This is a genomic window from Methylophilus sp. DW102 (genome assembly GCF_037076555.1).
In the GTDB taxonomy this organism is placed as follows: domain Bacteria; phylum Pseudomonadota; class Gammaproteobacteria; order Burkholderiales; family Methylophilaceae; genus Methylophilus; species Methylophilus glucosoxydans.
Genome location: NZ_AP029023.1, coordinates 806,611 through 919,320, shown reverse-complemented (window position 1 = coordinate 919,320; position 112,710 = coordinate 806,611). Strand labels below are relative to the sequence as shown.

118 protein-coding genes, 1 pseudogene and 1 riboswitch (2 of these 120 cut by a window edge) are annotated in these 112,710 nt (G+C 50.8%); of the genes and pseudogenes, 47 read left to right on the top strand and 72 right to left on the bottom strand.

Annotation, left to right across the window (positions count from 1 at the left end; translation table 11 throughout):
- The 3 genes in view from nirB to AACH41_RS04365 are tightly spaced (at most 34 nt apart) and all read left to right on the top strand, a layout consistent with a single transcriptional unit that may run on beyond the window.
- Positions 1–1,331, top strand: the 3' portion of a protein-coding gene (gene nirB, locus AACH41_RS04375) for a nitrite reductase large subunit NirB (protein WP_338656964.1). It extends 1,246 nt beyond the left edge of the window; the window shows 1,331 of its 2,577 coding nt (coding positions 1,247–2,577); its start codon lies beyond the left edge, outside the window; it ends in the stop codon at positions 1,329–1,331.
- Positions 1,332–1,346: 15 nt separating this feature from the next.
- A complete protein-coding gene (gene nirD / locus AACH41_RS04370; protein WP_338656963.1) occupies positions 1,347–1,709 on the top strand; it encodes a nitrite reductase small subunit NirD in 363 nt (120 codons plus the stop codon).
- Positions 1,710–1,743: 34 nt separating this feature from the next.
- Complete coding sequence (locus AACH41_RS04365) at positions 1,744–2,394, top strand: type IV pili methyl-accepting chemotaxis transducer N-terminal domain-containing protein (RefSeq protein ID WP_338656962.1); 651 nt, start codon at positions 1,744–1,746, stop codon at positions 2,392–2,394.
- A 121-nt stretch (positions 2,395–2,515) separates the two neighbouring features.
- Here the strand turns inward: AACH41_RS04365 and AACH41_RS04360 are convergent, their stop codons facing one another.
- Entirely contained in the window at positions 2,516–2,761 is a 246-nt protein-coding gene (locus AACH41_RS04360) for a hypothetical protein (protein WP_194747237.1), read from the bottom strand.
- Between the two features lie 194 nt (positions 2,762–2,955).
- Positions 2,956–3,040: riboswitch (Fluoride riboswitch) on the top strand.
- Between the two features lie 289 nt (positions 3,041–3,329).
- Between AACH41_RS04360 and AACH41_RS04355 the strand changes: the two genes are divergently transcribed.
- Positions 3,330–4,238: a LysR family transcriptional regulator gene (locus AACH41_RS04355; protein WP_338656959.1), complete on the top strand. Its 909-nt coding sequence runs from the start codon at positions 3,330–3,332 to the stop codon at positions 4,236–4,238.
- A 264-nt stretch (positions 4,239–4,502) separates the two neighbouring features.
- A complete protein-coding gene (locus AACH41_RS04350; RefSeq protein ID WP_338656957.1) occupies positions 4,503–7,100 on the top strand; it encodes a methyl-accepting chemotaxis protein in 2,598 nt (865 codons plus the stop codon).
- 53 nt (positions 7,101–7,153) lie between these two features.
- Here the strand turns inward: AACH41_RS04350 and AACH41_RS04345 are convergent, their stop codons facing one another.
- On the bottom strand, positions 7,154–8,020 hold the full coding sequence (locus AACH41_RS04345; protein ID WP_338656956.1) for a DMT family transporter: 867 nt from the start codon (positions 8,018–8,020) through the stop codon (positions 7,154–7,156).
- 84 nt (positions 8,021–8,104) lie between these two features.
- Positions 8,105–8,434, bottom strand: a complete 330-nt coding sequence (locus AACH41_RS04340) for a helix-turn-helix domain-containing protein (RefSeq protein ID WP_194747244.1) — start codon at positions 8,432–8,434, stop codon at positions 8,105–8,107.
- A gap of 104 nt (positions 8,435–8,538) precedes the next feature.
- Between AACH41_RS04340 and AACH41_RS04335 the strand changes: the two genes are divergently transcribed.
- From AACH41_RS04335 to AACH41_RS04325, 3 genes and pseudogenes are all read left to right on the top strand, one after another.
- The gene (locus AACH41_RS04335) at positions 8,539–9,654 is read left to right on the top strand and encodes an NADH:flavin oxidoreductase/NADH oxidase (RefSeq protein WP_338656954.1); all 1,116 of its coding nucleotides are present in this window, start codon (positions 8,539–8,541) and stop codon (positions 9,652–9,654) included.
- A 268-nt stretch (positions 9,655–9,922) separates the two neighbouring features.
- Positions 9,923–10,198: pseudogene (locus AACH41_RS04330) on the top strand (H-NS histone family protein); the annotation flags it as partial.
- Positions 10,199–10,220: 22 nt separating this feature from the next.
- A complete protein-coding gene (locus tag AACH41_RS04325) occupies positions 10,221–11,603 on the top strand; it encodes a DUF6035 family protein (protein WP_338656952.1) in 1,383 nt (460 codons plus the stop codon).
- Positions 11,604–11,727: 124 nt separating this feature from the next.
- Here the strand turns inward: AACH41_RS04325 and AACH41_RS04320 are convergent, their stop codons facing one another.
- From AACH41_RS04320 to AACH41_RS04250, 15 genes are all read right to left on the bottom strand, one after another.
- On the bottom strand, positions 11,728–12,231 hold the full coding sequence (locus tag AACH41_RS04320; RefSeq protein WP_194747246.1) for a chemotaxis protein CheW: 504 nt from the start codon (positions 12,229–12,231) through the stop codon (positions 11,728–11,730).
- Between the two features lie 111 nt (positions 12,232–12,342).
- On the bottom strand, positions 12,343–13,446 hold the full coding sequence (locus AACH41_RS04315; protein ID WP_338656950.1) for a porin: 1,104 nt from the start codon (positions 13,444–13,446) through the stop codon (positions 12,343–12,345).
- Between the two features lie 22 nt (positions 13,447–13,468).
- Positions 13,469–14,149, bottom strand: a complete 681-nt coding sequence (locus AACH41_RS04310; protein ID WP_338656949.1) for a DUF2490 domain-containing protein — start codon at positions 14,147–14,149, stop codon at positions 13,469–13,471.
- Between the two features lie 51 nt (positions 14,150–14,200).
- On the bottom strand, positions 14,201–15,511 hold the full coding sequence (locus AACH41_RS04305; RefSeq protein WP_338656947.1) for a diguanylate cyclase: 1,311 nt from the start codon (positions 15,509–15,511) through the stop codon (positions 14,201–14,203).
- Positions 15,495–16,568, bottom strand: a complete 1,074-nt coding sequence (locus AACH41_RS04300; protein WP_194747249.1) for a chemotaxis response regulator protein-glutamate methylesterase — start codon at positions 16,566–16,568, stop codon at positions 15,495–15,497. The genes AACH41_RS04305 and AACH41_RS04300 overlap by 17 nt, the downstream gene beginning before the upstream one ends.
- 14 nt (positions 16,569–16,582) lie before the next feature.
- The gene (locus AACH41_RS04295; RefSeq protein ID WP_313983623.1) at positions 16,583–17,122 is read right to left on the bottom strand and encodes a chemotaxis protein CheD; all 540 of its coding nucleotides are present in this window, start codon (positions 17,120–17,122) and stop codon (positions 16,583–16,585) included.
- A gap of 5 nt (positions 17,123–17,127) precedes the next feature.
- A complete protein-coding gene (locus AACH41_RS04290) occupies positions 17,128–17,943 on the bottom strand; it encodes a protein-glutamate O-methyltransferase CheR (protein WP_194747251.1) in 816 nt (271 codons plus the stop codon).
- Between the two features lie 18 nt (positions 17,944–17,961).
- Positions 17,962–18,447: a chemotaxis protein CheW gene (locus AACH41_RS04285; RefSeq protein ID WP_338657574.1), complete on the bottom strand. Its 486-nt coding sequence runs from the start codon at positions 18,445–18,447 to the stop codon at positions 17,962–17,964.
- 362 nt (positions 18,448–18,809) lie between these two features.
- A complete protein-coding gene (locus AACH41_RS04280) occupies positions 18,810–20,591 on the bottom strand; it encodes a methyl-accepting chemotaxis protein (protein ID WP_338656943.1) in 1,782 nt (593 codons plus the stop codon).
- 68 nt (positions 20,592–20,659) lie between these two features.
- The gene (locus AACH41_RS04275; RefSeq protein ID WP_338656941.1) at positions 20,660–21,202 is read right to left on the bottom strand and encodes a chemotaxis protein CheW; all 543 of its coding nucleotides are present in this window, start codon (positions 21,200–21,202) and stop codon (positions 20,660–20,662) included.
- A gap of 72 nt (positions 21,203–21,274) precedes the next feature.
- Complete coding sequence (locus AACH41_RS04270) at positions 21,275–22,915, bottom strand: methyl-accepting chemotaxis protein (protein ID WP_338656940.1); 1,641 nt, start codon at positions 22,913–22,915, stop codon at positions 21,275–21,277.
- Between the two features lie 44 nt (positions 22,916–22,959).
- Positions 22,960–25,149 carry a chemotaxis protein CheA gene (locus AACH41_RS04265; protein WP_338656939.1) on the bottom strand — a complete coding sequence of 730 codons (2,190 nt, stop codon included), beginning with the start codon at positions 25,147–25,149 and terminating at the stop codon, positions 22,960–22,962.
- Between the two features lie 25 nt (positions 25,150–25,174).
- Positions 25,175–25,498 carry an STAS domain-containing protein gene (locus AACH41_RS04260; protein ID WP_194747258.1) on the bottom strand — a complete coding sequence of 108 codons (324 nt, stop codon included), beginning with the start codon at positions 25,496–25,498 and terminating at the stop codon, positions 25,175–25,177.
- 49 nt (positions 25,499–25,547) lie between these two features.
- The gene (locus AACH41_RS04255) at positions 25,548–25,916 is read right to left on the bottom strand and encodes a response regulator (protein WP_194747259.1); all 369 of its coding nucleotides are present in this window, start codon (positions 25,914–25,916) and stop codon (positions 25,548–25,550) included.
- 26 nt (positions 25,917–25,942) lie between these two features.
- Positions 25,943–26,959: a methyl-accepting chemotaxis protein gene (locus AACH41_RS04250; protein WP_275357043.1), complete on the bottom strand. Its 1,017-nt coding sequence runs from the start codon at positions 26,957–26,959 to the stop codon at positions 25,943–25,945.
- Between the two features lie 217 nt (positions 26,960–27,176).
- Between AACH41_RS04250 and AACH41_RS04245 the strand changes: the two genes are divergently transcribed.
- A complete protein-coding gene (locus tag AACH41_RS04245) occupies positions 27,177–29,240 on the top strand; it encodes an EAL domain-containing protein (RefSeq protein WP_338656934.1) in 2,064 nt (687 codons plus the stop codon).
- A gap of 38 nt (positions 29,241–29,278) precedes the next feature.
- On the opposite strand, the gene AACH41_RS04240 is transcribed toward AACH41_RS04245, so the two are convergent.
- From AACH41_RS04240 to AACH41_RS04230, 3 genes are all read right to left on the bottom strand, one after another.
- Entirely contained in the window at positions 29,279–30,562 is a 1,284-nt protein-coding gene (locus tag AACH41_RS04240) for an alginate export family protein (protein WP_338656933.1), read from the bottom strand.
- Between the two features lie 296 nt (positions 30,563–30,858).
- Positions 30,859–31,281, bottom strand: coding sequence for a c-type cytochrome (locus AACH41_RS04235; protein WP_194747262.1), 423 nt, complete (start codon positions 31,279–31,281; stop codon positions 30,859–30,861).
- Between the two features lie 92 nt (positions 31,282–31,373).
- Positions 31,374–32,024 carry a PEP-CTERM sorting domain-containing protein gene (locus AACH41_RS04230; protein WP_338656932.1) on the bottom strand — a complete coding sequence of 217 codons (651 nt, stop codon included), beginning with the start codon at positions 32,022–32,024 and terminating at the stop codon, positions 31,374–31,376.
- A 42-nt stretch (positions 32,025–32,066) separates the two neighbouring features.
- Between AACH41_RS04230 and AACH41_RS04225 the strand changes: the two genes are divergently transcribed.
- Complete coding sequence (locus tag AACH41_RS04225; protein ID WP_338657573.1) at positions 32,067–32,273, top strand: TOBE domain-containing protein; 207 nt, start codon at positions 32,067–32,069, stop codon at positions 32,271–32,273.
- 10 nt (positions 32,274–32,283) lie between these two features.
- Here AACH41_RS04225 and AACH41_RS04220 read toward each other — a convergent pair whose 3' ends face one another.
- The 18 genes from AACH41_RS04220 to nifV form a co-directional block, all read right to left on the bottom strand.
- Complete coding sequence (locus AACH41_RS04220; RefSeq protein WP_275357071.1) at positions 32,284–32,625, bottom strand: hypothetical protein; 342 nt, start codon at positions 32,623–32,625, stop codon at positions 32,284–32,286.
- Positions 32,626–32,686: 61 nt separating this feature from the next.
- Positions 32,687–33,757 carry a molybdenum ABC transporter ATP-binding protein gene (gene modC / locus AACH41_RS04215; protein ID WP_338656930.1) on the bottom strand — a complete coding sequence of 357 codons (1,071 nt, stop codon included), beginning with the start codon at positions 33,755–33,757 and terminating at the stop codon, positions 32,687–32,689.
- A 1-nt stretch (position 33,758) separates the two neighbouring features.
- Positions 33,759–34,436, bottom strand: a complete 678-nt coding sequence (gene modB, locus AACH41_RS04210) for a molybdate ABC transporter permease subunit (protein WP_228518670.1) — start codon at positions 34,434–34,436, stop codon at positions 33,759–33,761.
- Between the two features lie 20 nt (positions 34,437–34,456).
- Positions 34,457–35,215 carry a molybdate ABC transporter substrate-binding protein gene (modA, locus tag AACH41_RS04205; protein WP_275357073.1) on the bottom strand — a complete coding sequence of 253 codons (759 nt, stop codon included), beginning with the start codon at positions 35,213–35,215 and terminating at the stop codon, positions 34,457–34,459.
- 24 nt (positions 35,216–35,239) lie between these two features.
- On the bottom strand, positions 35,240–36,769 hold the full coding sequence (locus tag AACH41_RS04200) for a porin (protein WP_338656927.1): 1,530 nt from the start codon (positions 36,767–36,769) through the stop codon (positions 35,240–35,242).
- A gap of 66 nt (positions 36,770–36,835) precedes the next feature.
- Entirely contained in the window at positions 36,836–37,663 is an 828-nt protein-coding gene (locus tag AACH41_RS04195; protein ID WP_338656925.1) for a TOBE domain-containing protein, read from the bottom strand.
- A 123-nt stretch (positions 37,664–37,786) separates the two neighbouring features.
- On the bottom strand, positions 37,787–37,930 hold the full coding sequence (locus AACH41_RS04190) for a hypothetical protein (protein ID WP_338656924.1): 144 nt from the start codon (positions 37,928–37,930) through the stop codon (positions 37,787–37,789).
- A 69-nt stretch (positions 37,931–37,999) separates the two neighbouring features.
- A complete protein-coding gene (locus AACH41_RS04185; RefSeq protein ID WP_338656923.1) occupies positions 38,000–38,239 on the bottom strand; it encodes a hypothetical protein in 240 nt (79 codons plus the stop codon).
- Positions 38,240–38,243: 4 nt separating this feature from the next.
- The gene (locus tag AACH41_RS04180; protein WP_338656922.1) at positions 38,244–38,603 is read right to left on the bottom strand and encodes a hypothetical protein; all 360 of its coding nucleotides are present in this window, start codon (positions 38,601–38,603) and stop codon (positions 38,244–38,246) included.
- Positions 38,600–39,067, bottom strand: coding sequence for a hypothetical protein (locus tag AACH41_RS04175; protein ID WP_275357078.1), 468 nt, complete (start codon positions 39,065–39,067; stop codon positions 38,600–38,602). The genes AACH41_RS04180 and AACH41_RS04175 overlap by 4 nt, the downstream gene beginning before the upstream one ends.
- A 103-nt stretch (positions 39,068–39,170) precedes the next feature.
- Positions 39,171–39,494, bottom strand: coding sequence for a (2Fe-2S) ferredoxin domain-containing protein (locus AACH41_RS04170; protein WP_194747301.1), 324 nt, complete (start codon positions 39,492–39,494; stop codon positions 39,171–39,173).
- 37 nt (positions 39,495–39,531) lie between these two features.
- Positions 39,532–39,825 carry a ferredoxin family protein gene (locus AACH41_RS04165; RefSeq protein ID WP_194747302.1) on the bottom strand — a complete coding sequence of 98 codons (294 nt, stop codon included), beginning with the start codon at positions 39,823–39,825 and terminating at the stop codon, positions 39,532–39,534.
- Entirely contained in the window at positions 39,822–41,120 is a 1,299-nt protein-coding gene (locus AACH41_RS04160; protein ID WP_338656920.1) for an FAD-dependent oxidoreductase, read from the bottom strand. The genes AACH41_RS04165 and AACH41_RS04160 overlap by 4 nt, the downstream gene beginning before the upstream one ends.
- Positions 41,121–41,122: 2 nt before the next feature.
- Entirely contained in the window at positions 41,123–42,214 is a 1,092-nt protein-coding gene (locus tag AACH41_RS04155; RefSeq protein WP_338656918.1) for an electron transfer flavoprotein subunit alpha/FixB family protein, read from the bottom strand.
- A gap of 34 nt (positions 42,215–42,248) precedes the next feature.
- Positions 42,249–43,094 carry an electron transfer flavoprotein subunit beta/FixA family protein gene (locus tag AACH41_RS04150; protein ID WP_338656917.1) on the bottom strand — a complete coding sequence of 282 codons (846 nt, stop codon included), beginning with the start codon at positions 43,092–43,094 and terminating at the stop codon, positions 42,249–42,251.
- 157 nt (positions 43,095–43,251) lie between these two features.
- Positions 43,252–43,587, bottom strand: coding sequence for a nitrogenase-stabilizing/protective protein NifW (locus AACH41_RS04145; protein ID WP_338656915.1), 336 nt, complete (start codon positions 43,585–43,587; stop codon positions 43,252–43,254).
- Positions 43,588–43,621: 34 nt separating this feature from the next.
- Positions 43,622–44,374, bottom strand: coding sequence for a serine O-acetyltransferase (gene cysE / locus AACH41_RS04140; protein WP_194747307.1), 753 nt, complete (start codon positions 44,372–44,374; stop codon positions 43,622–43,624).
- The gene (gene nifV, locus AACH41_RS04135; RefSeq protein WP_338656913.1) at positions 44,365–45,513 is read right to left on the bottom strand and encodes a homocitrate synthase; all 1,149 of its coding nucleotides are present in this window, start codon (positions 45,511–45,513) and stop codon (positions 44,365–44,367) included. The genes cysE and nifV overlap by 10 nt, the downstream gene beginning before the upstream one ends.
- A gap of 466 nt (positions 45,514–45,979) precedes the next feature.
- Between nifV and AACH41_RS04130 the strand changes: the two genes are divergently transcribed.
- From AACH41_RS04130 to AACH41_RS04120, 3 genes are all read left to right on the top strand, one after another.
- Positions 45,980–46,468, top strand: coding sequence for a helix-turn-helix transcriptional regulator (locus AACH41_RS04130; RefSeq protein WP_338656911.1), 489 nt, complete (start codon positions 45,980–45,982; stop codon positions 46,466–46,468).
- Positions 46,461–47,117, top strand: a complete 657-nt coding sequence (locus tag AACH41_RS04125; RefSeq protein WP_338656909.1) for a nucleotidyl transferase AbiEii/AbiGii toxin family protein — start codon at positions 46,461–46,463, stop codon at positions 47,115–47,117. The genes AACH41_RS04130 and AACH41_RS04125 overlap by 8 nt, the downstream gene beginning before the upstream one ends.
- A 523-nt stretch (positions 47,118–47,640) precedes the next feature.
- A complete protein-coding gene (locus AACH41_RS04120) occupies positions 47,641–48,276 on the top strand; it encodes a hypothetical protein (RefSeq protein WP_338656907.1) in 636 nt (211 codons plus the stop codon).
- 406 nt (positions 48,277–48,682) lie between these two features.
- Here the strand turns inward: AACH41_RS04120 and nifK are convergent, their stop codons facing one another.
- The 3 genes from nifK to nifH form a co-directional block, all read right to left on the bottom strand.
- Entirely contained in the window at positions 48,683–50,242 is a 1,560-nt protein-coding gene (gene nifK / locus AACH41_RS04115; RefSeq protein ID WP_338656905.1) for a nitrogenase molybdenum-iron protein subunit beta, read from the bottom strand.
- Positions 50,243–50,256: 14 nt separating this feature from the next.
- Complete coding sequence (gene nifD / locus AACH41_RS04110; RefSeq protein ID WP_338656904.1) at positions 50,257–51,714, bottom strand: nitrogenase molybdenum-iron protein alpha chain; 1,458 nt, start codon at positions 51,712–51,714, stop codon at positions 50,257–50,259.
- A gap of 144 nt (positions 51,715–51,858) precedes the next feature.
- Positions 51,859–52,734, bottom strand: a complete 876-nt coding sequence (nifH, locus tag AACH41_RS04105; RefSeq protein ID WP_228518672.1) for a nitrogenase iron protein — start codon at positions 52,732–52,734, stop codon at positions 51,859–51,861.
- A 434-nt stretch (positions 52,735–53,168) separates the two neighbouring features.
- Between nifH and AACH41_RS04100 the strand changes: the two genes are divergently transcribed.
- From AACH41_RS04100 to draG, 4 genes are read left to right on the top strand one after another with little or no spacing between them, the layout of a single operon-like run.
- The gene (locus AACH41_RS04100; RefSeq protein WP_194747315.1) at positions 53,169–53,621 is read left to right on the top strand and encodes a group II truncated hemoglobin; all 453 of its coding nucleotides are present in this window, start codon (positions 53,169–53,171) and stop codon (positions 53,619–53,621) included.
- Between the two features lie 33 nt (positions 53,622–53,654).
- Positions 53,655–54,245 (top strand): hypothetical protein, encoded by a 591-nt coding sequence (locus tag AACH41_RS04095; RefSeq protein WP_194747316.1) that lies wholly within the window; start codon positions 53,655–53,657, stop codon positions 54,243–54,245.
- Between the two features lie 17 nt (positions 54,246–54,262).
- On the top strand, positions 54,263–55,075 hold the full coding sequence (locus AACH41_RS04090) for an NAD(+)--dinitrogen-reductase ADP-D-ribosyltransferase (RefSeq protein ID WP_338656900.1): 813 nt from the start codon (positions 54,263–54,265) through the stop codon (positions 55,073–55,075).
- Between the two features lie 4 nt (positions 55,076–55,079).
- A complete protein-coding gene (draG, locus tag AACH41_RS04085) occupies positions 55,080–55,955 on the top strand; it encodes an ADP-ribosyl-[dinitrogen reductase] hydrolase (RefSeq protein ID WP_338656898.1) in 876 nt (291 codons plus the stop codon).
- Between the two features lie 552 nt (positions 55,956–56,507).
- On the opposite strand, the gene AACH41_RS04080 is transcribed toward draG, so the two are convergent.
- Positions 56,508–57,440 carry a LysR family transcriptional regulator gene (locus AACH41_RS04080; RefSeq protein WP_338656897.1) on the bottom strand — a complete coding sequence of 311 codons (933 nt, stop codon included), beginning with the start codon at positions 57,438–57,440 and terminating at the stop codon, positions 56,508–56,510.
- Between the two features lie 106 nt (positions 57,441–57,546).
- Between AACH41_RS04080 and AACH41_RS04075 the strand changes: the two genes are divergently transcribed.
- Both AACH41_RS04075 and AACH41_RS04070 read left to right on the top strand, forming a co-directional pair.
- Positions 57,547–58,056 carry an SRPBCC domain-containing protein gene (locus AACH41_RS04075; protein ID WP_338656896.1) on the top strand — a complete coding sequence of 170 codons (510 nt, stop codon included), beginning with the start codon at positions 57,547–57,549 and terminating at the stop codon, positions 58,054–58,056.
- A gap of 163 nt (positions 58,057–58,219) precedes the next feature.
- A complete protein-coding gene (locus AACH41_RS04070; RefSeq protein ID WP_338656895.1) occupies positions 58,220–59,761 on the top strand; it encodes a subtype B tannase in 1,542 nt (513 codons plus the stop codon).
- A gap of 175 nt (positions 59,762–59,936) precedes the next feature.
- On the opposite strand, the gene AACH41_RS04065 is transcribed toward AACH41_RS04070, so the two are convergent.
- Together AACH41_RS04065 and AACH41_RS04060 are read right to left on the bottom strand one after the other, a co-directional pair.
- A complete protein-coding gene (locus AACH41_RS04065; RefSeq protein WP_338656893.1) occupies positions 59,937–61,127 on the bottom strand; it encodes an ammonium transporter in 1,191 nt (396 codons plus the stop codon).
- 343 nt (positions 61,128–61,470) lie between these two features.
- The gene (locus AACH41_RS04060) at positions 61,471–62,067 is read right to left on the bottom strand and encodes a hypothetical protein (RefSeq protein WP_338656891.1); all 597 of its coding nucleotides are present in this window, start codon (positions 62,065–62,067) and stop codon (positions 61,471–61,473) included.
- A 171-nt stretch (positions 62,068–62,238) separates the two neighbouring features.
- On the opposite strand from AACH41_RS04060, the gene AACH41_RS04055 reads away from it, so the two are divergent.
- From AACH41_RS04055 to hslO, 4 genes are all read left to right on the top strand, one after another.
- Entirely contained in the window at positions 62,239–62,547 is a 309-nt protein-coding gene (locus AACH41_RS04055; RefSeq protein ID WP_194747322.1) for a DUF3301 domain-containing protein, read from the top strand.
- A 6-nt stretch (positions 62,548–62,553) separates the two neighbouring features.
- Positions 62,554–63,426 carry a tRNA glutamyl-Q(34) synthetase GluQRS gene (gene gluQRS, locus AACH41_RS04050; protein ID WP_338656889.1) on the top strand — a complete coding sequence of 291 codons (873 nt, stop codon included), beginning with the start codon at positions 62,554–62,556 and terminating at the stop codon, positions 63,424–63,426.
- 106 nt (positions 63,427–63,532) lie between these two features.
- Positions 63,533–65,722 carry a TonB-dependent siderophore receptor gene (locus AACH41_RS04045; RefSeq protein WP_338656888.1) on the top strand — a complete coding sequence of 730 codons (2,190 nt, stop codon included), beginning with the start codon at positions 63,533–63,535 and terminating at the stop codon, positions 65,720–65,722.
- Positions 65,723–65,813: 91 nt separating this feature from the next.
- On the top strand, positions 65,814–66,686 hold the full coding sequence (hslO, locus tag AACH41_RS04040; RefSeq protein WP_194747325.1) for an Hsp33 family molecular chaperone HslO: 873 nt from the start codon (positions 65,814–65,816) through the stop codon (positions 66,684–66,686).
- A gap of 7 nt (positions 66,687–66,693) precedes the next feature.
- On the opposite strand, the gene AACH41_RS04035 is transcribed toward hslO, so the two are convergent.
- Positions 66,694–67,488, bottom strand: coding sequence for an RNA methyltransferase (locus tag AACH41_RS04035; RefSeq protein WP_338656885.1), 795 nt, complete (start codon positions 67,486–67,488; stop codon positions 66,694–66,696).
- A gap of 105 nt (positions 67,489–67,593) precedes the next feature.
- Between AACH41_RS04035 and AACH41_RS04030 the strand changes: the two genes are divergently transcribed.
- Positions 67,594–68,310 carry a 16S rRNA pseudouridine(516) synthase gene (locus tag AACH41_RS04030; protein WP_338656883.1) on the top strand — a complete coding sequence of 239 codons (717 nt, stop codon included), beginning with the start codon at positions 67,594–67,596 and terminating at the stop codon, positions 68,308–68,310.
- A gap of 20 nt (positions 68,311–68,330) precedes the next feature.
- On the top strand, positions 68,331–68,648 hold the full coding sequence (gene sugE / locus AACH41_RS04025; protein ID WP_194747328.1) for a quaternary ammonium compound efflux SMR transporter SugE: 318 nt from the start codon (positions 68,331–68,333) through the stop codon (positions 68,646–68,648).
- 96 nt (positions 68,649–68,744) lie between these two features.
- Here sugE and AACH41_RS04020 read toward each other — a convergent pair whose 3' ends face one another.
- Both AACH41_RS04020 and AACH41_RS04015 read right to left on the bottom strand, forming a co-directional pair.
- Complete coding sequence (locus AACH41_RS04020; protein ID WP_275357099.1) at positions 68,745–69,185, bottom strand: bacteriocin; 441 nt, start codon at positions 69,183–69,185, stop codon at positions 68,745–68,747.
- Between the two features lie 75 nt (positions 69,186–69,260).
- Entirely contained in the window at positions 69,261–69,695 is a 435-nt protein-coding gene (locus AACH41_RS04015) for a glycine zipper domain-containing protein (protein ID WP_275357100.1), read from the bottom strand.
- Between the two features lie 149 nt (positions 69,696–69,844).
- On the opposite strand from AACH41_RS04015, the gene AACH41_RS04010 reads away from it, so the two are divergent.
- A complete protein-coding gene (locus AACH41_RS04010) occupies positions 69,845–70,372 on the top strand; it encodes a lipocalin family protein (RefSeq protein WP_194747559.1) in 528 nt (175 codons plus the stop codon).
- A gap of 48 nt (positions 70,373–70,420) precedes the next feature.
- Here AACH41_RS04010 and AACH41_RS04005 read toward each other — a convergent pair whose 3' ends face one another.
- The 3 genes from AACH41_RS04005 to AACH41_RS03995 form a co-directional block, all read right to left on the bottom strand.
- Positions 70,421–70,828, bottom strand: a complete 408-nt coding sequence (locus tag AACH41_RS04005) for a BON domain-containing protein (protein WP_313983412.1) — start codon at positions 70,826–70,828, stop codon at positions 70,421–70,423.
- 154 nt (positions 70,829–70,982) lie between these two features.
- Positions 70,983–71,498, bottom strand: a complete 516-nt coding sequence (locus tag AACH41_RS04000; RefSeq protein WP_275357102.1) for a BON domain-containing protein — start codon at positions 71,496–71,498, stop codon at positions 70,983–70,985.
- 146 nt (positions 71,499–71,644) lie between these two features.
- Entirely contained in the window at positions 71,645–73,075 is a 1,431-nt protein-coding gene (locus AACH41_RS03995; RefSeq protein ID WP_338656880.1) for a CHASE3 domain-containing protein, read from the bottom strand.
- 293 nt (positions 73,076–73,368) lie between these two features.
- Here AACH41_RS03995 and AACH41_RS03990 point away from each other — a divergent pair, with 293 nt between their 5' ends.
- The 5 genes from AACH41_RS03990 (at position 73,369) to AACH41_RS03970 (ending at position 75,944) form a co-directional block, all read left to right on the top strand.
- The gene (locus tag AACH41_RS03990; RefSeq protein ID WP_194747333.1) at positions 73,369–73,785 is read left to right on the top strand and encodes a DUF883 family protein; all 417 of its coding nucleotides are present in this window, start codon (positions 73,369–73,371) and stop codon (positions 73,783–73,785) included.
- A 12-nt stretch (positions 73,786–73,797) separates the two neighbouring features.
- Positions 73,798–74,301: a phage holin family protein gene (locus tag AACH41_RS03985; RefSeq protein WP_313983403.1), complete on the top strand. Its 504-nt coding sequence runs from the start codon at positions 73,798–73,800 to the stop codon at positions 74,299–74,301.
- A 9-nt stretch (positions 74,302–74,310) separates the two neighbouring features.
- Complete coding sequence (locus tag AACH41_RS03980; protein WP_194747335.1) at positions 74,311–74,943, top strand: response regulator transcription factor; 633 nt, start codon at positions 74,311–74,313, stop codon at positions 74,941–74,943.
- An 89-nt stretch (positions 74,944–75,032) separates the two neighbouring features.
- Complete coding sequence (locus tag AACH41_RS03975; protein ID WP_194747336.1) at positions 75,033–75,413, top strand: response regulator; 381 nt, start codon at positions 75,033–75,035, stop codon at positions 75,411–75,413.
- Positions 75,414–75,464: 51 nt separating this feature from the next.
- Complete coding sequence (locus AACH41_RS03970) at positions 75,465–75,944, top strand: hypothetical protein (RefSeq protein WP_275357105.1); 480 nt, start codon at positions 75,465–75,467, stop codon at positions 75,942–75,944.
- A gap of 39 nt (positions 75,945–75,983) precedes the next feature.
- Here the strand turns inward: AACH41_RS03970 and AACH41_RS03965 are convergent, their stop codons facing one another.
- On the bottom strand, positions 75,984–76,832 hold the full coding sequence (locus AACH41_RS03965; RefSeq protein ID WP_313983397.1) for a TraB/GumN family protein: 849 nt from the start codon (positions 76,830–76,832) through the stop codon (positions 75,984–75,986).
- Positions 76,833–77,048: 216 nt separating this feature from the next.
- Here AACH41_RS03965 and AACH41_RS03960 point away from each other — a divergent pair, with 216 nt between their 5' ends.
- A complete protein-coding gene (locus AACH41_RS03960) occupies positions 77,049–78,143 on the top strand; it encodes a DUF2235 domain-containing protein (protein WP_338656875.1) in 1,095 nt (364 codons plus the stop codon).
- Positions 78,144–78,147: 4 nt separating this feature from the next.
- Here AACH41_RS03960 and AACH41_RS03955 read toward each other — a convergent pair whose 3' ends face one another.
- Positions 78,148–80,334, bottom strand: a complete 2,187-nt coding sequence (locus AACH41_RS03955; RefSeq protein WP_338656873.1) for a YgiQ family radical SAM protein — start codon at positions 80,332–80,334, stop codon at positions 78,148–78,150.
- Positions 80,335–80,628: 294 nt separating this feature from the next.
- Here AACH41_RS03955 and AACH41_RS03950 point away from each other — a divergent pair, with 294 nt between their 5' ends.
- The 4 genes from AACH41_RS03950 (at position 80,629) to AACH41_RS03935 (ending at position 85,603) form a co-directional block, all read left to right on the top strand.
- Positions 80,629–83,412 carry an EAL domain-containing protein gene (locus AACH41_RS03950; RefSeq protein ID WP_338656871.1) on the top strand — a complete coding sequence of 928 codons (2,784 nt, stop codon included), beginning with the start codon at positions 80,629–80,631 and terminating at the stop codon, positions 83,410–83,412.
- 209 nt (positions 83,413–83,621) lie between these two features.
- A complete protein-coding gene (gene aat, locus AACH41_RS03945) occupies positions 83,622–84,320 on the top strand; it encodes a leucyl/phenylalanyl-tRNA--protein transferase (protein ID WP_338656870.1) in 699 nt (232 codons plus the stop codon).
- Positions 84,307–85,035, top strand: a complete 729-nt coding sequence (locus AACH41_RS03940; RefSeq protein WP_338656869.1) for an arginyltransferase — start codon at positions 84,307–84,309, stop codon at positions 85,033–85,035. The genes aat and AACH41_RS03940 overlap by 14 nt, the downstream gene beginning before the upstream one ends.
- Before the next feature lie 40 nt (positions 85,036–85,075).
- Complete coding sequence (locus tag AACH41_RS03935) at positions 85,076–85,603, top strand: hypothetical protein (RefSeq protein ID WP_338656867.1); 528 nt, start codon at positions 85,076–85,078, stop codon at positions 85,601–85,603.
- A 15-nt stretch (positions 85,604–85,618) separates the two neighbouring features.
- Here the strand turns inward: AACH41_RS03935 and AACH41_RS03930 are convergent, their stop codons facing one another.
- From AACH41_RS03930 to AACH41_RS03895, 8 genes are all read right to left on the bottom strand, one after another.
- The gene (locus AACH41_RS03930; protein WP_338656865.1) at positions 85,619–86,266 is read right to left on the bottom strand and encodes a class II aldolase/adducin family protein; all 648 of its coding nucleotides are present in this window, start codon (positions 86,264–86,266) and stop codon (positions 85,619–85,621) included.
- Position 86,267: 1 nt separating this feature from the next.
- Positions 86,268–87,350: an S-methyl-5-thioribose-1-phosphate isomerase gene (gene mtnA / locus AACH41_RS03925; protein WP_338656864.1), complete on the bottom strand. Its 1,083-nt coding sequence runs from the start codon at positions 87,348–87,350 to the stop codon at positions 86,268–86,270.
- A 271-nt stretch (positions 87,351–87,621) separates the two neighbouring features.
- Positions 87,622–88,422, bottom strand: coding sequence for a TatD family hydrolase (locus AACH41_RS03920; RefSeq protein WP_338656863.1), 801 nt, complete (start codon positions 88,420–88,422; stop codon positions 87,622–87,624).
- A 5-nt stretch (positions 88,423–88,427) separates the two neighbouring features.
- Positions 88,428–89,519, bottom strand: a complete 1,092-nt coding sequence (gene ribD, locus AACH41_RS03915; protein WP_338656861.1) for a bifunctional diaminohydroxyphosphoribosylaminopyrimidine deaminase/5-amino-6-(5-phosphoribosylamino)uracil reductase RibD — start codon at positions 89,517–89,519, stop codon at positions 88,428–88,430.
- 122 nt (positions 89,520–89,641) lie between these two features.
- Positions 89,642–90,019: a hypothetical protein gene (locus AACH41_RS03910; protein WP_338656859.1), complete on the bottom strand. Its 378-nt coding sequence runs from the start codon at positions 90,017–90,019 to the stop codon at positions 89,642–89,644.
- 107 nt (positions 90,020–90,126) lie between these two features.
- Positions 90,127–90,576, bottom strand: coding sequence for a transcriptional regulator NrdR (gene nrdR, locus AACH41_RS03905; RefSeq protein ID WP_194747349.1), 450 nt, complete (start codon positions 90,574–90,576; stop codon positions 90,127–90,129).
- 21 nt (positions 90,577–90,597) lie between these two features.
- Positions 90,598–91,845, bottom strand: a complete 1,248-nt coding sequence (gene glyA / locus AACH41_RS03900; RefSeq protein ID WP_194747350.1) for a serine hydroxymethyltransferase — start codon at positions 91,843–91,845, stop codon at positions 90,598–90,600.
- Positions 91,846–92,185: 340 nt separating this feature from the next.
- Entirely contained in the window at positions 92,186–94,225 is a 2,040-nt protein-coding gene (locus tag AACH41_RS03895; RefSeq protein ID WP_338656857.1) for an AsmA family protein, read from the bottom strand.
- A 140-nt stretch (positions 94,226–94,365) separates the two neighbouring features.
- Here AACH41_RS03895 and iscX point away from each other — a divergent pair, with 140 nt between their 5' ends.
- From iscX to AACH41_RS03880, 3 genes are read left to right on the top strand one after another with little or no spacing between them, the layout of a single operon-like run.
- On the top strand, positions 94,366–94,560 hold the full coding sequence (gene iscX, locus AACH41_RS03890; RefSeq protein ID WP_194747352.1) for a Fe-S cluster assembly protein IscX: 195 nt from the start codon (positions 94,366–94,368) through the stop codon (positions 94,558–94,560).
- Complete coding sequence (locus tag AACH41_RS03885; protein ID WP_338656855.1) at positions 94,561–95,967, top strand: phosphomannomutase/phosphoglucomutase; 1,407 nt, start codon at positions 94,561–94,563, stop codon at positions 95,965–95,967. It begins immediately after the preceding gene.
- An 11-nt stretch (positions 95,968–95,978) separates the two neighbouring features.
- Positions 95,979–96,485, top strand: a complete 507-nt coding sequence (locus tag AACH41_RS03880; protein ID WP_338656854.1) for a retropepsin-like aspartic protease — start codon at positions 95,979–95,981, stop codon at positions 96,483–96,485.
- A 20-nt stretch (positions 96,486–96,505) separates the two neighbouring features.
- Here AACH41_RS03880 and AACH41_RS03875 read toward each other — a convergent pair whose 3' ends face one another.
- From AACH41_RS03875 to AACH41_RS03860, 4 genes are all read right to left on the bottom strand, one after another.
- The gene (locus tag AACH41_RS03875; RefSeq protein WP_338656853.1) at positions 96,506–96,868 is read right to left on the bottom strand and encodes an antibiotic biosynthesis monooxygenase; all 363 of its coding nucleotides are present in this window, start codon (positions 96,866–96,868) and stop codon (positions 96,506–96,508) included.
- Between the two features lie 33 nt (positions 96,869–96,901).
- Positions 96,902–98,455: a M48 family metalloprotease gene (locus tag AACH41_RS03870; protein ID WP_194747562.1), complete on the bottom strand. Its 1,554-nt coding sequence runs from the start codon at positions 98,453–98,455 to the stop codon at positions 96,902–96,904.
- A 33-nt stretch (positions 98,456–98,488) separates the two neighbouring features.
- Positions 98,489–100,120 (bottom strand): alpha-D-glucose phosphate-specific phosphoglucomutase, encoded by a 1,632-nt coding sequence (locus tag AACH41_RS03865; RefSeq protein WP_338656849.1) that lies wholly within the window; start codon positions 100,118–100,120, stop codon positions 98,489–98,491.
- Between the two features lie 98 nt (positions 100,121–100,218).
- Complete coding sequence (locus AACH41_RS03860; protein ID WP_313983349.1) at positions 100,219–100,878, bottom strand: YoaK family protein; 660 nt, start codon at positions 100,876–100,878, stop codon at positions 100,219–100,221.
- Positions 100,879–101,073: 195 nt separating this feature from the next.
- On the opposite strand from AACH41_RS03860, the gene pqqA (AACH41_RS03855) reads away from it, so the two are divergent.
- Positions 101,074–101,145, top strand: coding sequence for a pyrroloquinoline quinone precursor peptide PqqA (gene pqqA, locus AACH41_RS03855; RefSeq protein WP_081624291.1), 72 nt, complete (start codon positions 101,074–101,076; stop codon positions 101,143–101,145).
- 88 nt (positions 101,146–101,233) lie between these two features.
- Here the strand turns inward: pqqA (AACH41_RS03855) and AACH41_RS03850 are convergent, their stop codons facing one another.
- The gene (locus tag AACH41_RS03850) at positions 101,234–102,049 is read right to left on the bottom strand and encodes a sulfite exporter TauE/SafE family protein (RefSeq protein WP_338656847.1); all 816 of its coding nucleotides are present in this window, start codon (positions 102,047–102,049) and stop codon (positions 101,234–101,236) included.
- Between the two features lie 114 nt (positions 102,050–102,163).
- On the opposite strand from AACH41_RS03850, the gene umuD (AACH41_RS03845) reads away from it, so the two are divergent.
- From umuD (AACH41_RS03845) to AACH41_RS03835, 3 genes are all read left to right on the top strand, one after another.
- Positions 102,164–102,787: a translesion error-prone DNA polymerase V autoproteolytic subunit gene (umuD, locus tag AACH41_RS03845; RefSeq protein ID WP_338656845.1), complete on the top strand. Its 624-nt coding sequence runs from the start codon at positions 102,164–102,166 to the stop codon at positions 102,785–102,787.
- A gap of 176 nt (positions 102,788–102,963) precedes the next feature.
- Entirely contained in the window at positions 102,964–103,584 is a 621-nt protein-coding gene (umuD, locus tag AACH41_RS03840; RefSeq protein WP_194747360.1) for a translesion error-prone DNA polymerase V autoproteolytic subunit, read from the top strand.
- Between the two features lie 2 nt (positions 103,585–103,586).
- Positions 103,587–104,465, top strand: coding sequence for an alpha/beta hydrolase (locus AACH41_RS03835; RefSeq protein WP_194747362.1), 879 nt, complete (start codon positions 103,587–103,589; stop codon positions 104,463–104,465).
- A 263-nt stretch (positions 104,466–104,728) separates the two neighbouring features.
- Here AACH41_RS03835 and pqqA (AACH41_RS03830) read toward each other — a convergent pair whose 3' ends face one another.
- On the bottom strand, positions 104,729–104,800 hold the full coding sequence (pqqA, locus tag AACH41_RS03830; RefSeq protein ID WP_081624291.1) for a pyrroloquinoline quinone precursor peptide PqqA: 72 nt from the start codon (positions 104,798–104,800) through the stop codon (positions 104,729–104,731).
- A 133-nt stretch (positions 104,801–104,933) separates the two neighbouring features.
- Here pqqA (AACH41_RS03830) and AACH41_RS03825 point away from each other — a divergent pair, with 133 nt between their 5' ends.
- Entirely contained in the window at positions 104,934–106,250 is a 1,317-nt protein-coding gene (locus AACH41_RS03825) for a Y-family DNA polymerase (RefSeq protein WP_338656844.1), read from the top strand.
- A gap of 41 nt (positions 106,251–106,291) precedes the next feature.
- Here the strand turns inward: AACH41_RS03825 and AACH41_RS03820 are convergent, their stop codons facing one another.
- Together AACH41_RS03820 and AACH41_RS03815 are read right to left on the bottom strand one after the other, a co-directional pair.
- Positions 106,292–106,930 (bottom strand): response regulator transcription factor, encoded by a 639-nt coding sequence (locus AACH41_RS03820; protein ID WP_194747364.1) that lies wholly within the window; start codon positions 106,928–106,930, stop codon positions 106,292–106,294.
- Complete coding sequence (locus AACH41_RS03815; protein ID WP_338656843.1) at positions 106,927–108,306, bottom strand: ATP-binding protein; 1,380 nt, start codon at positions 108,304–108,306, stop codon at positions 106,927–106,929. Before AACH41_RS03815 ends, AACH41_RS03820 begins: the two co-directional genes overlap by 4 nt.
- A gap of 333 nt (positions 108,307–108,639) precedes the next feature.
- Here AACH41_RS03815 and AACH41_RS03810 point away from each other — a divergent pair, with 333 nt between their 5' ends.
- The 3 genes from AACH41_RS03810 to AACH41_RS03800 all read left to right on the top strand — a co-directional run bounded on the left by AACH41_RS03810 (position 108,640) and on the right by AACH41_RS03800 (position 110,362).
- Positions 108,640–109,212: a hypothetical protein gene (locus AACH41_RS03810; protein WP_338656841.1), complete on the top strand. Its 573-nt coding sequence runs from the start codon at positions 108,640–108,642 to the stop codon at positions 109,210–109,212.
- Between the two features lie 20 nt (positions 109,213–109,232).
- On the top strand, positions 109,233–109,781 hold the full coding sequence (locus AACH41_RS03805; RefSeq protein WP_338656840.1) for a transposase: 549 nt from the start codon (positions 109,233–109,235) through the stop codon (positions 109,779–109,781).
- 80 nt (positions 109,782–109,861) lie between these two features.
- The gene (locus AACH41_RS03800; RefSeq protein WP_338656839.1) at positions 109,862–110,362 is read left to right on the top strand and encodes a hypothetical protein; all 501 of its coding nucleotides are present in this window, start codon (positions 109,862–109,864) and stop codon (positions 110,360–110,362) included.
- Positions 110,363–110,444: 82 nt separating this feature from the next.
- Here the strand turns inward: AACH41_RS03800 and AACH41_RS03795 are convergent, their stop codons facing one another.
- From AACH41_RS03795 to AACH41_RS03785, 3 genes are all read right to left on the bottom strand, one after another.
- Positions 110,445–111,401 (bottom strand): beta-propeller fold lactonase family protein, encoded by a 957-nt coding sequence (locus tag AACH41_RS03795; RefSeq protein ID WP_338656837.1) that lies wholly within the window; start codon positions 111,399–111,401, stop codon positions 110,445–110,447.
- A 179-nt stretch (positions 111,402–111,580) separates the two neighbouring features.
- Entirely contained in the window at positions 111,581–112,555 is a 975-nt protein-coding gene (locus AACH41_RS03790) for a YncE family protein (protein ID WP_338656836.1), read from the bottom strand.
- 85 nt (positions 112,556–112,640) lie between these two features.
- On the bottom strand, positions 112,641–112,710 hold the 3' end of the coding sequence (locus tag AACH41_RS03785) for a thioredoxin family protein (protein WP_194747377.1). Its footprint extends 365 nt past the window's final position; only the last 70 of its 435 coding nucleotides appear in the window; its start codon lies off the right edge, out of view — the gene reads right to left on this strand; the stop codon is at positions 112,641–112,643.

The window sequence follows — 112,710 nt, the reverse complement described above, 5'->3', positions numbered from 1 at the left end:
GCCTGGGCGTGGATGCCCTGCCGGATACCGCGGTGCTGTGTTCTTGTAATAACGTCAGTAAGGGCGCGATTGGCGAAGCCGTGGCTGCTGGCAATTGCAGTATAGGCGCCATCAAGTCTTGCACCAAAGCCGGTACCGCCTGTGGTGGCTGCGTGCCGTTGGTGACGCAAGTCATGAAAGCGCAGATGGTGAAGCTGGGCATGACCGTCAACAATCACCTGTGCGAACACTTCCCGTATTCGCGCCAGGAGCTTTACCACCTGGTGCGTGTGGGCCAGATCAAAACCTTTGACGAGTTACTGCATAAACACGGCCAGGGCTTGGGCTGCGATATCTGCAAACCCACCGCCGCCAGCATTCTGGCCTCATGCTGGAACGAATTTATCCTGAAAAAAGACCTGGCGTCCTTGCAGGATTCGAATGACTATTTCTTGGGCAACATTCAGAAAGACGGCAGCTACTCGGTGGTGCCACGCATGCCGGGCGGCGAAGTCACGCCGGATGGCTTGATCGCCATCGGCCAAATTGCAAAAAAATATGGCTTGTACACCAAGGTCACCGGTGGCGCACGCGTAGACATGTTTGGTGCCCGCGTGGAGCAATTGCCCAATATCTGGGAAGAGTTGATCGCGGCCGGCTTTGAATCTGGCCATGCTTACGGCAAATCGTTACGTACGGTCAAAAGCTGCGTCGGCTCCACCTGGTGTCGCTATGGCGTCGATGACAGCGTCGGCCTGGCCGTACAGCTGGAAAACCGTTACAAAGGCCTGCGTGCCCCGCACAAAATCAAGTTTGGCGTCTCAGGGTGTACACGTGAATGTGCAGAAGCCCAAGGCAAAGATGTGGGGTTGATTGCGACTGAAAATGGCTGGAACCTCTATGTGTGCGGCAACGGCGGCATGAAGCCGCGCCATGCCGAGCTGCTTGCAAGCGACCTCAGCAAAGAAGACGCCATCCGCATGATAGACCGCTTCTTGATGTTCTACATCCGCACGGCAGACCGCCTGCAACGCACCAGCACCTGGCGCGACAACCTCGAAGGTGGCCTGGATTATCTCAAACAAGTCGTGATTGAAGATTCATTAGGCCTGGGCGCAGAACTGGAAGCACAGATGCAACACGTGGTGGACAACTACCAAGATGAATGGAAAACCGCAGTCACCGACCCCGAAGTGCGCAAGCGCTTCCGCAGCTTCGTCAACAGTGTGGCGGGTGACGACAATATTGTCTTCGTCAATGAGCGCAACCAGATCCGCCCGGCCACGCCCGCAGAAAAACAACAGACAATACCTGCCGCCAAAGTCATTCCCATCCTGGCGGCAACAGAGTAATCAAGGAAACCGTTTATGAATCAGTTACAAGCAACAACCGCCCAGCCTGCCACGGCAGTGGCATGGCACCCGGTGTGCGCACTAGAGGATATCTGGCCGAATATGGGGGTCTGTGCCCTGATTGAAGGCCAGCAGATCGCCATTTTCAGACTCAAGGACGACCAGCTGTACGCGCTGGATAATCGCGACCCGCACAGTGATGCCAATGTACTGTCACGTGGCCTGGTCGGTGACCTGGGAGGCGAGCTCGTGGTCGCCTCGCCGATTTACAAGCATCACTACCAGCTACGCACTGGCCTCTGTGTTGAGGACGCAACCGTGTGTCTGAATGTTTACCCGGTCGAAGTCAGGGATGGCAGGGTATGGGTGCAACGATAACCAGGGTGACTCAGAGGACAGACCGATGCACGCCATGAAAAAGACCGATAAACCCGGCCAGCACACCATCCTGAATAGTGACCGCATGGTGGCGCTGATCAACCTCTCTGGCCGCCAGCGCATGCTATCGCAACGCATTGCGCTCAATATCCTGTTGAGTGCACACCAGCCTGAAGCACTGGCCCAAGCCAAAGAGGCATTGGCCTTGTTTAGCCAGACGCATACACTTCTGGTCAAAGGCAACCATGAGTATCCCGGTGTTTATTTTGCCGCGCTGGAAAAAGTATTGTTTGGCCCGGAAGATAACGAGGCCAAAATCCGGCAATTTATTCAACATTGCCAACAGGCGATTAGCGCCTGCGAAAGTAATCAGGGTCTGCCTGCAGCCATGATCCCCTTGCTGGGCGAAGAGGCCAGCTTGATCGTGGCCGTCCTCAACCAGATTACGGTCACGTACGAAAATGAATCCAAACACTGCGAACTGCTCAGACGCAAAAAGCAGGAAAACCTGATGAGCAGCATCCAGAAGATCGCCAAAGAAGCCAAGATTGTTTCATTTAACGCGCAGGTCATCGCCGCACGGTCTGGCGACGCCGGCAAGGAGTTTGCCGTGGTCGCCAGCGTCATGACCGACATCACCAATGAAATTGAACAACTGGTGGCTAAAGCGCTGGTGAGTGATTAACACCCTAAAACACCATCACCATCAGCCCGGATGGATGATGGTGATTTGTTTGCGCACGAACGGCAGTGCCAGTCACTGTCGTCGCGCATTATGCGGGGATGACGCAATCATTCCCCATGGGTTAGCCGTGGTGTTCATGGGCAGCAGCCACTTGATGCTGTGACTGCACATTATTTTCCATCACTTGCTCGATAAAGGGATTCTGGCTGAGGCTATCATCAGACGCACTTTGTGCGCTTGCCTGGCTCGATTCAAACTTGGTATGCAGCATCGTTTCAACCGCGTTCAAATCTGTGGCGTTTGAGTTGTCGGCCGCAAAACCAGCGACTGAAAAAGACAACAGAACAAGGGTAGATAACAGTTTCATTTTTGACTCCTAGTGATAAACAACAGTACGTTGTGAGGTGAAATTTACGCGGAGTCTGGGAGGAAATGAAATTGTTTGTTTGAATGGATTTATTCAAACAAACAATGGAACCTTTGGCGTCTTACGGCGAGCTTACAAAGGCTTAAATAGGGAGGAGATTCCCTTGACGATAGATTGATGCCCATCTAATATCAAACCCCATAGGAGATGACATTCCTCCTTGGGAGTCGCGAGTAAATACTTCCTCAACCGCCCAGTGCTGATGATGTCTACACGAACCCGGGACGGGGGGTGTAGACACGACCATACGCCTTGTCCTGATATTGAAACCAAGCTTGGGACAAGTCTCTTGAAATTGACACCAGTTCACACACCACAGACCTTGTTACGTCAACATTCGGTTCGGATTTCCTGTCCGCCGCAGCCCTATCCGCCTGTCTTGCCCAAGCCTGACCCTGCGCCGCCACCGGAATGATGAGATGCATGCCCCACCATTCGTTTTGACCAATGTGGAAAAGATTGCCTGCCAGCGCCTCTGACCCCACACTCAGCCAAGGACCGATAAGCCATGAACTTACGTGATTTGAAGTATTTATTAGCCGTCTCTGAATATAAAAACTTTAGCAAGGCGGCTGAACATTGTGCAACCACGCAGCCCACTTTGAGCAATCAGATCAGAAAGCTGGAAAACTATCTGGAGGTGGAGATCTTTGAAAGAGGCACGCATTTTGTGCGCGTCACGCCTGTAGGAGAAAAGATTATTGAGGCGGCCACGCAGGTGATTGAGCATGCAAACCAGATTGTTCACATTGCTCGTGAAGCCAGGCAGCATGCCTCTGCCAAGCTCACCTTTGGCAGTTTTCCGTCTCTTGGCCATGCCCTGCCACTGCAATACATCTTCCATCTAAAACAGCAGTTCAAGCCATTTAAAGTGCAACATGTGGAAGAAGATGTGGATGTGCTCATCGATTTATTGGTGAATCAGGAAATTGATTTTGCCTTGCTGCCATTGCCGGTCACGCATGCCAGTCTGACGGGCATCAAACTGCTGGATGACCCGTTGTACGTAGTGGTGCCCAGCCATCATGCCTATGCCTCATGCAAAAGCCTGCAACTCAGTGATTTAAACCAGCAACCCCTGCTTTTTCTGGTGGAGGATCAGTCGCATTACCGGCAAATTCTGGAGCATTTTGATGCCAATTTTGCCCGGCAGCATTTGGACAAAGATGATGATTTCAAGGCGGTGAGTTTTGAAGCGCTCAGGATGATGGTCAAACATGGTTTGGGGCTGGCCGTGATTCCTGGCACAGCCATCAACCATGAGGATCAGGATGTGCACTATATCCCCTTTGCCTTACCGGCGATTGGTCGTTCGATTGGCGTTTACTGGCATAAACATCATGCGAATCCGACCCTATTGCAAGCGATCTGTACCTATTTGCAAACCACGATGTCCGCCGAGAACACGCTGTTTTAACCCGTCATCCAGCCATTGCCATTGACGGATATTGGCATGCAGCCGCCTCATCCGGCCTTGAGGCCGCTATCGACATATGCCATCGCATGCAGATGGTCAGCATCCAGAATAAATTAACATAAATAAATATCCTCGATAATTATATTCATAAAAATCAATTATTTAAGGGTATGAATCGGTTTTTATTGGCACATATTCACCAACGATTTAAAGGTTTAATAGCAGACTCATAGCGTGTAAATATTACTAAAGAGGACTTTTTTCATGCAAATTGCACGTCTCAAGCTGTCAACCTTGATAGTCAGCGTTTTGACGACTATCCTGCTGGCTGTTTGCCTGTTCGTGTTTTTGAATATGCAGGCCAATAAAACAGTGGCGATTAATGGGGAGCAATACAGCAAGATCATAGACCAGAAGGATCTGGTCGCTGACGTATTACCCCCACCGGAATACCTGATTGAAACCTGGCAACTGATTCTGCAAAGCGTCGCCATGAATGCATCATCCGCGGGCCCCCTGCAGCAAAAAGTCAGCGTCCTTAGGGCCGAGTTTGAAAAACGCCATGCTTACTGGGAGAAGAAACTTAATAACCCCGAGATCAAGCATTTGATGGCTGAACAGCTGTATGCCTCAGGCCAGGCTTTTTTTGCAATATACGATCACAAATTTATCCCTGCGCTGAATGCGCAGGATAAAAAGCAGATTGAGTCTGCATTGCACGAGTTAAACGCTGCCTACGAGGCCCATCGAACAATTGTTGATCAGGTCGTCATCTACACAAACAAGACAGCGCAAACGCTGGAAGCTGAAACAGCGCAAGTCATTTCCAAGGGTGAGATCGCCAATTATGTGATGGTGTTACTGCTGATCGCGTTTGCCAGCGGCTTAGGCTATTTCATTGTCAGCACGGTTAAAAAACGTTTGGGTATGGATCCTGTTGAGTTGTCAGAGCTGGCTGGCCGTTTTTCTGATGGTGACTTTTCAGCGCACATTGCATTGCCTGTTGGCGATGAAACCAGTGTCGCGCACTCCATGCTGGTACTCCAACGCACGCTGAGCAAACTCTCAACGGAAACCAACCGGCTGGCCAAAGCAGCGATTGAAGGGCAATTGTCTACGCGTGCAGAGACGGCAGCCTTTAATGGCGAGTTCAAGCGCTTGGTCGAGGGCTTTAACCAGACGCTGGATGGTGTGATTGTGCCGTTAAATGTGGCGGCGAGCTATGTGGCAGATATCTCCAAAGGCAATATCCCTGACAAGATTACTGCAACGTATCATGGCGATTTCAATGTCATTAAAGATAATCTTAATCATTGCATTGATGCCGTGAATGCGCTGATTGCGGACGCCAATATGTTGTCAGAGGCGGCGGTTGCCGGACGCTTGTCTACACGTGCAGACGCCAGCAAACATGAAGGCGATTTCCGCAAAATTGTTGAGGGCGTGAACCATACGCTGGATGCGGTCATTTCTCCACTCAATGTCGCTGCAGAATATGTGGATCATATTGCCAAAGGCCACATTCCACCTAAAATCACGGACACTTACCATGGCGATTTCAACACCATTAAAAATAACCTTAACCAGTGCATTGATGCCGTCAATGCGCTGATTATGGATGCCAATCACCTGTCACAGGCCGCCGTCAAAGGCGAGCTGTCTACACGGGCGGATGCGAGTAAACATAATGGCGATTTTAGAAAAATTATTGAGGGCGTGAATCACACGCTGGATGCGGTGATTGTGCCGCTGAATATGGCGGCCAGCTATGTCGCGCGGATCGCGCATGGCGACATTCCTGCCGAGATTACCGCCCCGTATTACGGCGATTTCAACGAAATAAAAAACAACCTGAATACTTGCATCCAGGCGATTAATCAACTGCTCGAGGACTCTGCGCTATTGGCACAAGCGGCCAAGGAAGGACGTATCCAGGTGCGGGCTGACGAAATGAAACATGCTGGTGATTTCCGTAAAGTCATTGCAGGCGTCAACCAGACGCTGGACCTGATTGTTGAACCGATTAAAGCCGTACGACAGGCAGTTGAAGCGATTGATACTGCAGCCAGTGAGATCGCCAGTGGCAATAACCAACTTTCGCGCCGGACGGAAGACCAGGCAGCGAGCCTTGAAGAAACCGCCGCCAGCATGGAGCAATTCGCTTCTATCGTCAAACATAATGCAGAGAATGCTCAAGAAGCCAACCAACTGGCGCTGACAGCATCAAATGTGGCTGAAAACGGCGGCCAGGTTGTACGCGAGGCCATTGCCAGCATGAATGCAATGAATGAAAGTGCACGCCAGATTGAAGACATTATTGCCGTGATTGATGGCATCGCCTTCCAAACAAATATCCTGGCCTTGAACGCAGCCGTAGAAGCGGCGCGCGCCGGCGAACAGGGCCGAGGCTTTGCCGTGGTGGCGAATGAGGTCGGCGCACTGGCACAGCGCTCATCCGTCGCTGCAAAAGAAATCAATGGCTTGATTAGCACCTCGGTCAATAACACCTACGATGCAGTCAAACAGGTAGACCTTGCTGGTAAAACCATGGAAGAGGTGGTCAGTTCAGTGAAAAAAGTCTCTGAAATCATGCGAGACATCAGTGAAGCCTCGTTTGAGCAAAGCAAAGGCATAGAACAAGTGAATCAGGCAATCACCCACATAGACGAAGCCACGCAGCAAAATGCGGCACTGGTCGAAGAAGCCGCCGCGGCAGCAGAATCATTACTGGATCAGGCTAACCAGCTGAGCCAGTCCGTCCAACGCTTCAAACTGGATCAACCCGACCATACACCCCATAGCTGGAAGTCGACCGAGCCTGAAGAAGAGGAAGATACTCTCATGCGCATGACGGGAACATGAGCGGGCTCACATTGGCCGTGGTGACAAGATCAACCTTAAGTTTCCTGTGAATCTTAACGGGCTTTTGCCCCTGAGAGCGCGCTAAAACTGACGGCGCTGATCACCAGCACGGCACCAAACAATTGCCCCTGCGTAGGTGGAACGTGCTCAAAAGCGGCAATCACCATGGTGGTGACTGGAATCAGGTTCATGAAAATCGCTGCTTTGGCAGGGCCTAAATGTTTAATGCTGGCATTCCAGAACAGGTAAGCCAGGACGCCGCCGCCCAGTGCCATAATCAACAAGGCCAACCCGGCATGTGCCGTTGGCATCACCAACGGGCTACCGTTGCATGCCGCAGCCAGGCTCAATGCCAGCGCCCCCACGGTCATGATGCCGGCAGTGCTGGCAATCCCGCTCACCTGCTTAGGCATCATTTTCTTCACCAACACGTTATAAACCGCCCAGTTGAGCGATGCAATCATGATATACAGGTCGCCCGTCGCAATCGTCCACTCCGCCCCTGCCCCCAGCACCACAATGGCGACGCCAGCAATGCCCACCGGGAAAGCCAGCAGCTGCACCAGCTTGGGCCGCTCACCGAGGATGAAATAGCTTAAGATCGCGGTCAAAAGCGGGTTTAAGGCCATGATCAACGCGCCATTAATCGCCGAGGAATGTGCCATGCCCAAAAAGAAAAACAAGTTAAAACCAAAGACACCCACAATCCCCAGCGTCAAGTACGCCTTCCACTCACGTAAGGGAATTACCGCCTGTGAAAACCGGGCAATCAGGATCATGACAATCGCCGCAATCGTATAGCGGCTGGCACCGGCCAGATAAGGGCTCATTTCAGCCAGCACCGGTTTTGCCAGATTGAAATTGGCGCCCCAGAGGATGGCGGCCAGGGTGGCCATCAAATACGTTTTGATCAGGTTCACTTCACGCTTTCAGTTTCAGACTGGAGCAACAACGCTAGGACATCACAAGCGCTTGCGTTAGTGTACCAATTTTCAGGCACATGTTTATTCGGATGACGGCACCCCTGCTAGACGCAAGGATTGCAACACAGACTTAAGGACACCGGGAAACTTCTGCTCAATTTCTTCCAGACGCAACGCATTCATATGCTCTGTCCCCTCAATGAGGGTTTCTACCAGGCCGGCCGCACGCAGAATTTTAAAGTGGTGAGACAGGCTGGATTTAGGCCGATTCAAGTCAAACTCGCCGCAGGTCATCTTTCGGCCAGCCACCGCCAGTCGCCCGACAATTTCAAGCCGTGTCGGGTCAGACAAGGCATACATGAGGTCGGTGAGTTCGACCTGTTCTATGCTGGGATGTTTAATTTGTCGCATGGTCTGAATTTATCATACCTCTTGATATTATTCTATTGTTCGATTATATTCGAACAATAGAATTTAAACCCATTCTGCAACACACATTTATTAAAGGACGTTTTATGGCTGATTTGTTTTCTCGTTTCCAGTTAAAAGCAGTGACCTTAAGAAACCGCATTGCGGTGCCGCCCATGTGCCAGTACATGGCCGAAGATGGCGTCGCCAACGACTGGCACCAGTCGCATTACGCGACACTGGCCCGAGGTGGCAGTGGCCTGGTGATTGTGGAGGCGACCGGCGTAGCACCTGAAGGCCGCATTACACCAGGTTGTCTGGGCATCTGGAATGATGCGCAAGCAGAGCAATTGCGCAAGATTGCGGCGGCCATCAAAGCTGCAGGCGCAGTCCCCGGCATCCAGATAGCGCATGCCGGCCGCAAAGCCAGTGCCAACAAACCCTGGGAGGGCGATGACCATATGGCCGAAAGTGATCCGCGTGCCTGGCAACCGATTGCACCTTCTGCCCTGGCCTTTGGTGGTGGCTTGCCGCGTGTCCCCCAAGCCATGACGCTAGCAGATATTGCCCGCGTACAAAATGACTTTGTGGCTGCGGCCAAACGTGCATTGGCCGCTGGTTTTGAATGGCTGGAAATCCACTTTGCACATGGTTATCTGGGGCAAAGCTTTACCTCGGCGCACTCTAACCAGCGGACCGACCAATATGGCGGTAGTTTTGAAAACCGCTCACGGTTTACCATTGAGACCCTGGAAGCCATTCGCGCCGTCTGGCCGGAGCATCTGCCACTGACAGCCCGCTTTGGCGTGATTGAGTATGATGGCAAAGATGAAGAAACCTTGAATGAGTCTATCCAGCTGGTGAAAGCCTGGCGTGATCGTGGCCTGGATATGCTCAGTGTGAGTGTCGGCTTTACCATCCCTGAAACCAATATTCCCTGGGGACCCGCTTTTCTGGCGCCGATTGCACAGCGCGTGCGTCAAGAAGCCGGGATTCCGGTGTCTTCCGCCTGGGGCTTTGGTGCCCCCACCCTGGCGGATGGCGCCATCCGCAACGAGCAACTGGATCTGGCCATGATCGGCCGCGCGCACCTTGAAAATCCGCATTGGCCTTATTTTGCGGCCAAGGCGCTGGGTCAAGATCAGGCCGCCTGGGTGTTGCCAGCCCCGTATGCCCATTGGCTGGCGAGATATCACAACCCTAGCGAGACGGTTAAAAAGTAAGCCTGGGTAGCCACAAAAAAATAAACCTGCTTACGCCAAGCCTCTCTCAAAGAGTGTTGATTTTTTTTGGGTATAATTTCTATAATATATTGAATTTATTATATATTTAGGTGATTAATGTTAGAAACAAAATCGGATTTACAGGGCGATTTTAGTAGCCCTGTTTTTTCTTCTACAAATATACCTCTTCCTCATAATGGTATTCAATATAATTTCTGCAAAAATCCTGCTTGCTCTAATTATGGTGTAGAACCTAGCTGAATTACAGAAAAAGAAAGAAACACTATTGAAAGAGCAAAGAGCAACCAAGCTGAAAGAAACGAAAGAAATTATTAAACAGTTTGGTTTTACTGTTAATGAGTTAGGGATAGTGTCTAAAACGAATAAGAAAGCTTCAGGAAAGGTTAAAACTACACTTGAAGCTAAGTATATTCACCCAACAGATAACAGCTTAAAATGGGTTGGAAGAGATGCTTATCCTAAATTGGTTAAAGACTTTATTGCAGGTGGTGGTGGATTAGCGGATTTGGAAATTAAGAAGTAAATAAAAATATGATTGGTAAATAATGTCATCCACTACTCAAAGTCTATGTGTTGATAAACCTGAAATAAAAGAAGTATTAGAGATTGAAACAGGTGAGTTTTATACAGCACAACAAGCTATTGGTTATGATTATGACAAATTAATACAACTCCGTATGGAGCTATCAGACAGTATCAATAGTGGTAATCCAAAGTATCTATGCCCTATATGTCATGTGCCTGTTTATATTGCTTGTAATCGGCATAATGATGATAAAAAATTTTACTTCAAACATCGTATTGAAGATGGTAATTGCCCTGCTATTACACGTAGCAATTTCACCAAAGAACAAATTGAAGCCATTAAATATAATGGTGCAAAAGAAAGCCCTGCCCATTACAGAATGAAAGAAATCATTGCTGAAAGCCTTCGTAATGATTCTAATTTTTCTGATATTAAAATTGAGACTGTTATTAAAGGTGCTGATAGGAAACAATGGCGAAAACCTGATATACAGGCTTTATGGCAAGGTAAATTAAGAGTTGCATTTGAAGTGCAGCTATCTACAACATTTTTACAGGTTATTTCACAAAGAAGATTATTTTATAAAGCAACAGGTGGATTAGTAGTATGGGTGTTTAGAAGATTTGATAAAGAAAATGCCTTAATGACACAGGATGATATTTTCCATAACAATAATCAGAACCTATTTATTGTTAATGAAGATACATTGAAGGAATCCAAGCAACATAAAGGGTTAATGTTTAACTGCCATTGGCGAGAGCCACAAATAAGAAGTAGCCATATAGTAAATGAATGGAATAGCAAATATGTTAAATTCAACGAATTGGAGTGGAATTTAGATAGACAATCTATTTATTACTATGATTATGGTGGTGAATATAAAAGACTTGAAAACAAGCTGATTAATGGTGATTTAAAAGAGAGATTTGAAGAGTGGTGGATTAAGCACGATCATTCACCAAAATATAATGATGAATGGAAATCTTTTGTAGATGAATTTAGGAATAAGGATATATACATACCTGAATATCCATCAGAGGTAGATAATTTAATAAGTAGCTTATATTCAGCTAAATATGAAAGGGTTATTGGGTTTAGGTATCAAAAATTTATTCAAGTAGCCCATATGGTAGCTGATTTAAAGAATAATAAGAGTGTTCTAAAAATATTCAGGGTTGCTTTGTATGTATATCAGCGAGGCAATTTAATTATAGAGCAAGATAAAGAAGGTAAATGGAAAAGAAAATCAAATGAGTTTAGGAAGAAGATATATTCAAGTAATGAATATGATAGAGATAAAAGCCTTGATAGTTTAATGAGATTTTTATTTCCTGAACTTATGAAAGAAGAAGTTTGGATTAGATTAAAAGAAATAGACAAAAAATATAATCAATCCAATTAATACAAATTAAAAAGCCCAACCAAAAGATAGGGCTTAATTATTTCAATCAGCCTTCAAAAAATCAACATACTTTGAGAGAGGCTTGTGCTTACGCAGGTTTATTTTTTGTTTGGCATCGGCACATTTATTCGGCGGGCTTGTCCATCAATTCCATTTCATCACTGGCCATCAACCGCTCGATGTCCACCAGAATAATCATTTCACTCTCAACTGTTGCCAGACCAATCACATAGTTGGTGTTAATCCGTGTCACCAGTGTCGGCATTTCACGCAGATTCTCTTCGTACAACTCCCGCACATCCGATACGCCATCGACAACGATGCCGACGACGCGACCACTGAGGTTCAGAATAATGACGACCGTGAATTCGTTATAGACCACCTCGCCCAGATCAAACTTGATACGCAAATCCACGATAGGCACAATTTTGCCGCGCAGGTTGACCACGCCTTTGATAAAGGCAGGCATATTGGCAATATGGGTCACCGGATCATAGCCGCGGATCTCCTGTACTTTGAGGATATCAATCCCGTATTGCTCGTTGCCGAGAATAAAAGTCAGGTATTCGCCCGCTGTCTGTTTTGCGCTTGCACTGTCTGCACTGTTATTTTGTGTCGCTGCATTCATAACTGCTTCCTTAGATGAACTCATACACACTGACATTTTTGGGGTAGAGCCATACAAGCAAACCCTTGTTTGCATCGCATCGCTCTTGCCTGGCCCTCAGTATGGGCTTGATTAAAACTGAATAGCAATCGCCGTCGCTGCAATCAAACTCTGATCAGTCTGACGACGGCCCGACTCATTAAAAATATCATCCCTGCTTTGCAACTGACGCAGCTCGGCACGCACAGTGACACGCGGGCACACTTTATAATCGGCATTCACCGAGTAACCCATGGTTTTAAAACCGTTGGGAGTGCCGGTGTTGATAATCACCCCCTGTCTGTCCTGATAGTATTCCACGCGCCCGGTAACACTGAACTGGCTGGAATACTGATACTTGGCCAGTACGGCCGGCGCCAGCCACACATTGTAGCCGTCGCCCTCTCCTGGCGGTTTTTCTTCGGCGCCAATATCAAACGCGGTAATCAGGCTCCACTGCTCATCCAGCTTAAAGATGCCATAAAAGTCATGAAAATAACGCATCTGGCGCGCACGGTCAGATTTGTCATTGCCAATAAACGAGCTGCTATTGAGCGTCACCCGATCATTCGGTTTATAGGTGAGCTGATGGCCGATGGACGGCGTTGTGTTGCCTTGCGGTGCACGGATGCGCTGCCAACCACTCAACACCAGGCCACTCGCCATCCACTTGCCATCGGCAGAGGTATAACTGAGTTTGGCCCCTGTTTCAAAATAAGGCGAACTCTCTGCCATCAAGCTCCGCGTCAGCGTCCAGTTCTCGGTGCCGATCGCACTTTCAAAACCCAGATGCGAGGGCATCACCCCGGCATCCAGCCAGAGATCGTGTTTGTCAGAAAGCTTGACACCCGCATTGGCTTCAAAAATATGCTGCAAGTCTTTGGGCTCGGCAGCGTAATTGGCGCGCATATAACTGCCCGAAGCCAGCGCCAGATTGCCGCGCACACGTTGCGTATTCAAACTGGCCTTGATCATGGCCAGATTGATGCTCAAATCATTGGCCCGGTTATGGCTATAGATAAAGTCGGGCCGTTTATGGTTGGGCGGATCATTAAAATCACGCACATAGTAGGTCTCGAGGTAGCCACTCAAGCTCAAGGGTGAGGACACCGCTACCGGCGTCTCCTCCGCCTTGACAGACAGTGGCAAACTACTGGTCAACACCAACAGAGTCGAAACAATCTTACTTAAGTTCATATGCATTTAACGACAGATTGCGCTAAAAATTAAAACGGATCGCCGTCATGAGGACATGATTCTCACGGTCTACGGTTTTAGTATTTATAAACTGGTTCAGATAGCCGATATCTGCATTGCTAAAGTCACTGAATTTCCAGTTCACGCCCAGAAACAGGCGGTTCTGGTCAAACCCTTTGCGTGGACCCCAGTGCGTATCGTTAAAGTTGATAAACAACTCGTCATACACCACCCAGGATAATTGCGGATTCAAGCTCGAAGGCAGACTGGCGCGCACCATTTGCCGCCAGCGATAGGCATGCTGGCTAAAGTCCTCGCGCTCACGGTTTTCCAGCCTGGAACGGCTGCTCAAGCTCACGCCGCCAATCGGGTCAAACTGGTAAGAAAACTGCTGCCACAAGCGGTTTTCCTGATAGGCCGAGGCGCCTGCCGGATGATTGATAATCGTGTCATAACCCAACCAGACACTGGCCTTGGGTGTCACCTTGTAAAAAATGGACGGGCGCAGAATCAGCGTATCAAAATGCTTACCCTCATCACGCCAGCGCGGATGCGTGTCCATGCTCCAGTATAAATTCTCTACCGGCAATTTACCTTGCGCATAAATATTGAGCCAATAACGGCCGTCTTCTTCAACTTCTGCCTGAGCTAGACTTGAAAAAATGAGAGAAATCAAAACGATGACACAACTAAATACACGCACGGCAACGCCCCATCATAAGTTATAAATTAAGCGATGATCAGATCTCACTCATCAGGCCATCAGCGACAACATATTCAAGGACTGATCAAGTACCACCTGATTTCGACCTGAAAGTTTAGCTTTGCTTAACGCATCATCCGCACGCGCAAAGAGATGTTCAAAATCGTCTCCATACTCATACGAGGCAACACCAGCACTGATCGTGACATTCAAACCGGATAAATGTTGATTCGCAAAGTAGTCGCAAAAGCCTTGTGCATACTGACTGGCCGCTAACGTTGTTGTATTTTTCAAAATCACTAAAAACTCTTCCCCACCAATACGAAAGCACAGTTCACTCGCAAAGAAATTTGCAAATAAAGCACCGGCCGCAGCTAATACCTCATCGCCAATCTTATGGCCATAGGTATCGTTGATCTGTTTAAAAAAATCAACATCTGCCACGATTAGCGCCAATGGTTTGGAAGACATATAGGCTTCAGAAATGACTTGCTGCTGTACATCACGCAAATAATGTCTGTTATATAACTTGGTCAATGCATCATGCGTTGCCAGTGATTGCATGGTTTGATATTGCATCTCATATGTGAGCAATAGTTGATAGCTCTCCAGCAAATGCTTGACCCTGATTTCAAACTCCTCCAAAGACGAGTCTTTTGAGTAAAAGTCATTTGCACCATTGAGTAGCAATTGTGTTCGCCGTGCAGGACTATTTAAGCCTGAAATAGCCAATATCGGAATACGTGACTTGGCCGCATCATGAGAATTTCTTATTGCGCTAATCACGGAGAATCCATCGCCTATCCCGGCTAAGCTGAAGTCTGTAATCACCAAATCGTAATTGTTGTCGCTGATGCGCTGAATCGCGCCTTCAGCATCGACACAAAATTCGCAATCAAGCCCGATGCTTGCTAATCGCTCGCCATAGACTTGAGAAAGAGACGGACTATCTTCAATGAGCAACACCCGACCTTGGAGTTTATTGCGCTTAGCCTGTGCAAAGTTCTGAATGAATGTATCTAAAGAGGAGATATTTAATTTACTAAAGCAGGCTGTAATTCCCACCTCAATAGATTCATGCGCAATTTGGTGAATGGCATTTGATGCGACCAACAAACTCACGCAGCTGCTACGTGTTTTGGGAGGCAATGCTTTAAAAAATTCAATCCCATTCATGGATTTATGATGGTAAGAAAACAAAAGCAAATCAACATGCTGCCCGTCTAATAACTCGATTGCCTGTAAGGGACTTGCAGCCTCTTCAACCTCAATCTCGTATTTCTTCAACAAAGATGACAATATTTTTCTTGTTGACTTGGAAGAATCTACAATCAGCGCTTTCACCTTATCGCCCACTACCATACATTACGATCTCTTGTGGAATTTTTGCCAGAGAAACCTCCCGTTCAACGGCTCCCAGCTTGTTTGCTTCTTTAGGCATTCCGTATACAACGCAACTTCTTTCATCTTGACCAAGCGTTTTTGCGCCCACCTCTCGCATTTCTTTGAGACCTTGGGCGCCATCATCCCCCATGCCCGTCATAATGATGCCCAGAGCATTCTTACCCGCCTGCTGGGCAACCGAACGGAAGAGCACATTGACCGAAGGGCGATGGCGACTGACGAGCGGGCCATCAATCACGTCAACATGGTATTGGGCACCACTGCGTTTAAGCAGCATGTGCTTACCACCAGGCGCAATCAAAGCGCGACCGGCAATCACGCGATCGCCATGGGCGGCTTCCTTGACCTCAATCTCGCACAGTTCATTCAATCTTTTGGCAAATGCTGCAGTAAAGTTTTCGGGCATATGCTGCACGATCACCATGCCAGGACAAACACGTGGCAACGAAGTCAACACGGCCTCCAGTGCTTGCGTACCGCCTGTTGAGGTCCCAATTGCCACTATCCCCTCCGTGGTTTGCGCCATGGCACGATTCGTCGCAGCAAGTACCGCATCCGCCGTCAGTTTAGGGGCGACCTTGGCCACAGGCTCAGCATGCGAGATTCTTTTCAGATTGGCTTTTGCCGCGACTTTAATCACATTGATAATGTCATTGGCATCATCTTCTAAAAAATCTTTCAAGCCCGCCTTGGGCTTGGTCACGATGCTCACCGCCCCGGCCGCCAGCGCCTGAATGGTGGTTTCGGCGCCCTTTTCGGTCAGCGTCGAACAGATAATGACCGGCGTGGGGCGCTGCGACATGATTTTCTTGAGAAAGGTGATGCCGTCCATTCTGGGCATCTCCACATCCAGAATCACCACATCCGGCCAATCTTTCATCATTTTATCCATGGCAAAAATGGGATCTGCCGCTGCAGAGATGACCTCAATCTCTGAAGATTTTGAAATTTTCTCAGCAAGGACTTTTCTGACCACTGCTGAATCATCCACAATCATGACCCTGATTTTTTTCATAATTAATATTCTCGTTAAACCTTGCTTTTCACCCAAGCAAACCCACTCCAGATATCAAAAATAATATAGCGTGAGTCCTCGCCACCGTAATGATTGGCATGCACATGAAAACCATACTCTGCCAGAAGCATCAGAACGGCATGCAGGTTACGGTCACCAATATGGTTTTTTTGATTGATCTGCAATTTCGGAAACATATTGCTGCCGCCGAAGACTTTCACCTGGCAGTCTTGTGGTCGAATCTTGCACTTGGCCATTTCTTCCATCATCAAGGCAATCGCTTCATCTGCATACTTGCCTGACTTGCCAGCAGCAGTTTCATTTTTTTCTTTATGTGAAACATGGCGTTGCGGCAACAGGATATGGCACATGCCCCCCATCTGTTTTGCCGGATGCCAGATCGTGACTGCCACACAGGAGCCCAGAATAGTACGAATTCTAGTGTCTGCATCGCCCCAATACCACTCGCCAGGCTGCAAAAAAACCTCAAAAACCTCTTCAGGCTTCTTATCCAACAATCCAAAACTCAAGGCAGGCTGGGTACGCATCAACATAACAACTAATTAGCAGTTTTTTTATAAATAGAAGGCGCTTCAGAGACAAATTTCTCAGTGACGCCATTCAAGCTCTCGGAATGGCTGATCATGAAGTAACCGTCATTCTTGAGCAAAGGCAACATTTGATCAGTAATCTGTCGCTTAGTCTCGACATCAAAGTAAATCATCACGTTACGCAAAAAAATCACATCAAACTGGCCCAGATCAGGAAAAGGCTTGGTGAGATTGACCTGCAAGAATTTGATGCGTTGGCGGAGCTCTTTCACAATCAGCAGCTCACCATCGTGATCGCCGGTACCTTTCAGGCAATATTTGGTCAGATAAGGTCTGGGGATCTCAGAGGCACGCTGCATGTTGTAACAACCGCTTTGCGCCTGCTGCAATACCTTGGTGCTTAAATCTGAGGCGACGATTTCCCAGGGCTCTTTGCCCAAGTGTTCATCGAGCAACATGGCAATCGTATAGGGCTCTTCGCCAGAAGAGCAAGCCGCACTCCAGACCCGGAAAGGCTTGCCTTTGCTACGCTTGGGCAGAATCACTTCTTTAAAGAAGTCAAAGTGTTTGGGCTCTCTGAAAAAATGCGTTTCGTTGGTGGTGAGCAAATCAATCGCAATCTGCTTTTCTTTGGCATTGGCGGGATCATTGATCAATTTGTAATACTGCGTAAACGAATTGAGTTGATGAAAATGCAAGCGTTTGCTAAGCCTGCCACTGACCAACGGTTTTTTAACGTCTGACAGGGCAATGCCGGCTTGTGCGTAAATAAAGCTTTTAAACAAGCCAAATTCTTTTACTGTCAATGATTCAATCTGATCCATGTGCTACCCCTTCACTACTTAACTCGCTGCGGACTCACTGGCCAAGGTCGAGCCAGTTGCCAGGCTAGACACTTCATCGACAGAAAGTACCTTGTTAACGTTGAGTAAAATAATGAACTTACCCTCTATCTTGCCCATGCCTTCAATAAAATCTGTGCGGATATTGGCACCAAAACTTGGCGCTGGCTCAATATTGCCCGCCTCGATATCCACCACTTCATTGACGGCATCCACCATCATGCCAACCACTTGCGTTCCCGTCGCATGTGCAACCTCAATGATCACAATACAGGTTTTACGTGTGATCTCCGCCGTCGGCTTGTCGAAACGTGCCGCCATGTCAATCACAGGCACTACGGCCCCGCGCAAGTTAATCACACCTCGTATAAACTCCGGCATTTTGGGCACTTCAGTCAACTGCCCATACTCGATAATTTCCTTCACATTCAGGATATTGATCGCAAACACCTCTCGTCCGAGGACAAACGTCAAATACTGCTGCATGGCATCAGAAAAACCGTTTAACTGATGCTGCTCACCTCTTGCAATTGCCAATTCACTCATTTTTCTATCCTCTCGTTGTTGGTTTCAAGCGCATCACAATCACGCGACGCTGTACGTCGCCGTGAAGACTTAAAACCTCACGAACTGCTCCTCATCAATACCGCCACCAAAGGTGCCGGTTTTAGGCGTTTGTATCACTGGGCTATTGAAAGATTTGCTCACCGTAGGCTTACTGCCCTGTAGTTCAAGATAGACATAATGCTTTCCCCCAAAAATTGATCACATGTGATTTGACAAACTTCTGGCCGACTGGCCCTGGTGATCTATGATTCCCAGCATAGGTCACACGCATCCCACTCAAGTTAAAACTTCACAAACTGTGACTCATCAATATCGGCCGACGTAGCACTTGCTGCATGCAGCACTGATTTGCTACTGGATGGCTTGGTCACTTTTTTAACGCTCTTTTTAACTGCTGATGAAAAGCCACCGTCTTCTGAGCCAACCTTAAAGTAAGCAATCAACTGCTGTAATTGCTCGGCCTGACCACTCATCTCTTCAGCGGTCGCTGCCAGTTCTTCACTGGAGCTGGCGTTTTGCTGGGTCACCTGGCTCAGTTGATTCATCGCAGCCGTAATCTGCAAGGCTCCACTGCTTTGCTCTTCACTCGCGGCATAAATCTCTTGTACCAGATCACTGGTTTTGTTAATACTAGGCACGATCTCATCCAGCAAATCACCGGCACGTTCGGCTAAGCCCACAGAGTTTTTCGCCACCTCACCAATCTCTTGCGCGGCCACCTGGCTACGTTCTGCCAGTTTGCGTACTTCTGCAGCAACCACGGCAAACCCTTTACCATGCTCACCGGCACGTGCCGCTTCAATCGCTGCGTTCAAAGCCAGCAGGTTGGTCTGGTAGGCAATATCATCAATAATGCTGATCTTGTCGGCAATACTCTTCATCGCAATCACGGTATCTTTCACCGCAGCGCCACCCTCGTTAGCATCTTTCGCGGCTTTACCGGCAATGCCGTCAGTTACTTTAGAGTTTTCGGCGTTCTGGTTAATCGAAGCACTCATTTGCTCAACGGAAGCAGAGGTCTCTTCTACTGAAGCGGCTTGTTCATTGGTCGCCTGGCTGATGCTTTGTGCGGTAGCGCTCACTTGCTCGGAGGCACTAGCAATGTTATCGGCAGAGCCACGCACTTCAGAAATAATGCCTGTCAGGCGGTTGACCATGCCGTCAATTGCAAACAGGATGCTGCTGCTATCTCCAGGACGGATATCGGTTTTAACTGTCAAATCACCTTCGGCCACGCGTTTCACAATACCTGCAGCATAGGCGGGCTCACCACCGATTTGAGCCAGCAATTGTTCGACCATTTGCTTCATGGAGTACAATAAGCTGCTGGTGTCGCCGGGTTTGGTTTCAACCTGAACCGTGTAGTCGCCGGAAGCGACTGTTTTCACCACTGATGCCGCATAATCAGGTTCGCCACCCAATTGTTTCAGTAAACCTTGAGTAATAAACCAACCTAGCGCAGCAGCAATCGCCACCACAATCCCGGCAACGGTCATCGCTATCGTATTCGCATGCGATTTAGTGGCTTGTGCCTCATCAGCCGCTTTTTTAGCCAGCTCAACGTTGTAGTCGAAGCCTTCATTCACTGCACCACTCACTTTCTCTGCAATTGGTGCAATCACATTCATAAGATCTCGAGCCTGCTCGCGTTTATTGGCTTGCACCACTGCAAACAGAGGTTGATAAGCAGCCTCATATTCTTTGGCGCCTTGCTTCATGCGCATGGCAATCTCTTTATCTTTGTCATCCGCAACATAATTCGCCAGATAATGGTCGATTGCATCATTCAAGCCCCTGTTATGCTCATCAATCTTGGTCAGTGCCTCATCCTCAATACGAGGATCGACATTCAGCACATAACGGTTTAACTGGATACGCAAGCGCAACACATGCTTCCTGGCCTGGTCCAGATCAATCAATCCGGGGACAGACTTGATATTGGTGTAGTTTGTAGTATCAAAGATCTTGTTCATCTGGATGCTACCCATCACAGCAAGACCAACCAAACCAACAATGGCTGTAAATATCAATAACAGCATTTTTTTTGCAACAGTCAGTTTCATGTTATATCCTTCATATTTATGGATTCAGAATCCAAATGCACTTTTAGAATTCTCGTTAATAAAGCTTTTTATAATGCACGGTGAGACTCGCTGACATTACTACCCGCCAATGTGGCAATTTCATCTACCGACAACACACTGTTCACATTCAAAATAATCACAAACTTGCCATCAATCTTGCCCATACCTTCAATAAAGTCTGCGCGGATATTGGCACCAAAGCTTGGCGCAGGCTCAATATTGCCCGCCTCAATATCCACCACTTCATTGACAGCATCGACCATGACACCAACCACTTGCGTCGCCTCTGCATGCGCAACTTCTATAATCACGATGCAGGTTTTACGTGTGATGTCGGCACTAGGCTTACCAAATCTGGCAGCCATATCAATCACTGGCACCACTGCACCGCGTAGATTAATCACACCACGTATAAAAGCAGGCATCTTAGGTACTTCAGTCAGTTGCCCATACTCGATAATTTCTTTGATATTGAGGATATTGAGGGCAAATATTTCTCGCCCAAGTACAAAGGTCAGATACTGCTGAACGGTGTTTAATGATTCATGTTGCTGAATTTTTGGTGGCTCCGCCACAATCAATTCACTCATGATGTTCCCTTTCGTTTGATTCCTTGTGAAGTCTCAGAAGCCCCGTTTGACATGGTCGCGCTGGTACAAGGGTTAGAATTTTACGAACTGTGCCTCGTCAACCGACGTTGCAAAATCATGATTCGCAGTGCTTGAGTTCAACTTTGAAACCACTGATTTTGTAACTTTTTTGATTGCGCCTCTTGCCGCAGAGACTCCAGAGGAATCGTCTGTGCCCACTTTGAAGAACGAAATTAATTGTTGTAGTTGCTCTGCCTGACCACTCATCTCTTCAGCCGTCGCTGCCAACTCTTCACTAGAGCTGGCATTTTGCTGTGTGACCTGACTCAGTTGGTTCATGGCCGCGGTAATCTGTAGTGCACCACTGCTTTGCTCTTCACTAGCCGCATAAATCTCTTGTACCAGATCACTGGTTTTGTTGATGCTAGGCACGATCTCATCCAGTAAGTCACCGGCACGCTCAGCCAGACCCACGGAATTCTTAGCCACTTCACCAATCTCTTGCGCGGCCACCTGGCTACGTTCAGCCAGCTTGCGCACTTCGGCTGCTACCACCGCAAAGCCTTTGCCATGCTCACCAGCACGCGCGGCTTCAATCGCCGCATTCAAAGCCAGCAGGTTAGTCTGGTAGGCAATGTCATCAATAATGCTGATCTTGTCAGCGATGCTCTTCATCGCAATCACGGTGTCTTTTACCGCAGCCCCGCCTTCGTTGGCATCTTTAGATGCTTTGCCAGCGATGCCATCGGTCACTTTAGAGTTTTCAGCGTTTTGGTTGATGGAAGCACTCATCTGCTCAACTGAGGCAGAGGTTTCTTCGACTGAAGCGGCTTGTTCATTGGTCGCCTGGCTGATATTTTGCGCAGTCGCACTCACTTGCTCGGAAGCACTGGCAATATTGTCGGCAGAGCCTCTTACCTCACTAACAACCGAAACCAGTTTTTCAACCATGGTTTTCATTGCGGCCATTACACTAGTTTCATCGCCGACTTTGGTTTGCACGGAAATCGTCAAGTCGCCATTTGCAATTTTTCCTGCAATATTAGCTACAGTATCTGGCTCACCACCTAACTGCTTAAGCAATCCGGATGTAATGAACCAGCCCAAGAAGGTTGCAATCGCAATGATGACAGTGGACACGATCATGGAGTTACGTTGTGCGTCGGCAATTGTTATATTTGCACGCTCTGCGGCCCGCTTCGCCATTTCAACATTAAAATCAAAGTCTCGATTTGTCGCCTCGGCAACGCGTTCGAAAACTGCTTGATACTTATTGACAAGGTCGCGTGCTTGCTCTTGTTTGTTGTTTCGAGAAAGCTCCAGCACTTGAGGATAAACAGCGAGCATTTCTTCAGAAGCTGCCTTCAATGCCAAAATCAGCTCTTTATCTTTGTCGTTTGAAACATAGTGCTCAACATACTTATCAATATTTTCTACAAGTTTCTTATGGTGCTCACTCAACTTTTCTTCTGCAGCCGCCATTTCCTTGGGGTCACTATTCAATACGTGTTTATTGAGGTTAATGCGCAAGCGCAGAGAGTGCTTGCGTATCTCATCTAGGGCAATCAGGCTTGGAATAGAGTTGATATTACTGTAGTTTGCACTATCAAAACTTTCGCGCATTTGCACGTTACCCATCCATGCCAACCCAACCATACCGATCACAGCAACCGTAATCAATAAAATCATTTTTTTTGCGACCGTAAATTTCATTTTTGACCCCTTAGAGACATTTCCACATATAACCTGTTACAAAATCAAAGCGCTATTTCTGACTCTCTGTATTGTTCAGCATTCGCTAACTGCATCATGCGCGGCACATCCAATACCAGTGCCACGCTACCTGAGCCAAGAATGGTGAAGCCACCAATGCCTTTGACGTTCTCAAACACCTTGCCCAGGGGTTTAATCACGGTCTGGAATTCACCAATCAACTTATCCACCACTAATCCTATTTTTTGGTTTGCATACTGCATCACAACGATGTTTTGCCGTGCAGGAGGCTCACCTTTACTTTCGAACTCATCCCTGAGTTTGAGGTAAGGCAACACCTCGCCGCGCAGGTTAATAAAGTTTCTTTGATCATTGACAGAGGATTCATAATCCGCTGTAGAAAGCTCAATACATTCCACCACCATATCGAGTGGGACCACATAAGAAGAGTCGGCCACGCCCACGAGAAAGCCATCAATAATGGCGAGCGTCAGTGGCAGGCGGATGCTCATGGTGCATCCCAAGCCAGGCCGTGACTGGATATCAATGGTGCCGCGCAGGGCCTGAATATTACGTTTGACCACATCCATGCCCACCCCGCGGCCAGACAGGTTGCTGACGGCGTCTGCGGTAGAAAAGCCTGCTTCAAAAATCAGGTTATAAATGTCTTTGTCACTGAGTGACTGCTCAGGGCTGACCAAGCCTTTGTCTATGGCTTTGGCCAGAATCTTGTCGCGGTTAAGGCCTGCGCCATCATCACTGACTTCAATCACGATGCTGCCGGAGTCGTGGAAAGCATTGAGTTTGAGCGTGCCATAAGCGGGTTTGCCTTTGGCAACCCGCACCTCGGCTGATTCAATGCCGTGGTCCATGGAGTTGCGTACCAGATGCGTGAGTGGATCACTGATTTTCTCCACCACGGTTTTATCGAGTTCGGTTTCTTCGCCACTGATCTCCAGGCGGATATCTTTACCCAGCTCTTTGCTGACATCACGTACCACACGGTTAAAACGGCTAAAGGTGGCGCCGATTTGCACCATACGCAAGGCCAGCGCTGAGTCGCGTACTTGCTCCACCAGCGTAGAAATATTGGAAGTGGCTTCATTCATGGCACTATCACCGATCTTATTGGAAATCAGTGTGGCGCCAGCCCCTGCAATAATCAGTTCGCCCACCAGATTGATCAGCTCATCCAGCTTGTTGGCATCAATGCGGATATAGTTGGATTCGGCATTTTTGGTTTCTTTGACCTGACGCTGTTTTTCCAGCGCCGCATTGACCACCGCGGGTTGCACCAGTTGCTCATTGACCAGTGTCTGGCCGATGGGCTGCTTGTCGCCAGTTGCAGGGTTGGCCTGTTTGGCCAGCGCGGCCTCCAGCTCATTGGGCGTCAGTGTGCCGCACTTGAGTAAAATCTCACCCAGTTTCATGTCTTCATTGGAGAGGCGGTCGATCAAGTCGATATAGTGCTGAATCTGCCCATGCGGCGGCAGGATATGAATCTCGCAATCATCACGTACAAAATCAAAAATACCTTCGATCTCGACTTTGCTGGCCTGGCTTTCGTAACTGATTTCAAAACCCAGAAAGCAGCTCTCGGCATCCATCTCTTCGAGTGCAGGCAGGGCTTGTGTGAGGGTGACCATGTGCACAATGCGGCCCATGGTATTCATGTAACGCAAGAAGCTGAACGGATCCATGCCACTGCGGAAGGTATCCGGGCCGAAGCGCAAGGAGAGATGCCAGCAACCGGTTTCTGCGGTGTCCATACTTTCTAGCGCGCCTGGCTCGGCGGCGGTGACAGTCGCAACTGGCAACTCAGCCACGGCTTTGGCCGTCTGCTTGGCTTCCAGGTAAACATTGAGCCGGTGAATCAAACTGTCATTGACCACCAGGGTTTCGGCATTTGGGGTAGTGCCTTCGGCCACATGATCAATCAGCTTGCTGATAAAGTCGCCCACTTCAAGAAAGAGGGCCACGATCTCTTCAGTGACTTCAATTTCACCATTCCGCACTTTATCCAGCACGCTTTCAGCCACATGGGTGAAGCTGATGATAAAGTCCAAGCCAAACAAGCCGGCCGAGCCTTTAATGGTGTGGGCCGCACGGAAGATGGCATTAATCTTTTCTTCGTCTCCGGGATTCTGTTCCAGCGTCAGCAGCGCTTCTTCCATCTGCTGTAGCAAATCACGGCTTTCAATGATGTAAATCTGCAGGGATTCATCTAGTTGCATCTTGTTTCCTCCTTAAATAGTGGTCTCAAGCGGCAACTTCTGTCAGCACCTGGGTGATGCCAAAAAAGCCAGCGGTGTCAGAGAGCTCAATCAAATCCATGACCGCATCACTGGGGTTTGCAAGTTGGAAATCCACGCCATGTGAGAGTGCATGCAAGCGGATTGCCATCAAAATTTGTAGACCAGCCGCATCGACTTCGTCCACCTCGGCCAACTCAAGATGCAAAGGCAAGGTCTTGCTGAGCTCCGCCTTCACCTGGGCCATGGTCTCTGCTGCGTTATAAATATTTAGTTCACCACTAAAGGTCAGCGCACAACGCGCTTCATTGGTATCAATCATGACTGGCATACTGGAACTCCCTGAGATAGAAAATCGACGGATGGCTAAGGGTGATGCGCTATGGCAACACCAGCTTGGACACGGCGTTCAACAATTGTGGCGGTTGGAAAGGTTTCACCATCCATGCCTTGGCGCCCCCAGCCTGACCCTGCATTTTTTTCTCTTCGGCGCTCTCGGTGGTGAGCATGATCACTGGTGTGAATTTGTAGGCGGGGATTTGCTTGCTGGCTTTGAGGAACTCAAGGCCGTTCATATTGGGCATGTTCACATCACTAATGATGAGGTGGATTTTTTGCCCGTTTAACTTGGTCAGTGCGTCCTTGCCGTCTTCGGCTTCAATCACATCGTAACCGGCCCCTTTGAGAGCGGTACCAACTACGGATCGCAAAGAAGAAGAGTCATCTACAATAAGTATGGTTTTTGCCATGGCTAATTCCTTATTATCTAAAGCGTTTAAAAGAAAGTGATGTCATCTGCATCGTTGCTGGTGCTGGCCGGTGGCGCAGCACTCGCAGTGAAAGATTTTTTGCTGGCAGCAACAGTTGGTCTGGAGCGCTTGTCGTGGATCTGAGTTTGCTCACGCATGGTGTAAGTGGACTTCAATTGTTTTAACCATTCATCAACACTGCCCAGTCCGTTCACATCGTCCACGCGCTGATTCAGTTTTTCGATATCCTGCTGAACGTGGCTTAGCATTTGACTGACGCGGTCCTGAAACTGCAATGAAAACAACACTTGATCAATCTCTTGTGCCACATGCTGGCTTTCTTTAACCATCTGCTGACTCTCTTCGACCACCTCATTCGCGGTATGGCCAAATTTATCCAGCACGGTATTCACAATCTGTTCGGCCTCCACCAGGGTTTGCGCATCTTTCTTTTCAAACTCTTTTGAAACTTGCGATACATTTTTAATCGCTTGCGACACACGATTCACGGTTTCAGAAATATGCGAGCCGGTACGGCCGGCATCTGAGGACAGTCTTTTCACTGCATCGGCCACCACAGCAAACCCGCGGCCGCGCTCACCGACACGCGCTGCTTCAATCGCAGCGTTGACAGCGACCATCCCGGTTTCCTTGGCGATGCGAGTGACAATATCTGCCATATCCAACAGTTCTTTGGTATAACTGGATAAAGTTGAAACGGCCTCTAGCAGCGTCTGCTTTTCTTCGATGCTGTTTTTGAGCAAGGCAATCACCATGGCTAACTGATCCTGGCTTAAATTGAGCAATTCAAGCAATTGCGCATTACTCTGCGATTGTCCATGACTGGTGACCGCACGTACGCTTTGCGACAATCCTGCAAACTTGGCACTTAACTCATCAATCGAGCTACTGGTCAGTGTTTTTGCAGCATGGATCTGATCTGCCCATAGTGGCAGCACCGATTGGCACAACTGCTGTAATTCCTCATTGTGAAATTCAGGCATATCATTGCTGCTCGCGGTGTGATCGTAATAATTTTGCATTCATGGGATCCTTACAGTAGTGCCAATGAAATTACATTTGTCTAGCTCAATTTTAAGAGACTGACGGATGCGTTAATCCTCTAATAAGCGTGGGTTTATTTATCCTAATCTAATCCTAGAATCAGGCCTAAAGCCTGCGCTATTTATGGCGTTATAGAGAGACGAGCGGCGCATAACCGCCAACGTGAATTTTTCACGTTAAAACAAGGAATTAGCTATGAAAATGCAGGAACTCAACATCAAACGGACCTTGTTGAAATTCGTCTTCATGATGATTATCAGCATTACCTTGACCGTTGGCTGTCTGATCTGGATGACGCATAAAACCTACTTCTCACGCGGGGTGATCATGAATACCTTGATCCCGAATATGGAGGCGCTGAACGAGGTCAGAACAGAGACACTGATGCTGATTGCCGATGTACGAGAGTCGCTCAGAACGCAGGATTTATATGAGCGCAATCACGTCCTGCCAGAAATATTGAACAAACTCCATGTGCTGACTAACAAGGTGGAGCAGTTGAAACAACTCCCTGCAATCAACTCGCAAAATGCCAGTTTGATTGACGAAATAGAGAGCAACTTCCATCTGTTTAAAGACGAACTCAACCAGTTACTCATCCAGCAACCGACTGATAAGTCAGAAGCCTCAGTGACAACACGATTTACACCTCTGTTTCATGCCGGGAAAGCGACCATAGACAGCGTGGACACCGCACTGGCCGGGAATCTTTCGCAAACCTGGCAAGAGTTCAAGTCACTGGAATATATTGAATTTACCAATATCGGTATTTATCTGGCCAGCATGCTGCTTCTGCTGGCCATGTTGTATTTTGCGGGCAAAAAAACCTATGCAAGGATTCTGGCGGTGTTGGGGTCAGAGCCAAATGAGTTTATAGGCGTGATTAATGGTTTGCTGGAAGGCAAGCAAACGCCGCCACAACAAGTGCAAGAAAACAGTCTGATGTTCCGACTGCAGCAGTCCTTGCTGTTTGACAGGGAAACCGGAGTGCTGAATAAACTGGGCTTTTTGCACCATTACCCGCAGCGATTCTCCGCAGACCAACCCGTCGTTGCGACCCTGATCAGGGTACAGTCACTCGAAGAGCTGTCAGAGTTTATTGGACCTGCCAGCACCACTGAACTATTGAACCAGTTTTTGGCACGGCTACAAGAAAGAGTCGTGTCAAACAGCATGATTGCACGCGTCGCCTATTCGAGTTTTCTATGGGTCAGAGAAGAATGCGGGGATGATAAAAAGCTGGTGACCGAAATTGAAACACTGATTGCACGCCTGCAAGCCCCTTATTCGCTTGGCATACGCGCCATCAAGATCAAGACCTTTGCCGGGATCATGAAGCTGCCGCAAGATACTGAAAACTTCAAGCTATTGATTCCCTACACGACGCTGACAGCAACCAAGGCGGAAAAAACACTCCAGCAGTACCTGTTTTTTGCCCCGGGGTTTTTACAAGAGTCTCTTGATTATATTGAAATGGAAGCCGCACTTTCACATGCGCTTGAAAACAAGGAATTTGAAATCTACCTGCAACCGCAAGTGGATATTCGCGACAACCGGATTGCCGGTGCCGAGGCCTTGATCCGCTGGAAACATCCGCTCAAAGGCTTTATCCCGCCAGATAAATTTATTCCTGTGGCTGAACGCAACGGGCAGATTCTGGAGATAGGTGACTGGATTTTGAATCAAGGCATCGCTTATGCCGTCGAAATCAATCAGAACCGACTTGACATGATCCCGATTGCAATCAATTTGTCTTCGCACCAGATTCAGGCGCCGCAGTTTTTTGACAGCTTGCAACAAAAATTAAGCCATTGGCAGTGCGATCCGGCCTGGATCAAACTGGAGATCACAGAATCTGTGCTGTTGGAGAAGAGTGAAGAAGTACTAAAAACCCTGTTACAGATCGCATCACTGGGCATTACAGTTTCGCTGGATGACTTTGGGACAGGCTACTCCTCACTGAGCTATCTAACCAAATACCCAATCAGCCAGATCAAGATAGATCGTGCCTTTATGAACGACATTCCCTTACATCTGGACAATACCGAGCTGGTGAAGGCCATCGTCAAACTGGCCGAAATTCTGCACTTTGAAGTAGTGGCAGAAGGCATAGAGTCTCTGGAGCAGTTAAACTTTTTGAACACCACTTCGTGCAAGTTCGTGCAAGGCTATTACTTTTATAAACCCATGCCTTACAGTAACTTCAAGACACTGGTGACTGTCCCCAGCAGCCCCACTGAGTCAGTATCGCTCAAGTAAAGCTCGCATTTCGATGGGGATTGGCCAGCAAGAAAGAATTAAAACTGATACAACAACGTCAACCATGTCTTGGTGGTATCAGGCTTGCGTGAGGTCGCTGTGAGGCTGCTGCCTAACGTTTCATTCTCATAAAACCGTGCATACTCAAACTTAGCCTGCAACTTGGGCGTATATTGATAAGCACAGGAAACATCCCACTCGTTACCGTAATGATCGCCCATGCCTGACGGCGTTTGATAGCGCTGATCGGCATACATGGTGTGCCACTCGGTATGCAATGTCCACTGCTCAAACTTGCCACCTAGCGTCAAATAGCGGTCTATCATGCCTTGCCTCGGCGTGGTGGTAAACAAATCAGTCCAGCCCTGAAAAGGATGCAAGGTGGCAAACGGCGTTTGAAACGCATATAAGCCGCGGTTACTCGATAGAATTTCCTGATCGATCCTGGCAAACCATTGTTTGTAACCCAGCCCCAAGCCCATTCTGCGATAAGACACATCAATGGCACTGGCGCCGCCCTGGAAGGCGGTTTGCCTGGCCAGCTCCAGCGTATGCAACCAGCGCCAGTCAGGGTGCACCTCGATTGCGCCATCAAAACGCAAACCAATATCCTTATGCGAATTATTCAAAACGCCAGTATTCTGGCCTGTTTCAGGCTGATCCATAAAATAGCCGTAAGCGGTGACACTCGCCTTGGGCGCATACTGATAACTGGCATGCACAATATCAAAATCGGTATTACGGTATTTGCCTGTAGCCTGGCGTAAATGCTCATAATGCCCCAGCAAAAACTCGGTATTTGCCAGCGAGTGATTGGTCAAGGTCAGCCCGTCAAACACTTGAGACGATTGCCTGAAAATAATATCGCCCACATAACGGGTATTATCAATCCGGATGATTTGCCTGCCTAGCCGCACTTTGCTATGAGGAATACCGGTGTAATCAATAAAGAGCTGGTTAATATCCGTGATTTCAGGATCTTGCACCGTTGGCAACGGACTGGAATGATTGCGCCCCAGATTGTTATCGTAAAAATCCTGATTCAAATGGCTTACATTGATCACCTGCGCCGTGACACTGAGGTCTTTGTACGGCGCGGTTTGCCATCCGAGCAAGGACTGCAAGGTCAATGCGTTGGCGTCGTCTGGCTTGTTGGCCTGGTCTACATACTCATAACGAAACCGGAATTGTGATACCGATTTGCCCTGGTGAATCGCCTCATACACACTGCTCACGCCGCCTTCCTCTGCATAGATCGCAGTATGAAAAGTCAGCAAAATGCCCAACAAAAGACGGCTACCTAGCCTGGGAATATGGTGCATGGTTGTCACCCCATTAATCAATTATGGCAAATCATAACGGTGATCGCAGCAAGGCAATTCATGCATTATCGTTTTGAATCTGCCCCATTTTTTGAATTGATACCCGAGTCAATGAATACAGAAAACCGGCTGGTGGCTGGCTTGTCATTGGTTAATCAGGACTGCCAGGAGCAGTCTGTAAACGATTAAGAAGTTGAGAATAAGCGTTGATTTAGTCACAACACAAAAAGACAATAGCCTTTCATGCTCTCACAATAGGGCTCGAGTCAAGCGGTATGTCATGTTACTGATTAGAATTACTCATCGCCATTGGGTATAGTTTCCAACCAGGTACGAATTGCCCATATTTCCTCTTGGGTCAATTTATCTGCGAAAGCCGGCATGGATATTTTGCTATTGCTACTGTTTTTTCCTTCATGCACGGATTTGAAGTAAAAAGCATCCCCCTCTTCTGCTGTAGGTAAAAAACGCAAATCTGGGGCTTTGCCCTGGGCGACAGCATTTTCCCCATGACAGAGGGCACAGTGCGCTTTATATAACCGATAACCAATATTTTCTGACGTGCGATTGCCTCGATATGGATTTTTATTTTGTGGTCCCTCCAATGGAGATAGTCCATTTTGGATCGCTTCAGCAGAGAGTGCGCTAGATGCAATCACTGATAAAAAAATGAGTCGGGTTAACTGAGTTGATATTGAAAAAAAACTGACAATGTTCATTGGTGTTGGCTGCGCTGAGATTGTCAAAATATGGCTGCTACACTTGCTAACAGTTGGTAGCAGCCATGTGTTAACCCTTTAAAAACCAGTGATTAAACGTCTCTTTTTTGCCTGCGTACCAAGCAAACCAAACCCAAGCCCATCAGTGACAGAATCGCTGTATCTGGCTCAGGGACTGCAGCAACTAGCTGTGAACCATACAATCGCAGTGTAGAACTCGCATTGAAATCGCCAATATCAACCACGCCGAAATAGATATCGAAATTACCCGTGTGGTCTGCTTTGAATGAGAAACTGGTGAGACCAGTACTCGCTAAATCATTACCGGAGGCATGGCTTGCAGTTGTTTTACCCACATCGCTTAAGGTAGACAATTTGCCGTTGATCACAATAAAACTGTAGTCTTTACCAATGTTACTTGCGCCTACATCGCGCGTTGCAAAGCTGTAGTCGAAAGAAAGCGTGTCGCCCGCTTTTAAGTTGAAACTCAGTTTCATTGCAGAGCCTTCGTAAGCTTGCGCACTGAAGGAGTCAATATCCAAACTGCCATCAGCCAAACCTAGATAGTTTTCCAACCCGGTGCCAATATTTGTTTGCTCAGGCTCATTGCCTGAAACATTCAGCGCACCAGCATCAAGGGGATAATCATCCTGGTTGAATTTAGAGGCTGTAGTGAGCGTCCATACATTATTCAAATTGCCAACATCGCCTCTGTAACTTTGTACCTGGAGGTTGTTTGCCATTGCGTGGCCCGAGAGTGATAAGATCATTAGCAGGGCTATGCCCTGAGCGCACGTAACGTGCTGCGCGGCGTGGTGGCACAGGTGATCAGCGGGCCGGTCAGTGCCGAAGTCAAACTCGATTTACCAGGCGGCAATACCGTGTTTGCCAGCATTACCCATGAAGCCGCACGTGAACTTGGACTCAGTCAGGGCGCCAGTGCCAGCGTGGTATTCAAAGCCTCTGCGGTGATACTGGCAGTTGCCAGCTAGGCGTTTACCCTCAGAGGCTGGCCACCCATTCCGCTGGCCGGGTATGAAAGCGTGGCTGGCAAGCATCCAGTTGATCAGAGATGGTGGTAGTTTTTAACCAGCCACCGTCTTTCAGACGCCAGGCCATCACCCGTTCGTAATAGACATCGATGCGTAGCGGAAACTCATCGATATCAAAGCCCTCTTCCGACAAGACAAAACTGTGGTAATAAAAACACTTACCCCCGTCGGCGGCGTAGCCATGGATCTTGGTAGCTTGCAGTGAGGGTTCATCGTGCCTTTCAAAACGCTCGGCGCGAATCACTCGCTGTTGTTCAGCCACAGACAAATTGGCATAGAGTTGTTCTATCATGAGTGGACTCCTTTCTTGCGCATTCAAGATGCGGATGCGTCGTGCATGGCGCGAAACGCGCCTACTCCATCAGTGCCACCGATTTGACCTGTAGCCAGACTGACTGACCGACAGTGATGCCCAGGGTCGACGCCGAGCGTTTAGTGAGTCTGGCAATCAGCACCGAAGCTCCCACCTTGACACGGATCAGCATGACACCGGGATGCGTGTCTATGGCCATGGCATCGACCACACCCTGCAACTGGTTCTGGATACTGCTATCGGTTTGTGGCCGGATGGCCACACTGACATCACGGGCCTGAATATGTACCCGCAGCTGACGCCCCAGCGGCAGGTCTCGCTGCCTGGTCCAGACGCTGCCACCGTCAAATGCCAGCCGCATCAGATGCCATTCCTGGTCAAGTTCGCTGACTTGCGCCTGCAGGACCACGCCGCTGTCCTCCCCCAGGCGGATCGGAGTATCCAGTTGCGCCAGCGTCTCCAGCAATGGCCCTTGTGCCAGCACTCTGCCCGCTTGCAGCATAACGATATGGTCAGCCAGGCGTGCTACTTCGTCATGGGCATGGCTGACATACAGCAATGGAATATCCAGATTGTCATGCAGGCGCTCCAGATAGGGCAAGATTTCCTGTTTGCGCGCATAATCCAGGGCAGCCAGCGGCTCATCCATCAATAGGAGCCGCGGCCTTACTGCTAAGGCCCGCGCCATGGCCACCCGTTGTCGCTCCCCCCCGGACAAATGTGCCGGGTTTCTACCCAGTAGCGGCGTCAATTCCAGCAAGGCGATGGCCGCCTCCAGATCTGCTGGCCGCGCCTGCGTATTGCGCCTGAGGCCAAAACGCAGGTTTTCCAGCACCGTCAGGTGTGGAAACAGGCTGGCCTCTTGAAACACATAGCCGATGGGACGGCGATGTGTAGGCAGGCAATACGCACCCTCCTGCCAGCGCTCGCCCTGAAAGCGCAGATAGCCCTCCCTGGGTTGCTCCAGCCCGGCAATACAGCGCAATAGCGTGGTTTTGCCTGAACCGGAGGGGCCAAACAGGACGGTGATGCCGCACCCGGGCAGGGTGAGGTCTACATCCAGAGTAAAGCTTGGCCTGGTCAGATGAAAACGTGCCTGTATCTCGCCCATGTCAGTAACCCCTGTTCGGTTGCGTGCGCCACACATGCAGCGCCAGCAACACCAAAAACGAAAACAGCAGCATGACCGCGGCCAGTGTATGCGCCTGACTATATTCCAGGGCTTCCACATGATCATAAATCTGTACCGAAGCGACGCGGGTTTGTCCCGGCACATTGCCGCCTATCATGAGTACCACCCCAAACTCGCCTACGGTGTGGGCAAAGGTGAGCATAGCTGCCGTCAGAAATCCCGGCCAGGACATCGGCACCACCACACTGAAAAACGTATCCAGTGGCGAAGCACGCAAGGTTGCTGCTACCTCCAGCGGCCGCTCACCGATAGCCTCAAACGCGGTGTGCAAGGGCTGCACCATAAACGGCAGGGAATATAGCACCGAGGCCAGTACCAGCCCCCAGAAAGTAAACGGTAAACTGCCCAGACCAGTGGCCTGTGTCAGCTTACCCAGCGGGCCTTGTGGTCCCATCGCCAGCAACAGGTAGAACCCTAACACTGAAGGTGGCAGCACCAGCGGCAAGGCCACGACCGAGGCCACCAGCCCTTTCCACCAAACGCGGCTGCGTACCAGCCACCAGGCGACGGGCGTGCCTATGATGAGCAATAGCAGGGTGACCAGACTGGCCAGCTTGATGGTCAGCCAAATGGTCTGTATATCCTCGATGCTTAACATGATGTTTCCTGTGTGTTGCCTCAGGGCAATTTATAACCGTTTTTGGCAAAGATGGCACGCGCCTTTTCCGACTGCACGAACCCATAAAACTTGCGGGCGGCATCCGCATTGTTATCTATGCCATGCTTGAGGATGACCACGCCCTGCGCAATCGGCTCATAACTCTCTTCTGGCACAGCCACCCATTTACCCTTGCCTGTAGTCTCCGGTGCAACGACAATCGACTTGGCACTGAAGCCAACATCTACCGCTTTGCTATCCACGTACTGGCTGACCTGGGTAATGCTCTCGCCATAAACCAGTTTGGGTTCCAGCGCCACTTTCACCTTGTAGAACTCCATGGCCTTGAGTGCCTGTTTGCCAAACGGCGCCAACTTTGGATTGGCAATGGCCACTTTGCCAATAGCCGCATCCGTCAGCCCGGCCACGCCCTTGCTTAAATCGGCCCCGGTTTGTGACCATAGCACCAGCAACCCGTAGGCGTAAGGCTTGGGCGCAGTCACGGCAAAACCTTCTTTATACAAGCCCTCGGGAAACTCCATATCGGCAGACATGAATACATCAAAGGGCGCGCCCTGGCGTACCTGGGTGGCAATTTTGCCAGAAGCGTTGAGCACGCTTTGTGCCTCGATGCCGGTTTCCTGTTTAAACTCGGCAGCCAGGTCATCGAACACGTATTTGAGGTTGGCCGCAATGGCCACAGTAAAAGGTTCGGCAGCCTGGACCTGCATGGAAACTGCCAGCACGCTGGCTATCAACAGTTGTTTGAGTGATCGCATGGGATCTCCTTGTCTGAATAAAAGTTAAAAGTCGAATTGGGCACGCATGGTGACGGCGTCTTCATGATCCAGCGTATACGTTTTGCTGCTACCTGAGACGGTGGCAGAGGTGGTCACCGGGGTATCAAAATGGGTGTGCACATAGTTGGCAATCACACGCACATAGGGCGTCAGCACCCAGTTGGCGCCTATCGTCCAGGCATCAAACGCATTGCTACGCCCGCTTGCCAGCTTGCCGGTTCCAGTAGCGTTAGTGCTGACAAAATCACCGCCATCAAACTTGCTGTAACGTGCCCCAAGTTGCAACGCGCCCCAGCCCTCGCCCCCCCAGACAAAATCCTGTTTGGGACGCAAGCGGCCAAACATGCCATCTTTATAGGTGCTGGCAAAAGTTTCGCCGCTCACCAGCCAGTTAAGGCTGGCATACCATGCGGTCAGATCACGATCAAACCCGGTACCATCAAAATTTTCACGTATATGTTCTGCCTGTAGCTTGACCGGACCGTGTGCCAGCCCAAGTTCATAGCCCTCTCGCGTACGGTCAACTGCGCGCGTAAAACCTTCACTGGTAGAAAATACGGTGTATCCGCGGCCTTCGGTCAATACATTCAGGGTTGGCACGCTGCCAGGTTCTTGTTGACCCCTGGCATAAAAGCTGCCGATATGCAGGACACTGTCTTTCCAGTCGGCAAACTGGGCAATATTGCCGACCACACGTACCAGCGCATCCTTGTTGTCATATTTGGCATCGGTTTCATCACCATTGGCAGTGGCTGTGTTAACGCCTTTACCATCGGTCCATGAGGCGTTATAGAACAACCCTGGCACAGGTTCGCCAAACACCATCACGCCGCGGTCAAAAGTGGCACCCAGCAGATAGTCCGTGCCTGCCCGTTCCTGAAAATCTGTAAAGTTGGCATTCATGGCACGCTCAAGTCCATAAAACGGCTTGAACTGACCTGCGCGTAATTTGAATCCGTTAAAATGCAGGTAGTCGACGTGCGCATAGGTCAGGCCGACACTGCCATTATTGGCCGTACCGCTATATTCGGCTTCCAGTCTTGCCGCAAAATCCTTCATCGCCACATTGGCACCCAGCCGGGCGCGACGAATGTTGAAGGTATCTGCGGCTGCAATATCCGGAGAGAAACTGCGGTAGTCGGCTTGCACGCGTCCATTGAGGCCCAGTTTCCAGGCACCACTACCATCTTCAAAACTCAGGCCATTTTTAAAGTTGGCGTACACTGGCTGGCCACTCGATTTGCCACGGGCCGATTGCAATGCCTTGATTTCATCGGCCATCGCGTCCATCTTCCACTGCTGATCACGCAAGACCTGTTTGTCATCGCTCGCTACCCCTCTGGTTTCCGCCGGTTTTTCTAACCGTGCCTGGAGCAACTTCAATGCATCTGCCATCTGTTGCATTTGTGTTTGTTGTACTTCCAGCATGTGCTGCAATTGCGCGATGCGGGCATCGGTTTCAGCATCTGCCCACGCCTGGCTGGTTGGCATCCCCAGCCAGGCCAGACTGACCAGTATGGATACTTTTTTCATGTAAAGCGCTCCCTGATGTATTCAAAGACTCGATATAAAGCAAGATATATAGCGATAGAGAAAAAACTACTCGCTCACCCCTAAAATTACACTGCTGGCTTTAAAGACGGCTACCATCGTTTTACCAGCGGCCAGTTGCAGTTCGGCCACACTGTCATTGGTCACGGTCGCGGTGATCACATTGCCTCCGGTGCTGCGCAGGCTGACTTCGGCGTTGACACCACCCTGATGTATGCGAGTCACCTCGCCGCCCAGTTTGTTGCGTGCACTCAGGCCAGTCGCGGCTTCAGGACTGGCGAGGATCACCCAGCTGGCCTTGACCAGTGCCCAGGCCTCGCTGCCCACCTGCAAGCCCAGCTCATTCAAGCCATCATGGGTAATGACAGCGTGTATCTGGTCGCCGCCAGTCAATTGCAGGGTCACTTCAACATTGACCTGCGCCTGCTTGATTGCCACCACCTTGCCAAAAAACTGGTTTCTCGCACTGGTTTTCACTGTCAGCCTCCGCATCCATGTATAAATGTTGTCAAAATCAGCGATGCCATCACTGGCCGCCTGTAAAAATTTCTGGTGCTCACGCCTTAACACGCGACTGGCATCCACGACACGGATGCCGGCTTCAGTCAATTGCGCCCCGCCCCCACCCTTGCCACCTGTGGTAGTCTGCACCAGGGCGTCGCCAAACAAACTGTTCATGGCATCCACCGCATCCCAGGCCCCCTTGTAACTGAGTCCTGCCAGTTTGGCGGCCTGCGAGATAGAGCCGCAGCTACCGATATGCTCCAGCAGTGCCAGGCGACGGTCTGTCAGCAAGCCAGCCTGGCCATCACTGCCTTCGGGGCCCAGTAACAGTGAGCCACTTACCTGCATGGTCTGCGTCATCTGCGTTGTCATCTTTCTGTCTGCCTTTGTCATGTTTGTCACATTTGCTACGCTATAAAGTAGATTATATAGCGATAGGCAAGACTATGCAGTTTTTGTGCCAGCTGCCATGATAGACACCGGAAAAACTGCCAGTTACTGCCCCTCACCTCGCATAAACCAGTCAAACACCTGTCGCAATAACAATAACTCCTGCCTGTCAGCGCTACGCAAGGCACTCATATGCCTGAACTCACCGCCAAATAAGGCGATTTCGGACTTGGGCGCATCCGGTGTCATGTAACGACAAAGATGAATGCGTAATGGACCTTCATCAGTGGTGACCCAGGCCGTAAAATCATGCTGGTATTACAGTGTGTCAGCAGGCACATTCAGGGTTTTGACGATTTCTACCCCTTGTGCTGCCGTGAGAGGCTGGCGCATCGGCTGGTCAGGCTCTGCTAATACGCTGGCACTGGCGGGCAAGGCAGCCGGTGCCAACAACCCGCCATGGGGCCAGCGCACGAACAGCAGTGCAGTGCTGTAATTATCAAAATGACAGGCAATCACACGTTGCGGCAGTAGGTTGGTGGCAGGTAGCATCATCATTCGCTTATACAGTCATACTGAATAGTGCCGGTTGTTGCTGCCTGAACACGCGCAGCCACATCAGGGTCGCTGGCACCATGGCGCGGATGGCAAACCAAATGGCATCGCGCTCGAAGCCGCCCGACGAACGGACTTGTGACAGCAGGACATTCCAGCCTGCCCAGTCGATTTCGGACATGGCGGTTTTGTTTTCCATGGGCAGCCGGTCTACATTTTCGGCAATAATACGCAGGTGGAGCAGGGTTTCAGCCTGGGTGAGCTGACTGCTAAAAAAACCCTCTGGAGCGACATCCTCGGTGAGGGTCAGCACTGCCTCGCAGGATTGCAGCATAATATTAAGCATGGTGGCGCTAGCCAGACTCATAGCGGTACCCCATCGGCATAGGCCTGAATGACCGAGGCCCCCACGCTGTCTTGCGGGTCTATCTCTTGCAGTTTGGTCAGGATTTGCCGCACTTCTGGCAGACGCTGCTGGCGCAGGCGGATATAGGCAAAGGCCTTGAGGCTAAACAGGTAAAAGTGTTGCGGCGAATCGACCTGCGTCCAGTCACAGCTTTGTGCGGTCAGTGATTGCCAGTGGCTATTGATGTGCGCCTGTCTAGCTGCGGCGTCCAGCGCCATGTGTACAGCACGCTCGGCATCACCCAGGCGATTACGTACGGCATACAGTTTGTAGAGCGTGTAATACACATGCAGACAGTCGGGCGAGACCTGATGCGCGCGCAATAGCAGCGACTCTGCCTCACGCCAATCGTGGGTGGTGGCTGCCGCGGCCAGATACCCGGCAATCGGTGGCGGCAAGTCTTCGTGGGCGACGATACCATTCATGGCTGACCTCTCATGGGGTGTCTCTCATCTCAGGCTTTCATCACATCACAGACCATGCAGCGCAAGCTGGTTCAAACACTGGCCTCGCATCTGTCAGCGTCCCCTACCAGACGCTGTCCGGCACTTTCAGGCGCTCGACCACTTCGCCTGCCAGCAGGTGCTTGTCTATGATTTCGGTCACGTCGTCTTTGCTCACACCACCGTACATCACGCTTTCCGGGTAGACCAGCACATGCGGGCCACTGTCACAGGGGCCCTGGCAGCCGCTAAACGTCACCGAAAACTGCTCCCACAGATTGCGCGTCTGCACCTGTTGCCAGAACGCCTGCAAAATATCATTGCTGCCCCGTCCCTGGCACGAGCCTCGCGGGTGGCCCGGTGGTCTGGCCTGGTTACATACAAACACTTGTCTGGCGGGTTTACTCATGGGGGATGTCTCCAACAATGCAATACAAAAAAGGGGATTAGCCGAACTTGAACAGGATGCCGTAGCCACCACGCGGGTATTCCCAGGCCACATTGCGGTGCTCGTTACAGATAATGCGGCAGGTGCCGCACTCCAGGCAGCCATCACTGATCACGGTGACATTGCCATTGCCTTCCATGGTCCAGCAGCCAGCGGGGCAACACACGGTACAGGCATGGCTGTCACAATGGCGGCAGACGTCAGCATCCTTGATCTCGATATGCGGCTTGCCGCTGTCCACCTTGTAGCGGTTCTGGAACAGTTTCTCTTCAACCTTGACGACAATACTCATTCAAAAGCCCTCCATAACTTGAACGCATCTCCCATCAGGCCCATCAGTGAGCGGCGTTGACGGAAGCTGTGGCGTATCTGCTTTTCTTTGGATTTTTTATCCACGCCATCCACCGTCAGCATGGTGTGGGCGGCTTTGGACAACAACTCGGGATAGTCATTAAAGAACTGCGGATTTTTGTGAAAGATTGCCGGCATGTCCTTGTATTTTTTCAGGTCTTTCATGACAAAGCTGTCGTTGAGCGTGGCCTCGTAGCGCTTGAGGTTGGCCTTGCTGAAGGGCAGGCCCTCGGCACGCAAGGCAATCAAGGTATCCGCCGCCACCATGCCGGTGGTCATGGCCAGATTGGAACCTTCGCGGTGCACGGCGTTAACAAACATGCCAGCGTCGCCAACGATGAGCCAGCCATCGCCAAACAAATCCGGCATGGCGTTGTAGCCGCCTTCTGGAATCAGGTGCGCGGTGTATTCTTTCATCTCGCCGCCTTCAATCAGCGGCTGGATGGCCGGATGCGCTTTCATTTGCTCCAGCAAGGCATAAGGCGTGGTTTGCTGGGCTTTGAAGTCGGACAGCATACAACCGACGCCGATGGTCACCGACTCGCGGTTGGTATAGAGAAAACCCGTCCCCATCATGCCTTTGGTGATTTTGCCCGCCATTTCGATAACCACGCCCTCTTCGCCCTTGACGTTGAAACGCTGCTCAATCAGCTCGGTTGGCATAAAGTGGATTTCTTTGACCGCCAGCGCCACATCCTTGGGATGCAGCTCGGGGTGAAAGCCGGCTTTTTTCGCCAGGTAGGAGTTGACCCCATCGGCCAGTATCACCGCATCGGCATAAATCTCACCGCCCTGACGGTCCGTGCGTACACCGATGACACGCTGGCCATCCAGCAGCAGTTCGGTCACCGTGGTTTCGCATATGACCAGCGCCCCGGCCTTTTGCACCCGCTCGGAAAACCACTTGTCAAACTGCGAACGTATCATGGTGTAGCGGTTATAGGGCGGCTTGTTAAAGCTGTCCGAGCGGTAGTGCGAACCCATGTAGGAGTCATCATCCAGCACCCACATGCGCTGTTCGATGATATGCCGCTCCAGTGGCGCATCGTCCCTGAAGTCAGGAATCAGTTTTTCCAATGCATCCGAATACAAGATCGCACCTTGTACGTTTTTCGAGCCTGAGCTTTCACCACGTTCCAATTGCAATACGCTGAGTCCGGCCTGTGCCAGACGCAAGGCGGCGGCATTGCCAGACGGGCCAGCGCCCACAATGATCACATCAAATTTTTCACTCATGCTTAGCCTGCCTTTCTTGCAGTTGCCAGGTGTGCCTTAAATGCCTCGGTCAGCGCCGGTAATATGGTCATGGCATTGCCGACAATGCCATAGTGAGCAAAGTCAAAAATCGGCGCATTGGGGTCGTTGTTGATGGCGATAATCACATCCGAGGCATCCATGCCGACCCTGTGCTGGATGGCGCCGGAAATGCCCACCGCGATATAGAGTTTGGGGCGCACGGTTTTGCCAGATTGCCCGACCTGACGGTCTAGCTCGACCCAGCCCGCTTGCACCACGGGGCGAGTGGCGCCGACTTCTGCGCCCAGCACTTGCGCCAGCTCCCAGATCAGTTTGAAGTTTTCCGGCTTTTTCATGCCGCGACCACCAGCGACGATAATGTCGGCAAATGGCAGTTGCGGTTTGTCTTGCATCTCGTCCGGGATAAACTCCAGCACTTTGGTAATGATGCTGCTTTCTATCATGCCCAGGGTGTCTTCAATGATGCGGCCATTGCGCGTCGCGTCGCGCTCTGGCATTGCCATCACACGTGGCCGCACCGTGGCCATTTGCGGCCGATAATTCAGGGTCTGAATGGTACACAGCAAGGAGCCGCCAAAGGTTGGGCGACTCGCCAGCAGGCTGCGCACGTCGAGGTCGATATTGAGCTCGGTACAGTCAGCAGTGAGGCCGGTTTTGAGCGTGGTGGCGACACTGCCTGCCAAATCGCGGCCCAATGTGGTTGCACCAAGGAACAAGATTTCAGGCTGGTATTTGTTGACCAGATCGGTCAGCCCTTTGGTATAAGGCTCGTTACGATAATCTTGCAGCAGCGGGTCTTCAATCAGGTAGCACAGGTCTGCGCCATGGTAAAAGGCCTCCTGGCAAAAACTGCGGGTGGTCTCTCCGGGGGGGCCCATCACCACGCCTGTCAATTCCACACCCAGCATATCGGCCAGTTTGCGGCCTTCGCCCAATAATTCCAGCGAAACGGGATGTATGGCGCCGCGCTCATGTTCAATAAACACCCAGACGCCTTTATACGCTTTCAGACGCTCATCAAGCTCAAATTTCTTCTTGCCTGCCGGTGCCGGTTTTTTGGTTTCTTCACTCATATGGATTCCTTTACTTCATGCTCCCTGGATCTGTTCAAGCCGACCGCTTCAGCAGCTCTTTCTCGATGTTGGGAAACTTGGTAAACATTTTGGCGAGCAAGGTCACGCTCAGGTCTTTGGGCTCGTTGCTTTCGCATTGAATGATCTCGGCCTTGGTCGCACGTGGTGTCGGTGCAAACACTTTGGAAACCACGGTAGGCGAGCCTTTCAGGCCGGTTTTGGTCGGGTCTTCAATCCCGGCAGCGTCTTTATTCCAGATTTTGACCGGATAACGGGCAGCACGGAACATATTGGCCATGGTGGCAAAACGCATTTCGTTATTGCCTTCGAGCACGGTAATCAGGCTGGGGATTTTGGTTTTGAGCACCTGCACGCCGCCTTCAGAACGGCGCTCGACCACGATTTCCTGTCTGTCAGTATCCAGCGAACGGATTTTTGAAACATAGGTGAGCAACTGCATCTCCAGCCGTTTTGCGACGCCGGGGCCGACTTGCGCAGTATCGCCATCAATGGTTTGCTTGCCGGTAAACACCAAATCAACAGGAATATCTTTGCTGATCTGCTGGATGGCCGCAGCCAGCGCATAGCTGGTAGCCAAGGTGTCAGACCCGGCAAAAATACGGTCGGTCACCAGTACGGCGTCATCTGCACCATAAGAAATCGCCTTGCGCAGCGCCGCCTCGGCCATCGGTGGCCCCATGGTGAGCACGGTCACGCGCGCACCATATTCATCTTTCAGCCGCAACGCTTCTTCCAGCGCGTACAAATCATACGGGTTCACAATGGTCGGCACGCCCTGCCGCATAATGGTGTTGGTCACCGGATGCACCCGTATTTGCGCGCTGTCTGGCACCTGTTTGATACAAACCACAATATGCATAACGCTTCCTTCCTCTGCTATCGGGGCACTCGCTTGCGCCCTGTTATATAGGCTATTGCAACAACCATGCCACGCCGTTAAAAAATATTTTTTATATATTATTCAGTGACTTATAAATAAATATCACTACCATACAATTTGTCGCAAAGCCGACAAATCAGGCACGCTGTGAGGGCAATGTCTGGCGCAAACTGTTGAGATTGAAGGTTTTACTGCCGTCAGCCTCCTGGAATACCTTGAACACTTTTTCGGTAGCGGCATTGGAGTGTACGAAGTCCTCATAGGCGGTTTGCAGCAAGCGCTGGTAAGCAGCCAGTTGCACGCTTTCCGGTTGGGATGAATCTACCTGTTCACGCGCCAGATATTGTTGAAAGCGCTTGAGGATATGCAGGCGGTTGACGTGTACCACCTGTGGGTCATACGCCACACCAAGAAACTCAAAAAACTCTTCGGCAGCGGAAAAGGTCTGCATACGGGATAACAAGGCACTCATCAGGGTTCTCCAAACATAAAAAGGAAATGCAGGCTCAGGAATCGAAACGTTTGCGTGCACGCGCCTCGGCGACGCTGTGCTGTATCAAGGCTTCGGAAGCGGCTTGCTGGTTGTCACGCATCGCCGCTAGGGTATGCTCCAGTTGATCAATACGGTCTAGCAAAGCTGTGACCGCTTTGCCCACCGGGTCCGGCATCAGATGGTGGTCGAGGTCTATGCCCTGCTGTGGCTGGCGTCTGGCGTTGTCAGGCAGCACCACGCGACCGGGGATACCGACCACCGTCATCCTGGCCGGAATATCATGGATGACCACCGAGTTGGCGCCTACCCTGGCCTGTGCGCCCACCACCACCGGCCCAAGGATTTTGGCACCAGCGCCGACCATGACGCCGTCACATAACGTTGGATGCCGCTTGCCCGGATTCCACGACACACCACCCAGCGTCACGCCGTGATACAGGGTGACATCGTTGCCAACCACCGCAGTTTCGCCGATAACAACACCACAGCCATGGTCGATAAAAAAGCGGCGGCCGATGCTGGCGCCAGGGTGGATATCAATCTGTGTCAGCATGCGCGTGACATAACTCAGCCAGCGCGCAGCAAACCGCCAGCCATGCCGCCACAAGCCATGCGAGATACGGTGCAGCAAGGTAGCGTGCAAGCCGGGATAGGTCAGCAACACTTCCAGCCGGTTGCGTGCAGCCGGATCACGCTCAAACACGCAGGCGAGGTCTTCGCGCAACAGGGCTAGCAAGCCAGACTGCACTGGCGAATTTACATGCATGACAGTCTCCCCGGTGTGGTCTGGCCTTCGAGATAAAACAGTTTGAGCTCATCACTGGCCGGGCTGCGCTTGGTGTTCACTGCAAACTGGCGTATGCGTTGCAGCAGCCATTCGGTTTCGTGATGTTGCACGCGTATACCCAGCTGCGCATAGACATGGCGTACACTGTGGCTACCGGAATGCTTGCCCAGCACCAGATGCCGTTCTCGCCCGACTGCAGCCGGGTCAAAGCCTTCGTAGGTGGCCGGGTCTTTGAGCAGGCCATCGACATGCATGCCGGACTCATGGGTAAACACCGCCGCACCGACGATGCTTTTATTGAGCGCCACGGCCCGCCCCGACGCCTGCGCCACCAGCTGCGAAATCTCTGGAAAGGCATGCATGTCCAGCCCCACATCCAGCCCGTGGATGCGCCACAGAGCGGTCACCACTTCTTCCAGCGGCGTATTGCCCGCCCGCTCACCCAGGCCATTGACCGTGGTGTTGACATGGCTGGCCCCGGCACGAATTGCCGCCAATGCATTGGCAGTGGCCAGGCCGAGGTCGTCATGCGCATGCATTTCGATGTCCAGCGAAGTGACCGCACGCAAAGCCGCAATGCGCTCATACGTGGTAAACGGATCAAGGACGCCCAGGGTATCGGCATAACGAAAGCGGCAAGCGCCCGCCGTCTTGGCCACCGCTACCACCTGCTGCAAAAACTGCGGGTCGGCGCGTGAAGCATCTTCACCGCCCACTGACACCTGCAAGCCCTCTTGACACGCCTGCGAGACCACCTGCGCCACCTGCTGCAACACCCACGCCCGGTCACGCCGCAATTTGCGCTCAATATGCAAATCCGATACCGGCAAGGACAAATTCACATGACGCACCCCGGTGCGCAAACATGCCAGCAAATCGCCCTCGGTCATACGCCCCCAAACCATTAGCCTGGTCGGCAATTGCAACGCCGCAATTGCGCGTATATCGGCAATTTCCGCCTCGCCCATGGCCGGGATGCCCACCTCCAGCTCTGGCACCCCAATCTCCGCCAGCGCCAAAGCAATTCGCAATTTTTCCTCACGGCTAAACGCCACCCCTGCCGTCTGTTCTCCATCACGCAAGGTGGTATCGTTGATGACTGGCTTGCTTTGTCGCATCGTGACATCTCCGAATGTATTACAGTTGAAATAGCACAGGCTGTGCCAACATCCGAGAATCCAATATATTTATTTATAATCAACAAGTTAAAAGATTACTAGAGGATAATTTCGATTGTAAGGTTTACGACAAAGAGGAATGTTATGTGACGAGCGTCCGGGTCAATATCCATTGCCTGGTATGCCAGCTGGCGAGATTAAATGAAGTACAAGACGCTTAAATGTTCGTACTCCTGCAATCACCATTGACATGACTTAGCCACTAGCAGTATTTCATGTGAAAAGGGAGTGAGTAACGCATCAGGAAGGAACTCAAAACACGCGCGTTTAACGCTTTAAGATAGCGATCTTTTAAACAAACCATAGCGCGTACCGTATGCTATAGCACCCTACAGAATCTGTAATACTGACAAATAAAAGTAAAGTATGCTTTACTTTATTTACGGACAAGCTTAAACTTTTTGCTATGAATATTCAAACAATAGGATCAATTATTAAACACGAGCGCGTAGCATGTGGCCTCAGTCAAAAGGCACTTGCTGAAGCTGCACATCTATCAAGAGTAACAATTGTGAATCTTGAAAACGGCAAGGTGGGCGACATTGGCGCTGTGAAGTTATCTGAGTTGGCGGATATTGTTGGCAAGCCACTATTTTCAACGGGTAAACCGATGAACTTTGTACAGATGTTACTTGGCAGCGTTAACACGAGTTACAAAAACACCATGACTCAGGATGAATTGGAAGCCGTCATGCTGAAAGGTGAAGTGCCAAAGGGCTATGAAGGTCAGCTGTTTCATTTAATTGAAGAGGCCTCAATTGCCTTGTTGACCGGCGCAGTGAAACAGCTGGCAATGCAACAGCAGGCTAACCCAAAACATCTTTGGAAAAACCTTGCTAAATTGGCAATGGCAATAGAATCACCCAAGCCATTTTGGCAGGCGATCAATGGCTAACCCGTTACAGTTCCCTGCTGGTGTTTGGCAAAGCTTGCTCAGGCAAGCTTTTAGCCTCATAGATGCAGTGGCAAAGGATGACGTTGAACTGCCACGTTGGAGCCTCGGCGGTGGCACGGTGTTGATGTTTCACTATGCACACCGTTTATCTAAAGATATTGATATTTTTGTGCCAGACCCTCAATTTTTGGGGTTCATCAATCCGCGCTTAGGTGGAAAAGGCGAAGAAATTACCCAGCAATACACCGACGGCTCTGAATACCTCAAGCTTTATCTGCCAGAAGGTGAAATTGACTTTGTAGCATCATCCCCCCTAACCTCAACCCCTTTTGAGAGTCATGAAGTTTTAGGGAGAGAAGTATTATTGGAAACGCCTGTAGAGATCGTAGCTAAAAAATTATGGCATCGAGGCGATAGAGTAACGCCGCGAGACTTATTGGATTTGGCTGTGGTGATTGATCATGCGTATGATGCAATTTTGCAAAACAGAATGATATTCACAAAAAATCTGGAAGCCTTTATCCATCAATGTGAAACAAGAAAATCTATTTTAGCGCCAGTCTATGCAGCAATTGAAAGACTCGATTGCGATTTAACCTATGATGACTGCTTGGAAAGAGTTAAAAGGCTACAGCGTGATTTAAAGTAATTGTTGATGCTGTTAAACAAAGCTACGGGGTACCGCAGGCGGGTAAGCCCTTCGCCCATGGCAAGAATCCCCACCTCTAGCTCAGGGACACCTAATTCGGCCAACACCAACGCAATCTGCAGTTTCTGGCTAGGGCTAAAGACGGCATCGGGAGTCTGTGCTCCATAACGTGATGGTTGTATCGTTGATAATTGGCTTGCTTTGTCACATCGTGACATCTCCGAATGTATTAACTTGGAATAGCACAGGCTTTGCCAAGGCAAAAAATCTTATATCCTCATTAATAAACAATCGCCTATATAAATATTGGGGTTTTTAAGCCTGTAGACCTTGCGACAAAGATGATATTTTTGTCATTACTCTATGCTTCAAAAAGAGCATTATTGAAACTACGAAAAAACACTAATCTTCCTATTCAAAATTACAAAAAAATAATTGTGTGTCATAGAGGTTTGATACTCTATAACGGCCAATTTTTTAATGCGTAATCCTAAAGGCAAGATTGAATCTTAAGGAAACAGTTATGAGTGAAAACATCAAGATTGCCGGCAATTACACGATTAGTGATTGGAAAAAGCTATCAAACGAGCTTAGCAAGAATTTAGAAAATGTAGATCTCTGGGAAAAGGCATTTGATTTCTTTAAAAAGCGTCTAGAAACACGTTACCTAAACCCGATCAGGTACATTGAAGAAAATGGCAATTCAGTGGGTGAAGGATTTGCAGTTGTGACAATCATCTGCTCAACAATTGAAGCGTTGGAATCATTCTATCAAGGAAAGAGTTATCGTAAGGGTTCAACTGAACACCCTCTTGATCAAAATACAGAATATTTCAAAAGCCAGCCGATTTTTGAAAGCTTTTTACAGAATCGAGAGCCATTTAAAAGTTACTTTTCTGATAAAGGTTTAGCCACCAATTTTTATGAAAATGTACGCTGCGGCATTCTTCATGAAGCTGCAACACGCGGTGGTTGGAAAATCAAAACTTGTTCGAGCAAACTTATTGAGCGACACGATAACTATTGGATTCTAAATAGGAAATTACTCGTTCAAGCCATTGAAGACTATTTAAAGTCTTACAAAACAGAACTATTCTCTTCTCAAGATTTAAAAAAAGCATTTATACGTAAATTCGATGCAATATGTGAAAGTGCCTAACATGAAATTTTTTATCGCAATGTTTTTTAAGTAAAAAACCTCCCATGAAGGAGGTTAAAGGACTCACAGTGGTCATTATGCTGGGAAAAAACCACTGCATTTCGGCCATTGCTGGAGCGAACATGCGTCGCACCGGGCTTAATCTAGCCCGGTAGAGCGTACCCGCCTGCGGTACGCCTCCTATCACAAGCTAACCAACCCTCATATCTAAACCACATGCTCTCGCGCACAACAAAGCGCCTGACGGCTTAGGCAGTTTCTAACTATTCTCAAATAAAAAAAGCCCCCCAACCGGGAGGCTTAAACACTCAACAATCGATCATTGCAAAGTGGGGGAAGAGACAGGACTACATTGCTACCGGGCCAGACATCGAACCGCCCTACCCGGTACGCATTCAATCACAGGCTAGCGGATAATATCGAAGCTGTAATCTGTCGTGGCAATGCCGTTAGTGCTGATGTCCATCTGGTCAAAGATCTTGTCCAGGATAGTGACCAGCACGTTGAGTGCACCTTGATAACCCCATACCGGATAGCGGTGTTTATGGTGGCGGTCAAAAATCGGGAAACCCAACCGGATCAGCGGGATGCCGGTGTCGCGGTCCAGGTATTTACCGTAGGTGTTGCCGATCAGGAAATCGACAGGCTCGGTAAATAACAGGGAGCGCATGTGCCACAGGTCTTTCTTCGGATAGACCTTGCAGTTTTTACCAAATGGGCTTGCATCAAACAGGGTTTGTACCTTGGCCGCCCAGGCATCGTCACCATTGGTGGAGAGTACCGTGGTTGGCTCAGCACCCAACTCCAGCAGGAAGCCGGTCAGGCCCAGCATGAGGTCAGGGTCACCATACAGGGCAAATTTCTTGCCGTGGATATGAGCAATCGAGTCGGCAATGGCATCCACCAGACGGCCACGCTCTTTGGTCAGGCTGGCCGGAATTGGTTTACCGGAGAGCTTGGAGATCGCCATCAGGAATTCGTCTGTGCCCTTTACTCCGACGGGGTGATGCAGCTTGACCACCTCCTGGCCTTTGCTCTGGATATACTCGGCAGTTTTTTCGGCGCAGATGGACTGCATGACGATGGTGCCTTTGGCATGAATGGCGTTGGCAGTGTCTTCCAGTGTGGTGCCGCCATCATACATGCGGAACTCGCCATCGGTCGGCGTATCCCAGGCGTCGGACGGATCGCACAGCATGGTTGGGGTGATGCCAAACTCGTTGAACATGCGTTTCACTTCACGGTTGTTGCCGACCACATAGCCGTCAAACCCGCCGATAAAGTTGATGCTGTCATTAGGCTTGCGCTCCAGCGCAGGCACGGTACCGGCTTTGCCATCCCAGAAGTAGTTGAGGATGCCTTTGAGCGCGTTATCGTAGCCGGTGATATGGCTGCCGACAAACGCTGGCGTGTGGGCAAACGGCACATCGTAGTCAGCCGGGATGGAGCCTTTTTCGCGTGAGGTCTTGATAAAGGCATTCAGGTCATCGCCAATCACCTCGGCCATGCAGGTGGTAGAAACCGCAATCATTTTTGGTTTGTACAAACTATACGAGTTGGCCAAACCATCAATCATATTGTTCAAACCACCAAATACCGCCGCATCTTCCGTCATGGAAGAGGACACGCAGGAAGTCGGCTCTTTAAAGTGACGGCTGAAGTGCGAGCGGTAGTATGCCACGCAGCCTTGTGAGCCGTGCACAAAGGGCAATGTCCCTTCAAAACCATTCGCAGCAAATACGGCCCCGAGTGGCTGGCATGCTTTTGCCGGGTTCACGGTCAACGCTTCGCGGGCAAAGTTTTTCTCTTTGTACTCTTGCGTTTTGGCGTATTCGACCTGCTTTTTCACTTCATCGGCAGGCACGGCAAATTCAAAATTCTTTTTCTTGTTGGCGAACATTTCCGTATATTCTGGTTCGCGAAACAGTTCAAAATGGTCTAAAACCTTATCAGCATTCTGGCTCATGTTCAGTTCTCCTCTTAAGCCGCTTGTTGCCATGGCGCTTTGGTCAAGCCCCATACCGGGTTGTTAATCGCCATGTCCATGTCACGGGCAAAAATCGCAAAGCCGTCATAGCCGTGGTAAGGGCCGGAATAATCCCAGCTGTGCATTTGACGGAAAGGCACGCCCATTTTCTGGAACACGTATTTTTCCTTGATGCCGGAACCGACCAGATCTGGTTGCACGGCCTCCACAAACTTCTCAAACTCGTAGCCGGTCACATCGTCATAGATTAGGGTGCCATCCTTAACGTAGTGGGTGGTACGCTGATAGTCATCGTTGTGGCCAAACTCGTAGCCGGTACCCACTACTTCCATGCCCAAATCCTCATAGGCACCAATCACGTGACGGGGGCGCAGGCCACCGACAAACAGCATGACTTTTTTGCCTTGCAGGCGTGGTTTGTACTTGGCAATCACGGCATCGGTCAGTGCCTTGTATTTGGCAATGACCTGCTCTGTTTTCTCCTTGATACTGTCATCAAAGAAGCTGGCAATCTTGCGCAGGGATTCTTCGATTTTGGACGGGCCAAAAAAGTTGTACTCTACCCATGGAATCCCGTACTTCTCTTCCATGTGGCGGCTGATGTAGTTCATCGAGCGGTAGCAGTGCAGGATGTTGAGCTTGGCCTTGGGCGTGTTTTCCAGCTCGGCAATCGAGCCGTCACCGGACCATTGGGCGATCACGCGCAGGCCCATTTCTTCGAGCAGGATGCGGCTGGACCAGGCATCGCCACCGATGTTGTAGTCACCAATAATGGCCACGTCATAAGGGCTGGACTCGAATTTGTTTTTGTCAGGGTCGGTTTTGTCAAACACAAAGTCGCGCACGGCGTCGTTGGCAATGTGGTGACCCAGCGATTGCGACACGCCACGGAAGCCTTCGCAACGTACAGGCACAATCACCTTGCCTTCGTACTCTTTGGCTTTTTTCTTGGACACGGCTTCGATGTCGTCGCCAATCAGACCAATCGGGCACTCGGACTGCACGGTAATCCCCTTGTTGAGGGGGAACAATACCTGAATTTCGTCAATGATTTTTTCCAGTTTTTTGTCACCGCCAAACACGATGTCTTTTTCCTGGAAGTCGGAGGTAAACTGCATGGTGCCGAAGGTGTCGATACCGGTGGTACCGATGTAGTAGTTACGGCGTGACGCCCAGGAATACTGGCCGCAACCGACCGGGCCATGCGAGATATGCACCATGTCTTTAATCGGGCCCCATACCACGCCTTTGGAACCGGCGTAGGCACAACCACGGATGGTCATTACCCCTGGCAGCGATTTGATGTTGGATTTCACATCACACTCGGATTTGCCTTCTTCATACACATTCAAATGTTTTGCACGTTTTTTGGCGGACTTTTCAGGATAGGCTTTTAACACCTCCTGAATCAGCTCTGCGCCGTTGACATTTACTTCAGCAGTCGCACTCATCGTTGTCTCCTATGTTCGACTAAAAACCAGTGATAAAAAGAAACTTTTCAAAAATTGTTGAAATTGCCCGGAAGTAACCTCCTCAACTTTTGAAACCGTCTCTGGAGGGGTTGGCAAGGGGCAAAGCCCCCTGCCAAAGACTGATTAAGCTGCAGTCGCCGCTTTACCAATCAGTGTTTCATCCTCTTTCTTCATGATGCCGAAATCCATCAACAGGTCTTCCAGCTCATCCATGGTGATCGGGGTTGGGATGGTACCGTTACCGGCGTTGGCGTGAACTTTCTGCGCCAGTTGACGATATTCCTCAGCTTGCTTGGAGTCCGGGGCGTATTCCAGCACGGTCATACGACGCAACTCGGCGTGCTGCACCACGTTGTCACGTGGCACAAAGTGGATCAGCTTGGTACCCAGTTTGCCTGCCAGGGCTTCTGCCAGTTCCAGTTCCTTGTCAGTCTGGCGTTCGTTACATACCAGGCCACCCAGACGCACACCGCCGGAGTTGGCGTATTTCAGAATACCTTTAGAAATATTGTTGGCGGCATACATCGCCATCATTTCGCCGGACATGACGATGTAGATTTCCTGTGCCTTGTTTTCACGGATCGGCATGGCGAAACCACCGCACACCACGTCACCCAATACGTCGTAGGACACATAATCCACGCCGTCATAGGCGCCGTTTTCCTCGAGGAAGTTGATCGAAGTAATCACACCGCGACCAGCACAACCCACGCCAGGTTCTGGACCACCGGATTCCACGCAACGGATGTCGCGGTAACCGATTTTCATCACATCTTCGATTTCCAGATCCTCGACAGAACCCGCTTCTGCCGCCAGGGACAATACGGTGTCCTGTGCTTTTGCGTGCAGAATCAGGCGGGTAGAGTCGGCTTTAGGGTCGCAACCGACGATGAGGATTTTCTGACCCATTTCGGCCAACGCAGCCAGCGTGTTTTGAGAAGTGGTGGACTTGCCGATGCCACCTTTGCCATAAAATGCAATTTGACGTAATGCAGCCATAATGAAGCTCCTTAGGTTTAAATGAAAAATTCGTCGCTATACGCAGCCATCTTCCGATTCCGAATCGCAACCTAATCACTTTTCTTATCAGGCGATGGAGGGTGTCGGCCATGTAGCCTGTCTATGGCAAGTAGCGTGCCAACAGAAAAAATAAAAGTTAAGTGTTTGATTTATATTTATATTTTTACAAAAACGCAGACGACATTTCCTTAAATACTTTCTGTCGCAAACACGACAAAAGCGGCGCCCAGCGTGCGGTATGAAACAAACCTTTCTGCATACGGTCAGCCGCCTTTCAATGCGTTGCTTCATGCATCAACTGGCCGCCAAGCCTCATCCAGGCTTGATCCTTGCCTTCTGCAGATCAATTGGCATAGCTGTTGGTATAACACTTGCTGAATCAGGACTATCTGTCAGTTCCCAGAGAGGTCAGGATGCATCAGCCATTACCCCCCATTAATCCGGCGCTGGATACCAGCCGCCACAAACCGGTCGCGCAAATTCAAGGCAATCCGCACTTTGCACAAATCGGTGGAGAAGCGGTCATTAGCCGTCTGGTCGACCGCTTTTATGTGCATATGAACACGGCACCGGAAGCTGCCGCAATCCGCGCCATGCATGCGGCAGACCTGTCTGAAACCAAGGCGGTGCTGGTGCAGTTTCTGATCGAATGGCTGGGTGGCCCCAAGGAGTACAGCCGTGAACGCGGCCACCCCCGCCTGCGCCAGCGACATGCCATGTTTGGTATCGGCGAGGCAGAAAGAGATGCCTGGATGTTATGCATGCGGCGTGCCCTGCTGGAAGTGGTGACAGATGCCACGTTAAGGGCACAGCTCGATCAGGCTTTTTTTAAAACGGCAGACTTTATTCGTAACCAGCCAGCGTAACCCCTGGCCTCATTTATTTAGGAGAACCTTGCAATGACCACCATGGAAAGCACCATTTTCGGCAAACTCAATGCCGCCAACCGTTTGCAAAATCCGGTATTTAAAGACGCCACCAAAGTGCCTGGACGTTTTGGCTTTCGTGGCGAACTCGCCATCAAGTTTGCGCCGCAACTGGCCGATGAAGCACGCCCGCCAGAAATCACCTGCGACCAGGTCATGGCCTATGCGCAGGAGGGCGAAAACGGCATGCCTTTTTTTACCGGCTACCTGTTGTCATTTGGTTATCTGGATTTACTCGTCGATGCACTCAAAGACGTGCTGCTCCCGGAAGGCAAATATATCGTCTTCTGCAACAATATTGACCTGTTGAAAAAGTACACGGTCAAGATGAACGGCAGCACTTTCTACATCCTGCCCATTGATGAAGCCACGGTATATAACGAGCTACTGGAACTGTTGCGCCTGGAAAAAAATGACCTAAAAAAACTGGATACTGGCGCCAAGCTGGATGCCGTTATTGCCAAAGCGATGAGCTTCAGTGCCAACTTCCCTGAAATCAGCTATGAGGAAGGCTTGAAGCTGATGGGGCCAGTACGCAACCCCAACGAAAACCGCCCGGTTTAAGGCTACATCTCGCTGGCATGCAGGCGGAAGAAAGCCCGCAAGACTGGTACAGCACCAACCTGGTCGGTCTTCCGGCCGGATTGCTGGGCTCGGTCGCGTTTAACCGTCACCCGCAGCCCCTGCATATTGCCGGAGCACGCGAGACCCACAGCGGGCTGTTTCGTTTGCTGCACGCCAGCCACAACGCCGAAGAAGCCGCCGACAGGTTTGCCCACTATATGGCCATCGCCTTTGATTTGCAGCGACCAGCCACAGCACAAGGCCCGCGCCGTTTCAGACCCAGCTACCTCAAATTGCTGGAGGGCTGGGGCTTTGATGCCAACAGCCCGCAGGGGGCGGTGCTCAAGGGCTGGGTGGAAAGTCGTTTTGGCCTCACGCCCAGCTTCCACCGCGCACCGCTGAGGCATTTCCCCTCCCCGGCCTGGGTCACCTATCTGGAAGAGAAGTTTTGCAGCCGCTTTCATAACTACAGCATCCATATGCAGCTTGATTTGTTATACGAGTATTGCCAGTTTGTGATTGCACGTTTTGGCTTGCCGACCTCGCACCCCACCCTGACCTTGTGGCGCGGCGTGAACCTCAACGAAGAACCGACCCTGGGGCAACAGGGGCTGCATGCCGGGCTGTGCAGGCTGCGTCTTAACAATCTGGTCTCGTTTACCCGCAACCGCGAGCGCGCCGACGAGTTTGGTGACTGGATATTGCAAGTGGAAGTGCCGCTGGTCAAACTGTTACTGTTTCCCGGCTTGCTGCAACACAGCCCACTGGGCGGCGAGGAAGAAGTCATCGCGCTGGGTGGCGAATACGAGGTCATGGCCCGCTATGCCTGACCTCATGCAACGTGCGCTGGGCGCTTATCTGGGCATGGCCGTTGGCGATGCGCTGGGCGCGCCAGTGGAGTTTATGACTGCCAGAGAGATCGCCGCCCGCGGTGAACACCGTGACATGACAGGCGGTGGCTGGCTCAAGCTCAAACCCGGTCAGATTACCGACGACACCGAAATGTCGCTGTGTCTGGGCCGCGCCTGGCTAAGCCACAATGGCTGGCATGCCGAAACCGCCGCACGCATGTTTGTTGACTGGCTGAAAAACCAGCCGATTGATGTGGGCAATACCTGCCGACGCGGCATCCGCCGCTATTTGCTGGAAGGCAGCGTACAAGGCCCGCCTTCCGAAGCTGATGGCGGCAATGGTGCGGCCATGCGCATGGCACCCATTGCCATCGCCACCTATCACCTACCAGACCAGTTTGAAAAAATCACGCTGGCACAAGCGCACCTTACTCATCACCACCCATTGTCCGATGCCGCCTGCCTGACGCTGTGCAGCATGGTGCATGCACTGTTCAATGGCCAGGGTGGTGCGGCCTGCCGCTTGCTGGCGGCAGCACTGGTCAAACAGTACCCGGCATTCAAATTCGACCCCTATCCGGGCCGGGCCAGCGGCTATATTGTTGACACGATGCAAACCGTGCTGCATTTTTTTCTCAACACTGACAATTTTGAAGACTGCCTGATTGGCACCGTCAACCAGGGTGAAGATGCCGACACTACCGGCGCCATTGTTGGCATGCTCGCGGGTGCCCGCTATGGCAGTCAGGCCATCCCCGAACGTTGGCTGCAGGCCCTGCCGCTGGCCATCCGCCAGGAAATCGAACAACAAGTCTATGCACTCTTGCCAAGAATCCCCAATGAACAAGATTCTGTTTGATGAAAACCCGGCTACAGGACACAAGATAATTGCCAAAAACCTGTTGAACGAGCCCTGGACACATAAACGCCTAATGGAATACGTTGATCAACGGCCAGTGTGCGCCTGGTTTAATCCGGCTGCACTTGATAGCGACACTGTAGTGGTTATGTTTTACGCGGAGTCGCTACTGACGGCCACTGATAGAAATGGCTAGCATTGATATCAGCACACTGTCGGTATAGCTGGATCAAGTCCGCTAACGCCGAGAGTCACAGGCTTGCCACTGGCATAAGTCCTTCTAGCTTTCGCTGAAACAGCATACCAAGCCAGCCTGACTTTTTGATACTAAATCTTCGACAGACTTTGCATGCTTAAACAGTCATCTGAGAGACTTAATTACCTTAACTCAATGGCAATGATTACAAACAATTAAGTCAGTCGGAAATGGTTTTGTAACTCATTGATTTCTTTGTACTATAAAATTAGGAAAACCAATTCAGAATCTGTCGGATTTTTTCCTCATATGTAAGTTAAATATGACCTTTCTGTTATCAGTGTTTGAGCCAAACATCAGATATCTATTCTCCCATAATCTTGTTGAACAGCACTTTTTATAAAATTTGAGAAGGCTCTAACCTTTGAAGATAAATAACGATTTGCCGGATAGATAATTGAAAATTGTCTGGATCGTCCAGAATATTGCTCAAGAACCTCCATAAGCCGCCCCTTCTTTACTTCATCCTGTGCCAAAAAGTGATAAGTCTGGACTAATCCTCCTCCAGCAAGGGACCAGCTTACACAAGCATTTGCATCTTCATAAACACGCAAATGGCTATCGTTAACAACCTCAATATCCTGACCATTCAAATCTTTCAAAATCCATGGCATGGGTCTTCCAGTCGTGGGGAGGATGAATTGAATGCAGTCATGACTTTGCAAATCTTCCAGAGACTTGGGAACGCCATTCTTACTTAGATATTCCGGTGAAGCAAAAATACCTAATGCGGCATTCTCAATTTTTTGAGCAATCAATTGAGAATCAGGTAGTACGCCAACCCGAATGGCCAGGTCACACCCTTCAGCAATAAAGTCAACAACCTTGTTGGAAACACTAATCTCTAATTGAATATGCGGATACAGGGTTCTAAATGCAGGTAATAATGGAAAGAGCCTATGGTGCGCATAAATGCTACCAACGCTGATTCTCAGTGGCCCTGTTGGAGTCTTCTGTTGTCCCGAAACAGTCAATTCTGCCTCAGCAATCTGATCCAATGCAAGACGGCATTGTTGCCAGAAATGCTGCCCCTCATTGGTTAATCTTACGTTTCTGGTTGTTCTGACAAATAGCTGAACACCTAGTCTTTTTTCTAATCGGCTTATAGACCGACTCACTGAAGCTGGGGTGAGGCCGAGTTGCTCGGCGGCACTGGTAAAGTTGCCCAATTCAGCGGCCTTGCAAAACTGTTCGATACTGCCAAGTTTTACTGGATCAAAATTACTCATATATGTTCACTCATGTAATGAATGTAATTACTTTTAGCCAGTATATTAACTATTAATACTTAATTAAAGTATCAACTCCAATATTTATATCAAAGAGAACAAATAAATGACCAACGACATTATTTGGCCCGAAGCTTATCTTCCAGGCAATACAGATAACTATGTATCAAACGAAATGATTGTCCCGAATTTAAACCTGCAGTCAGTCTGGCATCAATTGAATCATCCATTGTTGTGGCCAGACTACTACAGCAATGCATCAGACATTGTCTTTTACAATAATTCAGGCCCTGAGTTGAAATTAGGATCCAGGTTTAGATTTACAACGTTTGGATTTTTAGTAGAGGCTGAAGTGGTCGAACACGTCGCACCCTCAGCAGGCTCTCCCGCACGCATCGCATGGCATGGATGGGTTGAAGGTGATGCAACACAAAGATTAGATGTACACCACGCTTGGCTCTTCGAAGAGTTATCAGGTAATCGCCTGAGATTACTGACGGAAGAGACACAAAATGGGCAACCTGCTATTGAGTTAGCAGACACGAGACCTAATCCGATGCTGAACGCGCACCAAGCCTGGTTAGACGGTTTAATAGGGAGTGCCCAATCAATCTAAGGGGCTCAATACGAAAACCAATGTATCTAAACCAATACATCAAAATGTTTGTTGAGCTGCAAACGCCAGAGTAATAATAGCTATTGCCAACTTTAATAGTAAAAACCTAAGTTTTAACTAATGTTGATATTGGCTTGCCCTGGCTTCAGTCGGATATGACGAAATGAATCAATTTTCAAAACAAAAATGTACACTCGGTTTCATGCTAAAAGCGCTGTTTTTATTCATAGTCACATGGTCTCAGGCTATTAAAGCCGGAAACAGTGAGCCCGGCCAAGATCAACTTAAATTCAATCCACTTAAATTTGAAATACGGGAAGTTGTTTGGCAAGATACAACAGTCAAAATACGTGCTTACGAGAATATTGTGTACGTGAATAATCCGTCAGATCCATCTAGCCAGCGCATGAATGTATATATTCCTGAGGCCTATTTTCTCAATCAAAACATCAACGGCTTCAACGCAACCACCGCCCCCATTTTTTTACCAAATCAGGTTGGTGGCTATATGCCCAGCCAACCTTTGTTCCTGAATAAAAAGAATGAAACGCATGCGCTGCCTCAGCCTTCAGAGGCTACAGTTAAGCAAGCATTAGCCAGAGGATTTATCGTCGCTAGCCCGGGCACAAGAGGGAGGACTTCTCAGAACTCTCAAGGTAAATATATTGGAAAAGCACCCGCAACCATTGTTGATTTGAAAGCCGCTGTACGCTACTTGAGATTTAATGATGCGTTGATGCCTGGAGATGCAGAAAAAATAATTTCTAACGGTACAAGTGCTGGTGGCGCGTTATCTGCGCTTCTAGGGGCCAGTGGGAACAGTGATGACTTTAGTGGTGAACTTAAGGAAATTTCCTCTGCACCCGTTCGTGATGATATTTTTGCAGTCTCAGCTTATTGTCCTATTACAGATTTAGAACATGCAGATGCAGCTTATGAATGGCAGTTTGACGGCATTTATGATTTCAAGAAAATTGATATTTCTATGCTCGACTACAAAATTCAGCGCAAAGAAATTTCTGGCAGCATGACACATAAACAAATCGCAACTTCAAATGCTCTCAAAACTTTATTTCCAGCTTATTTGAACAGTTTAAAACTCAAATCCAGCACTGGCCAAGCATTGACGCTTGACGAACGGGGCAACGGAAGTTTCAAAGAATATATAAAACAACTTGTTGTGCTCTCCGCTCAAAAAGCAGCCCAAAATGGACTGAATATTCAACAATATCCATGGCTTGAAATAGATGATAATAAGGTGAAAGCGATTAACTTTGACCAATACTTGCATCAACTAGGACGGCAAAAAATAGCACCAGCGTTTGACGGACTCAATCTGGAAAATGGTGAGAATCAACTATTCGGCGATGAGCATACCGATAAACGGCATTTTACCGATTTTTCGGCAATCAACGATATTTCTAATTTAAACGGTAGAGTGAATCAGCAAATCGTCAACATGACCAATCCGCTGCATTACATAGGCAATCCAAGTGCAGATAATGCGCGTTTTTGGAGAGTTAGACATGGCACTAAAGACAAGGATACTTCCCTCGCAGTGCCCACCATCCTTGCTTTAACGCTAGAAAAGCATGACATCCCTGTTGACTACGAACTGGTCTGGGATAGACCTCACAGCGGTGATTATGATTTGAATGAATTGTTTGATTGGATGGAGTCAATTACAAAAAATGACTCAATTTAAGAGGTATATCAACTGTTGCAAGAGTTAATCACTGAAAGTGGATTTGAACTCTAGCGCTTCAATCTCTTCAATTCATATAGATATAAAACAAAAAAACCTGCCACATTGGTGGCAGGTTTTTTATTAGTTAATGTTCAACAGACTTAATTATCTCAAGTAAACCGATTAGAGATCACTAATCTCCAGACACCGCTGGAATTTTGTGGATGCTCAAATCTGCACCATCAAACTCTTCTTCCGGGTCTAGCCGTAGCCCAACCAGTTTTCTCAGCAAGCCATAGACCAGCAAACCGCCCAGCAAGGCAATGACCACGCCAACCAGCGTGCCTAACAATTGACTCATCAGGCTCACGCCACCCAGCCCACCCACAGCGGTGCTGCCAAAAATACCGGCAGCAATGCCACCCCAGGCGCCACACAAACCATGCAGTGGCCACACACCTAAAACATCATCAATCTTGAGGCGGTTTTGCGTCAGCGTAAATGCCCAGACAAACAAGGCCCCTGCTACTGAGCCGGTGACGAGCGCACCCAGTGGATGCATGACATCCGAGCCGGCACAGACTGCCACCAGTCCAGCCAAGGGACCGTTGTGGACAAAACCGGGGTCATTTTTACCCAGTACCAATGCCGCCAATGTTCCGCCGACCAGCGCCATTAGCGAGTTAACGGCCACCAGCCCAGAAATGCCTTGTATGGCTTGTGCGGACATGACGTTAAAGCCAAACCAGCCTACGGTTAATATCCATGCACCTAAGGCAAGAAACGGAATATTGGAAGGCGGATAAGCATGCAATTTACCGTCTTTGGTATACCGCCCATTGCGCGCGCCTAACAACAGCACCGCCGCCAGGGCGATCCAGCCCCCCATGGCATGTACGACGACCGAGCCGGCAAAATCATGGAAGTTGGCGCCAAAACTGGCCTTGAGCCAATCCTGAAAACCAAAATGACCGTTCCAGGCAATGCCCTCAAAAAAGGGATAGATAAAGCCGACGATCAAAAAGGTTGCTGCCAATTGCGGGTTGAATTTGGCGCGCTCGGCAATGCCGCCAGAAATAATGGCAGGAATCGCGGCGGCAAAGGTGAGCAAGAAGAAGAACTTGACCAGACCGTAACCGTTTTGCACGGTCAGTGTTTCGGCACCATTGAAAAAGTGGATGCCATAAGCAATACCATAGCCAATAAAAAAATAGGCAATAGTAGACACACAAAAATCCACCATAATTTTAACCAGGGCATTCACCTGATTTTTTTGACGTACTGTGCCGACCTCCAAAAAGGCAAAACCGGCATGCATTGCCAAGACCATGATGGCCCCCAGCAATACAAACAGGACGTCATTAGCTGTCACTAATGATTCCATTTCGCTCTCCGAATTCAATAATTATTGATTGGCGTTTTGTTTGAAAGACACGCCTTTTTAAAATGCGCAGGTTTCAAGCAAATATCAGGCCATTTTTAAGTGATTGATTTTAAAAGGAGTGGAGTTTGGGCACCAGCAAAAACGCCCCAAAATAACTCAATCAAAAGTGCATTGCACATTATTGGTGCAAATTAGGGCATATTTAAACAAAAGTACTTAAAGATGCTCAAATGCTGATGAATGAGGCATGCCATGCGAACTCATCGAGAGTTTGCGTCAACAAAACACGGATAAAGCGGTGGATAACCGTATCGTCGTATGCCAATACGGAGGAGGGACAGACTTATATGATCTCGACCGGTTGCAATTGCTTGAGCATTTCGACCGCCTCAGGATGCGCAGACCAGAAATAGTAAAATTCACGCACCGCGTTTAAAAATAGGTGACGGGTATTTTTGAGATTAAATAGCGGCAGGGTTGCGTCAGCGGTGATGCGGTAGGCGTTTTTTTCTGTGAGTGGTGCTTCACGCAAGCGCAACAACATGAGCTTTGCCATGCGCGTACGCAGTTCAATATCCATCTCCTGCTTGTGCTCCATGGATTTGAGCGCTTTGACGTAGCCGTTAAGCGGCCATAATTCTGCTGTTTCAAACTTCTCGGACTGCAACGCCGGCCAAACGGACTGCAAATCAATCACCGCCGGCTGCCAACCGATAGGATGTAATTCAAAGCCGACAGTATCGGCATATTGCATGACGGCTTTCACATCGCCACGCCAAAAAGGATAAAACTCGCGGATAATGGTCAGGATTTCTGGCCAGCGCTGGGCTTCCTTGTCGGCCAGACAATCGTCCACCGCTTGCCGGTAGACCGTGCTGCTGCATTCCTGGTCTTTTAATAGCGGCGTTAACTCAGCCAGCACCGCGTCGCGCTGTGCCATGATGGCAGCATCAGCGCCCTTGCTGTGCAATAAATTATAATAAGCTTGAATCGCATCTGCTTCGCGGCTTGAATTCATCGTTAACAACACTAAATAAGAATGAAATGAATATGAAACGGATTATTGGTCATCATACACTGAAAAAGATAATCGTCTTAAAGGAGAACAACGATGGCTGAATGGGCCTTATTAGCCATTTTGATGGCGGGCGCATGGTATTGGATGGATACGATTTCGAAACGTGAGATCGCGCTCAAGATTGGCCGCCAGTTGGCTGAGCGCTGCCATCTGCAGTTTCTGGATGAAACCGTGGCTTGCGCCCGCGTCGGTTTTGCCAGGGACGGCAATGGTCGCATGCAGTTACAACGCACGTATACCTTTGACGTCTCCAGCCAGGGCATTGAGCGCATGGCCTGTCATCTGCAATTGCGGGGCGGCCAATTGGTAGCCTGGCATATTCCGCCTTACGTCACCCAGTAAAACGTCATGGTGGTTGGCCGCTTTGCCCCTTCGCCTACCGGCCCCTTGCATTTTGGCTCACTGGTCGCCGCCGTCGCCAGTTACTGCGATGCTAAAAGCCAGGGCGGCCGCTGGCTGCTGCGTATAGAAGATGTAGACACCACCCGCCGCGTCGCCGGCGCCAGCGCAGACATGATTCGCACCCTGCAGCATTATGGCTTTGTTTGGGATGAGGAAATCGTCTACCAAAGTGAACGCACCGAGCACTATGAGCAGGCCCTGGCGCAGTTACGCCACCGGGGCCTGGCATACCCTTGCACCTGCTCGCGTAAGGAGATTGCCGACAGCTCGACACAACTGGGCATTGAAGGTGCCATTTACCCTGGCACTTGCCTGCAACATCCCATAAAACCAGACACACCTGCTGCCTGGCGCTTGAAAACGCCTGCCATCGGTATCGGCTTTGCGGATAGAGTTGTCGGCTGGCAGCAACATGCCATGGCCAGTGACATCGGTGACTTTGTGATCAAGCGTGCCGATGGTCTGTTCAGCTACCAGTTAGCCGTTGTCGTTGATGATGCCCTGCAAGGCGTGACCCATGTGGTGCGCGGTGCAGACCTGCTGCAATCCACCACGCGGCAGATCTATCTGCAACAGTGCTTGGGCTATGCCACCCCAGCATATGCCCATATCCCGCTGGTATTGAACTACCAAGGGCAAAAACTCAGCAAACAAACCCTGGCAACCGCTTTGCCGCTGGACAATATCCTGGCCACGCTCGTTGCCGCCTTCAACTTTCTACCCTATTTACCGCAACCGGTTCCCAATTTTTCAAACTTGCCTGCGCTGTGGCAATGGGCGACGGCCCATTGGCAACTCGGCCAGCTTGCTAGCGACTAGTACTCACGCTTACCCCGTGATTTGCTGACAAAACTTACAAAATTTATTGATAACCATTATCAACTAAGTTAATATTCGCGACAATCATTGAGAGGATATTAATTTTATGACGATCAAAAATACCCAAGAAAATCCGTTCAGACCTCGTCCAACGCTGCTCTCGATCGGGCTGTTTTTTAGTAGCGCAATGCTATCCATGACCGCGTTAGGCGCCAGTGAGCGCGAAACCGTCGAGTTACAAGAAGTTGAAGTCAAGGCAGAGAAAAAGAGTGACACCAAACCGGTCAAGGGTTACAACGCAAAACGCTCCACCTCCGCGACCAGAACCGATACCGAGCTGGTCAACGTACCGCAAGCCATTACCGTGATTACGCGCGACTTTATGCAAGACCAGTCCATGCAAAGCATCGCTGATGCCGTGCGCTATGTGCCTGGTGTGCAAGCGGCACAAGGTGAAGGTAACCGTGACCAGCTTGTATTACGTGGCAACCAGACTACGGGTGACTTATTTGTAGATGGCCTGCGCGACGACATTCAGACTTACCGCGACTTATATAACACTGACCGTATCGAAGTGCTTAAAGGCCCTAACGGCATGATTTTTGGCCGCGGCGGCGCAGGCGGTGTCGTGAACCGCGTCAGCAAAAAAGCCGGCTGGGATCCCGTCAGAGACCTCAGCGTGAGCTATGGCAGTTTCGATCACCGCCGGATCACCGCGGATTATGGTCAGGGGTTGTCCGAGGAATTAGCATTCAGACTCAATGCGGTGTATGAAAACTCCAACTCTTACCGTGATGGCGTGGAATTAAAACGCTATGGCATGACACCGACCTTTACGATCAAGCCGGGGGATAAAACCGAGATTGTTTTAAGTGCCGAATACTTTAAAGACGAACGCACTGCGGATAGAGGCATACCGTCTTTTATCGGTGGGGACAACAGCAACCTGAATAATCGTCCTTATCGCATCAAGGATTATGACAAGTTTTTTGGTAACGCAAAATTAAGCCCGACCGAAACAGAAACTGTCGCCTTTAATGCTGCCATCAGCCATGCCTTTGATAACGGCGTGCAGGTCAAAAACAGTACCCGTTTGGCCTACTACGATAAGTATTATCAAAACGTTTATGCAAATAGCAGTGTGACAACCGCCAATACCCTGCAATTAGGCGCTTATCGAGATGAGACAAAACGTGAGAACCTGATTAACCAAACTGATATTACCTATACAGCCAAAACTGGAAATGTAGAACATAAGTTGCTGGCTGGGACAGAGCTTGCTGCACAAGATACGACAAATAAGCGACTCACTCAGGGAACGAGTGAAAACTTAACTGGCAGCGTCTCGGCCGATAACCCTACAGTTTCCAATGTAGCCTTTAATGCAACCAGCCGCAATCAGAAAAGTGACTTTACCGTTGCCGCCATATACTTGCAGGATCAAATCGTTTTCAACCCCAAATGGCAGGCAGTCCTGGGCTTAAGACATGATCATTTGGAAACAAATTACACCGACTTGCGAACAGGTAACTTTGCCAATATCAATGTCACAAATAATCTGCTTTCACCGCGAGCCGGGCTGATTTACAAACCTACGTCGGATAGCTCGCTATATGCAAGCTACAGCACCTCATATGTGCCGCGCGCTGGGGATCAGTTGATTGGTCTTACCGTGAGCACTCAAAGCTTCAAGCCTGAAAAATTCATTAATAAAGAAGTCGGCGCGAAATGGGATATCAACCCCAATCTGGCATTGACTGCCGCCATTTTTCAACTTGAAAGAGAAAATGTTTTGGCCGCAGACCCTACAAATACAGGTAACTCTATTCTGCTTGACGGCCAGGAAACCAAAGGTCTGGAAGTTGGCCTGAGCGGCAAGGTGACTGACCAATGGCAGGTCATGGGCGCATTCACGTTGCAAGAAGGCGAAATCACCAAACAGCAAGGCGCAGGCAACAGTGCGATCCTGGCTGGTAGCAATCTGGCAATGACACCTACCCGCACCTTCTCATTGTGGAATAAATACCAGATCAATGACATGTGGGCCGTCGCGTTGGGCATGGTCAGCCGCTCGGAAATGTATGCGGCCACCCCAACGGCGAGCCAAAGCACCCTACTGCCTGGCTACACGCGTTTTGATGCGGCGATTTTTGCCAAGTTGAGCCCGCAGTGGGATGCGCAAATCAATATCGAGAACCTGACTAACAAAGACTATGCCCTGTTTGCGCACAACAACAATAACATTACACCCGGTGCGCCTTTAAACGCCCGTGCGACCTTGAGCTATCATTTCTGATCTAGCATGCATGTGATTTTAGCCCGCCACTGTGCGGGCTTTTTTATTGCGGGTGTCAGCGACGCCAAGCTTCAATGTTAAAATAACACACATGAATAACGCACAACGCCCAGACCAACTGCACCCTTTTATTTTTGAACAGTCCGCCGTGCGCGGTAATTTTGTTCAGCTCAATCAAAGCCTGTTCACTGCGCTTGAGCATCAGAGCCTGCCTGATGCGCTCAAAAGCGTGATTGGTGAATTTGCAGCGGCCAGTGTGTTGCTGACCTCTACCCTCAAAATGCAAGGCAAACTGATTTTGCAATTGCAAAGCAAAGGCGCCTTGCAGTTATTGGTGGTTGAATGCACTTCTGCTTTAAATATCCGCGCGACAGCCAAGGTCAGCGGCGAACTCAATGGCCCACATTTAACAGACTGGCTCGCACAAGGCCAGCTGGTGATTACCTTGATGCCTGAAACGGGCGAGCCTTATCAGGGCATTGTGCCGCTAGAAGGCGACAGCATAGCCAGCATGCTTGAAAACTACATGTTGCGCTCTCAACAGATTGACACCCGCCTGTGGCTGACCGCGGAGGGAAACCGCGCGGCTGGCCTGCTGTTGCAAAAATTGCCACAGCAGCAAGAAAGTGATCTGGACTGCTGGAACCGTGTGCAACATCTGGCGGGCACCGTCACGGCCCCGGAGTTGTTGGATCTGGAAGCGGTCACCCTCTTGCAGCGGTTGTTTGTAGAAGAAGATGTACGGTTATTTAGCGGGCGCGAAGTACAGGCGTTTTGTAGCTGCTCGCAAGCCAATGTCAGCAATATGCTGCAAATGCTGGGGCTGGAAGAAGTGCAAAGCATTTTGCAGGAGCAAGGCAGCATTGAGATTCAATGTGACTTTTGCCACAAACACTATGTGGTTGATGAAGAAGAAGCGCTCGCCTTGTTTGAGGCAGACAACTCGCCTGGCATCAAACACTAATCTGCGGCTATGTGCCCAGCCCGCGTTGGCGCTGGCATTCAAATAACGCAATCGCGGTGGCTGCGGCCGCATTCAAAGACTCCAGGGCCAGTGCGCCCTGATGTGCCATAGGAATGGTGACACAGGTCTCAACAGCGGCTTGCAGCGCAGCAGAAATCCCAGCCCCTTCATTGCCCACCACAAACAAGACGGGCTCTTGCAGCGCTTGCTGATACAAGCTGGCGCCCTGCATGGTCAAAGCAAGGGTTTTGCCGGAAAAGCCCGCAATCACCTCGAGCGCATCCACGCTTTCCATCAGCGGTAAAATAAACTGTGCCCCCTGCCCGCCTCTGAGCGCTTTGGGCGACCAGGCATCGGTACAACCTTTGGTCAGATAGGCGGCCTGCACGCCTGCGGCCGCGGCCGTCCGCAAGATGCTGCCCAAATTACCCGGATCCTGGATATCTTCTATCACCAGTGCAAAATCACAGTGCGCGGGCAGCGTCGCAGCTGGAATATCCACCAAGGCCATCACACCACTACTGGATGCCACTGGCGCCAACTCGGCAAACATCAACGTAGGCAGCAGCATGGTATCCACATCCGTCAACTGCTGTATCAAGGCCGTCGCCTCGTCATTACTATGCCCTTCAGGGATAATCAGCAGCCTGGGTTCACCATAGACCTGATGGTAGGCTTCAATTAAATGCACGCCCTCCAACAGGGTAGACGCCGCTTTTTTGCGCTCACGCGACTGGTCGGCCAGCTTGCGCAATTGCTTGAAGACAGGGTTATCGCGGGAGGTAATATGTTTAAAAGCCATGGCCGAATTATACGTGAATTGCGCGGCTGGCTGATTTTTGCCTGGAATCCATCCACAAACACGCGCCCAGCCCAAAGCTGCGCGCCATTCACGTATAATTCCTGCATGGCAAAAACACTTGATTTAGAACGTATCTTGCACCGGCAGGGCTTTGGCACACGCAAAATGTGCCGCATTTTAATTGTTAACGATGCAGTGACCGTCAATGGTGAACCCTGTGATGACCCGGACGCTAAGTTTGCGCTCGACAACAGCCTGCACTTCACGGTGGAAGGTGAGCCCTGGCAATACCGCGAGCATAGTTACCTGATGATGCACAAACCGGCGCATTATGAATGTACGCATAAAACCCAATTTCATCCGACCATCTATACATTGCTGCCCAGCCCGCTGGTAGAGCGCGGAGTACAGTGTATCGGACGGCTGGATGAAGATACCACCGGCCTGATTTTACTGTCAGACGATGGCCAGTTTATTCACAAAGTCAGTTCACCCAAACACCATGTACCCAAGGTATACGAGGTGACTTGCAAACACGCTTTGAGCACTGCCGATATGCAGCACCTGTTGGCAGGCGTGCAACTGATTGATGAAGACGAAACGATTGCTGCCTTGGCCGCCACACAGATCACAGAGAACGTGATACACCTCACGCTGGCAGAAGGCAAATACCATCAGGTCAAGCGCATGATCGCCGCCACCGGCAACCGCGTAGAAGCCTTGAAACGTATCAAAATTGGTCAACTTGCGCTACCAGAGACTCTGGCAGTGGGGGAATGGCGCTGGCTCACCGACGAGGATTTAATTGCCGTTCAATCCTGAACGATCAACAAAGGACCTTCATGATCTGGTTAGTGCTGATAATTGCGGGATTGTTTGAGACCGCCTGGGCTATCGGTTTGAAGTATACCGAGGGATTCACCAAGTTTTGGCCCTCGTTCTGGACCATCGTGACCATGGTCATCAGCGTCTGGCTTTTGGGCGTCTGTGTCAAGCAGCTGCCTGTCGGCACGGCTTATGCCGTCTGGGTTGGCATTGGGGCTGTCGGTACTGTGATCGGCGGCATCTGGCTATTTAATGAACCGGTATCTCCATTGCGCATCTTCAGCTTGTGCATGATTATGGCCGGCATTATCGGCCTCAAGCTGGCGGCGCATTAACTGCCAGCAAGCACTGGCATTAGCAAACTGGCAATTTTAAATCCTGTTGTGTGAAAGCCGGGCAACTTGAAACTCAAGCTGCCCCCAAGCCTGGATTTAACTACCGAGCAATTTTTGTGCTTTGGCAGTGGCGTTATTGGCAGTCTGTTTTTTCGTGTGTGAGACGTGATGTGTTTTTGTGGCTCCACTTTGCTGAGCCACGCAAGCGCCGCCTGCACTGCCTAAACCGGCACCAATCACCGCGAGCAACCTGCCACCACCCAAACCACGCCCCAGGATTGCACCGCCGGCCCCGCCCACGGCACCCCCCAACATCGTCGCCGGCTGTGCTTTGCCGCCATTGGCGACCACACTCCCCACGGCACCACCTACGGCGCCCCCGAGCACTTCACCCGCGGGCCCCAGCATCACGGCACCAATGGCTGAACCAGCCAAGCCACCGACGCCACTGGCACCGACATTTTTGCTATTACAGCTTTGCGCCCAACTGGGGTTGCTGGCAATCAGCAAACTGACAGCAATCATCCATGTTTTCATGTCATGCTCCATTCGATGAAAAAGGGAAGAGGATCAAATAGACACTTGTACGACACGCGCGCTTAATCAGCAGTCTTAATCGTGATCATGGTGTCTGTGCTTGTGGTGATGGCGCGGACCTTTGTGTCGTTTGCCATAGCCACGCCCTGCATAGGGATCCGGCTCGTCTATCACTTTACCGACCACTGCACCGCCTGCACCGCCAACACCGGCGCCGACCACAGCGCCTGTGGTAGTACCGCTCACTTTACGCCCAACCATTGCCCCGGTGGCACCGCCCGCAGCCCCACCCAAAATGGCACCGGTCCGTCCCGCACGGCCTGTGGTCGCCGCGCCTCCCAGACCACCGCCGACAGCGCCACCGATGACCTCACCGGTAGAGCCGCCTAACACGCTACCTACTGCAGTCCCGGCTGCAGCGCCCAGGCCGCCGCCAAGACCTGTTTCCAGATTATCTGCCATGACTGGTGTTGCGCATATGAACAACACACCCCAAATCAATTTTTTCATGTTGTATCCCTTGTTTGAATTTATGCTATTTTAAATGGTCTTTGAAAAACCATATATTGTTTATTGACTATATTGTTATGTTAAATAGCCGTCTCAGCCTCTTTTGCATTTGCATCGTGTCAACTTGTCTCATCAGCTGCTCAGCGCCGATGCCCAGCCAGGCCGAGCAATCCATTGTCCGCAGCTTTGACCCTAACCAATACACCGGAACCTGGTATGAAATTGCCAGACTGGACAACCGATTTGAAAAAGGCTTGGAGCAAGTCACGGCCAATTACACCATCGAAGCGGATGGCACGCTCAAGGTAGTGAACCGTGGCTTCGATCCCCAGAAAAACGACTGGAGTGTCGCTACCGGCAAGGCCAAATTTGTCGATCCGGCCAATCCTGACGGCAGCCGTACCGGCAAACTCAAGGTGTCATTCTTCGGCCCTTTTTATGGTGATTACACCATCCTCGAAATCGATAAGCCTTATTACAACTATGCCTTGGTTAGCAGTGGCAGAGACTACTTATGGATACTCTCCCGCACACCACAACTCCCCTACCCGATCAAACAACATTTGATGGCCAAAGCCAAAGAGTTGGGTTTTGCCACCGATCAGTTACTGTTCATCCGACAAGCCAACCAGGCCGAGTACGAATCCGGTAGACATGTGATGCCCCAGCATCAATAACTCCTGCCGGGACATCTCTGATACCACCGCATGGCCTTGTCCATCAGTTCATTGGGCATCCATCTGCTCAACAGCGCTGCCAGGTGCAGGTGGGGTATCCATCACTGTATCCATGCCTGCGGGCGCAGGGGCTGGCACCACTTCACCTGTGGTATAGCGCAACTCGCCCAGAACGGCATACACGCCTTCAGCCTGTTTGGCCAGATTAGTCACCGTTTCAACCTGCTCTTTGGAAGCAACCTGACCGCTCAGTTGAACCACACCATGGGTGTCAGAATTCACTTCAATTGCTGAAGCATCTACGCCATGGCTCTGCAACAGGGTTTTCACATTGTCGACCACCGTTTCGCTAGGCAAAAATTTATACATCGGTTCGCCTTGTGCCAGCGCATGGGTGCTGGCAAGACCCATTAAAGTTACTAAAGCACTCATAGTCAGATAACGGTTCATTTTCATGATGTTTCCTTTCATTTGTACACGTGATTAAGAGGGCGAGTTGTCCAAGCTGCAAAGAGGATGAATCTAACAACTACTTGTAGGACAACCCGCCAAACAAAAAAAGCAAGCTACATCATTGGGAGAGGATATGTAGCTTGCGAGGGGGTGTGAGTTAACCTTTCACCACAATAGCGTTTTTCACAGATTTAACGCCCTCTACACCAGTCACCAATTCTTCAGCCTTGGCTTTGAGAGAGGCATCTCCCACAAATCCACTCAGCAATACTTCGCCTTTATGAGTTTCCACGCTGATCTTGAGTGACTTCAAGGATTCTTCCTCGAGCAGTTTGGCTTTGACTTTGGTGGTGATCCAGCTGTCAGACATGGCGCCTTTAATGGCTTTCTGGCTGGTCTGTGTCTTAAGCTCTGCAAATTCTTCATAGCTCAAAGTGCCATCATTGTCGTGGTCAAACGCTTTGAAATCTTTTTTCTTTACGTTTTTGTCTTGCTGTATTTCTGCCCAGGTCAAGGTGCTGTTGCCATTCTTGTCCAAGGCCTTAAACTCTTCCTGATAGGGCTGTACGCCGTTTTGCACTTCGTCCAAATCGAACGCAAAGGCATTCACAGTGATTGTTGTTGCCAACAGGCTGCCAAAGATGATTGCTTGTTTATATTTTGACATTGACATTTGCGTCTCCTTATTTACGCACATCGCAAAGTAGTTGATGCGATGTGTAGCCATGTTACTGGCTGGGAGCGCAGGGGTCAGTCGTCCACCGACTGAATCCCTTGTCAGAATATGACTACAGCGTGCAAAACGCTGTATAAGGAGGCTTAGTTGTTTGCCGGTTCGGCAGCAAGGAAAGGTAACATCACCCGCGTACTGGTGCCCTGGCCAGGCGTACTGGTGACTTCATAATGGCCGCCAATAGACTCCACCCGGTTGCGCATGCCGCTAATGCCGGTGTTACTACCGGTCAGACTATTCATGTCAAAGCCGATACCATTATCGGCAATTTCAAGCTTGATATGCTGGTCGTCGTGCATCAGATGCACCGAAACGCCACTGGCCTGTGCATACTTGCTGCAGTTGTTCAGGCTCTCTTGCACCAGGCGATAAATAATCAAACTCAAGGTCTCGTTCATCATGAGCTCTTGCTCGGGCATGATGATATCCATTTGCCAATGGTTACGGGCAGCGGCCTCATCAACCAGGTTTTGCAACGAGGCGATCAGACCAAAACTCTTGATCATGGAGGGGTGCAGGTTTTGCACAATCTCACGTTTAAAGTTGATACTACGGTCCAGGTATTGGTTGGTCTTTTTCAGCTTGTCGGTGATTTGCGGCGAGCTGTCTTTTAAGTATTTGATCGCCCAGGAAATATCCATTTTGATGGCTGTCAACAATGAGCCAAGCTCATCATGCAATTCGCGCGAGAGCTGGTAGCGCTCACGTTCAATGTTAGTCTGTGCCTGCAGGGCCTGGCGTTGCAGGCTGACGGTTAGGGTCTGGATATTGCGCTCGTATTCGGCGTTCTCATCCGTCAAGCGTTCGTGCAGATTGGCTTTTTCTGCCAGCTCATGCAATAAACGGCGAATCACCAGTACCACCAGTGACACAAAGATCAACGGGCACGCCATGACAAACCAGCGCATCATGCGCCGCATATTATTTCTCGCCTCGGCCAGTTCGTGACGGTAATCGGTGATTTCCTTCTCAAACTGGCGCGAGAGCATTTGCACGTTCGCACTTTCTTTAATGCCAGAGTCCAGCTTGACCACGGCCAACGCCTTGTCGAACTGGTGCTTCTTGGCAAAATCAATGGTCACACTCATTTCGGCAGACTTTTTGGCAATGCTGTTGACCAGCTGGTTCATGATGTTTTGTATCGTGATGTGCTTGACCAGATTGGTATGGTTCAACAGCGTATTGATGTTTTGCAGATGTTCGCTGATCTCCTGCGTCGCCTCGTCATAAGGCGCGAAATAGTTTTCAGAACGGGTGAGCAAGTAGCCGCGCTGCGCGCTTTCAGCCACCGAAAGACTGGCTTGTGTTTTCCACTCCTCCATCAGGAGCTGGTCCAGTTTGGTCAGCAGGTCTGTTTTTTCACGCGTATTGACGATCAAGCGATCGTTCACCACCAGCATGGCCGCAGCGAGCAATAAACTCACCGTCAGTAAAGCCACCGTATTACCGCCAAAGGTATCACTGATGACTTCCAGCCTGTCCAGCAAGGCCATCAATTGGGTTCTGATTTTTTGCATGCGGTTTACAAGGATAAAGATTGAAAGAAGGGTCAATCCAGCGTATTTTAATGTGCATTGTGAACAATACATTATCATCATAACGGGCTTGATGAGGATGGGCAATGTAAACATGCGTGATCAAGCCAAATAAGTATTGTCAGAGAATTCTGACCGTGTAATCGGTAGTGAGCCGATAGGTTCTCGCAGGCCGGGCAGTTAAGATGGCACCATATTGAAAACGCATCTTAATGCTCATATAACATCAAGATCGATTTCAACCATGCTGTATGACTTTTTAAAGGAGTTACAAAATGTTTAATTTTTCCAAAGACCATGTTGAAAATACAACGGATGATTTAGCTAAAAAATCTGACCAAGCCATTGAAGAAATTGCAGCGCAAGTCAAATCCACCGCCAATGATTTGCTGGACGCAGTCAATGACACGGCTGACACGACACAAGACAAGGCCAAGGCCTTGATTCACACCCTGAAAGCAAATATCGACCGTTTGACCAGCGAAGAAAATGCAGCAGCATTGGCTTCTAACCTGTCAGCGAAAGCAGGCCGTGTGAAGGATCAGGTACAGCGTGAAGTCAGCGATACCTATCACACCATCAAGGACAAAACCGCTGACACGGTGCAAGAGCATCCACTGGGTACGGTACTGGTAGCCGCTGGCGTCGGTTTGCTGATAGGATACCTGTTGGGCGCCAAGCGTCGCGAATAATTAAGGAAATCTATGTGGTTAAACCTCCTGAAATTTGTGGCTGTACTGTTTCTAGACCGTAAAGTCTCGGCATTGAAGGATAATTTCATCAATTTGCGCCATCATGTGGCTGACTATACCGAAGACAGAGCGCAACACATGAAGCAGGATTTTCTGGAGGAAACCCAACGCATGGCTACCAGCATTGTCGGCCTGCTGGTGGTCTTCAGCATGTTTATTTTTACCGGCTTGCTCGGGTTGATGTGGCTGTTTTCCATCTTGTGGGAGAATCCACATCGCACCTTGATTCTGGGGCTGGTGATGCTGGTTCCTGCCGCCATCGGACTGATTGTGTTTTTGGCAGTGCGTGCACAGTGGTATAAAAAACCCTTGTTTGCAGATTCGCTGTCAATGATCAGTCATGACTGGCAGGTATTCCGCAACGAGATTGCGCCACCGCCACCGGCAACACCTGAAGATGAGGGTGGCGAAGCAGCTCATACTGAAAAACCGGCTTCTGACACCCCAAAACAATAAGAGAACCACATGAAAAGAATTCTTTTGGTAGATGATCACAGTATTGTTCGTGATGGTTTACGTAACCTGATTGAGCTTGAGTCTGACCTGCAGGTCACCGGAGAAGCAAGCTCAGGCTCAGAAGCCATCCAGCTGGTACGCAAAAACGAGTTTGATGCCATGGTACTGGATATATCCATGCCGGATAAAAATGGGGTCGATACGCTGCATGAGCTTAAGCACGTCGCCCCGACCTTGCCGGTGCTGGTGCTGAGCGGCTATTCTGAAGACCAGTATGCATTGAACCTGATGCGTAACGGCTGCAAGGGCTATTTGTCGAAAAATGCGGATTCAGATGAAATCATTCAGGCCATCCGTACCATTGCCAGCGGCAAACGCTATATTTCGGCCGAACTGGCAGAGCTGATGACCAATGAACTGAGTCATCCTTCGGAAAAGCAGTTACATGAAACCCTGTCCGACCGCGAGTTTCAAGTATTCGTCAAGCTGGCTGCGGGGCAGACCCCAACGGCCATTGCAGAGGAGCTCTTCATCAGTATCAAGACCGTGAGCACTTATCGCAGTCGCATTCTGGAAAAAATGGCCATGAAATCAAATGCTGACCTGACATACTATGCCATTAAATATGGGCTACTTAACTAAAGAAAAATCACTAACAAGGCGCCCTTTTGTCATGTCAGCATTCAACTTGCTTAAATTAGATCACCCAGGGAGTCATTGGTGAGATTGTTATGTATAGATTATTGTTAGTTGAAGATTCTGCGTTGATCCGTGATGTCATTGTGGAAATGCTGCAAGACTGTCAGCAGCTTGATATCCAGGATGTCGCCACCACCAGTGATGAAGCGATCAACCTGCTCAATGCCCATGAGTACGACATGGTCGTGCTCGACATTGAGCTGGCCAAAGGCACGGGCTTTGATGTGGTCAGGCATACCCGCCAGCAGAGCTACCCTTACAAAACGCCTGACATTGTCATGTTGACCAATCATGGCAACAGTTACTATCGTAATCTGGCGCAAAATATGGGCGTAGAGTATTTTTTTGACAAGTCCTTGCAGTTTGATGAGTGCATAGACATCATTCAACAGCGTGCCAGCCAGATCAACTAACTACCTTTCTTAACCCTGGCCCGACCCGGCCTGAAACACTGCGGTGCTTTGATGTCTTTAGAAACCTGGGAATTACTGAGCTATGTGGTCACCGTGGTCGGCTTGCCGCTGGCCATTGTGACATTTGTGCTTGAACAGCGCAAAGAGCGCGAAAATGAAGATGAAGAGGTCTACCAGTTACTGGCAGATAACTACACGGATTTTCTCAAGCTGGTGATGGCTCACCCCGACCTGCAATTGCGCTCCAACCGCGAATCCCTGGCGCTCAGCGCCGAACAGGAGGAGCGCAAACTGGTGTTGTTTGAAATCCTCATTTCACTGTTTGAGCGCGCCTATTTGCTGGCTTACGATCCCGACATGCGTGGCAAACGCTTGCGCCGCTGGATGTCGTGGGAGGATTACATGCGTGAATGGTGCCAGCGTGAAGATTTCCGCCAGCACCTGCCACGACTGCTGGTCGGCGAAGATGCTGATTTTGTGGCCCACATTAGCCAGATTGCACATGAAGTCGCCTCTGCGCAGACGCGCTAGACCCACAGCTGATGACGCTATCCAACCACCCCTCAACCGCTATTTTTTGATGGCGGTGACTTTAAAGCCCGCCTGCCTGAAGGCCTGTAACAAGCCATTTTTACCGGCCAAATGCGCCGCACCAACGGCAATAAACACACGGCCTTGTCGCGCCTGCTCCAGACTACGCTCGGCCATCATCACATTGCGTTCGTCCAGCAACTTGACGCGCATGCGTTGCCACAAAGCGGCCGGCAAAATGCCACGCGTCATGGCATCATCCATATTCGCGACCTGATCGGCATCCCCCGCCAGATAAGCCTTCATCAACCGTTCAAAGTCTTGCTCCTTTTGCTTTTGGCTGCGTTTGAGCACCGCACGCAACATGAGCAACTGCTCATCCATGGACAAACTATCCATGACACCAAAATGCGCTTGCGCACTTTCTAATCCCACAATACGTTTGTCGAACTCCTCTGCTTTAGCTTTAAGCAACAGATCTTGCGCAAACGGCGTTTGTGGCTTGGGCAAATCAAACATGACTGCCAGCAACCAGGGTTTCATTTTGACCACCGCATCCATCGGGATCACGTGCATGTCTGCCAGCGCAGCGACCTGCTGCAATTCTGCTTCCGAGAGTAACTGTTTCAAATTGCTGTCTGGCATTTGCAAAAGACTCACTGGCGGCGCCTCTGCTACCTCCAGCATAAACATATTCACATTTTTAAGCGCCTGAATCACCGGCGCTGAAAAGTTGGTGACCCGGTTATCGTCGGTATGCATAGTGCCAAACAGGTAACTGACCTGGCCATTGGGCGCCTCCAGCTGCCAGAACAGGCCTTTCTCAGCCGCTTGCAGCAGTGGGGTTACCATCAATAAACACAGGGCGAACAAACGGACACTTCGCATCAAATTCCTCACTTTTTGTGATTAGCTAAACAGTTGCAAACCCTCAGCAACCGGCATTGTGACATCGTCTCACAAATAAATATCCGCTGCCATGATTGCAAGGCATCAGGCCGTCATTGCCAGCCCCCACGCCGAGGGCTACCATAGGCAGGTAGCTCCATGATCGAGCACTCAAGGATACAGCGACACTTCCCCCTCAACCCCGGAGACAGCCAGATGAAAAGCAACAAACGTTTGATTGTTTTATTTGATGGCACCTGGAACGACCCGCAAGACCTGACCAACGTCTACCAACTCTCGACCTTAATCGAAGCCAAGGATGGCGACATCGAACAGCGTTTTTTCTATGAACCTGGCGTTGGGACCGGCACCGGCGAAAAGTTGCGCGGGGGTTTATTTGGGTATGGCTTGAGCAAAAACCTGCTTAAAGGCTATGACTGGCTAGTCAGGCGCTATCAGGCAGGCGATGAAATTTGGGTGTTTGGCTTTAGCCGTGGCGCGTATACGGCCAGAAGCCTGGTCGGCTTGATCCGAAAATGCGGGTTACTCAACACCAGCACACCAGATTTGCTCGCACGCGCTGAAGCGCTCTACCGCGACAAATCCGCTGCACCGGAGAGCCCCCACTGCCTGGCGTTCAGGCAGACCTACAGCCAGGAAGTCTGTGTCCATTTTCTGGGAGTTTGGGATACCGTCGGCGCGCTCGGCATCCCCGGCACCATGATTTCAGAGCAAGGATTTTATGCCTGGCATGATACCGAGCTGTCAAAAATCGTTTCTTATGCCTACCATGCGATGGCAATAGACGAACACCGTGAAGCTTATAAAGTAGCGATGTGGACCAATGCGGGCGGCCAGCAAAAACCTGAGAACATTGCGGTGGAGCAGCGCTGGTTTATCGGCGCGCACGCCAATGTCGGCGGCGGTTATGGCCATGACCCGCTGGCCACCATTGCACTGGGATGGATGCTGGACAAAGCCCGTGCCGCAGGCCTTAAACTGAAAACGTTTTCAGTGGCCTCTAATGCCTGCTTATCCAGCCCCACAGATGCATACAAAGCGTTTGCTTATGGCCTGTATGCTTTGTTCAAGGGCTTGTTTAGCAAAGGCGATGGTAGATTTTACCGGCCTTATCGTGGCAGCCCAGTCACGCCCTCCCCCGACGTAGCCAATGCGCTGCAAGCCCTGCCGGTGACGGCGGTTAACGTGACGCTGGATAGTTCGGTAGCGGAAAAATGGTTGGCACAAGCCGATTATCGCCCGCCTACGCTGCTCAATGCAGGCATAGCGCCGACGCAAGCGGCACGCTAATCCATCAATGTTTTTTGCTACGCGGCGCGTGCTTTTTCGGGCTGGCAAAGCTTTTGGTCTGGTTAAAGCCTTTAGCTAATGGCTTGGCCTGGAAGCGGCTGCCGTCCGATTGCACGATTTGTGGCAACACGGCAGGCTGGTATGCGGGCACCAGGTGCTTTTTACCATTGCCGATCAAATCCGCCCGCCCCATTTTCTTCAATGCCTCGCGCAACATCGGCCAGTTTTGTGGATCGTGGTAGCGGATAAACGCTTTATGCAATTTGCGGATATTGCCTGCTTTAGGGACGGGCACGGTTTCAGAATCCGCCGTCACTTTACGCAGCGGATTTTTACCGCTGTGATACATGGCAGTGGCCATCGCCATAGGCGTTGGGGTGAACGTCTGCACCTGATCCAATCTAAAATCATTACGCTTGAGCCACAAAGCCAGATTCAACATATCTTCATCGGTGGTGCCTGGATGCGAGGCAATAAAATACGGGATCAAATACTGCTTTTTACCCGCCTCGGCACTGAAGCGCTCAAACATGCGCTTGAACTCATCATAGGCACCCATGCCCGGCTTCATCATTTTGCTTAGCACATTCTCTTCAGAATGTTCAGGTGCAATCTTGAGATAGCCGCCCACGTGATGCTGCACCAGCTCTTTCACATACTCGGGCGACTTTACGGCCAGGTCGTAACGCAAGCCGGAACCGATTAAAATCTTTTTGACACCGCGCAGGTTGCGCGCCTTACGATACAACTGAATCAGCGCAGAGTGATCGGTATTGAGGTTTTCACATACGCCCGGATAGACACAGGACAACTTGCGGCAATTCTTTTCGATTTCTTCAGACTTGCAAGAGAGGCGATACATATTGGCGGTCGGCCCACCCAAATCCGAGATCACGCCGGTGAAGCCATCCACCTTGTCGCGGATTTCTTCAATTTCACGCAAAATCGAGTCTTCTGAACGGCTTTGGATAATGCGGCCTTCATGCTCGGTAATCGAACAAAAAGTACAGCCGCCAAAGCAGCCACGCATGATGTTGACCGAGAAGCGGATCATTTCCCAGGCCGGGATTTTGGCATCGCCATAGGCCGGATGGGGCTTGCGGGCATAAGGCAAGTCATACACATAATCCATCTCTTTGGTCGTGAGTGGAATCGGCGGCGGATTGAGCCAGACCTCCCGGTTGCCATGCTTTTGTACCAGTGCCCGTGCATTGCCCGGGTTAGACTCCAGATGCAACACGCGTGAAGCATGCGCATACATGACAGGATCACTCACCACCTCTTCATAAGAAGGCATGCGGATCACCTGACGTTCGCGCGGCACTTTGGCAGCTTTCAGCGGTAAAGGCAAGCTGATCGCCGCGGCATTGGCGTCTTTCGCCTGATCATCCGTTGCGCAACTGGCATCGGCTTTGCCCATTTTCATCGCATAGGGGTCTTCGTGCTTATCCACCACCCCTGGCCGGTCGAGACGGGTAGAGGGCACCTCCACAAATTCATCTGGCACTTGCTTGCGGATAAACGCGGTGCCGCGAATATCCTCAATCTCATGGATCGATTCTCCACGGGCAATACGGTGCGACAGTTCGACAATGGCACGCTCGGCGTTTCCGAACACTAGCAAGTCCGCCTTGGCATCCATCAGGATAGAACGGCGGACTTTATCTGACCAGTAATCATAGTGCGCTATACGGCGCAGGCTGGCTTCAATACTGCCAATCACCAGCGGCACATCCGCATAAGCCTCTTTACAACGTTGAGAGTAAACCAGTACCGCGCGATCAGGGCGCTTGTTGGCCTCGGCATGCGGTGTATAGGCATCATCCGAGCGTATCTTGCGGTCCGCGGTATAGCGGTTGACCATGCTATCCATATTCCCAGCCGTGACGCCAAAATACAGATTGGGTTTACCCAGCACTTTGAATGGTTCTGCCGACTGCCAGTCTGGTTGCGCAATAATGCCCACGCGAAAACCTTGTGCCTCAAGCAAGCGGCCAATCAGGGCGACGCCAAAACTGGGATGGTCAATGTAGGCATCGCCGCTGACCAGAATAATATCGCAGCTATCCCAGCCCAATGCATCCATTTCGGCGCGACTCATGGGCAGCACGGGGGCGGTGCCAAAGCGTTTCGCCCAATAAGGACGGTAACTTTGAATGGGTTTGGCAGTGAGGGAAGTATAGATTTCCACGCGGGTAACCAGCTAATGCTTGAGAGTTGCGCATTTTACGCATTAATTGATTGATTTGAAAGATTTTTTTCACAACATTCAGGTGAGTGCCACCTCACCTGGCCAAATCAATCACAATCATTCATCACCACAAACCATTCCCAAATATTTGTGTAATAAATAAGACGACATTTATTTAAAATTGGGCTCGCACAGGGGGCCGGTCTTATAAATGATTGCAGTCAGTTGTAAAGCCATGTATAAACAAAATGCAGGACGGGGAAATTACTTATAAAATAATTACATAAACTCACAATGAAGCACTACACTCTTTTTAAAAAAATCCTTTTACCACTGACCAGCTTGGGGTTGCTGATCGGTCTAGTTTCTTTCGCATTTATTTTTAACGCGCATTTAAACAATATCGAAACCCAGGCTCAGGAAGAAACACAAAAACTGTCCAACCTGTTGATCACGGCGAAAACCCTGGTCAGCGAACATGTATTCTCAAGCATGGCCTTGCTCAAACAATATGGCTCGCTTGAAGGCCCGCCCAATATTAACGGCACGACCCAGATACTGGGAATGGACGTCCCAAACTTGCAATTTGGGGATACCCCTCAAACCGGCAGCACACTACTGGTCGATTCAGTGACACGCATAGGTAGCGGTACCGCCACCATTTTTGTCAAACGTGGCGGGCAGTTTCTGCGCATCTCAACCAACGTCAAAAAAGCGGATGGCACCAATGCTTTTGGCACAGAGCTGGATCCGTTTGGCAAGGCGATTGTCGCACTGCAAAAAAATCAGGCTTATTTTGGCGTGGTAGATATCCTTGGGGAATCGTATCTCTCCCGCTATGAACCCATGCAGGATAATCACGGCAACCTGATTGGGGCCTGGTACGTCGGTTACAAGCTTGATTTTAACGCCATTGACCAGGCGATCCGGCAATGGGGATTTTTGAAAAAAGGCTTTGTGGCCATCACCGACGGACACGGCAATATCCGCTTTTTAACCAATGGACTGACACGCCTGGAGGCAGAAACCGCCCTCAAAGATAGCCAGCACCGCTGGACCAAGGTCACGCGGCAGGTGCCAGAATGGGATTTTCAGATCAATATTGTGTACCCGACCAGTGAAGCTTACTGGTCTGCACTGGGCACACTGTCGCCTTTGATGATCATTACCTTTATCCTGACATTGGTCGTGCTGATTGCCATTGTCAGCGGCTTGCAGCGCTTTGTGTTGAACCCCTTGGGCGGCGATCCCGAGACAGCCAAGCATTTATTGATGCGGATTGAAAGCGGCGACTTTGCCGAAGACCAAACCACGGCAGCCCCCGACAGCCTGATCGCCAACATGCTTAAAATGCGCAGACGCCTGCGTGAAATGGTGAGCCAGCTGCAGGCCAATGCCAGCCGGCTAAAGGTCTCTTCCAGCGTGTTTGACCATGCCCATGATGCAATTTTCATTACCGACACCCAGGGGCATATCATTCAGTGCAACCCCTCCTTCAGCGTGATTACAGGCTATGCACAACCTGAAGTCATGGGTAAAACTCCGCAACAACTAGGCATCGCCTATAAGCAACCAGACCTGTTCCAGTCCTTGTATGACAGCCAGCATGGCTTTCAGGAGTGGCAGGGCGAGGTCTGGAACCGTCATCAACAAGGTCATGAGTATCTGGTAGAACTCGAATTGTCGCCAGTGCTCAACCAGGCGGGCGAATTTCAGCATTATGTCGGCCTCTTCTCAGACATTACGCGCGCCAAAGAGCAACAAAACATGCTTGAGCATCTGGCTTATCATGATGTGCTGACGCAACTGCCTAACCGCGTGTTGTTTTCGAGCCGATTGCAACAAGCGCTACACGAAGCCGAAAGCCAGTCGACGCTGGTGGCCATTTGTTATATTGACCTGGATGACTTCAAAATCGTCAATGACCAATACGGCCACGAATACGGTGACCGTTTGCTCATGCAACTGGCAGCCCGACTGAATGGCCTGCTCAAACCGCAAGATACCCTGGCCAGGCTCGGAGGCGATGAATTTGCAATGTTGTTGTGCGGACTACGGACGGCCAACGAATATGCACGACTGCTCAAAAAGTTGCTGACGGCGATTGAAAAACCGTTCAAGGTAGATAAATTCAAGTTTTCCATTTCAGCCAGCATTGGCTATACGCTATACCCGATAGACCGCAACCCGCCAGACACCTTGCTACGGCATGCCGACCATGCCATGTACCATGCCAAAACGCATGGTGGGCATCAATGCCATTTGTTTGACCTGGCGTCTGCGCAGCAATCCCAGCAACAGCAAGCGTTGCTCAAGGACTTGCTGCATGGCATCCAAAACAACCATATCCGCCTGGTTTACCAACCGCAAGTCTGTATGCAGTCTGGTGAAATTTTCTGTTTTGAGGCTTTGCTGCGCTGGCAGCATCCGGTGCGCGGACTGCTCTACCCTAACGACTTCCTGACTGCGGTCGAACATACCAATCTGATTGTGGACATTGGTAACTGGGTGATAGAAGAAAGCCTGCGCCAATTGAGCGAGTGGCAAAGCCAGGGCTTGGACACACAAGTCTCCGTCAACATCGCCGCCCAGCATTTAATGCATAAGCAGTTTCCGGAACGATTGGCTGACTTGTTTAAAAAGTATGCCATGATCAAGCCGCAACAGCTGCATATCGAGATCACAGAAAGTGCTGCCATCAGCGATTTTGCCCGCGTCAACCGCGTCATCCAGCAATGCCAGGCGCTGGGCGTTGCATTCTCGATTGATGATTTTGGCTCAGGCTACTCCTCGCTGATTTACTTACGCCGCCTGCCAGTCAACATCATTAAAATTGATCAGTCCTTTATCCATAACATGTTAAGTGACCAGGAAGACATGGCGGTGATCCGTGGCGTGATTACGCTCTGCCGCGACTTCGGCCGCAAGGTGGTGGCTGAAGGCGTCGAAAAAGCCGAGCAGGCGCAGATTCTGGCCGAACTGGGCTGCGACTATGCCCAAGGGTTTGGCATCTCGCGTGGCATCCCCGGCCATAAGGTTATAGAATGGACGAGCAAGCACAATCCGTTTAAGTTCTAGTACCAAATGCAAATGCGTGCGGGTAAGGGCCTGTATCAGTCCCGCATAAAGCGTGCGTAATGACGTATTGAATATCAGGCTGACTTTACTCATGTGCGTTAAAGGATAGCTATGTGATCACCAGACTCATCAGTATCTGGCAATCACGGAGCGCCGACTAAACCGTAATACGATTAACTTGCGTCCCTACACCACCGCAATGACTGTTTATGCATGACAATTACTATCCTCTCCCGGGCGGGCCGGTGCGCATTCTCGCAGCAGAGACCCCATTCCCGAACTTGCAGCAGGCGTTGACAGAGCCCAACGGCCTGATCGCCATCGGCGGCAGCCTGACGCCACGACGCCTGTTGAGCGCCTACAAACAAGGGATTTTTCCATGGTTTAGTCCGGGCGAGCCTATCCTCTGGTGGAGTCCGGACCCACGCATGGTGCTGTTTCCACCAGCGCTGAAAATCACCCGCTCTTTGCGCAAGGTCATCCAGCAACAGCCGTTTGAGTTACGCATGAATACGCAATTTACCGCCGTGATGCAGGCTTGTGCTGCCACCCCGCGCCCAGGTCAATCCGGCTCATGGATCACCGATGAAATGATTGCGGCATACAGCGAGTTGCATGCCATGGGCTACGCGCATAGTATGGAAGCCTGGCAAGATGGGCAATTGGTTGGCGGTTGTTATGGGGTCAAGATTGGCCGCATGTTTTATGGTGAAAGTATGTTTCACCATGTCAGCAATGCGTCCAAAGTGGCATTTGCGCATCTGGTGCAATGGTTAATCTCGCAACAAGTCGGTATGATTGATTGTCAGATGCATACACCGTTACTTGCCAGTTTTGGTGCTTATGAAATTCCCAGAGACCGGTTTATCGAAGAGTTAACGCATTTAGTGCAATATGACCCTACCTAACGACGCACCCCTGCAAAAATTACAGTTTTATGTGACCACCGCTTACACCTGTGGCTATCTGCCTAAAAAGCTGGCGCAAAGCCTGATTGCCACACCGCAGACACTGGTAGATGGCCGCGTGTATAGCGGACTGATACAGCAGGGCTTTCGCCGCAGTGGCAAGTTTGCTTACCGGCCGCATTGCGAACATTGCAATGCCTGCATTTCGGTCCGTTTACCGGTACATGCGTTTGAAGCCACGCGTAGCCAGCAACGGGCATTTAAGAAGCATGCACCGTTACAGGCCACCATCCGTGAAGCCAGTTATGATTCAGAACACTTCGCCCTGTACCTGACCTACCAGCAACAGCGTCATCCCAGCAGTCTGGAGTCAGCCATGCCGCAAGAAGACGAAGCGACGCAATACCAGCAGTTTTTATGTCAAAGCAATGTAGATAGCGTAATGGTCGAGTTTAGAGATGCACAGCAGCAGCTCAAGATGGTCAGCGTGATTGATATTGTCATGGATGGTCTGTCTGCGGTGTACACGTTTTATGATACGCATGACAAAGCGAGTTATGGCACCTATAGCATCCTCTGGCAAATCGAGTGGGCCAAGCAACTCGGCCTGGACTATTTGTACCTGGGCTACTGGATTGCAGACAGCCAGAAAATGGCTTACAAGCAGCAGTTCCAGCCGCAGGAAAAACTGATTGAGGGCGTATGGGTGCGTTAACCCAGCTGGGCCAGCGATGAAGACGCCTGATTCAATACGTATGCAAAGTGTCTCCGTACAGTCGCTGGCCAGGCAGTTTTGTCATGGTCAGTACGTGAATACCGTGGATGCTGCTTTATGGCGGCAAACCTTCGAATACATCGGCCGGATTCAGGATGAATCCGGCTTTGACCAATCAAACATTGGCGCATTGTGGCGACAATATGGCGGCGATTTGCGCGCCTTGATTAAAAATGATGCGCTGGTGCTGCGCGTGCTGAAAAAATGCTTGGCCGACACACAGCATCAACCGCTGCAGGGCCTGACCCTGTATCGTGGCGAAAGCTGGTTTTTGTTTGATCAAGACCAGATTGGCTTTTGCTGGACGCCCTCGGAGGCGCTGGCCACCAGCTATGCCAAAGGACTCAATGCCGTAGAATCCGGTGGCGTTCTGCTCAAATGCTTTGCTCCCGCAGAAGCCATCCTCGCAGTACCTCCATCCGCTAGCGAGATGAAACAGAACACCTACATTTGTGACCCTGGCGCTCTATTGCGCATGACCACCCTGGCACTATTTCCAAAACTCTAAATCCATCCGGTGTAATTAAACCGGATCACGCCATTGTCCATAGCCTTTAAATTGGGCATGGACTTCAAGCATTTGCGCAGGCGTCAGCAAGCGGAGCTGCCCAACTTGTAACAGTCGCCAGTACTGCTCACACAGGTTTTCCACTTCTACCGCCACGGCCAGTGCGTGGGATAAATCCTTGCCAAGCGCAATCATGCCATGATGTGCCAGCAAACAGGCCTTGCGCTCATGCAATGCAGCGAGCGCAACCTCAGACAGCGCCTGGGTGCCAAACAAGGCGTAGGGCGCGCAACGGATATTATCTCCACCCACGCTGGCAATCATGTAATGAAACGGCGGCACGTCGTGCCCCATGCAGGCTACCGTAGTCGCAAACATGCTGTGGCAATGCACAACCGCATTAACTTCAGGCCGCGCCTGTAAAATATCCAGATGAAAACGCCATTCGCTGGAGGGGTTTTTCCCGGCTTCAGCCCGGCCTTGCCAATCCATATGTACCATGCTGTCAACATGCAGCTGTTCTGCCGGCACGCCAGAAGGCGTCACCAGAAAACCCGTTTCTAGCCGGACACTGGCGTTGCCAGAGGTGCCTTTATTCAGGCCAGTCAGGGCCATTTGCTGGGCCGTGTATAACAACTGTTGCGCAGGCGAGCGCTTGCTCATGTTAATCGCCCAGACTATGCGTTTTCAGCGCATGCAACTGGTCTGGGGCAAACACCCCATGCTCGGTAATCACCCCTGTCACCAGCCTGGCTGGCGTCACATCAAACGCCGGATTCAATGCCGGGCTTTCACGCGGAATCACCCGGACCGTCTGTATGTCTCCTGTTGCAGTCTGCCCTTGCATATAAGCCACCTCATCCGCATCACGCATTTCAATCTCGATCTCTGCGCCGCGTGCGATCTGCCAGTCTATGGTCGGCGTCGGCACCGCAGCATAAAACGGGATTTGCTGATCAAATGCTGCCAGCGCTTTTAAATAGGTGCCTATCTTGTTGCAGACATCCCCTTGACTGGTGACACGATCTGCACCGACGATGACCAGATCTACCTGACCATGCTGCATCAGATGGCCGCCAGCATTATCGGCAATCACCGTATGCGGAACCCCGTGTTGCGCCAGCTCCCAGGCGGTCAGGCTGGCACCCTGGTTGCGTGGCCGCGTTTCATCTACCCAGACATGTACTTTCAGACCTGCATCATGCGCGGCGTAAATCGGCGCCAAGGCCGTCCCGCCATCCACCGTGGCCAACCACCCGGCATTGCAATGGGTCAAAATATTCACAGCCTGATTGGCATCCACCGTGGCCTTTTCAGCGATCAAGGCTTTACCGTGCTGGCCAATCGCCAGATTCTGCGCCACATCCTCATCAGCAATCGCTTGTGCCGCCAGCCAAGCGGCAGCTGCGCGTTGCGCCACAGCCAGCGGCATTAACGTCTGTTGCATGCGCTGTGCCGCCCAGGCCAGATTGACGGCAGTCGGTCGCGTGGCGATCAGCTGCTTTACCACCGCCTGCAAGTGTTCATCGCTGGCATCCTGCTGAATACCTAACGCCACACCATAGGCTGCCGCAGCTCCAATGAGGGGTGCACCACGGACCTGCATGTGGCGGATGGCATGACATATTTGCGCCAAAGACGTTAATTCCACCGTCACAAAATCAAACGGCAACTGCGTCTGGTCAATGATATAAACAGCGTTGGCTTGTTGCCAAATGCTACGGAAATGTTGGGATTGAATGCGCATATGAGAGGCCTGGCCAAGCACCGATTAGTAATTGTAAAGTTTGTAAAACCACTTGCTTTTCTTGTAGGACAAACACTGTATTTTGCTATCCACAAAATCTGTGGATAACTTTGTGGATTGCTGTGTCTTAATTCCGTAACTTACCAATTTATAAGGACTTTTTCCAAAAGTTCATTTTTTAATCTATTTTTTTATTCAATAAAATCAATTACTTACAAAGCACCACTATAATATAGTCACTTTCGACACATTCTTAAAGTGTCACTTTAAGTCATGTGCATAAATGGGCTATTTTTGGCAAAACTTCTACAGAATTTTTACCAGTCATTTCAATGAGTTGCGAAGCTTCCAAGCCACGCATCAGGGCCATCTCTTCTGCGATCTTTTTTAATTGATCCGGCGCATTTCTTCCTTGATGCCCCAGCCAAACCGGCGGAATATCCGGCGCATCGGTCTCCAGAACCAGTGTTTCCACAGGCAACTCTGCAGCAAGCTGACGCAGTTTCAATGCGCGCGGCCAGGTCATGGCACCACCAAACCCTAATTTGAATCCCAAACTGGCAAATATCTCCGCTTGTTGCTTGCTGCCGTTGTAAGCATGTGCAATGCCCCCCGTTAACGCATGCTTGCGCAAATATTTGAGGATGGTGTCTATCGCACCTCGCACATGCAAAATCACAGGCAAATGAAACTGCCTGGCAATGCGCAACTGTCCTTCATATAGCTCTAGCTGTCTGGCCTCATTTTCGCGCGTCAGGTAGAAGTCGAGACCGATCTCTCCAATCGCCAGCAATTGATGCGCCTGAGGGCCCTCCAGCACCCTGGCGACGGTTTGCTCGAGCTGCGCCAGCGCATCCTCAGGTGCCTCAGACACATACATGGGATGCCAGCCAAGAGCGAATCCGGCTTGCGGATGCCGTGCGCACCAGGCCATAATCGGTTCAAAGCTCGCCTGCGTCACGGCCGGGATGACCACCGCTCGAACGCCCTGCGCCAGGGCCGCCTGCCAGACCGGCTCACGGTCGGCATCAAACTCACGGGCATCCAGATGACAGTGGGTGTCGATCAGCATAAGAATCAGGGCTTAAGCCTGGCCTGAAGACGGATATCCTGCCCGACCTGTCGCAGATCCATGATGTCCAGCGTATGTATGTCTGCCATCTGCGTCCATGCTGGCAGGGCAAACATGCCGCGTGCCGCGTCTCCCATTAGCTTGGGTGCGTAATACAGCAATAACTCATCCACAAACCCGCTTTGCAAAAAGGCCCCATTCAGCGTTGCCCCCGCCTCGACCAATACCTCATTACAAGGCCAGGCCGTTAGTGCCTGCATGACGGCAGCAATATCCACCTGCCCCTGCACATTCGGTGCATGCAGGGTACGTACCCCCATCACTTGCAATATCTCCAGCTTGGCGGCCTCCCCGTGCGCATACGCCACCAGCGCATGGCCATCCTGCAACACCTTGGCGTCTATCGGGATGCGTAACTGGCTATCGAGAATGACGCGTAGCGGTTGGCGTGGCGTCTTCACCTCACGTACGGTGAGCGAGGCATTATCCTGCAGAATGGTAGAGATACCCGTGATCACTGCACAACTTTGCGCACGCCAGTGATGGACATCTTTCCGTGCCTCCGGCGACGTGATCCATTGACTGACGCCATTCGCCAACGCTGTGCGGCCATCCAGACTGGCAGCGACCTTGAGACGGATATAAGGGCGTTGTTGCGTCATGCGCAGAATAAACCCGGGATTCAGCGCCTTGGCCTGCGCTTCGCAAACCCCAACCGTGACAGCAATACCCTGTGCCTGCAAACGTGCAATGCCGTTGCCAGCAACCAAAGGATTCGGATCCTGCATGGCAACCACGACCCGGCTCACACCGGCATTCACCAGTGCATCGGCGCAGGGGGGCGTCCGGCCAAAATGACTGCAGGGCTCCAGAGTCACATATGCAGTTGCACCTCTTGCCTGCTCGCCAGCGGCGCGCAAGGCGTGTACTTCAGCATGGGGCTCCCCCGCCTTGAGGTGAGCGCCTTCTCCAAGCACTTGGCCTTGTTTGACGATGACACAACCGACACGCGGATTAGGCGTGGTCGAATACAGTCCATGCACCGCCAGGCGCAAGGCATGGGTCATCCATTGAATATCTTGAGTACTGTGTAACATAGACTAGCATCATACAAAAAAAGCCCGCCTTGCGGTGGTTTTGTATGGCGGACACCTTTGAACGGCCAGTGAATGACAAGACCGCGCCCTGGATAAAGGGCGTACACACAATGAGAGTTAAGCTAATGGGAGGAGATTTGACTATGGGTGAGACGTCCGTCCTGGTCAAAGTATATGCGTAAGGCATGATAGACATGCATGCACTTACCCAGATCATACTCAAGTGCATTGGCGTCCTCAAGGCTAGGCCGCCCAAGCAAGGCCATGACTGCCTCTTTTTTGGCGCCTCGAATCAGGATGTGATTTTTGAGATCATATGCCATGTCACCGCGTCTACACTCCTTTTGCACAGTGTTGGCCAATTCCATCCAGCGGGTCTGGTCAAACTTGTCACGACCAAACACCGCCTCATCTTTAAATGCCCACCAGGTAAAAAACACGATGGTGAGAATCACGGTGAATACCGCTAATACCACTGCAGACAGCTTGATCAGTTTCATACGCCCCCGTCTTCACATGCAACATTGATAGACCGTGCACAGAGTGAAGCAAGGTACACGGAACACATACACCAGCGCACAGAGGGTGCGTCCGGCAATGGTTGTTGTCAGTTATCCAGATCGCGGATGGCGTTATGAAAGTCATCCACATCTGAAAAGCTTCGATACACCGAAGCAAAGCGGATGTACGCCACCTGATCCATTTGTTTTAACTCTTGCATGACGGTTTCACCCAGCAACCGCGCAGGCACTTCGCGCGCGCCCAAACCGAGCACTTTTTGAACAATGCGGTCCAGTGCTTTATCGACATATTCAGTAGGCACCGGACGTTTGTGCAGAGCGCGTGTAAAAGAGAGGCGCAATTTTTCGCGCTTGAACTCTTCGCGCGTCCCGTTTTGCTTCACCACCTGTGGCAGATGCAGTTCTGCCGTTTCGTAGGTGGTAAAGCGCTTGTCACACACTTGACAGCGACGGCGCCTGCGGATGGAGTTCCCTTCCTCATTGAGGCGGGAATCCACCACTTGCGTATCATCAGCACCGCAAAACGGACATTTCATGGCTGTGGATAGCCGGAAAAATTATTTACCGTACACCGGGAATTGATCGGTCAAGGCATGCACCTTCGCCTTGGTGGCCGCAATCACTTCAGCGCTTTCCGGATTATCCAGCACATCGGCAATCAGGTTAGCCACTTGCTCGGCTTCGGCTTCTTTAAAGCCACGCGTTGTGATCGCAGGCGAACCGATACGAATACCGGAAGTCACAAACGGGCTCTCGGGGTCGTTAGGAATCGCATTCTTGTTGACCGTAATGTGCGCTTGGCCCAGATAAGCGTCTGCTGCCTTACCGGTCAAGCCTTTAGGACGCAGGTCTACCAGGAACACATGAGACTCGGTACGGCCGGAGATAATACGCAAACCACGCGCAGCCAACGTGCTGGCCATGATGCTGGCGTTCTTCAATACCTGTTCCTGATACGCTTTGAAGTCTGGCTGTGCCGCTTCGAGGAAAGCCGTCGCCTTACCGGCGATGACATGCATCAACGGGCCGCCTTGCAAGCTTGGGAACACGTTGGAGTTTAGTGATTTTTCAAACTCGGCCTTAGCCATGATGATACCGCCACGTGGACCACGTAAGGTCTTGTGCGTGGTTGAAGTCACAAAGTCAGCATGCGGTACCGGGTTAGGATATACACCCGCCGCGATCAGGCCAGAATAGTGCGCCATATCGACCATGAAATAAGCACCGACTTTTTTGGCGATTTCAGCCATACGCGCCCAGTCAAAACGCAAGGCATACGCAGAAGCACCCCCAATCAACAACTTTGGTTTGCACTCCACCGCAATACGCTCCATCTCATCGTAGTCTATCTCTTCTTTATCGTTTAAACCGTAAGGCACGATATTAAACAACTTGCCGGACAGGTTAGCCGGAGAACCATGTGTGAGGTGCCCGCCGTGACCCAGATTCATGCCCATCACGGTATCGCCTGGTTTCAGGATGGAGAAATACACGGCCTGATTCGCCTGTGAGCCAGAATGTGGCTGCACGTTAGCATATTCTGCACCATACAAGGCTTTCAGTCGGTCAATCGCCAGCTGTTCAACCTGGTCAACAAACTCACAGCCACCGTAAAAGCGTTTGCCTGGATACCCTTCAGCATACTTGTTCGTCAATTGCGAGCCTTGGGCTTCCATCACCGCTGGACTGGTGTAGTTTTCTGAAGCAATCAACTCGATATGCTGATGCTGACGCTCCACTTCGGAAGAAATCATTTGGGCCAAGGCCGGGTCTGCAACGCTTAAGTTTCTTGAAAAGCTAAACATGACGATCAAGTTTCCGTATCACAAAATTAAAGCGCGATTTTAGCATGAGGCGACCGCAGCATCCATCTTTAGCGATGCGCTCATTGAGCGCCTATCACTTTAAGTCGTGGTGTAATCCAGACACAAAGTGCACCAATACAGTGCAAACATCACCAGCCTGATTGAAACAACATGCACTAAAAAACAGAATTAAATACTTAAGCAATTGATTTAAATTATCTTTTTAAATCTGGCACAGCTTATGCTTAGTAAGATCCGTAAGCGTATATCTCCAAAATCGCTCCCTAAACCCAACTTCGGTTGGGTTCTTTTTTTTCAGGGGATGCTGTCTTGTCTTGACTCAATGTTGACGCATTTTTAATTGTTGCAAGGTTTGCTGGCAGCCTACATCCGTAGTTGCACTTTGATCGCCCGGATCGAGAAATGGCAGGATGGCGGCAAACGGATTGATCAATGCCAGTAATATGCCGCCAGCGACCCGTGCGGCAATCGGCCCCGGGCTGATCGAAACCTGGGGGTCCACAAAAGGCCCTGTCACCAGAATAGGCGAGCGCACGGTTAACGGCGAAAAGTTTTTAGGACTGGCCTGGAGTTTAAGGTTGAGCTGCTCCTGGCCCAAATCGACGGCACCATTGACCGTGACGGTCGTCACAGGCGTATCAATCACGGCTGCCTCTGGTGTCAAAACACCCTCTTTGGCCCGCCAGCCCATCGCGGCGCAATGCATGGGCAAGGGCTGATCGCCCTTGATCATGACACCAACCGCTTGGGCAATATCTAATCCAGCCGCCTCAATCAACAAGTGAGACATTTCCCCCTGACGCACCATCAGGGCGAGCTGACCATCCAGCGAGCGCAATAATTCGGCGGTTGAGCGGCCATGCCCCTGCAGCTTGGCACGCCCATTCAATTTACCGCTCACATAAGCTGGCGCCGGCTGTTGGCTGGTCTCTTTGGCTGCGTCACTGGTCGATTTTTTATCCGTCTGCGGCGAGACTTTTAGCCATTGTTCCAAACGGATATCATGCACCGCCAGCGCAATCTCCCAATCCGGGGCAGCGGGTGGCGACAAGTCGGCGTTCTGCACATCATGTGCATCAATCGATAGCGCGCCTGAGAGCGAGCCTTGAGCCGTACTGGCCTCCAGCTCTGCCAGACTTAACTTGTGTTTTTGCAAGCGCAAGCGCAATTTAAGTGGTGCAATGCGCTGCCTGAAGGCCGATCCTAAATCGACCGCATCAATATGCACATCGATATCCGCATTCATACGGCCATAGGTCGTAAAATCCAGCGAGGTATTTGGAAACAATTTGCCTGGATGCGGGTTGCTAGTCGTTGGAGTAGCTGCAGCGCCAAAGGCGGGCGCCAAATCCGCCAACATCAATAAAGAACCTTGCAGTTTGCCAGTCAACATCGGCGTTTCTGGTGCAAGATCATACACAAACTGTCCCGCCAGCTGACTGTTGCCAATGTGTGCAGAGGCGACATTCACAGCCCACTGCGTCGCGTTTTTTTCAACCGCCGCCTTTATTTTGAAATGCGGCGTCCTAGGGAATGTCAGGCTCAGCAAGTCCCCGACATCGGCCAGCGATGAACCTTTTACCTCTACCTGCCCCTTGACACGCTGGACACCCAACACATCATATACGGCACCGCGGAACGTGGCATGCACGGCACCGTACGTTAACCATCCTTGCGAGTTAACCGGCGGTGAGTCCTGCCCCTGAGTCGCGATCGGTAAAAAGCCTTGCGTCACCAATGCGGCCTGCAAGGGCAAACGACGGAACTGACCATCCACTTTGATTTGCGATTCCGGCGTTTTAAGATGGGCGCCCTCTTCGGTATAAAACTTGACGTTCAGTTGCGCATCCGTAACGGCATCGGCAAGCTTGGCTTGCCCCTCATTAACGGCCAGTTGCTCAATGATGGGAAACGGACGGGGCGGGCTGCCGTCATCCAGCTCAAAATCCCAACTGGCCTCTTGGTTGGCATGGCGGATCATGTAAGCATTTAAACGGTCCGCGCGAATCGATGCAATGCGATAAGGATCGCGTGCTTTGAGTGACCACAGGTCACGGTAGCGCAACGCCAGCGACAAGCCATGCGCTTCAACAAAATAAGGCGCGTCAAAGCCTGCGGGCGCGGCAATTCTCAATCCGCCTACTTGCAACCGGATGCCACCCAGCAATTGCAAATGGAAAGGACGGTCTATGATCACGGCCCGTTGTAACTGATTTTGCAACGCGGTTTGCAGGGGTTGGCGCAAAAAAGGCCAGCCCAGCATTTCGCAGACCATGACTACAAAGACAAGCACAAGTAGCATGCCCCCCAGCCAGCGTGCAAACAGGGGAGCGCGGGGTGTTTTATCAATATCACTCATAACCCGTTATGATGCCGCGTGCAGCTCAGGCTGACCAGTGCCCCACGTCTGACAGCGCTGTAGGTGGATTCTGGCAAATCCGGCACCTACTGTCAGTTATAATGAGCCCATCTCACTCACATCGACAGGAGCCCACCACCATGAAATGGACTGACAGCCAGCGCATTGCTGAAGAGCTGTATGATCAATTCCCCGAGATTGACCCCAAAACCATCCGCTTTACCGACCTCATGCAATGGGTGATGGATTTGGAGGACTTTGATGATGAGCCCTCCCGCTGCGGCGAAAAAATCCTGGAGGCGATTCAACTGGCCTGGATAGAAGAAGCCGAATAAATGATTCCATTGCTGCCAGCGTCGATTTTCAAAGCCTACGACATCCGTGGCATTGTCGGCGACACATTGACAGAAGAGATTGTGCAGCAGATTGGCCTGGCACTGGGCTCTTTGGCACAGGCACGCGGCGAGCAGAGTGTCTGCGTGGGCTATGATGGCCGCTTATCCAGCCCGGCACTGGCCACCGCATTGAGTGCAGGGCTGATGCAAACTGGCGTCAATGTGCTGAATCTGGGCATGGTCACTACGCCCATGCTGTATTTTGCAACGCATTACCTTGCCCAAACGCACAGTGGCGTCATGATCACCGGCAGCCATAATCCACCGCAATATAATGGTCTCAAAATGGTGATTGCGGGCGAGACGCTCAGTAGCGAAGCCATCCAGGCCCTCAAGCACAGCATCATGCAGCAGCAGTATTACCAGCCCGACCAAGCTGGTAATCAAACCAGCTACGATATTTATCCTGCCTATCAGGCAGCCATTGTGTCGGATATCCAGCTCGCACGCCCGATGCGGGTAGTCATCGACTGCGGCAACGGTGTCGCCGGCGCCTACGCGCCCGCCATCTTCCAGGCATTAGGCTGCGAGGTCGAGCCACTGTTTTGTGAGGTCGATGGGCATTTCCCCAACCACCACCCAGACCCGGTGGAAGCCAAAAACTTGCAAGACGTCATCGGTGCGTTACAAAGCGGCACCGCCGAAATCGGGATTGCTTTTGATGGCGATGGCGACCGTCTGGGCGTGGTCACCCGATCCGGGCAAATCATCCGTAGCGACCGCCAGCTCATGTTGTTTGTAGAGGATATACTCAGCCAGCAACCAGGCAGCCAAGTGGTGTTTGATGTCAAATCCAGCCGCCATCTCGCGCCCTGGATACGCCAACATGGGGGCAAACCGGTGATCTGGAAAACCGGCCACTCGCTGATGAAAGCCAAAATCAAGGAAACAGGTGCTGCCATTGGCGGTGAGCTCTCGGGTCATTTGTTTTTTAATGACTGTGTCGCTGGTACCCCGCGCTGGTTTGGCTTTGATGATGGCCTGTATAGCGCGGCACGCCTGCTCGAACTGGTGAGCCGCAGCCCTGATGCCAACGCTGTGCTAGAAGCCCTGCCAGACAGCCTCAACACGCCAGAACTGCAAATCGCCATGCAAGAAGGCGAGCCGCATGCCTTGATCGCGCAACTGCAACAATCCGCGCAATTCCCGGGTGCAGTAGAAGTGATCACCATCGATGGCTTGCGCGTTGAATATGCCGATGGCTTTGGTTTGATTCGCGCCTCAAACACCACACCCGTGTTGACCTTGCGCTTTGAGGCCGATGACAATGCGGCCTTAACCCGCATTCAACAGACATTCAAACAACTGCTACTCAGCACTCACCCAAACTTGAAAATCCCTTTTTGAGCCTCCATTGAATGAGCATGCGACATGCCACTCAAAAAAACCATCTCCGCGGGCGCAGCCTGCTTTACACCCTGCTCTGGCTGGGGCTGGCTGCACTGATCTGGTTTCTGGTAGACCGCGTACAACACCCCAACACCCTGGAACAACTCGGCCAGCAAAAAGTGGTGACGCTCAAGCGCGGCACCGACGGCCATTACAGCGCCGAAGCCCTCATTAATGGCGAACGGGTACGCGTTCTGGTGGATACCGGAGCCACCGGCATCGCCATCTCACAAAATGTAGCAGACCGTTTGGGTCTGGTCAGCCATGACGCGATTAGCACCCACACTGCCAACGGCACGGCGGTCGCTTATTTGGTCAGGCTTAAAACCGTGCAACTGGGTGGCGTCGTCGCCCATGATGTCGCCGCGACGATTTCGCCTGGACTGGAAGGCGATGCCCTGCTCGGCATGAGCTTTTTAGGCAGAATGGATGTGCGCCTATACCAAGGCACCATGACCATTCAGAATGCAGAATAAGGCTGCCGTTACATTTCAGGCTATTTTCTGTAGCCGAATTCGAGCACAAACCACTGCGGATGCATCCCTGCCAACGGCTCCCTCAGCTTGGCCAATTCGGCTTCTGTCCCATGCACTTCAATCCGCACCAGCGTAGAAACCTCACCCATCTCGTGCAAAATCGGCCGCAGGTTTTCGATGTGCGCCAACAGCGCTTCTGCATTGGTGAACCCTTCGCGGCAATGGGCCAGGTCACCGTGAAAGCTAAAGCCGTAATACAGGCAACCAGGCTCACGGGATGACCAGCTCACATATTTTTCGCAAATCGCCCGAAAAGCAGAAGCCTGGCCAGGCTGGATTTCAAAGTAGGGAGAGACGGAGACACAGGAATCGGTAGTGGCCATAGGATGAAACCAAATGATTGAATAATCGCGTGATTAATTGGCGAGTTCGGCGCCTTCAACCACGACCCGGAAAAACTGTAAATCGGCCTGGTCGATGATGCGGACACCGGTGGCCACTGAACCGCGCCGACCGGGGGCAATGCCGCCCGTAATCAACATCGAACGCGTCTGGTTAACCATGCGGCCACGGCTGTCGTATTGCAGCATGCGTACTTGCACGCGCCCCACCGGCACATTGCTGTTATTTTGCACGGCAGCGTAAACCATGCCGGTATCATCAGCCAGCGGGCCAGCCGGCAAATAGCGGCCAGGGTTACGTGGTAAATCGAGTCGCATGGCTCTTGCCGCAGCCTCTTTGCCGATTTCGGAATCTGAACTTGCCGCCAGTTGGTAATGCTGCAAAGCCAGGGCGGTTTCGCCACGCCCTTCAGCAATCTGCCCGAGCAAGGCATAGCCTGGTGCCGTTGGTAACAAGGCGTTGGCTTTTTTCAAAAAGGATTCCGCCTGCTCTTTTTTGCCTGCATTAAACAAGGCAATGCCGCTTTGCACATAGGGCTTGAAGTAGTCCGGTTGCATCTGGATGGCTTTGTCGTAAAACGCCAGCGCTTCGGTAGTATTTTTCTTGGTGAGGGCAATATCCCCCAGCAGCTCCTCGAAACGCGCTTCGCGCGGCTCAATGCTGATGGCTTTTTTCGCCAAAGTTTTTGCTTTTTCGGTATCGCCTTTTTGCAAGGCCTCTTTGCCTTCATCGTAGGCTTTATAAGCCTCGCGCGTCGCCATCAGTTTGGCGACTTTTTGTGCATAAATCTCTTTACCCATCTCACCGCCAGTGCCCAGCTCGGCCAAGGTTTTTTCGTTGAGATCGACACGCTCTTGCGAAGGCGGGTGGCTGGCAAACAAGCCAGACAGAAAATCCTGCCGTTTGCCCTGGCTAAGCCGGACAAAGGTCTCTTGCAGCGTCACCGCAGCAGCAGGGTCATAACCGGCCAGCTTCATATACTTCATGCCATAGTGATCTGCCTCGGACTCAGCCTCACGGCCATATTTGCTCGTGATCAGTTGCCCGCCCAATTGCGCACCACCGACCACCAGATTGGCATAATTGGAGTCACGCGTGGCCAGGCCCACCGCCAGCATGGCACCTTGCATAAAGATGCCACGCTCCATGCCTTTGGCACCATGCCTGGCCGCCGCGTGCACAATTTCATGCCCCAACACAGCCGCCAGTTCAGCTTCGCTGTGCAATTCGTATAACAGGCCCCGGTTAAACGCAATTTTGCCACCCGGCATGGCCCAGGCATTGGGCACTGAGTCATTGAGCACCACAAACTCATAGGGCAAATCCGGGCGGTCAGACACCGCGGCTAACCGCTGGCCGACTTGCTGCACATAGCGTGTCAGCTCAGGGTCCAGCGTGTAGTCGCCGCCTTGCGATTGACGCGCCGGGCTATAATTTTGCTGGCCAATCTGGATTTCCTTGTCTTGCGAGACAAACTGAAACTCCCGCTCTTTGGTGACCGGATTCACCCCGCAAGCCAGCAGGCCTGCAGATACAATCAGCGGACAAAGAATGCTTTTTTTGATCATGATCACGCTACGGCTTCCCTGTGCACGCTTTGCTTAAGTAATCACCGTAGGTTGCTGTCTACCAGTCAGCTGTGGCAACTGCGAAATCTGATGCGAGACCGTAATCAGTTCTGCCAATGCTTCCTGGGCATCAAGCTGTTGCTGAGCCGGGTCTTGCGTAAAGGCCTCCAGATAAACGCGGATGGTGGCGCCTTCAGTGCCGGTGCCGGATAAACGGATCACCACCCGTGAGCCGCAGGCAAACAGAATGCGCAAGCCCTGGCCAGTGCTGACAGAGCCATCGACAGGGTCGGTATAACTGAAGTCATCCACGGTGTTCACGGTGTAGCTGCCAAACACCTGACCAGGCAAGCTGGCAAACTGGGCCTTGATATGTGCCATGACAGCATTGGCCTGCTCAGTGGGCACGCCTTCGTAGTCATGGCGAGAATACACATTGCGGCCATAGGTTTGCCAATGTTTGCGCACCAGTGACTCAACGCTCTCACCCGTGGCGGCCAGCAGATTCAACCAGCACAACACCGCCCACAAGCCATCTTTTTCGCGGACATGGTCACTGCCGGTACCAAAGCTTTCTTCACCACACAAGGTCACGCGGCCAGCATCCATCAGGTTGCCAAAAAACTTCCAGCCGGTGGGCGTTTCGTAACAAGCGATGCCCAATTTGGCGGCCACGCGGTCTACGGCACCACTGGTTGGCATCGAACGGGCGACGCCAGACAAGCCTTTGGCGTAAGCAGGAATCAACTTGGCATTGGCGGCAATCAGGGCCAGGCTGTCAGACGGCGTGACAAAAAAGTGATTGCCCAGAATCATGTTGCGATCCCCGTCGCCATCAGACGCCGCCGCAAAATCCGGGGCCTGTGCGCCATACGCCACTTTGACCAGCTCTTCGGCATAGGTCAGGTTGGGGTCCGGATGGCCGCCCCCAAAGTTTTCAGAGACTTCGCAATTCATGAGGCTGTCTGCAGACGCGCCCAGGCGGTTACCTAAAATCTCCTTGGCATACGGCCCGGTCACGGCATGCATGGCATCAAATGTCAGCCGATGCCCTGCGGCCAGCCAGCGCTTGATGGCAGCAAAATCAAACATGCTTTCCATCAGGTCAGCATAGTCACTGACCGCGTCTATCACTTCAACCACGAAGCCATCCAGGGTGGTGACACCGATGCTGGAGAGATCCACCTCTGGCAAGTCAGCCAGTTTGTATTGGCTGATTTGTTTGCTGTTGGCAAAAATGGTATCGGTGATTTTTTCCGGTGCCGGACCGCCATTGCTGGTGTTGTATTTGATGCCAAAATCGTCATCCGGTCCGCCTGGATTATGACTGGCAGAAAGAATAATGCCGCCAAAAGTCTGGTATTTGCGGATCAGATGAGAAGCCGCCGGTGTAGACAGAATACCGTGTTGGCCGACCAGCACTTTACCAAAGCCGTTGGCAGCCGCCATTTTGATAATGATCTGGATCGCTTCTTTATTAAAGTAGCGGCCATCCCCGCCCAGCGTCAAGGTCGCATTGGCAGGAATCTCCAGCGTATCAAAAATACTTTGCACAAAGTTTTGCAGGTAGTGTGGCTGTTGAAAAACGCGCACTTTTTTGCGCAAGCCAGAGGTCCCGGGTTTTTGATCAGAAAAAGCTTGTGTAGCGACAGTTTGAATCGACATAATATGGGCTTCGTGAAATGTAAAAAAATCTAAGCTTGATTGTATTACAAATTGATGGCAGTTTTGTGTGCGGCGGGATTTCTCCTTCTCCGCATGATTCAGGCTGCGCGATGACGCAGACTAAAATACAGCAGCGACAACGCGGCCACATGGCCCACCGGCAACCACAAGGCATTAAAATGCCAGCGCATAAAGCTGCAGGCGCCCAATACCCCGCCACAAACAAACCCGCCTATCAGCAACAAATACAGTGTGAGCCGGCGCTTATCCACGGCCTGGCCGCGCAAGCGCAAGCCCAGTGCAATGCCGATATCGGTAAACAGGCCGGAGACATGCGTGGTGCGCACCACGGCGCCACTATAGGTGCTGGTCATGGCATTTTGCAAGCCGCAAGCCGCCGAGGCCAGCCACTGTCCGCTGTGCCAGCCCGTATTCAACAGCAGGATAGCAGCGGCCAACAAGCCGGCCTCCAGCCATAACGCCCAATGATACTGATGCCCGAGCTTGAGTGCCTCATGCCCGATGATGACACCACTGAGCATGGCGCCCAGCAAAAAAAACAGCATCACGCAGAGCAGGTGCAAGGCCTGCAACCCGTCGCCCTGCATGATTTCAATGGAGAAAAAAGTCGAAATGCCGGTGAGATGCGACACCGCCTGATGTCTGAAGCCCAACACCCCCACCGCGTTAATAAAGCCGGCATTCAATGCCATTAAAAACCCGCCCCACTCTACCCAGCGTGGCAATCGCTGCATCATATAGACCTCGAATCCTGCATAGACCAGACAGCCTTATTCTACGCCGAGTGAGCGACCTGATTATAAAAACTACGTAAAATCATGAGCCGTTTTTACGGATTCGCTTCAGGCCTGGATTGAAACACCCGCGTATAGTGAGAGTCATACAAATACATCAATCATGATGCATTTAAACAAATACTTAAGGAGACGATTATGTGGACTAAACCAGCTGCAACTGAAATGCGTTTTGGCTTTGAAGTAACAATGTACGTCATGAACAAATAATCAGCGCTTGTCTTAATCACAAGTGAGCTGAACAAAAAACCGCCGGACTCCGGCGGTTTTTTTTATGGCTGTATGGCAGACGGCCCGGTCAAGCCAGCTGCGACCATAGCAAATGCAGGCTCACGGTAATTAAAAACAAGGCAAATACACGCTTTAAGGTTTTAACCGGCAAGCGTTTCGTCAAAGCCACGCCCGTGGGCGCAAACAGCACACTAAGCGGGGTCAGCAACAGCACAGCCGGCAAATACAGCAGGCCAAACGTTTCTGGCGCATGTGCGGTTTGCCGCCAGGCATCTTGCAAATAACTGACCGTACTGGCCAGTGCAATCGGAAAGCCCAATACCGCCGAGGTCCCAATCGCCTGCTTCACCGACACATTGCGCATGGCTAAATAAGGCACCGTCAAGGTTCCGCCGCCAATCGACACCAGCGCAGACACACCGCCTATCAGCAATGACACCAGGCCAATCTCAACCTTGCCTGGCACTTTATGCTGGGTCGGTTTGCGATCCAGAAATAATTGCACCGCCGCAAAAAAAGTAAAGGTGGCAAAAAACAGCGTCAAATACCTGGCATCCAGATGAATCGCCACCAGTGTCGCCAGCAACGACCCCACAAACGCCATCGGCACCATGGCCCACACGTAGGGCCAGACAATATTCTGGTTTTTATGATGCGCCAAAATGCTGGACAGCGAGGTGAACACGATGCAAGCCATCGAGGTCGCCAGCGCCATATGAAACGCCGTGTCGGCTGCAAAGCCTTTGGCGACCAAAATGGCATGCAGCATGGGTACCAGCACAATGCCGCCACCAATCCCGAGCAAGCCAGACAAGACACCGACAATCACGCCCATCAGGCAAAACACAGCATATTGTTCAAAAAAAACGGTTAACCAGTCCATAGCAGTTTTTTGAATGATTAGGCCGCACAGTATACCTTCTGAGATTATTTTTTCTTTTGCATCCCGCCTGTTTTGTTTAACTGCCCACGCACTAATTTTTGTTACAATAATCAAATGAACGAGATGGTTGATCAAAAAGCAGGAGGCAAGCGCCCCGGTGCCGGTCGCAAACCGGGCGCTGGCTTATACCAGGAAGCGACGACAGTCATGCGGGTGCCTGCCAGCCAAAAAGCCGCCATTCGCCAACTGCTGGCCAGCGATGCCCGCAAACAGCGGCCACCATCAGCGAACAGCCTGGATAGCCCGCAATCTTTTGCGCAACCGGCGCGCGATACGTCAGGCATTGCCTTACCTTTATTTCAGTCCAAAGTGGCGGCAGGCTTCCCCTCGCCTGCGGATGACCATATCGAACAACGGCTGGACCCCAACGAATACCTGATTGATCAGGCAGATACAACGTTTTTTGTCACCATACAAGGCGAATCCATGATTGAGGTGGGCCTCATGCCTGGCGATAAAGCCGTGGTGGATAAAAACAAACAGGCGGTGATGGGTGATATTGTGCTGGCGATGATTGATGGCGAATTCACCATCAAAACCCTGTCCAGACAAAAAAATGGCAAACCACAACTGTTACCGGCCAATGCCTCAGGCAAGTACCGCCCGATTCTGATCGAAGACGGCATGCAGTTTGAAATCTGGGGCGTCGTCATTGGCTCATTCAGGCGCTTCAGATAAGCACCTGCAGATCCGTCAAAAAACCCATTCCTGATCAGTCACACATCCGGGCACACAGCGCCCACCGACAGCTGTTTGCTGTGCCCCCTAGCCAGGGTGCACTCGTTTTTTCATCACGCTTAAAAAAATCTTGATTATTGTTACAATAACACTTGATTGCTGTTACAATAATTTCCATGAACGATGAAGACAATACACACGGCGGCAAAAGAGCGGGCGCCGGGCGCAAGTCAGGCACAGGCACCTACCGGGAAGAAACCTCGGTCATGCGCGTGCCTAACAGCCAAAAGCCGGTCATCAGCGACTTTCTGGAGGCCTACGCAAAAAAACAGCGGTTGGCGCAGCTGAAAGACCATCTTGATCGCATTGAAGAATTTACACAGTTATCAGCTGAGCTTGACCAGGTCAGTTTGCCGCTGTTTGAGTCCAAAGTGCCCGCCGGATTACCGTCCCCTGCTGACGACCATGTCGATGCACGCATGGACCCGAATGCCTATCTGATCAACAAGGCCGACAAAACCTTCTTTGTCACGATACAAGGCGAATCCATGATTGAGGTGGGCCTCATGCCTGGCGATAAAGCCGTGATTGAAAAAGACAAGGTGCCCGCTGTGGGCGATATTGTGCTAGCAATGATTGATGGCGAATTTACGGTCAAAACCCTGGCCAAACAAAAAGATGGTATGCCCAAGTTATTACCCGCTAATTCATCAGGAAGATACGCCCCTATCCTGATCTCGCAACACATGCAGTTTGAAATCTGGGGCGTGGTGACTGGTTCTTTTAGAAAGTTTTAATCATGGCACGTCAAAATACCCCTGCTTCTCACTGGACAGATGGCGTTTGCAGAGCAAACGGTATCAACATTCACTACCTGCGCACTGGCGGCAACAAACCGACCATCATTGCCTTGCATGGCCTGGCCGGCAACAGCGTATGCTGGTCACCCATCGCCCGCGCGCTGGAGCAACACTATGACATCATCATGCCGGATGCGCGCGGCCACGGCCAATCCAGCGCGCCCCTGCATGGCTACACCTATCAAGACCACGCCAATGATGTGATTGAGCTGATCCGCACGCTGGGCATCAAATCGCCCTACCTGCTCGGCCACTCCATGGGGGGCATGACCGCGGCCATGGTCGCCAGCAGACTCGGCCTGGCGATCAATGGCGTGATTTTGGCAGACCCAACCTTTCTGAGTGCAGAGTGGCCGCATGAGGTCTATCACCGCCAGCTGGTTGAGCAACATCAACAAATGCTGACTTCCAGCAAGGAAGCGTTATTTAAAGCAGACAAGGCGAAACACCGTTTTCGCGCCTCGGCCATTATCGAGCACCTGATAGAAGCCAGACTGCAAACCAGCCTGCAAGCATTTGATGTGCTGATTCCACCGAATCCAGAGTTTGATGAGCTGATCCGCAATATTTATGTGCCCACCTTAATGCTGCTTGGCAGCGAAGGCGTGGTCTCTGCGGAAACGGCACGCGCCTTGCACCGCATCAATCCTGATCTGCAATACAAGGTCATTCAGGATGCAGGGCACGGGCTGCCATACGATGAACCCGCCCGTTTGGCGGCAGCGATTCATGCCTTCCTCAAACCAAAAACCGCCGCCAAACCGCGCCTGCAGGCGACACCGGGCATGTTCTCCATGCGCGCAGCCTACGCCTATTAATCAAGCACGACTTGCAGAGCCGCGGTCAGGCTTGCTAGCAAGGGGAGTCGCGGCTAGGTGTCTGGTCTGCATGCGCATGCCAGCGCATCCAGCTGAATGTCGTATCAGGCAGACGTCTTCTATGCTGACGGCCGCCATGCTGATGGGTGAGACATTGAGGCAACATCAAAAACAGCGCGTTGCAAACCGGCAAGAGAGCAATGCGTCGCGCACAAAAAACCCGGTACTAGGCGACCGGGTCTCTTGTCCGTCAGTCAGAACAATTATTTGTTCATGACGTACATGGTTACTTCAAAACCGAAACGCATTTCAGTTGCAGCTGGTTTAGTCCACATGATTGATCTCCTTGTTGTTGTCCCGGGCCGACCCCATGTCTTGCCCGTGTGAAAGTATTATCGACCCGGTGAGCCAAAATCCTGCTATTGCCGATCATGAACAAGGATTAGGGAATTTCATGAAACACACCTCATGCCAATGAACGCGACAGACTGCCCAAGCATGCATGCACGCACCATTGCACTGGTTGATGTGAATAACTTTTACGTGAGCTGTGAGCGCGTGTTTAAACCCGCATTGCGCCAACGGCCAGTGGTGGTATTGAGCAATAACGATGGCTGCGTGGTCTCGCGCAGCGCCGAAGCCAAAGCGCTGGGCATCGCCATGGGCGCGCCCTGGTTCCAGATTCGCAAGCAGGCAGAACGCGCTGGCGTCATTGCCTTCTCCTCTAACTATGCCTTGTATGCAGACATGAGCAACCGCGTCATGTCCATCTTGCGTCAGTTCAGTCCGGCACAGGAGATTTACTCCATCGACGAATGCTTTCTGGAGCTGACCGGGTTTACGCGGCGCGATTTGACCGAGTATGCACAAACCTTGCGACAAACCATCTTGCGCGGCACCGGTTTACCGGTGTGTGTCGGCATAGGCGCCAGCAAAACGCTGGCTAAACTCGCCAATCACTGCGCCAAGCATACCCCTGCCATGCAAGGCGTATGCAATTTCAACACCCTGACGCCAACCGCGGTAGATGCCCGTCTCGCCGAAATACAGGTGGATGAAGTCTGGGGAATCGGCCGCCGCCTGGCCGCCACGCTGCATGCACGTCCGCTAGCGATTCACACCGCCTATGACCTCAAATACAGTGATGCCGAAACCATGCGCAGGCGCTTTAGCGTGGTGATGGAAAAAACCATCCGTGAACTGAATGGCACCGTGTGCCTGGAACTCGAAGAAGTGCGCGGGCCTCAGCAACAAATTTTGAGCACACGCAGCTTTGGCCAGCCGGTCAGAGAAATCGAAGGCCTGTCTGAAGCGCTGACGTTGTACACGACCCGTGCTGCAGAAAAGTTACGCAAAAAACAGCTGTTTGCTGGCAGTGTGTATGTGTATATCCGCACCAGCCCCTTCCGCGAGGATAGCCGCTTTTACAGCAATGCCCTCACCGTGCCACTACCGGTGGCCACGCACGATACCCGGCAACTGGTCAAAGCGGCACTCTGGGCACTCAGGCGCATTTACCAGCCCGGACACGACTATGCCAAAGCCGGCGTGTCCTTGGGCGAATTGGTGCCTGCGCAGGCGATACAACAGGATTTGTTTCATTCAAGCCCGCAAGCCGACAACACTGCGCGGCTGATGCAGGCCATGGACGCAATTAACCGCAAAATGGGCAGAGCCACCTTGCGGCTGGCAAGCGAAGGCCGGCAACAGCCCTGGCAAATGAAGCAAATGCGCAAGAGCCCGAGTTATACGACCAACTGGAAAGACCTGCTGTGTGTGGATTGAGAGTAGAGACTTAACAAATAAAAGCTGAGCTTATCAGCTTGTTAACTGGCATCAATCAGCCCATGTTTCATGGCCAGCCTGACCATTTCTACCGGGCTGTTCACAGAGAGCTTCTGCTTAATCAGGGTGTAGTAATTGGCCACGGTTTTTTGGCTGATTTTCAGCATGTCTGCCACCTCATCCGCCCGTTTGCCCTCGGCCAGCAGCCGAAACACCTCAAACTCTCGTGACGTCAGCTGTTGGAGCGGATTACTGTCGCCCACCAGGGTTTGTAACGCGACTTTCTGCGCCACATCCTGACTTAAAAACGTGCGCCCTTTGGACACATCCAGCACGGCTTGTACCAGGTCTTCAGCCACGCCAGTTTTAGTCACATAGCCTTTGACGCCGGTTTTGAGCGCCTGCGCGGCAAACGAAACGGCCTCATGCATAGAGAAAATGACGATCCTGGCTTGCGGGTAGCGCTGCAAAATACGCTTGGCGGCTTCTAGCCCGCCCATGCCTGGCATGGAGATATCCATGAGCATCACATCAGGCATGACCTCACCATACACCTGATAAGCCTGTTCGCCCGTATCCGCCTCGGCGATAATTTCTATCGACTTGTGGCTTTCAAGCAGGCGCCTTAACCCTGATCGCACCACTGTGTGATCATCTACCAACACCACCTTGACTGTCATACCGCTGCTTCCTGAAATGCTTCTGTCATCTGAAAATGGATTTCTATGCGCGTCCCCTGACCAGGCGCCGTATGAATATGCATGCGCCCCATCAAGCCCTCTACTCGCTCTTGCATCCCGGCCAAGCCGTACCCGCGCGTTTGTGACTGCGGATCAAAGCCCCGTCCGTCATCCTCCACCATCAGGTAAAGGCCGTTTTCCGTCTCCTTCACCTCAATCGTCACCCGTGTCGCGGCGGCGTGCTTGCTGATATTGGTCAAACACTCCTGCAAAATGCGGTACACCGTCACCGACAGCGCTTCATCCGGCTGCGACAAATGGTTAGAAATCTGATTCACCACCATAATGCCGCGATTGCGGTCGCGCCAGTGATGAATCAACTCCGCCAGCGCCAGGCTCAACCCCAATTCATCCAGCACACGCGGACGCAAGCGCGACAAAATATCCTGTATCGTCACCATCATTTGCCGCGTAATCTGCGCAATCGCCTGCGCACTCTCCCGCGCTGAGCTCAGCTTTTTCGCCGCCACCAGCGCACTCGCATCCACATGCACCGCGGTCAGATACTGACCAATCTCATCATGCAAATCGCGCGCAAGTTTTTTTCGCTCTTCTTCCTGCAAATGAATAATCTGCTGGGTCAAGCGGTGGTTATTGCGGATGCTTTGTTCAAGCGTACTCGCCATACTGTTGAACTTGTCGCTAATCTCGCTCAACTCCACCTGCTCAAAGCCCGGTAAGCGGCTCTGGTATTCACCGCGCTCAATCTGGTTCAAGCCATGAATAATCTGCTTAACCGGCTTAAACGTCGCCCGCACCGTCCAATACACAAACAGCAGCACACTCAAGCCAAACAAACTGACAATCGCAAGCAAGCCAGACGTATCATCCCAAATCTCGCGCAACTCAAAACTAGGGTCCGGCGTAATCACCAGCTCCCCAATAAAGCGTCCATTCAAAATGATATTTTTGCGCTTGGGCTCATTCAGCACACTCGAAATATCCAGCAACTTCACAAACCATTTGGGGGGATCTTCCCCGCTATGTGCCATGCGCGTACTGCGGTTAGATTCGCGCAACCGACCATTGTTATCGTAAAAATCCACCTTCAAATGGCGGATATTCTTCAACTCATCCAGCCGGAAAATCTGCACCCCTTCTTGCTGGTTATGCTGCAACCAGCCAAAGTCCGTCATGTAATGGGCAATCTCCGCATCCAGCAAATGCATCACCAGATTACTCGTCGACTGCACCTCCGCCAGTACATCCTCGCGCGCGTTTTTAACCACCGACACCGCCCACGTCAGCAGCAACCCAAGCAACAACAGGGTAATAATCAGATTTAGTTTGAATTGAAGGCTGAGAGATTTCATCATGCTAGGGGGATTTTAAAGAGTATTCACCAAAAACATTCGGGAATTTTTCCCTATTCATTCATACAGCAAGAAATTATCAAGGCGTGGGGTCACATGGTCGATTGTAATGTCTCACAAAAGCCCCACCAGCCCATCACAAAGACCCAATTGACTGATTACCTCTCGCTCAAGTCAAGCTAGAAGTTGACGCACTTAAGGTTGTATTTTAGGATGGTCTAAAAATTAATAACAGCTTGAAAATGTTAAATAAACCCTGCAAATTTCCATTCAAAAAAGCACCAATGACGCAAAACTTTGCAGCATTTAGGAGGCCTAGTTTACATTAGGAAATCCATGGAGGACTCTCTATTCGAAGAGGAATTTTTATCCGAAGAGCTCATTCTCTCGAAGGCTGATGTCATCCGCCGCCAACTAAATACCGGAATTCGAATGTTTTTCTTTGATTGGGATCCAGTTGCATTGCACACGGTTGTCTCGGCCGGACATGAGGTCGCAAGAGACCTCGCTCACTCAACCGGAATAAAAAAATCCATCAAAGACTCTCCACTCCTATCTGAGAGTGAAAGAAAGAAGTTTATTGATGCCGTGAACTATCCACAGAATTTTTTCAAACATGCAGACCGTGATCCTCACTCAAGAATGGCATTTCGTTATCGCCTAATCCCGTTGTTCATTCTCGATGCTGTAATGCAATACATTGCCATTGGTGAAGAGCTCACTCATGAGATGAAAGTGTTCCTAATGTGGGTGCAACTGAAATATCCGAGCCTGCTTCGTTACGAGCCAGTCGAAGCAGACTTATCGAAAATTAGATCGTCCACTAAAAACCCAAACTCATTTCATGCGTTGGCGAAGGTTCTTCTAAATGAGCCTGGTAGGGTGGGCAACTCGTTGCCCACGCGGTAAAACTCACGCACAACTCCACCATGTCACGTTATCGTCGCGCTAATACTGCTGGAGCCACTTACTTTTTCACTGTTGTGACTTACCGTAGGCAAAGATTTCTTTGTGATGATGATGTGCGTGATGCCTTAAAAAATGCTATCCAAAAAGTCCGCACTGACCATCCATTTACAATCGATGCATGGGTTTTGTTGCCAGACCATATTCATTCCATATGGACGCTACCACCCAAAGATGCAAACTTTGCGCTTCGTTGGCAACTCATCAAACGTTATGTGAGCCGTGCTTGCGGTGCGCGTTTAAACCACACTGAATGGATGTCAGCATCCAAAACAAAACATCGTGAATCGACCATTTGGCAACGCCGTTATTGGGAGCATCAAATTCGCGATGATAACGACTATGCAAAGCATATGGATTATTTGCATTTCAACCCGCTTAAGCATGGGTTGGTGAACAATTTGAAAGATTGGCCTTATTCAACATTTCACCGATATGTTAAAGCCAGTGTTTATGATGAGCATTGGGGAGTGGGGCTAGATTTTGTGGACGGAGTGTATGGTGACGTATAACGAGCATTGACGCGTGGGCAACGAGTTGCCCACCCTACAGACTTTTTGATTTCCGCTGATTTTCAACGATAAGTTTCAATATGAACCTGAAAGTAAAATTAAACTATTTATTACCAGTTTGGTTGCTCATATGGTTAACTGCGACAGTCGTTTTTACTGATTTAGCATTTCTTGAAATTAAACATGATGGTGTAATTGTTACATCTTTAGAAATGAAAACCGTTCAGTCTAAATATACACACAAGGTTTGTGAAATAGGTTTGAAATTGCAAGATAGAAATTTGCAAAAAAATACAGACTTAAGGACTTGCACTCTTCTTTCAGTAGGTGAGTCAGTTAAATTAATTGAGTCAAAATTATTGCGCCGCTGGATAGCAATATATGATGACAAAAACGTCAAAATTACTGGAGACACGGTCGAAAACAGTGTAACAAGAGATGGAGTGTTTGTTTTGCTTGCTATGCTGATGCCAGTGTTATTTATGTTTGATCTTCCAAATAAAATAAAAATTTATGCATCACTAGTTTTTGGATTGCAAGTTTTTGGCGTTCTATATTATTGGTCTATATTTTTGCGATAAAAGTCCGCGTATCGCGTACCCTTGAGGGTACGCCGCATGTCGTCTTGATGACCACCTTAAAAGTGACAATCATCTATCAAGCTTAATGAATCACCACTCCCCAAGGCAAATTCCCCACCGCAATATCCTTCAGCTTGGCATTGGTTTGAGTATCAATCACCGAGACGTTATTACTACGGCCATTGGCGACATAGAGTTTTTTACCATCCGGTGTCAGTGCCATATTCCAGGGACGTTGGCCGACTGGGATCGTGGCGATGACTTCGCGGGTGGCGGTGTCAATGACACTGAGATTATGATCGCCGCCGTTGCTGACATAAATACGGCTGCCATCGGCATTAACCTTAACGCCGTTAGAGCGCAGGCCGACCTTGATATTGGCTTGCACTTTCCAGTCGGCGGTAGAGACTATCTCTAGCAGGCTGGCGGCTTCATTTGCGACATAAGCCCATTTGCCATCGGGGCTGAAGCCAACACCGCGCGGGTGTTTGGTGGATGCGATCAGGTGTTCTGACTTGAGTGTATTGAGGTTAATCACATCGACATTGTTGCTTTCTTCATTGCTGGCAAGCAGCCATTGCTGGTCGGGTGAAAACACGCAATGCTCGGGATTTTTGCCCTGGGTTTTGATGGTGTGTTTGAGTTTGTTGGTTTGCAGGTCTACCAGCGAGACCGCGTTTTCTTCTTCCAGGCAGGCGGCCAGCAATTTTCCGTCGGGTGAAATATCAATGCCTTCTGGTTCGTCGCCGACTTTGATCAGGGCAGTTTGTTTGCCGAGCTGGGTGTCTACCACCGAGACGGCATTTTTATCGCGCACAACGACGTAGAGTTTTTGGTTGCTGGGGTGGATGGCGGCAGCCTGCACTTTTTTGCCGAGCTTGCCTTTGTTGGGCAGGGTGTTGATGACTTCGTCGGTGCTGGTATCAATCACCGAGACCGTGCCGTCTTTTTCGTTGGGGACATAAGCGAGCGGTTGGGCACTGAGGGTGAGGCTGGCTAGCAGGCCTGCGGTGAGGGTCAACAATCGAACGTATTGCATAGAGCATCCTTAAAAAAAGTCGGCCAGTTGCTGCAACAACTGGCCAGAACATGGAGATATACTTTATGCAAATCAATTAAATTTGAAATTTAAATGACCATTGCATATTAAGCACTTAAAATCCTTGGCAATAGCGTCATGCTTCCCGATTTAACCGGGATAAACTCCCGACGCTATACTCATTCGCCAGCCTCAAACACAAATCCACCGAAGGCGCGCGGCTGTGCCCCAACCTTGACCTGTCGCGGCGAGTCCAGGCGCTGCCCATCAATGACGGCTACGACGTTGTCCATCCAGCTGGTGACCACGAGCTGCTGTTGCTGGCGGTCAAAAGCAATACCTTCGGGCGTGCCGGGGACGCGAATTTTAGCTAGCGGCCGCTGGCTGGCCAGATCGATCACGCTGACGCTATCTTCGCCGGTGTTGGTGACGAACAAGCGCTGCCCTTGCGGGTCTGTGGTCACACAGTAAGGGTGCCGCCCCACGCTAAGCGTGGCCACCACACGCTGGTCATGCGTGTCTATCACACTCACTGAGTTTGAATAGACATTCACCACATACAGCTGCTTGCCATCGGGGCTCAGCCCCAAACCGAACGGGTGCTCGCCCACTTTAATTCTGCGCAGTTCTTTGTTCGCGCGCGTGTCGACCACGCTCACATCATTACTGTCGCGATTCGCCACGTAGAGCGTCTGGCCATCGCGACTTAACTGCAAGCCGCCTGGTGCCTGCCCCACTTCTATAGTCGCCAGCACTTGCCCGTGCACGGGCTCAACCACCAGCAAACTATGGTGATACCAGTCAGCCACATATAAACGGTTACCGGCCTGATTCACGGCCAGTCCGACCGGGGCAATCGGCAGCTCTAGGGTCTGCACCACTTGCTGCCGCGTGATGTCTATCACCGAGATTGAACGGCCATCGACATTGCTCACGTATACTTTTTTCTGTTGAGGATGAATAGCGACGCCGACCGGCGATTGACCGACCGCGATGGTTTTGATCACCTGCAGTTGGCGCAGGTCTACGACCGAAACCGTGTGCTCTCCCTGATTGGTGATATAGGCGAACTCTGCCGCGGATGCGCCCAGCGTAAAACAAAGACTGAGCGTAACCGACAACGCTTTCAAGCGCAGGCGCCAGCACGCGCTCACATCAATCGTCCTCATACAAGCGTTACGATAGCGCGATGTGAGCCGTAAGAATTGAGACCTGTTCCCGCAAAGGGTCAGGAATTTTTCATGCAATAGCAGAGGCGCTCTGTTGCGAGAAATGTGCGTTGATGGCGCGCATATCCAGCGCTTGCCAC

What these genes read in the sequence shown, in the direction of transcription:
- nirD (WP_338656963.1), top strand. Translation starts at nt 1,347, where the DNA reads ATGAATCAGTTACAAGCAACAACCGCCCAGCCTGCCACGGCAGTGGCA.
- AACH41_RS04365 (WP_338656962.1), top strand. Translation starts at nt 1,744, where the DNA reads ATGAAAAAGACCGATAAACCCGGCCAGCACACCATCCTGAATAGTGAC.
- AACH41_RS04360 (WP_194747237.1), bottom strand. Translation starts at nt 2,761, where the DNA reads ATGAAACTGTTATCTACCCTTGTTCTGTTGTCTTTTTCAGTCGCTGGT.
- AACH41_RS04355 (WP_338656959.1), top strand. Translation starts at nt 3,330, where the DNA reads ATGAACTTACGTGATTTGAAGTATTTATTAGCCGTCTCTGAATATAAA.
- AACH41_RS04350 (WP_338656957.1), top strand. Translation starts at nt 4,503, where the DNA reads ATGCAAATTGCACGTCTCAAGCTGTCAACCTTGATAGTCAGCGTTTTG.
- AACH41_RS04340 (WP_194747244.1), bottom strand. Translation starts at nt 8,434, where the DNA reads ATGCGACAAATTAAACATCCCAGCATAGAACAGGTCGAACTCACCGAC.
- AACH41_RS04335 (WP_338656954.1), top strand. Translation starts at nt 8,539, where the DNA reads ATGGCTGATTTGTTTTCTCGTTTCCAGTTAAAAGCAGTGACCTTAAGA.
- AACH41_RS04325 (WP_338656952.1), top strand. Translation starts at nt 10,221, where the DNA reads ATGTCATCCACTACTCAAAGTCTATGTGTTGATAAACCTGAAATAAAA.
- AACH41_RS04320 (WP_194747246.1), bottom strand. Translation starts at nt 12,231, where the DNA reads ATGAATGCAGCGACACAAAATAACAGTGCAGACAGTGCAAGCGCAAAA.
- AACH41_RS04315 (WP_338656950.1), bottom strand. Translation starts at nt 13,446, where the DNA reads ATGAACTTAAGTAAGATTGTTTCGACTCTGTTGGTGTTGACCAGTAGT.
- AACH41_RS04305 (WP_338656947.1), bottom strand. Translation starts at nt 15,511, where the DNA reads ATGGTAGTGGGCGATAAGGTGAAAGCGCTGATTGTAGATTCTTCCAAG.
- AACH41_RS04300 (WP_194747249.1), bottom strand. Translation starts at nt 16,568, where the DNA reads ATGAAAAAAATCAGGGTCATGATTGTGGATGATTCAGCAGTGGTCAGA.
- AACH41_RS04295 (WP_313983623.1), bottom strand. Translation starts at nt 17,122, where the DNA reads ATGTTGATGCGTACCCAGCCTGCCTTGAGTTTTGGATTGTTGGATAAG.
- AACH41_RS04290 (WP_194747251.1), bottom strand. Translation starts at nt 17,943, where the DNA reads ATGGATCAGATTGAATCATTGACAGTAAAAGAATTTGGCTTGTTTAAA.
- AACH41_RS04285 (WP_338657574.1), bottom strand. Translation starts at nt 18,447, where the DNA reads ATGCAGCAGTATTTGACGTTTGTCCTCGGACGAGAGGTGTTTGCGATC.
- AACH41_RS04280 (WP_338656943.1), bottom strand. Translation starts at nt 20,591, where the DNA reads ATGAAACTGACTGTTGCAAAAAAAATGCTGTTATTGATATTTACAGCC.
- AACH41_RS04275 (WP_338656941.1), bottom strand. Translation starts at nt 21,202, where the DNA reads ATGAGTGAATTGATTGTGGCGGAGCCACCAAAAATTCAGCAACATGAA.
- AACH41_RS04270 (WP_338656940.1), bottom strand. Translation starts at nt 22,915, where the DNA reads ATGAAATTTACGGTCGCAAAAAAAATGATTTTATTGATTACGGTTGCT.
- AACH41_RS04265 (WP_338656939.1), bottom strand. Translation starts at nt 25,149, where the DNA reads ATGCAACTAGATGAATCCCTGCAGATTTACATCATTGAAAGCCGTGAT.
- AACH41_RS04260 (WP_194747258.1), bottom strand. Translation starts at nt 25,498, where the DNA reads ATGCCAGTCATGATTGATACCAATGAAGCGCGTTGTGCGCTGACCTTT.
- AACH41_RS04255 (WP_194747259.1), bottom strand. Translation starts at nt 25,916, where the DNA reads ATGGCAAAAACCATACTTATTGTAGATGACTCTTCTTCTTTGCGATCC.
- AACH41_RS04250 (WP_275357043.1), bottom strand. Translation starts at nt 26,959, where the DNA reads ATGCAAAATTATTACGATCACACCGCGAGCAGCAATGATATGCCTGAA.
- AACH41_RS04245 (WP_338656934.1), top strand. Translation starts at nt 27,177, where the DNA reads ATGAAAATGCAGGAACTCAACATCAAACGGACCTTGTTGAAATTCGTC.
- AACH41_RS04240 (WP_338656933.1), bottom strand. Translation starts at nt 30,562, where the DNA reads ATGCACCATATTCCCAGGCTAGGTAGCCGTCTTTTGTTGGGCATTTTG.
- AACH41_RS04235 (WP_194747262.1), bottom strand. Translation starts at nt 31,281, where the DNA reads ATGAACATTGTCAGTTTTTTTTCAATATCAACTCAGTTAACCCGACTC.
- AACH41_RS04230 (WP_338656932.1), bottom strand. Translation starts at nt 32,024, where the DNA reads ATGGCAAACAACCTCCAGGTACAAAGTTACAGAGGCGATGTTGGCAAT.
- AACH41_RS04220 (WP_275357071.1), bottom strand. Translation starts at nt 32,625, where the DNA reads ATGATAGAACAACTCTATGCCAATTTGTCTGTGGCTGAACAACAGCGA.
- modC (WP_338656930.1), bottom strand. Translation starts at nt 33,757, where the DNA reads ATGGGCGAGATACAGGCACGTTTTCATCTGACCAGGCCAAGCTTTACT.
- modB (WP_228518670.1), bottom strand. Translation starts at nt 34,436, where the DNA reads ATGTTAAGCATCGAGGATATACAGACCATTTGGCTGACCATCAAGCTG.
- modA (WP_275357073.1), bottom strand. Translation starts at nt 35,215, where the DNA reads ATGCGATCACTCAAACAACTGTTGATAGCCAGCGTGCTGGCAGTTTCC.
- AACH41_RS04200 (WP_338656927.1), bottom strand. Translation starts at nt 36,769, where the DNA reads ATGAAAAAAGTATCCATACTGGTCAGTCTGGCCTGGCTGGGGATGCCA.
- AACH41_RS04195 (WP_338656925.1), bottom strand. Translation starts at nt 37,663, where the DNA reads ATGACAACGCAGATGACGCAGACCATGCAGGTAAGTGGCTCACTGTTA.
- AACH41_RS04190 (WP_338656924.1), bottom strand. Translation starts at nt 37,930, where the DNA reads ATGACACCGGATGCGCCCAAGTCCGAAATCGCCTTATTTGGCGGTGAG.
- AACH41_RS04185 (WP_338656923.1), bottom strand. Translation starts at nt 38,239, where the DNA reads ATGATGATGCTACCTGCCACCAACCTACTGCCGCAACGTGTGATTGCC.
- AACH41_RS04180 (WP_338656922.1), bottom strand. Translation starts at nt 38,603, where the DNA reads ATGAGTCTGGCTAGCGCCACCATGCTTAATATTATGCTGCAATCCTGC.
- AACH41_RS04175 (WP_275357078.1), bottom strand. Translation starts at nt 39,067, where the DNA reads ATGAATGGTATCGTCGCCCACGAAGACTTGCCGCCACCGATTGCCGGG.
- AACH41_RS04170 (WP_194747301.1), bottom strand. Translation starts at nt 39,494, where the DNA reads ATGAGTAAACCCGCCAGACAAGTGTTTGTATGTAACCAGGCCAGACCA.
- AACH41_RS04165 (WP_194747302.1), bottom strand. Translation starts at nt 39,825, where the DNA reads ATGAGTATTGTCGTCAAGGTTGAAGAGAAACTGTTCCAGAACCGCTAC.
- AACH41_RS04160 (WP_338656920.1), bottom strand. Translation starts at nt 41,120, where the DNA reads ATGAGTGAAAAATTTGATGTGATCATTGTGGGCGCTGGCCCGTCTGGC.
- AACH41_RS04155 (WP_338656918.1), bottom strand. Translation starts at nt 42,214, where the DNA reads ATGAGTGAAGAAACCAAAAAACCGGCACCGGCAGGCAAGAAGAAATTT.
- AACH41_RS04150 (WP_338656917.1), bottom strand. Translation starts at nt 43,094, where the DNA reads ATGCATATTGTGGTTTGTATCAAACAGGTGCCAGACAGCGCGCAAATA.
- AACH41_RS04145 (WP_338656915.1), bottom strand. Translation starts at nt 43,587, where the DNA reads ATGAGTGCCTTGTTATCCCGTATGCAGACCTTTTCCGCTGCCGAAGAG.
- cysE (WP_194747307.1), bottom strand. Translation starts at nt 44,374, where the DNA reads ATGCATGTAAATTCGCCAGTGCAGTCTGGCTTGCTAGCCCTGTTGCGC.
- nifV (WP_338656913.1), bottom strand. Translation starts at nt 45,513, where the DNA reads ATGCGACAAAGCAAGCCAGTCATCAACGATACCACCTTGCGTGATGGA.
- AACH41_RS04130 (WP_338656911.1), top strand. Translation starts at nt 45,980, where the DNA reads ATGAATATTCAAACAATAGGATCAATTATTAAACACGAGCGCGTAGCA.
- AACH41_RS04125 (WP_338656909.1), top strand. Translation starts at nt 46,461, where the DNA reads ATGGCTAACCCGTTACAGTTCCCTGCTGGTGTTTGGCAAAGCTTGCTC.
- AACH41_RS04120 (WP_338656907.1), top strand. Translation starts at nt 47,641, where the DNA reads ATGAGTGAAAACATCAAGATTGCCGGCAATTACACGATTAGTGATTGG.
- nifK (WP_338656905.1), bottom strand. Translation starts at nt 50,242, where the DNA reads ATGAGCCAGAATGCTGATAAGGTTTTAGACCATTTTGAACTGTTTCGC.
- nifD (WP_338656904.1), bottom strand. Translation starts at nt 51,714, where the DNA reads ATGAGTGCGACTGCTGAAGTAAATGTCAACGGCGCAGAGCTGATTCAG.
- nifH (WP_228518672.1), bottom strand. Translation starts at nt 52,734, where the DNA reads ATGGCTGCATTACGTCAAATTGCATTTTATGGCAAAGGTGGCATCGGC.
- AACH41_RS04100 (WP_194747315.1), top strand. Translation starts at nt 53,169, where the DNA reads ATGCATCAGCCATTACCCCCCATTAATCCGGCGCTGGATACCAGCCGC.
- AACH41_RS04095 (WP_194747316.1), top strand. Translation starts at nt 53,655, where the DNA reads ATGACCACCATGGAAAGCACCATTTTCGGCAAACTCAATGCCGCCAAC.
- AACH41_RS04090 (WP_338656900.1), top strand. Translation starts at nt 54,263, where the DNA reads ATGCAGGCGGAAGAAAGCCCGCAAGACTGGTACAGCACCAACCTGGTC.
- draG (WP_338656898.1), top strand. Translation starts at nt 55,080, where the DNA reads ATGCAACGTGCGCTGGGCGCTTATCTGGGCATGGCCGTTGGCGATGCG.
- AACH41_RS04080 (WP_338656897.1), bottom strand. Translation starts at nt 57,440, where the DNA reads ATGAGTAATTTTGATCCAGTAAAACTTGGCAGTATCGAACAGTTTTGC.
- AACH41_RS04075 (WP_338656896.1), top strand. Translation starts at nt 57,547, where the DNA reads ATGACCAACGACATTATTTGGCCCGAAGCTTATCTTCCAGGCAATACA.
- AACH41_RS04070 (WP_338656895.1), top strand. Translation starts at nt 58,220, where the DNA reads ATGAATCAATTTTCAAAACAAAAATGTACACTCGGTTTCATGCTAAAA.
- AACH41_RS04065 (WP_338656893.1), bottom strand. Translation starts at nt 61,127, where the DNA reads ATGGAATCATTAGTGACAGCTAATGACGTCCTGTTTGTATTGCTGGGG.
- AACH41_RS04060 (WP_338656891.1), bottom strand. Translation starts at nt 62,067, where the DNA reads ATGGCACAGCGCGACGCGGTGCTGGCTGAGTTAACGCCGCTATTAAAA.
- AACH41_RS04055 (WP_194747322.1), top strand. Translation starts at nt 62,239, where the DNA reads ATGGCTGAATGGGCCTTATTAGCCATTTTGATGGCGGGCGCATGGTAT.
- gluQRS (WP_338656889.1), top strand. Translation starts at nt 62,554, where the DNA reads ATGGTGGTTGGCCGCTTTGCCCCTTCGCCTACCGGCCCCTTGCATTTT.
- AACH41_RS04045 (WP_338656888.1), top strand. Translation starts at nt 63,533, where the DNA reads ATGACGATCAAAAATACCCAAGAAAATCCGTTCAGACCTCGTCCAACG.
- hslO (WP_194747325.1), top strand. Translation starts at nt 65,814, where the DNA reads ATGAATAACGCACAACGCCCAGACCAACTGCACCCTTTTATTTTTGAA.
- AACH41_RS04035 (WP_338656885.1), bottom strand. Translation starts at nt 67,488, where the DNA reads ATGGCTTTTAAACATATTACCTCCCGCGATAACCCTGTCTTCAAGCAA.
- AACH41_RS04030 (WP_338656883.1), top strand. Translation starts at nt 67,594, where the DNA reads ATGGCAAAAACACTTGATTTAGAACGTATCTTGCACCGGCAGGGCTTT.
- sugE (WP_194747328.1), top strand. Translation starts at nt 68,331, where the DNA reads ATGATCTGGTTAGTGCTGATAATTGCGGGATTGTTTGAGACCGCCTGG.
- AACH41_RS04020 (WP_275357099.1), bottom strand. Translation starts at nt 69,185, where the DNA reads ATGAAAACATGGATGATTGCTGTCAGTTTGCTGATTGCCAGCAACCCC.
- AACH41_RS04015 (WP_275357100.1), bottom strand. Translation starts at nt 69,695, where the DNA reads ATGAAAAAATTGATTTGGGGTGTGTTGTTCATATGCGCAACACCAGTC.
- AACH41_RS04010 (WP_194747559.1), top strand. Translation starts at nt 69,845, where the DNA reads ATGCCCAGCCAGGCCGAGCAATCCATTGTCCGCAGCTTTGACCCTAAC.
- AACH41_RS04005 (WP_313983412.1), bottom strand. Translation starts at nt 70,828, where the DNA reads ATGAAAATGAACCGTTATCTGACTATGAGTGCTTTAGTAACTTTAATG.
- AACH41_RS04000 (WP_275357102.1), bottom strand. Translation starts at nt 71,498, where the DNA reads ATGTCAATGTCAAAATATAAACAAGCAATCATCTTTGGCAGCCTGTTG.
- AACH41_RS03995 (WP_338656880.1), bottom strand. Translation starts at nt 73,075, where the DNA reads ATGCAAAAAATCAGAACCCAATTGATGGCCTTGCTGGACAGGCTGGAA.
- AACH41_RS03990 (WP_194747333.1), top strand. Translation starts at nt 73,369, where the DNA reads ATGTTTAATTTTTCCAAAGACCATGTTGAAAATACAACGGATGATTTA.
- AACH41_RS03985 (WP_313983403.1), top strand. Translation starts at nt 73,798, where the DNA reads ATGTGGTTAAACCTCCTGAAATTTGTGGCTGTACTGTTTCTAGACCGT.
- AACH41_RS03980 (WP_194747335.1), top strand. Translation starts at nt 74,311, where the DNA reads ATGAAAAGAATTCTTTTGGTAGATGATCACAGTATTGTTCGTGATGGT.
- AACH41_RS03975 (WP_194747336.1), top strand. Translation starts at nt 75,033, where the DNA reads ATGTATAGATTATTGTTAGTTGAAGATTCTGCGTTGATCCGTGATGTC.
- AACH41_RS03970 (WP_275357105.1), top strand. Translation starts at nt 75,465, where the DNA reads ATGTCTTTAGAAACCTGGGAATTACTGAGCTATGTGGTCACCGTGGTC.
- AACH41_RS03965 (WP_313983397.1), bottom strand. Translation starts at nt 76,832, where the DNA reads ATGCGAAGTGTCCGTTTGTTCGCCCTGTGTTTATTGATGGTAACCCCA.
- AACH41_RS03960 (WP_338656875.1), top strand. Translation starts at nt 77,049, where the DNA reads ATGAAAAGCAACAAACGTTTGATTGTTTTATTTGATGGCACCTGGAAC.
- AACH41_RS03950 (WP_338656871.1), top strand. Translation starts at nt 80,629, where the DNA reads ATGAAGCACTACACTCTTTTTAAAAAAATCCTTTTACCACTGACCAGC.
- aat (WP_338656870.1), top strand. Translation starts at nt 83,622, where the DNA reads ATGCATGACAATTACTATCCTCTCCCGGGCGGGCCGGTGCGCATTCTC.
- AACH41_RS03940 (WP_338656869.1), top strand. Translation starts at nt 84,307, where the DNA reads ATGACCCTACCTAACGACGCACCCCTGCAAAAATTACAGTTTTATGTG.
- AACH41_RS03935 (WP_338656867.1), top strand. Translation starts at nt 85,076, where the DNA reads ATGCAAAGTGTCTCCGTACAGTCGCTGGCCAGGCAGTTTTGTCATGGT.
- AACH41_RS03930 (WP_338656865.1), bottom strand. Translation starts at nt 86,266, where the DNA reads ATGAGCAAGCGCTCGCCTGCGCAACAGTTGTTATACACGGCCCAGCAA.
- mtnA (WP_338656864.1), bottom strand. Translation starts at nt 87,350, where the DNA reads ATGCGCATTCAATCCCAACATTTCCGTAGCATTTGGCAACAAGCCAAC.
- AACH41_RS03920 (WP_338656863.1), bottom strand. Translation starts at nt 88,422, where the DNA reads ATGCTGATCGACACCCACTGTCATCTGGATGCCCGTGAGTTTGATGCC.
- ribD (WP_338656861.1), bottom strand. Translation starts at nt 89,519, where the DNA reads ATGTTACACAGTACTCAAGATATTCAATGGATGACCCATGCCTTGCGC.
- AACH41_RS03910 (WP_338656859.1), bottom strand. Translation starts at nt 90,019, where the DNA reads ATGAAACTGATCAAGCTGTCTGCAGTGGTATTAGCGGTATTCACCGTG.
- nrdR (WP_194747349.1), bottom strand. Translation starts at nt 90,576, where the DNA reads ATGAAATGTCCGTTTTGCGGTGCTGATGATACGCAAGTGGTGGATTCC.
- glyA (WP_194747350.1), bottom strand. Translation starts at nt 91,845, where the DNA reads ATGTTTAGCTTTTCAAGAAACTTAAGCGTTGCAGACCCGGCCTTGGCC.
- AACH41_RS03895 (WP_338656857.1), bottom strand. Translation starts at nt 94,225, where the DNA reads ATGAGTGATATTGATAAAACACCCCGCGCTCCCCTGTTTGCACGCTGG.
- iscX (WP_194747352.1), top strand. Translation starts at nt 94,366, where the DNA reads ATGAAATGGACTGACAGCCAGCGCATTGCTGAAGAGCTGTATGATCAA.
- AACH41_RS03885 (WP_338656855.1), top strand. Translation starts at nt 94,561, where the DNA reads ATGATTCCATTGCTGCCAGCGTCGATTTTCAAAGCCTACGACATCCGT.
- AACH41_RS03880 (WP_338656854.1), top strand. Translation starts at nt 95,979, where the DNA reads ATGAGCATGCGACATGCCACTCAAAAAAACCATCTCCGCGGGCGCAGC.
- AACH41_RS03875 (WP_338656853.1), bottom strand. Translation starts at nt 96,868, where the DNA reads ATGGCCACTACCGATTCCTGTGTCTCCGTCTCTCCCTACTTTGAAATC.
- AACH41_RS03870 (WP_194747562.1), bottom strand. Translation starts at nt 98,455, where the DNA reads ATGATCAAAAAAAGCATTCTTTGTCCGCTGATTGTATCTGCAGGCCTG.
- AACH41_RS03865 (WP_338656849.1), bottom strand. Translation starts at nt 100,120, where the DNA reads ATGTCGATTCAAACTGTCGCTACACAAGCTTTTTCTGATCAAAAACCC.
- AACH41_RS03860 (WP_313983349.1), bottom strand. Translation starts at nt 100,878, where the DNA reads ATGATGCAGCGATTGCCACGCTGGGTAGAGTGGGGCGGGTTTTTAATG.
- AACH41_RS03850 (WP_338656847.1), bottom strand. Translation starts at nt 102,049, where the DNA reads ATGGACTGGTTAACCGTTTTTTTTGAACAATATGCTGTGTTTTGCCTG.
- umuD (WP_338656845.1), top strand. Translation starts at nt 102,164, where the DNA reads ATGAACGAGATGGTTGATCAAAAAGCAGGAGGCAAGCGCCCCGGTGCC.
- umuD (WP_194747360.1), top strand. Translation starts at nt 102,964, where the DNA reads ATGAACGATGAAGACAATACACACGGCGGCAAAAGAGCGGGCGCCGGG.
- AACH41_RS03835 (WP_194747362.1), top strand. Translation starts at nt 103,587, where the DNA reads ATGGCACGTCAAAATACCCCTGCTTCTCACTGGACAGATGGCGTTTGC.
- AACH41_RS03825 (WP_338656844.1), top strand. Translation starts at nt 104,934, where the DNA reads ATGCCAATGAACGCGACAGACTGCCCAAGCATGCATGCACGCACCATT.
- AACH41_RS03820 (WP_194747364.1), bottom strand. Translation starts at nt 106,930, where the DNA reads ATGACAGTCAAGGTGGTGTTGGTAGATGATCACACAGTGGTGCGATCA.
- AACH41_RS03815 (WP_338656843.1), bottom strand. Translation starts at nt 108,306, where the DNA reads ATGATGAAATCTCTCAGCCTTCAATTCAAACTAAATCTGATTATTACC.
- AACH41_RS03810 (WP_338656841.1), top strand. Translation starts at nt 108,640, where the DNA reads ATGGAGGACTCTCTATTCGAAGAGGAATTTTTATCCGAAGAGCTCATT.
- AACH41_RS03805 (WP_338656840.1), top strand. Translation starts at nt 109,233, where the DNA reads ATGTCACGTTATCGTCGCGCTAATACTGCTGGAGCCACTTACTTTTTC.
- AACH41_RS03800 (WP_338656839.1), top strand. Translation starts at nt 109,862, where the DNA reads ATGAACCTGAAAGTAAAATTAAACTATTTATTACCAGTTTGGTTGCTC.
- AACH41_RS03795 (WP_338656837.1), bottom strand. Translation starts at nt 111,401, where the DNA reads ATGCAATACGTTCGATTGTTGACCCTCACCGCAGGCCTGCTAGCCAGC.